Raw genomic sequence first — 115,343 nt, forward strand, 5'->3', positions numbered from 1 at the left:
ACCCGGTCGGCGGACGGCGCGTCCGCGTCCACGCCCAACCAGGCGATCCGCCCGTCCCGCACCAGCAACGCCGTCGCGCTCGGATCGGCCGGACAGTGCAGCATGCCGCCGAGATACAGAGTCGAGGGGTTCGTCATGGTGTCAGTCTGCCGCGAGGCGGGCCTCGAACAGACGGCGCACCCCCGGCTCCGCACGCAGCAACTCCAGCGCCAACTCCGCGTGCCCCGGCACGTAGCCGTTACCGACCAGCATCGTCACGTCCGCCGCCAGGCCCTCCGCCCCCAGCGCCGCCCCCGCGAAACTCGTCGCCATCGAGAAGAAGATCACCGTGCCGCCGTCCTCGGTGGCCAGGATCGCCCCGTGCTCGCAGCCCGGCACGTCCACGCAGACCACCGTCACGTCCGCCGGCGCACCCAGGGCGGTCGTCACCGCCGTCGACAACCCCACCGGATCCCGGGCGTCGGCCAACGCGACCACGTCGGCCAGACCGGCCGCCACCAGCGCGTCCCGCTCCGCCGGCACCGGCACCACCCCGACCGTACGGCCCGCGCCCGCCCGCCGCGCCGCGGCCAGGGACAGCGACCCGCTCTTGCCGGCCCCGCCGACCACCGCCACCCGCACCCGCCGAGGGTCGCCGTCGCGCTGCCGCCGCTGCACCAGCTCGGCGACCACCCGCGCGGTCAGCGCCGGCGCCCCGCACACGTCCAGCACCGCCAGCGACAGCTCCGGGTGCAAATCTGCCGGCAGCACCGCCGCGATCGACCGGGCGAACAGGATCGCGTACCCGTCACACGGCACCTGCTCGCTGCGCCCGTCCCACCGGGCCAGCCCGTCCAGGATCACCAGCGGGGTGAGCGTCAGCGACACCAACGTCGCCACCCGGTCGCCCGGCCGCAGCCCCAGCGGAGACCGCCGCCCGGCCTCGTCCACGGTGCCGATCAGCATGCCGCCCGACCCGGTCACCGGGTTCTGCATCTTCCCCCGGGTCGAGATGATCTCCAGTACCTCGGCGCGGACCTTGTCCCCGTCGCCGCCGTGCTTCTCCGACAGCTGCCGGAAGCTCGCGGCGTCCAGGTTCAGCCGCTCCACCCGGATCCGCACCTCGTTGGAGCCGATCCGCGGATCGGCGTCGAGGCGCCATGCCGCCTGCGGCAGCACCCCCGCAGGTTCCACGACGCGGTGCAGACCCACCGGTGACGTCACGCCAGCCTCCTCCATCCAGCCGCTCGAACCCCTGACCAGGGCTCGCCTGGCGGGAAAACTTCCGGCAGACTAATTTCTTCACCGGATATTTTCCAGTAGCCTTCGGGACTATTGATCAACCAGCACCAACGAGGAGGGGCCGTGACCCAGACCCAACCGGTGGAGACCATCCCTGCGCCCCGCTCCACGCCGGTCGCGGTCCCCACCGCCGGACAGCCGTACGAATACCGCCGCAGCCCGCTGGTCGAACCCGACTGGACCCGCTTCCCCGGCTGGCGCCACGTCACCCGCGAGCAGTGGGAGAACGCCCAGTGGCAGCGGGTCAACTGCGTCAAGAACATCAAGCAGCTGCGTACCGTCCTCGGCGACCTCGTCGACGAGACCTTCTACGCCGACCTCGAGGCCGACCAGAAGGCCCTGGCCACCATGTCCATGCTGGTGCCGCCGCAGATGCTCAACACCATGGTGCCGTTCGAGCAGATGACCACCGAGGCGTTGCTCGCCGACCCGGTGCGCCGCTACATGATCCCCGTCGCCTCCGACCGGCGTACCGACTGGCCCTCCCACCCGTACGCCAGCCGCGACAGCCTCCACGAGCACGACATGTGGGTCGCCGAGGGCCTCACCCACCGCTACCCGACCAAGGTCCTCGCCGAGCTGCTCTCCACGTGCCCGCAGTACTGCGGCCACTGCACCCGGATGGACCTCGTCGGCAACTCCACCCCCACCGTCGACAAGCTCAAGCTCACCCTCAAACCCGTCGACCGCTACGACGCCCACATCACCTACCTCAAGGCCCACCCCGGCGTACGGGACGTCGTCGTCTCCGGCGGCGACGTCGCCAACGTGCCGTGGAAGAACCTCGAGTCCTACCTGATGCGGCTGCTCGAGATCGAAACCATCCGCGACATCCGGCTCGCCACCAAGGCCCTCATGGGCCTGCCCCAGCACTGGCTCCAGCCCGATGTCGTCGAGGGCCTGGAACGGGTCGCCCGCACCGCCGCCCGCCGCGGCGTCAACCTGGCCATCCACACCCACGTCAACCACGCCCAGTCGCTCACCCCGCTGGTCGCCAGGGCCGCCCAGACCGCCCTCGACGTCGGCGTACGCGACGTCCGCAACCAGGGCGTCCTCATGCGCGGCGTGAACGCCACCGCCGGCGACCTGCTCGACCTGTGCTTCGCCCTCCAGGGCGAGGCGGGCATCCTGCCGTACTACTTCTACATGTGCGACATGATCCCCAACGCGGAGCACTGGCGGGTCCCCGTCTGGCACGCCCAGCAGCTCCAGCACGACATCATGGGCTACCTGCCCGGTTACGCCACCCCGCGCATCGTCTGCGACGTCCCGTTCGTCGGCAAGCGCTGGGTCCACATGCTCACCGAGTACGACCGCGAGCGCGGCATCTCCTACTGGACCAAGAACTACCGCACCTCGATCGAGTCCGCCGACCTCGAGGCGCTCAACAAGCGTTACGCCTACTACGACCCGATCGACACCCTGCCCGAGTCCGGCCAGGCCTGGTGGGCGGCCCACCGCGACGACTGATCCGCGACGCCCCGCGCCCGGCACCCCAAGGTAGGGGTGCCGGGCGTTGCCGTTTGTTCTCCACGAGTACCGGACGTACGCCGGCGGGCCCCCGGATCGGGAGCCCGCCGGCGCACGCGTCAGTCACTTCTCAAAGGTTTCACGCACATCCCGACCGGCCTCCTTGGCGTGTTGGCCGGCCTGCCGGGCCCGGGCCGCGCTCTGCTCGCTGGCGCCCTCCGCCCGCAACCGCTCGTTGTCGGTGGCGTCGCCGATCCGCTCCTTGGCCATGCCGCTCATCTCCTGAGCCTTGTTCTTGGCCTTGTCGGTGAACCCCATCTCGTCGCCTCCTCAGCTTCAGGCTTGGGTTGCTCCGCCCTTGGCGCGTCCCCGGTCGGCGTCGCGTCAAACGCAGATGGGGCGGTACACATCGCGTACGGCATCCTAGGAAGATGGGTTGTTAGGAACGAGTCGGTGAACAACGAGCGGCCGAGGTGATCCCGCCGACCGGGTGCAGGGCGTCCCACGTGGTTGACTGGGCAGGTGAGCGAGATCCTGCTGATCCGGCACGGCGAGACCGCGTGGAGCGCCAGCCACCGGCACACCTCGTACACAGATCTGGAGCTGACCCCCGACGGGGAACGGCAGGCCCGCGCGCTCGGTGTGCTGCTCGCCGGCCGCCGCTTCGTCCGCGTCCTGTCCAGCCCCCGGCAGCGGGCGACGTGCACCGCCCACCTCGCCGGGCTCGACGTCGACACCACCGACCCCGACCTGGCCGAGTGGAACTACGGCGAGTACGAGGGCCGCACCACGGCGGACATCCACCAGGAGAATCCGCACTGGAACCTCTGGACCGACGGCGCGCCCGGCGGGGAGTCACCGGCACAGGTCGGCGAACGGGCCGACCGGGTGCTCGCCACGACCGCGCCCCTGCTCGACCGGGGCAGCGTCGCCCTGGTCGGCCACGGGCACAACCTGCGGGTGATCGGCGCCCGCTGGATCGGCCTGCCCCCGTCCGCCGGTGGGCTGCTACGGCTGGACACCGCCACCGTCAGCGTGCTCGGTCACGAACACGGGCGGCAGGTCATCCGGCGTTGGAACCAGCCGGCTCCGCCGCCGCCCGGGACCGTCCCCGATCCGGCGCCTCGGCACTGATCTTCGGCGGCCGGCTCTCGTACGGCGTGGAGAGCACCACGGTGGTGCGGGTGGTGACGTTGGCGGCCGTCCGGATCTCCTGCAGCACCCGCTCCAGGTCCGTCGGGCTGGCCACCCGCACCAGCAGCAGGTAGAAGTCCTCCCCCGCCACCGAGTAGCACGAGTCGATCTCGGGCAGGTGGGCCAGCCGCTCCGGCGCGTCGTCCGGCTGCGACGGGTCGAACGGCCGGATCGCCACGAACGCGGTCAACGGCAGCTCCAGCGCCTCGAACGAGACGCGGGCCGCGTACCCCTTGATGACGCCGCGCTGCTCCAGCCGGCGGACCCGCTGGTGCACGGCGGACACCGACAACCCCACCCGCTCGGCGAGGTCGGTGTACGACAGCCGACCGTCCCCGGTCAGCGCGGCGACAATGGCCCGGTCGATCTCCTCCACGCGCTGCAACCTACCTGGAAATCCGCGCGCACGCCGCATCCGGCCCACCGGCATGCGGCTCGGTGGGCCGGATGCGGTCACCCAGGGTCAGCCCTTGGCCAGGGCCCGGGAGATGACCAGCCGCTGGATCTGGTTGGTGCCCTCGACGATCTGGAGCACCTTCGCCTCCCGCAGGTACCGCTCGACGGGGTGGTCCACGACGTAGCCGGCGCCGCCGAGCACCTGCACCGCGTCGATGGTCACCCGCATCGCCACGTCGGTGGCGAAGAGCTTCGCCTTCGCCGCCTCGATCGAGTACGGCCGGCCGGCGTCACGCAGCCGGGCGGCGGCCAGCATCAGCGCGCGGGCCGCGGAGATCTGGGTGGCGTGGTCGGCGAGGGTGAAGCCGAGCCCCTGGAAGTCGATGATCGACCGGCCGAACTGCTGGCGCTGCTTCGCGTAGCCGACCGCGTAGTCCAGCGCGGCCTGGGCCAGGCCGACCGCGCAGGCGGCGATGCCCAGCCGCCCGGAGTCCAGGGCGGACATGGCGATGGTGAAGCCGGCCCCCTCGCCGCCGATCAGCCGCTCGGCGGGCACCCGGGCCTCGTCGAAGGCGATCTGGGCCACCGGGGAGGCGTGCAGGCCCATGGTCCGCTCGGCGGCCTGCGGGAGGATGCCGGGGGTGTTCCGGTCCGCGAGGAGGCAGGAGACGCCCTTCGGGCCGGGACCGCCGGTGCGGCAGAAGATGTTGTAGAAGTCGGCGACCCGGGCGTGGGTGATCCACGCCTTGGTGCCGGAGACCACGTAGTCGTCGCCGTCGCGGACCGCCTTCGTGGTCAGGGCCGCGGCGTCGGAGCCGCCCTGCGGCTCGGAGAGGCAGTACGCCCCCAGCAGCTCCCCGCCGACCATGTCGGGCAGCAGCTTGCGCTGCTCGTCCGTGCCGAACTGGGCCAGCGGATAGCAGGAAAGGGTGTGCACGCTGACCGCCTCGGCGACCGCGAGCCAACGGCTGGCGAGGATCTCCAGCACCTGGAGGTAGACCTCGTACGGCTGGGCGGCCCCGCCGTGCTCCTCGGCGTACGGCAGGCCCAGCAGGCCGGCCCGGCCCAGGGTGCGCAGCACCTCGCGGGGGAACTCGGCACGCTCCTCGAACCCGGCGGCCTTCGGAGCGAGCTCCCGGTCGGCGAGTTCGGTGGCGAGTTCCAGCAGGTCGTGGGCCTCGTCGGTGGGGAGGATCCGGTCGACAGTCATAGCGCGATGAGCTCCGTGGGGGTGGTGTTGAGCCGTTGCCCGCCGTCCGTCGTGCAGACGACGATGTCCTCGATCCGGGCACCGTGCCGCCCGGCGAGGTAGATCCCGGGTTCGACCGAGAAGGCCATGCCGGCCTCGAGGGGCCGGGGGTTGCCGGCCACGACGTACGGCTCCTCGTGGGTGTCGAGGCCGATGCCGTGGCCGGTGCGGTGCAGGAAGGCGTCACCGTAGCCGGCGGCGGTGATGACGTCGCGGGCCGCCGCGTCGACCGCCTCGGCGGTGACCCCGGGCCGGACCGCCGCCACCGCCGCCCGCTGGGCCTCGTACAGAACCGTGTAGTAGTCGGTGAACTCGGCCGGGGCGGGGCCGCCGGCGACGTAGGTGCGGGTGCAGTCGGAGCGGTAGCCCGACGGCATGGTGCCGCCGATGTCGACCACGACGGGCTCGCCGGCACGGATCGGCCGGTCGGACGTGCCGTGGTGCGGGCTGGCCCCGTGCGGCCCGGCGGCGACGATGACGAAGTCGACGGTGACGTGGCCGGCCGCCCGGATGGCGGCGGCGATGTCGGCGGCCACCTCGGCCTCGGTCCGGCCCGGACGCAGCCACTCCCCCATCCGCCGGTGCACCGCGTCGATCGCGGCGCCCGCCTCGGCGAGGGCGGCCACCTCGGCGGGCGACTTGCGGATCCGCAGCTCGCGCAGCACCTCGGCGGCGAGGCGCTGGGTGGCGTCGGGCAGCGCGGCGCGCAGGGCGAGGACCTGCTCGGCCCACATCCGGTCGGCCAGCCCGACGGCGGCCACCGGGCCGGGCAGCGCCGCCCGGACCAGCGGGTACGGGTCGGTGCCGTCGGCGTGGTCGACGATGCGTACGCCGGCGGCCGGGGCGGCTTCCGCCGCGGGACGCTCCAGGACCGGCACGATCAGGGTGGGTTCGCCCTCGGCGGGCAGCACCAGGCAGGTCAGCCGCTCCCCGGCGTGCGCGTCGTAGCCGGTCAGGTAGCGCAGGTCGGAGCCGGGGGTGAGCAGCAGCGCGTCCAGGCCAGCGGCGGCGGTTGCGCGCCGCGCGGCGGCCAGCCGCTCGGCCGGGTACAGCTCGTTGGTTCCCACCCCCTGAGCTTAACGGTCGTTTGGGGAACCGTGGGGGGCGGTCACACGTCCCGGCGGCGCACCGCGACATACCCGGCGAGCAGCGCCGCCGCAGTCCACAGCGCCATGATCCCCACCCCGGTCCACGGGCCGTAGGGGCGGGCGAATCGCGGGTCGTCCGCCGGCCCGACGATGTGCATGATCACCATTCCGGCCTGGTCCGGCAGGTACTGCGCGACGGTCTTCACCCTCGGCACGTTGCCCAGCCCCTGCGAGCCGAGAAACAGCAGCGGAAGCAGGACGCCCAGGGCGGGGATCGCGCTCCGCGCGAGCGCCGCCAGCCCGGTCGCGAACAGGTAGATGAGCGTCAGGTAGAGGCAGGCGCCGGCCACCGCGACGGGCACCCCGGCCGCGCCGAGGGAGGTGCCGTGCGGGCCGAGGCCGGCCTGCGCGGCGGCGAAGGTGGCGAGCACGGTCACCACGGCGACCGCTCCGGCCAGCAGCGCTCCGGTGAGCACCTTGGCGGCGTAGAACCGCCCGCGCCGAGGCACCGCGGCGAGGGACACCCGGATCGTCCCCGTGGAGTGCTCGCCGGTGACCACGAGGACCGCGAGCACCACCAGCGCGAGCTGGCCGACGGTGAGGCTGTAGAACGAGGCGAAGAGCGGGTCGAAACGGTCCCGCTGCTCCGGTGGCAGCTCCGCGAAACCGGTCCGGAAGTTGCGCCCGAACAGGTATCCGAGGCCGACGCTGAGCGCGACCGTCAACGACAGGCACCAGACCGTCGACCGTACCGAGCGGATCTTGGTCCACTCGGCGGAGAGCAGCGCGGTCATCACCATCCACCCCCCGCCCGGTGCTCGGCCGCGCCGTCGGTCAGCCGCAGGTACGCCTCCTCCAGCGACGCCGAACCGGCGCCCGTGACGAGTTCACCGACCGTCGTGTCGGCGAGCAGCCGGCCCCGGCCGATGACGATCAGCCGGTCGGCGGTCAGCTCCACCTCACTCATCAGATGGCTCGAGACCAGGACCGTCCGGCCCTCGGCGGCCAGTGACCGCATCAGCTCCCGGATCCATCGCACGCCCTGCGGGTCCAGGCCGTTCACCGGCTCGTCGAGGATCAGGACGCCGGGATCCCCGAGCAGCGCCGCCGCGATGCCCAACCGCTGCCGCATGCCGAGCGAGAAGCCGCCGACCCGGCCGCGGGCCACCCCGGCCAGGCCGACCCGCTCCAGCAACGACGACGTACGGGCGGGCCCGATGCCGTTGGTCCTCGCCAGCCACCGCAGGTGGTCGACCGCCGACCGGCCCGGGTGCACGGCGTTCGCGTCGAGCAGGGCGCCCACCTCGCGCAGCGGGTGATGCAGCGACGCGTACGCCCGGCCGCCCACCAGCGCCTCGCCGGCGCTCGGCGCGGCCAGCCCGAGCAGCACCCGCACGGTGGTGGTCTTGCCGGCGCCGTTCGGGCCGAGGAAGCCGGTGACGACACCGGGTCTGACGGTGAAGGAGAGCCCGTCGACGGCCACGCCGTGCCGGTACCTCTTGGTCAGCTCGTTGACTTCGATCACGGCGGCCACCCTGCCCGAGGGCGGACGCCGGGCGCATCGGAGCACGGGATGACCTACCCAGGGGGGAGGCACCGGCCGGCACCCGCCGATACCGTTCGCGGGGTGGATCGGAGCAGACGGCTCGGCCGCCGCCAGTTGATCGCGCTCGACGGCCTGGCCGCGATCGGATACCTGCTGCTGTTCGCGTCGTCCGCCGTCGTACGCGCCGACGTGCCGGCCTGGCTCTCGATGCCGCTCATGGCCGCGGTCGGGGCGCCGGTGGCGGTACGCCGACGCTGGCCGGGACCGGTGTTCCTGGTCGTGTTCGCCGCCTCGGTCGCGGCGGCGGCGGCAGGTGTGCTGGCGGATCCGTTCGTCGCCGCCGCGTTCGCGCTGTACCCGCTCGCGTGCGACGGCCGGCGCGCCTGGGTGCCCGCCCCGGTGGCCGGTACGGTGGCCGCGGTCGTGCTCGTCGGCGGCTCGGTGGCCGGCACCCCGTACCAGTCGTGGCACCGGCTCGGCGTCGTCGTGCTCGGCGCCGGCCTCCTGGCCGGGGCGTGGACCGTCGGCCGGGTCGTACGCGCGCGCCGCGCCGACGCCGCCCGCTCCGCCGCCGAGTTGGCCGGCCGCGCGGTCGCCGAGGAGCGCCTGCGCATCGCCCGGGAACTGCACGACGTGGTCGCGCACAGCATGAGCCTGATCGCGGTCAAGGCCGGCACGGCCAACCACGTCCTGGCGGTACGCCCCGACGAGGCGCAGAACGCGCTGCGGGTGATCGAGTCGACGAGCCGGGGCGCGCTCGCCGAGATGCGTCACCTGCTCGGCGTGTTGCGCTCCGACGCGGACGGCGCCGCGCTGGCCCCGACCCCCGGGCTGGCCGGGCTGCCCACGCTGGCCGAGCGGGCCGAGCAGGCCGGCGTGCCGGTCGAGCTCGACGTGCGGGACGTGGACGAGCTGCCCGAGGGTGTGGCGCTGTCGGTGTACCGGATCGTGCAGGAGGCGCTGACGAACGTGGTCCGCCACGCGGGGCCGGCCCGCTGCCGGGTGTCGGTGGCGGCCGGGCGGGGCGAGGTCCGCGTCGAGGTGACCGACGACGGGCCCGGGTCGCGGGTGCCGTCGCCCGACCGGCCCGCCGGGCACGGGCTGATCGGCATGCGGGAGCGGGTCCTGATGTACGGCGGCTCGTTCCACGCCGGGCCCCGGCCGGAGGGCGGGTTCAGCGTGTCCGCGCGCCTACCCTGTGAGCCGTGACCGATCCGATCCGGGTGCTCATCGCCGACGACCAGGCCCTGGTGCGGGGCAGCTTCCGCCTGCTCGTGGACACCGCGCCCGGGCTCACCTCGGTCGGCGAGGCGGGCACCGGCGGCGAGGCGGTCGCGCTCGCCCACGCCGCCCGGCCCGACGTGGTCCTCATGGACATCCGGATGCCCGAGATGGACGGCATCGAGGCGACCCGGCGGATCTGCGCGGGGTCCGCCCCGGGCCCGCGGGTGCTCGTGCTGACCACGTTCGACCTCGACGAGTACGTGTACGCGGCGTTGCGCGCGGGCGCGAGCGGCTTCCTGCTCAAGGACACGCCGCCGGCTGACCTGCTGGGCGGCATCCGGGTCGTCGCGGCGGGCGACGGGCTGCTCGCGCCGACCGTGACCCGGCGGCTGATCGCCGAGTTCGCCCGGCGTACGCCCCCGGCCCGTCCGGTCGCGGGCGACCTCGACCGGATCACCGACCGGGAGCGGGAGGTGCTCACCCTCGTCGCCCGCGGCCTGTCCAACCCGGAGATCGCCGGGCACCTGCACCTCAGCCCGGCCACCGTCAAGACCCACATCGGGCACCTGCTCGCCAAGCTGAACGCCCGGGACCGGGCCCAGCTCGTCATCGCGGCGTACGAGTCGGGCCTGGTGACACCGGCGCGCCACCTTTGACATGCAAGCGGGAGCTTGCCTAACCTGTCGTGCAGGCGCCGGCGTCAGGCCGGCCGAAGCCGGGAGCCGAGGCGATGACCGACACGGACACCACGCTCACCCCGTTCCTGATGTTCGAAGGGGCCGCCGCCGAGGCCATGAACTTCTACGTCTCGCTGTTCGACGACGGCGAGATCCTCTCCGTCACCCGGCGGGAGAGCGACGAACCCGGCGCCGGCACCGTGCACCTCGCCGAGTTCCGGGTGGCCGGGCAGCGAGTGTTGTGCAGTGACAGCCACGTGCGCCACGCCTTCACGTTCACCCCCTCGCTGTCGCTGTTCGTGCGCTGCCGGGACCAGGCCGAGCTCATCCGCCTGCACCGGGCGCTCGCCGAGGGCGGAACGGAACTCATGCCGCTCGGCGACTACGGCTTCAGCACCCGGTTCGCCTGGGTGAACGACCGCTTTGGAGTGTCCTGGCAGCTCAACCTGCCGTGACCGACGTCTTCGCCGCGATCGCCGACCCCACCCGCCGGGCAATCCTCGACGAACTGGCCGAGCGGGACGGCCAGACCCTCTTCGAGATCTGCGCGCGGCTGACGACCAGGCACGGCATCGGATCCTCCCGCCAGGCGATCTCGCAGCACCTCGACACGCTCGCGGAAGCCGGGCTCGTGCGCTTCGCGCGTAGCGGCCGTTACAAGTTCCACCACGCCGACTTCGGGCCCCTGCGCGCGGTCGTCGATCGGTGGCCGATCCCTGAGGAGGGACCTTGATCCGCGTCAACCTGGCCAGCGTCTTCGTCGACGACCAGGAGAAGGCGCTCGCCTTCTACACGGAGGTGCTGGGCTTCGAGAAGAAGACCGAGATCCCGCTCGGCGAACACCGCTGGCTCACGGTCGTCTCGCCCGCCGATCCCGACGGGGTCGAGCTGGTGCTCGAACCCGCCGGCCATCCGGCGGTCGGCCCGTTCCGGCAGGCGCTCGTCGCCGACGGCATCCCGTTCACGTCGTTCGCCGTCGACGACGTGCGCGCCGAGTTCGACCGGCTGCGGACCCTCGGCGTCGAGTTCACCCAACCGCCGGTGGCGATGGGCGGCGTGACGACCGCGGTGCTCGACGACACCTGCGGGAACCTGATCCAGTTGGCCAGCGCCTCCTGACCCCGCCCGGGGCCCTGGCTTCCCGACCGTTGCGCGGCCCGGCCACGATGGAACGCGTGATCCGTTTCATCTTGAACCTGTTGTGGCTCGTCTTCGGTGGCGGCCTCGTCCTCGCCCTGGGCTACGGGCTGGCCGCGCTGATCTGCTTCGTACTGGTGATCACCATCCCGTTCGGCGTGGCCTCGCTCCGCCTCGCCTCCTACGCGCTCTGGCCGTTCGGCCGCACCCTCGTCCCGAAGCCGGGCGCCGGGATCGCCTCCGGCGTCGCGAACCTGCTGTGGGTGCTGCTGGCCGGCTGGTGGCTCGCGCTGTCCCACATCCTCGCCGGCGTCGCCCTCTGCGTCACCGTCATCGGCATCCCGTTCGGGGTGGCGAACTTCAAGCTCGTGCCGGCGGCGCTCTGGCCGCTCGGCCAGGAGGTCGTCGAAACCCCCTGAGACGTCTCAGCCGTACGCGTGCCGGCCACCTGGCCGGCACGCGCCATATCCCCCGCACCTGTTGACGATGGCCCTCGGTGCTGGCCCGACCGACCGAGGTCACACCCCGTCAGGGCATCCTAGGAGGCTGGGCCAACGGCCTGCCGGCCGGATAACCCGAACCCGGCTCGCGTTCGCCCCATCGTCGCTACGGTCAGAGCAATGGGCGGCCAGGACGGGGTGATCGAGACGCTCAAGGCTGATCCGGCCATGTCTGACCTGCGCCGGTCCCTGGAGTCGTACTACGGTGACCCGGGCCGCGAGGCGGCGATGGACGCCTTCTACGCGGGCTTCGTCCGCCCCGGGAACCTGGTCTTCGACGTCGGCGCGCACGTCGGCGACCGGCTCGGCAGCTTCCGTCGCCTCGGCGCCCGCGTGGTGGCCGTCGAACCGCAGCCGCTCTGCGTCCGGGCGCTGCGCGCGCTGTACGCCGGCGACGAGCGGGTCACGGTGATCGAGGCGGCCTGCGGAGCCCGGCCCGGCCGGGTCCGGCTGCACGTCAACTCCGCCAACCCCACGGTCTCCACCGCGTCCGCGCGCTTCGTCCGGTCGGCGGCCGGCGCCGACGGCTGGCAGGACGAGACCTGGGACGCCGAGATCGAGGTCGTCGGCACCACGCTCGACGCCCTCATCGCCGCGCACGGCGTACCGGACTTCGTGAAGATCGACGTGGAAGGATTCGAGGACGCCGTGCTGGCCGGGTTGAGCAGCCCGCCGCCGGCCCTGTCGTTCGAGTTCACCACCATCGCGCGCCGGCTCGCCCCGCGCTGCCTGGACCGGGTCACCGCGCTCGGCCTCACCCGGTTCAACGTCGCGCTCGGCGACGAGATGGCGCTCGCCCTGCCGGGCTGGGCGAGCGCGGCCGAGGTGGCGGCGTACCTGCGCGCCCTGCCGCACGAGGCCAACTCCGGCGACGTCTACTGCCGGCCGGCCTGATCGGCGGGCGGGCGCCGGCACTCCCCCCGCCCGCGGGAGGGTGTGTGGCAGCGCTTTTTTAATGATTTGAACTTAGCCATGATTCGTTACCTGGCCGTTATTGACGTGACCGCCGCCGCTTCGATTGACTGCGATGGAACCGCTTCCGCAACCGGTTCCGAACCAACCGCCCGTCCCTGCCACCCGGGAGCGCCCCGTGCCGATCACCATCGCCGACGTCGCCACCCGGGCGGGGGTGAGCAAGACGACGGTCTCCCGGGTGCTCAACGGCAAGGGCGAGGTGGACGTACGCACCGCCGACCGGGTCCGCGCCGTGATCAGCGACCTGGGATACGTGCCGAGCGCCCGCGCGGTCGGCCTGGCCCGGGGCCGCACCCGGGTGGTCGGCATGCTGGTGCCCGCGCTCACCTGGCCCTGGATGGGCGAGGTGTTGCAGGGCGCGGCCGACGTGGTCGAGGCCGAGGGGTACGGCCTGCTGCTGTTCACCTGCACCCGGGGCGACGAGTCGATGCGGCGGTTCGCCTCCCAGGTCTCCGCGAAGTCCTTCGACGGTCTGCTGGTGGTCGAGCCGGAGGGCACGTTGGACTACATCACCGCGCTGCACGAGCGGGGCCTGCCGGTCATCCTCATCGACGACCGGAGCCTCCAGCCGCGGTTCCCGTCGGTCCGGACCACCAACGAGTCCGGCGCGCGGGCCGCCGCGGCGCACCTGCTGGCGCTCGGTCGACACCGTCCGCTGGTGGTGACCGGCATGCGCCGGTTCGGCTGCACCCGGGAACGGCTCGCCGGCTTCGCGGGCGGATACGCCGACGCCGGCCTGCCCATCGCACCCGCCCTCGTCGTGGAGGGCGATTTCACCTTCGAGTGCGGCCGTGCCGCGGTACAACGACTGCTCGCCGACGGCGTGCCGTTCGACGCCGTCTTCGCCCACAACGACCTCTCCGCGGCCGGCGCGCTCCAGGCGCTGCGCGACGCCGGCCGGCGCGTCCCGGACGACGTGGCGGTCGTCGGCTTCGACGACCTGCCGCTGGCCGGGCACACCCACCCGCCGCTGAGCTCGGTACGCCAGCCGCTGCGGGAGATGGGGGCGGCCGCGGCCCGCACCCTCATCTCCCACCTCGGCGGCACTCCCCTGCCCGACACCCCGACCGTCATCCCGACCACGTTCACCGTGCGCGCCTCGACCGGCCGCACCTGACCGCACCGCAAACCCCCACCGCCGGCCGACACCCACGCCGACCGGTGGCGGTACCGCACACCCTCCACCCACCACCATCCGCTCCCCACGGCGGGAGCATCGAGGGAGACACCATGAGAAGACGGCACCTCCTCGCCATCGCGCTCGCCGGCGCGGTGACCCTCACCGGCTGCGGCGAGACCGCCAACACCCGCAACCAGAACAACAAGGGCGGCGCGACGGTGCTCAACGTCGGCATGCCCAACGGCCCGCAGACCGAGAACCACAACCCGTTCCTGACCACGTCCTCGGGCGCCTCACTCGGCTACCGGTGGCAGATCTACGAGCCGCTGATGATGTGGAACCCGGTCAAGCCGGCCGAGCCGTTCAAGCCGTGGCTGGCCACCAAGGCCGAGTGGAGCGCCGACTACACGTCGGTGAAGGTCACCGTCCGCACGGACGCGACCTGGTCGGACGGGAAGCCGGTCACCGCCGAGGACGTCGAGTTCACCTACAACCTGCTCAAGGACAACGACGGCCTCAACGAGTTCGCGACGCCGTACAAGTCGGTTTCGGCCAGCGGCAACGAGGTGACCCTCACCTTCGAGTCGCCGCAGTTCGTCAACCAGCACAAGATCCTGTGCCGGGTGCCGGTCGTCCCCAAGCACATCTGGTCGACCTACAAGGACCCGACCACCGACATCAACAAGAACCCGGTGGGCAGCGGCGCGTACACGCTCAAGTCGTTCACCCCGCAGACCACCACGCTGTCGGTCCGGACGAGCGGCTACTGGCAGGAACTGCCGAAGGTCAAGGAACTGCGGTACACGTCGTACACCGACAACAACGCGCAGACCACCGCGCTCGCGAACGGCGAGTCGGAGTGGAGCTTCGTGTTCATCCCGAACGTGCAGACCGTCTTCGTCGGCAAGGACCCGGCCAACCACAAGGTGTGGGCACCGCCGGTGCTCGGCATCCACGGCCTCTACATCAACACCACCAAGAAGCCGTTCGACAACCCCGCGCTGCGCCGGGCGATGAACATGGTGATCAACCGGGAGGACATCTTCAACCAGGCCGAGTCCGGCTACTTCCACCCCCTGGTCCGCAACGTGACCGGCCTGCCCAGCCCGGCCGGTGACGCGTACCTCGCGCCCGAGTACAAGGGGCAGGACCAGAAGGTCGACGTCGAAGGGGCGAAGAAGGTGCTCACCGACGCCGGCTTCAAGCTCAACGGCAACACGCTGGTCGACCCGGCCGGCAAGCCGGTCACCCTCACCCTGACCGACCCGGCCGGCTGGTCCGACTACCAGACCAGCCTGGAGATCGTGAAGGACAACCTGTCCACCATCGGCATCGCGGCCACCGTGGACAAGGCCAACCAGGACGCGTGGTTCCGCAACGTCGAGGAGGGCAAGTTCGACGCCACCTTCCGCTGGACCAACGGCGGGGCCACGCCGTACGACATCTACCAGACGGTGATGGACGGCCAGCAGCTCAAGCCGATCGGCAAGGCCTCCCCGGCCGGCAACTTCGGCCGCTTCGACAACCCGGAGGCCACCGCGGCGCTCACCGCGTACGCCAACGCCACCGACGACGCGGCGCGGACCGCGGCGATGGCCACGCTCCAGAAGATCTTCGTCGAGCAGGTGCCGATGATCCCGGTCGGCGCGGACAACGTGGGCGCGGCCTACAGCAGCAAGAACTGGACCGGCTGGCCGGACGACGCCAACCCGTACGGCGCGGCCCAGCCGACCCAGCCGAACGCGGCCGACGTGGTGCAGCACCTGCGCCCCGCGGGTTCCTGACCGGAGGGTCCGGGCGGCGCCACCCGCCGCCCGGGCCACCCGCTCCCACCCCTTCGAACGACAGGAACCCGGCATGACAACGCCCACCACGGACGCCCCGGCCGTCCGCGAGGAGGTGCTGGAGGCGGTCGGCCTGACCAAGCACTTCCCCGTCCGCGCCGGGCTGCGCACCCTGCTGACCCGCGACCGGCCGGCCGTGCACGCGGTCGACGACGTACACCTCACCCTGCGCCGTGGGCAGGTGACCGCCCTGGTGGGCGAGTCCGGCTCCGGCAAGTCGACGGTCGCCCGGCTGCTCGCGCAGCTCTACCCACGAACCGCCGGCAGCGTCCGCCTGCACGGCCAACTGGTCACCGTCCGCGGTGGCCGGCCGTTCCGGGCGTACGCGCGCAAGGTGCAGATGATCTTCCAGGATCCGTTCGCGTCGCTGAACCCGGTGCACACCGTGCGCTACCACCTGACCCGGGCGCTGCGCATCCACGGCAACGCCGGCCGTACCGGGGCCGACCTGGACGCGGCGCTGGCCCAGTTGCTGGAACGCGTCGCCCTCACCCCGGCCGAGCGCTACCTGGACAAGTTCCCGCACGAACTCTCCGGCGGGCAGCGACAGCGGGTGGCCATCGCCCGGGCGCTCGGCGCCGACCCGGAGGTGCTGCTCGCCGACGAGCCGGTGTCGATGCTCGACGTGTCGATCCGGCTCGGCGTGCTCAACCTGCTGCGCGACCTCAAGGAACGGCTGAGCCTGGCCATCCTCTACATCACCCACGACATCGCCTCGGCCCGCTACTTCGCCGACGAGACCCTCGTCATGTACGCCGGCCGGATGGTCGAGGGCGGCGACAGCGAGACCGTCACGCAGCAGCCGGCGCACCCGTACACCCGGCTGCTGATCGACTCGGCGCCCGACCCGGACCGGATCACCGGCGAGGCCGGCCCCGACGAGCGGGAACGCGGCGACGGCGAGCCGCCCAGCCTGATCCGGCCCCCGGCCGGCTGCCGGTTCCACCCGCGCTGCCCGGCGGCCATGCCGCGCTGCGCCACCGACCTGCCGCCCCGCCTCGACGTGGGCGACCGGCCCGGGCACTGGGCGGCCTGCTGGCTCTACGACCCGGAGGCCGCCCCGCCCGCCACCGCGGTGGGGGCGGACCGATGAACGAGTGCCAGCGAGTGAATCATCAATGTAGTGCGGTGGTGCCTCATGGCGGCACGAAGCGAAGCGGAGTGCTGGCATGAGCTACCTGCTGCGCCGCGTCGGCTTCTACCTGTTCACCGCCTGGGCCGCGCTGACCCTCAACTTCTTCATCCCCCGGCTGATCCCCGGCGACCCGGTCAAGTCGCTGATCTCCCGCTACCAGGGGCAGCTCAGCACCGACGCGATCAACTCGTTGTACGTGCTGTTCGGCATCGACACCCACGACAGCCTCTGGGACCAGTACGTCGACTACTGGAAGCAGTTGCTGCACGGCGACCTGGGGCTGTCGTTCACCGCGTTCCCGGCCCCGGTGTCCGAGGTGATCCTCGACGCGCTGCCCTGGACCCTGGCCCTGGTCGGCATCACCACCCTGGTCAGCTTCGCCCTCGGCACCGGCCTCGGTGTGCTGGCCGGCTGGCGTCGGGGCTCCTGGGTGGACGGGCTGCTGCCGGCCACCACGTTCCTCTCCTCGGTGCCGTACTTCTGGCTCGGCCTGGTCGCGATCGCCCTGCTGGCCGGCCCCGGCAGCTTCTTCCCCTCCTCCGGCGGCTACGAGCCTGGCCTGGTGCCCGCGCCGGACACCATCTTCCTGGGCAGCGCGGTGCGGCACAGCCTGCTGCCCGCCGCGACCATCCTCGTCTCCTCGATGAGCGGCTGGATCCTCAGCATGCGCAACATGATGGTGACCGTCGCCGCCGAGGACTACATCACCGTGGCGCACGCCAAGGGCCTGCCGGAACGCCGGGTGGCGTTGAACTACGCCGCCCGCAACGCGCTGCTGCCGAACGTGGCCGGCTTCGCGCTGTCGCTGGGGTTCATCGTCGGCGGCACCCTGCTCGTGGAGATCGTGTTCTCGTATCCGGGGCTGGGGTTCCTGCTGTTCCGGGCGGTGCAGGCCAAGGACTACCCGCTGATGCAGGGCATCTTCCTGGTCATCACGCTCTCGGTGCTGGTGGCGAACCTGCTCGCCGACGTGGCGTACCTGGCGCTCGACCCGCGTACCCGCAAGGAGGGCTGAGACGTGGCCATTCCCACCTCCAGCATCGAGCAGGTCATCCCGAAGCAGGGTGCGATGGCCCAGCCGGCCGCCCCGCGCCGCCGCCGGTGGCGTTTCCTGGCCAACGGCAAGGCCACCACCGGGCTGGCCGTGGTCGTCGGGTACGTGCTGCTCGCGGTGATCGGCCCGTGGATCGCCCCGTACGACCCGGACGCCCGCAGCGGCGAGCTGCTCCAGCCGCCGTCGACGCAGCACTGGTTCGGCACCACCCATCTCGGCCAGGACGTGTTCAGCCAGGTCCTGGTCGGCACCCGCGGGGTGATGCTGGTCGGGCTGCTCGCCGGGGTGGTCGCCACCGTCCTGTCGGTCCTGGTCGGGGTGACCGCCGGCTACCTGGGCGGGCTGCCCGACGACGGGCTCTCCGCGCTGTCCAACGTGTTCCTGGTGATTCCGGCGCTGCCGTTGATCATCATCGTCACCTCCACCATCACGGAGGCCGGCGACCTGGTGGTCGCCCTGGTCATCGGGTTCACCTCGTGGGCCTGGGGGGCCCGGGTGCTGCGCGCCCAGACGCTGTCGCTGCGCCGTCGCGACTACGTCGAGGCGGCCCGGGCCACCGGGGAGAGCACCTGGCGGATCATCGGCTTCGAGATCCTGCCCAACCTGACCGCGATCATCGCCTCCGGTTTCGTCGGCACGGTCATCTTCGCGGTGATGTCCGAGATCACCCTGGCGTTCATCGGCATCTCGTCGGTCTCGCCGTGGAACTGGGGCACGATCCTGTTCTGGGCGCAGAGCCAGCAGGCCCTCGCGCAGGGCGCCTGGTGGTGGTTCGTCCCGGCCGGCCTGGCCATCGCGCTGCTCGGCACCGCCCTCGCCCTGATCAACTTCGGTATCGACGAATTCGTCAGCCCTCGGCTACGCAGTGGCGGCCGGGCGCGGATCCGCACCGCCGACGGGCGCACCGTGCGGATGCGGGTCGGCTTCACCCCCGTCCTGGCGCCGCCCGCGACCGTCCCGGCCCCGCGTACGAAGGAAACCACCGATGAGTGAACCGGTCCTGGAGATCCGTGGGCTCTGCGTCGACTACGGCCTCGGCGACGACGCCGTGCACGCGGTCCGCGACGTCGACCTGACCCTGCACCGGGGCGAGGTGCTGGGGCTGGCCGGGGAGAGCGGCAGTGGCAAGTCCACCCTGGCGTACGGGTTGACCCGGCTGCTGCCGCCGCCCGGGGTGGTCGGCGGTGGCCAGGTGGTGTACCACCCGACCGACGGCCCGCCGGTCGACGTGCTGACCCTGAGCCCGGCGCAACTGCGGGCGTTCCGCTGGGCGGAGACGTCCATCGTGTTCCAGGGGGCGATGAACTCGCTCAACCCGGTGCACCGGATCTCCACCCAGCTGCTCGACGTGATCAAGGCGCACGAACCGAAGAGCACGGCGCCGGGCCGGCAGGCCCGGGCACGGGAGCTGCTGCGCCTGGTCGGTATCTCCGCCGACCGGCTGGACAGCTACCCGCACCAGCTCTCCGGCGGCATGCGGCAACGGGTCATGATCGCCATGGCGTTGGCGCTGGAACCGCAGCTGGTCATCATGGACGAGCCGACCACCGCGCTCGACGTGGTGATGCAGCGGCAGATCCTCGGCCAGCTCGCCGAGCTGCGCCAGCGGCTGGGCTTCGCGGTGCTGTTCATCACCCACGACCTGTCGCTGCTGGTGGAGTTCTCCGACCGGATCGCCATCATGTACGGCGGCCGGATCGTCGAGCAGGCGCCGGCCGCCGAGCTGTACCGGCGGGCGCTGCACCCGTACACCGAGGGGTTGCTGCACTCCTTCCCGGCGCTGCGCGGCCCCCGCCGCGAGCTGACCGGCATCCCGGGCTCCCCACCGGACCTGCGCGCCATGCCGGGCGGGTGCGCGTTCCACCCGCGCTGTCCGGATGCGTTCGGCCCGTGCGACAAGGAGTTGCCGCCGTTGGGTCCGCCCGGCGACGACCACCCGGGGCGTGCCGTCGCCTGCTGGCTGCATCCCACCGCCGCGCCGGCACCCCACTGAACCACCACCACCCGAGAGAGCACGTTCGCGACCGCGAGGAGAACCATGGACACCGACCTCACCCAGCCGAGCACGACCGGGCAGGCCGACCCGATCGACACCCTTCCGCCGACCTTCCGGTGGGGGGTGGCGACCTCGTCGTACCAGATCGAGGGCGCGGTTGCCGAGGACGGCCGCACCCCGTCCATCTGGGACACCTTCTGCCGCGTCCCCGGGGCGGTGGCCAACGGCGAGAACGGTGACGTGGCCTGCGACCACTACCACCGGATGCCCGAGGACGTGGCGCTCATCGCCGAGCTGGGGCTGGACACCTACCGCTTCTCGGTGGCCTGGCCCCGGGTGCAGCCGGGCGGGCGCGGCCCGGCCAACCCGGCCGGCCTGGCGTTCTACGACCGCCTGGTGGACGAGCTGCTCGGCCGGGGCATCGACCCGTGGGTGACGCTCTACCACTGGGACCTGCCGCAGGAGCTGGAGGACGCGGGCGGCTGGCCGAACCGGGACACCGCCCACCGTTTCGCCGACTACGCCGAGCTGGTCTTCGCCGCGCTCGGCGACCGGGTGAAGACTTGGACGACGCTGAACGAGCCGTGGTGCTCGGCGATGCTCGGGTACGCGTACGGCGAGCACGCGCCCGGCCGGCGGGACCTGGGCGCCGGGATCGCCGCCGCCCACCACCTGCTGCTCGGCCACGGGCTGGCGGCGCAGCGCCTGCGCGCGGCGGCGGCGACCCCGATCGAGCTGGGTATCACGGTCAACCTGGCCACCGCCGACCCGGCCACCGACAGCGCGGCCGACCGGGACGCCGCGCGGGCTTCCGACGGCCTGGGCACCCGGCTCTACCTGGACCCGCTGTTCCACGGCCGCTACCCGGAGGACGTGGTGGCCGACCTGGCCGCCGAGGGAATCCGGATCCCGGTCCAGGACGGCGACCTGTCGGTCATCGCCACCCCGATCGACGTGCTGGGCGTCAACTACTACTTCGGGCAGCTCTTCTCCGGGGTGGACGAGCGGGGGCAGGAGCGGGACGACGAGGGCCGGCCGGTGCGCCGGGTCGTCCGGCGGGACCTGCCGCGCACCGCGATGGACTGGGAGATCGTGCCGGACTCCTTCACCGACCTGCTGGTCCGGCTGAGCCGGGACTACCCGGGCGTGCCGATGGTGATCACCGAGAACGGGGCGGCGTTCGACGACCGGCCGGACGCCGACGGGTTCGTGGCCGACGACGACCGGGTGGCCTACCTGGCCGAGCACCTGCGGGCGGTGGCCCGGGCCCGGCAGGCCGGCGCCGACGTGCGCGGCTACTTCGCCTGGTCGCTGCTCGACAACTTCGAGTGGGCGTACGGCTACGACAAGCGGTTCGGCATCATCCGCGTGGACTACGACACCCAGCGGCGTACGCCGAAGCGCAGCGCGCAGTGGTACCGCGACACCGTCCGGCGGGTGCGCGGGCAGCGCTGACCCGGCCGTACGGGGCGGCCGCGCGGGAAGGGTCCCGGGCGGCCGCACCGTCGTGCCCGGACACATTTCGGGGCACTTTTTTCACTCCTTGACATAAGCAGGTGTGAGGGGTTTTCTCATTCGCGGATGTCGATCTGCTTGAAGGGAGCATCCGTGTCCACGCCACCCCCCACCCCGGTCCGTCGCGCCGTCGGCCGCGCCGCCCTGGCGCTCGGCCTGGCGGCGGCCACCCTCGCCGTCTCACCACCCCCGGCCGCACAGGCCGCCGGGGAGACCGTCAACGTCTGGCTCACCACCACCTCCGACACGGGCGGACGAACCGTCACCCGCGGCCTGCAACCGCAGACCCCGCTGAGCTTCGCCGCGAGCAGCGCCGCCGCCACGCACACCATCACCGTCGAGGAGAACACCCGCTACCAGCCGTTCGAGGGCGCCGGGGCGTCGATCACCGACACCACCGCGTACCTGCTGCGCGGCGGGCCGGTCAGCGCCGCCACCCGGGACGAGGTGATGCGCAAGCTGTTCAGCCCCACCGACGGCATCGGTCTGTCGTACGTGCGCAACCCGATCGGCGCCTCGGACCTGTCCCGCCCCGGCAACGTCTCCCTCGACGACACCTGCTGCAACCTCAACGACTTCGGCGCCAACGGCTACGACACCAACGTGGAGCTGCTCACCGCGCAGGCCAAGCAGCTCAATCCGGCGCTGCGAGTGATGGTGGTGCCGTGGAGCGCGCCCGGCTGGATGAAGGACAACGGCCGGATGGACCAGATGGGCTGGCTCAAGTGGGAGTACTACGCCACCTACGCCCAGTACTTCGTGAAGACCATCCAGGCGTACGCGGCCCGGGGCGTGCCGGTGGACTACCTGTCGGTGCAGAACGAGCCGAACTGCTGCCAGGCCGGCAACCCCACCGCGATGGACTACCCGGGGATGAGCTGGAACGCCTCCGGGCTGGTCGAGCTGACCAAGAACTTCGTCTACCCGGCGTTCCGCGCCGCCGGGATCACCACCAAGGTCCTCGTCCACGACTGGAACTACGGCGACTACGGCACCATCGGCTCCGGGCTGCTCGCCGACAGCGGCGTACGCACCGACCCGCTCTTCGGCGGCATCGCCTGGCACGGGTACTGGGGTGACCCCGCGGTCGGCAGCCAGGTCAACAGCCAGTACCCGGCCGTGCCGCAGTTCAGCACCGAGCACTCGGGCGGCACCTGGATCACCAACCAGCACAACGAGGACATGGCCGACATCGTGAACTACGCCCGGAACTGGAGCCGGAGCGTGGTCAAGTGGAGCCTCGCGGTCAACCAGAACATGGGCCCGCACAACGGCGGCTGCGGCACCTGCACCGGCCTGATCACCGTCCAGGAGGGCGGATCACGGGCCGGCCAGGTCGACTACACCGTCGAGTACTACACCACCGGGCACCTGACCAAGTTCGTCCGGCCCGGGGCGTACCGGATCGACTCGACGGCGAACGGCACGGTGCAGAACGTGGCGTACCGCAACCCGGACGGCGGCAAGGCGCTGATCGCGCACAACGGCGGCACCTCGGCCCAGTCGGTGAAGGTGGTCTGGGGCGGGCAGTCCTTCACGTACACCCTGCCGGCCCGGACCACCGCGACGTTCACCTGGGCCGGCACCCAGTCGGGCGGCGGCGGCGCGCCGACCGGCCTGATCACCGGCATCGGCGGCAAGTGCCTCGACGTCACGGACAACGCCACCGCCGACGGCACCGCGGTGCAGATCTGGACCTGCTTCGGCGGCGCGAACCAGCAGTGGACCCGGGCCGCCGACGGCACGCTCCGGTCGCTGGGCAAGTGCCTCGACGTCGCCGGCGGCGGCACCGCCAACGGCACGAAGGTGCAGCTCTGGACCTGCAACGGCACCGCGGCCCAGCAGTGGGTGTGGAACTCCGCCCGGGACCTGGTGAACCCGCAGGCGAACAAGTGCCTCGACGTCACCGGCAACACCTCGGCCGACGGCGCGAAGACGCAGATCTGGTCCTGCACCGGCGGGGCCAACCAGAAGTGGACCCTGCCGTCCTGAGCCGGCGCGGGCCGGCGACGCTTCCGTCGCCGGCCCGCGACTCAGCGGGCCCGCGCCCGGGTCCGGCGCGCCGGCTGGGCCGGGGCCACCCGGACGACCGGCTCGCGCGGCACGCCGCCGTCGCGCAGCAGCCGGGCCATCGGCAGGGTGGCCGCGCCCATCGCGACCGCGTCCGGTCCGAGCCGGCACAGCTCGATCGAGGTCTGGGCGTACGGCTGGCGCAGCGCGTGCCGGGCGGTGGCCTCCCGGATCTGCGGCAGGTACCGCTCGCCCAGGGCCAGGCCGGCCCAGCCGCCGAGCACCACCCGTTCCGGGTTGAAGAGGTTGACCAGGTTCGCCACCCCGGCGCCGAGATAGCCGACCGTGTCGTCGAGCACCTTCGCGGCCGTGCGGCTGGTGGAGCGCAGCAGCTCGCCGAAGGCGGTCTCCTCGTCGCCACCGGCCGCGGGGCGGCCCCGGTTGGCCTGCCGGAACCGGTCGAGGACCCCCTCCGCCCCGACGTACGCCTCCAGGCAGCCGAGGTTGCCGCAGCGACACTGGCGACCGCCGTACACGATCGTGGTGTGGCCCCACTCGCCGGCGCTGCTGTGCGCGCCCCGGTAGCCCACGCCGTCGGCGACCACGCTGGCCCCGACGCCGGAGCCGACCAGGGCGATGACGGCGTGCCGGACGCCCCGGCCGGCACCGAACCACATCTCGGCCTGGCCGAGGGTCTTCGCGCCGTTGTCGACGTGGACCGGGATGTCGGTGCCGGCCCGCAGCATCGACCCGAGCGGCACGCCGTCCCAGCCGAGGGTCTGCGCGTGCACGACCGCGTCGGCGGTCCGCTCGACCGTCCCGGAGACCGCGACGCCGAAGCCGAGCACCGCGGTGTGGTCCACGCCGGCCTGTTCGACCACCGCGTCGAGACCGTGCAGCAGGTGGGTGGCCACGTCGCGCGGGTCGGGGCCGGTGGCGGCGATCGGGTACTCGGCCTTGGCGAGGGCGGTCATCGCCAGGTCGAACAGCTCGACCTGGACCCGGGTCTCGCCGACGTCGGCCCCGACCAGGTAGCCGTAGCCGGGGGCGACCCGCAGCAGCACCCGGGGGCGGCCGCCGTCGGACTCGACCGAGCCGGCCTCCTCGACGAGCCCCTCACCGATCATCTCGCCGACCAGGTTGCTCACGCTGGCCAGACTCAGCGCGGTGGTCTGGCCGAGTTCGTGGCGGCTGAGCGGCCCGTCCAGCCAGATCCGGGTGAGCAGCACCGATCGGTTGGCACGACGCATGTCGCGCACGGTGGTGCGTCTGGCGTCCACGTCCGCCGCCGTCCTCTCCCCGGGCGCCGCCCGACGGCGGCCCCGTTCACCCCATGAAACAAGTGCTGACAGCAGCGTACTGCGCATTTACATTTAACAAAGTTAACTGATAGCCTGCGGCCCATCGATGAGGAGGTATATGTCATGCGACTTCGACGTGGACTGACCGTCCTGCTCGGTGGCGTCGCGCTGCTCGCCGTCACCGCCGCCCTGCCCGCCGCCGTCGGTCTGGCCGCCACCGACGCCCACACCGCGCTGGTGGCGTGCAGCGCCCCGGCCTGGGCCGAGGGCGTCACCTGGACCGCGGGCAGCAAGGCCACCTACGCCGGCCGCCTCTACCAGGCGCTGCAGACGCACACCCCGCCCGTCGGCGCCGGCTGGACCCCGCCCGCCACCCCGGCGCTCTGGACCGACCTCGGCGCCTGCGACGGGGCCCCGTCCCCCACCCCGACCAGGTCCCCCTCCCCCACGCCGACGCCCACCACGTCCCCCACCGCGACGCCGTCGCCCACCCCGACCACGACGAGCCCCCCGGGCGGGGACACCTGCGCCCTGAAGTCGCGACCGGCCGGCAAGGTGCTCCAGGGCTACTGGGAGAGCTGGGACGGCGCGGCCAACGGCGTGCACCCCGGGCTCGGCTGGATCCCGATCACCGACTCGCGGATCCGGACGCACGGCTACAACGTGGTCACCGCCGCCTTCCCGGTGATCCGCGCCGACGGCACCGTGCTCTGGGAGAACGGCATGGACGCCGGCGTCAAGGTGCCCACCCCCGCCGAGGTGTGCCAGGCGAAGGCCGCCGGCCTGACCGTCCTGCTGTCCATCGGCGGCGCCACCGCCGGCATCGACCTCGGCTCGACCGCGGTCGCCGACCGGTTCGTCGCCACCGTGGTGCCGATCCTCAAGCGGTACAACTTCGACGGCATCGACATCGACATCGAGACCGGCCTCACCGGCAGCGGGAACATCAACCAGCTCTCCACCTCACAGGCCAACCTGGTCCGCATCATCGACGGCGTACTCGCCCAGATGCCCGCCGGGTTCGGGCTCACCATGGCCCCGGAGACCGCGTACGTCACCGGCGGCAGCGTCACCTACGGGTCCATCTGGGGCGCGTACCTGCCGATCATCAAGCGGTACGTCGACAACGGCCGGCTCTGGTGGCTGAACATGCAGTACTACAACGGCAGCATGTACGGCTGCTCCGGCGACTCGTACCAGGCCGGCACCGTGCAGGGCTTCGTCACGCAGACCAACTGCCTCAACACCGGCCTGGTGGTGCAGGGCGTCACCATCCGCGTCCCGTACGACAAGCAGGTCCCCGGCCTGCCCGCGCAGACCGGCGCCGGGGGCGGATACCTGGCGCCGTCCCTGGTGACGCAGGCGTGGAACACCTACCAGGGCGGCCTGAAGGGCCTGATGACCTGGTCGATCAACTGGGACGGGTCGAAGGCTTGGACCTTCGGCGACAACGTCAAGGCCCTCCAGGGCCGCTGACCCCGACCGGCCCTGACCGTATTCCGGCCCGCCGGACCGCCGCGGCGGTCCGGCGTCGCCGCGGTCAGCTCAGCCGTGCTTCTGCTGGCACGGTACGCAGAAGCGGGCCTGCGGCAGCACCTCGAGCCGCTCGACCGGAATCGGCGCGGCGCACCGCTCGCAGGTGCCGTAGCCGCCCTCGGCCATCCGGCGCAGCGCGTCGCCGATCTGCGCCAGGCTCTGCCGGGTCGCGGCGATCAGCGCCGACCGGGTGTGCGCCTCGCCGGGGTCGCCGGTGTCCGCCGTGAGTTCGGTCAACCGGGCGGTCTGCGCCTCGAAGTCGGTGGTCAGGGTGGCCCGCAGCCGGGTGATCCGCTGCTGGTCGGCGGTGTCTCGAAGATTGGTGCTCATGTCGGATCCCTTCCGGAAAAAGAAAAAGGCCGAAGCCGAATGGCTTCGCCCTGGTGGCCGTACTCGCGGGTGGGGATTCCCGGAGGGCCACGGCCGGTGGGGATCGGGCTCGGCAGGCCGTGAATGGGCGCGACCGCGTGCCGCGGGCAGGGCACGACAGCAGGCGCCACCGAGGTGACGCTGAGCGGCTGCCGGACCGGGTACATCCGTTCACCATAGGCCGACCGCGCCGGGACGCCAACCGCAATGCCGCTTCCGGCGAATCCGGGCGATCCAGCCGTTCGGCGCACCGGGCGACCGGCGATGTCAGGGCTGGTCGGGGACCAGCTCACCGAACCAGCGGCGGCCCGCCTCGAACGCGTCCCGCACCACCAGTCCGGCGGCTCGGGCGGTGTCGTGGACCGCCACCGTGTCCAGCCGCGCCCACCGGAATACGCCGCTGCGGCGTACGTCGCCCGTCGGGGAGGTCGAGGTGAGTCGGGCGTGTCCGCGCCACAGGCCGGACCCGGGAGGTTCCAGCTCGACGAGGACGGTCCCGTCGGCGCGGATCAGCTCCCGGCACCGGCGGAGCAGCGCGCACGGGTTGCCGCCGATGCCGATGTTGCCGTCGATCAGCAGGACGTGCGCCCACCGACCCTCGCCGGGCAGGGCGGCGAAGACGTCCCGGTGCAGGGCGACGGCACCGCGCGCCCGGGTGAGCCGCACCGCGTACGGGGAGATGTCGACCCCGACGGCGGTCTGGCCGGCCCGGGCCAGGGCGAGCGTGAGCCGACCCGGGCCACAGCCGACGTCCAGGGTCGGGCCGGCGCACCGGGCCACGATCGCGGCGGTCGCCGGTTCGGGCGGGCCGTGCCAGCGCCGCACCGGCAGCCGGCTGCGCCGGCCGTCGCCCTGCACGAGCCAGTGCCCGCCCGGCCGTCCGTGCAGGGCCGCGGCGAAGACGTCCTCGGGCTCGTCCCGACGCGTCCGGGGGTCCGGCCGGCCGCCCGCGCCGAGCGCGTCGACGGTCACCGTCGGCCGTCCGGAGCGGGGGTGGCGAGCAGCCGCGCGACCTGGCGGGCGAACCGGCTCGCCGGCGCCTCGGCGGCGACCGCGAGCGCGTCGGGCCACTCGTCGACGTCGCGCAGCACCGGCAGTGGCAGGGTGCGCAGGCCCCGGCGGGCGAGGGCCGCCCAGGTACGCCGGCCGGTCCGCGCCGTCGACATCGGCACCGCCCGCAACGCGGCGGCCTGCCGGGGGTCGCGCAGCCCCAGCGCCCACCATCCGCCGTCCACGGCCGGGCCGAGCACGGCATCGGCCAGGTCGAGTCGCCGTACCGCCGCGAGCAGCCGCCCCGTGGTCAGCTGCGGGGTGTCCATGCCGATCTGCAGCACCGGCCGTCCCGGCCAGGCCGCCGCCACGTCGGCGTGCGCGTTGGCGAGCCGGTCGCCCAGGTCACCGCCGCGCTGCGTCAGCACCGACCAGCCGGCGAGGGCGGCCGTCAGGCCGGCGCCGTCCTCGGCGTCGGCGACGCGCCCCCGTACGGCCAGCACCGGCGTCACCCCGGGCAGGGCGCGTACGGCGTCGAGGGTGTCGCGCAGCGCCGCGGCGGCGATCCGGGCCGCCTGGTCGGGGGTGGCCGGCGGGCAGAGCCGGGTCTTCACCGCCCCCGGTACGGGTGCCTTGGCCATCACCAGCAGCACGGTCATCGGGGGTGGTCCATGGTGCGCAGGACCCCGGCGAAGTCGCGGGTGGCGCGCAACGTGCCGCGTACCGAGCCGGAGACCTTGGAGCGGGTGCCGGCGGCGCGCGGGGCGTAGCTGACGTCCAGCTCCCGGATCCGCCAGCCGGCCGCGGCGGCACGGATCAGCAGTTCGAGGGGGTAGCCGAAGGCCCGGTCGGTGACGCCCAGGTCGAGCAGGGCGTCGCGGCGGGCCACCCGGATCGGGCTGAGGTCGCGCAGCGGCACGCCCCGCCGGCGTAGCAGCGCCGCGACGAGGGCGGTGCCGGCGCGGGCGTGCCACGGCCAGGCCCCGACCGAGACGGGTCGCCGCCGGCCCACCGCCAGGTCGGCGACGTCACCGGCGACCGGGTCGACCAGCGCGGGCAGCTCCGCCGGGTCGAAGGAGCCGTCGGCGTCGAGGACGCAGACCAGCTCCGCGTCGGCGGCCAGCAGCCCGGCGTGCACGGCGGCGCCGTAGCCCCGCCGGGGCTCGGGCACCACCCGGGCCCCGTGCCGCGCGGCGACCTCGGCCGAGCCGTCCCGGGAGCCGTTGTCCACCACGATCGCCCGGTAGCCGGGCGGCAGCGCGGTGAGGACACCGGGCAGGGCGGCGGCCTCGTCGAGGCACGGCAGGACCACGTCGATGGTTGCGGACATAGCACCGACGCTAGGCCGCCACCCGGGCACGGACCGGCAGATCGGACCTTACGGATCTGTTACCGGCGGATCGGTTCTTACCGACCGGTGACGATCCGGCCGTTCGGCTGTCGCCGGGCCCGGGAAGGTCGTACCGTCCGGTCGGCATGGAAACGACCACGAGATGGCCCGCCGCGCCCGGGCGGACGCCGATCCGCCGGTGGCCGGGCGACCTGACCGTGCTGGGCGTCGAGGTCGGGCTGGTGGCCCTCGCCGCGGCGGTCGGCGCGGTCCTCAACGCCCGCGGGGTGGGGCTGCACGCGGACACCGCCCCGCTGTACGCCACCTGGCGACCGCACGCCGGCTGGGGCACGCCGGCGGCGCTGCTGGTGGCGGTCGCGGTGGTCGGCGCCGGTACGCGGTGGGCGCGGGTCGCCCGCTGGGGTCCGCTGCTCGGCACGGCCTGGCTGGCGTCGGCGGCGTGGACGCTGTCGCTGGCGCTGGTGGACGGCTGGTCGGCGGGGTTCGCCGAACGGCTCACCGTGCAGGCGGAGTACCTGCACGAGGTGCCCGAGGTCCGAAACGTCCCCGCCACGCTGGCCGGGTTCGCCGGGCGCATCCTGGACTTCCGGCCGGACTCGTGGTCGACCCACACGGCCGGTCACCCGCCCGGCGCGCTGCTGGTCTTCGTCGGGCTGGACCGGATCGGGCTCGGCGGGGGCACCGCGGCCGCGCTGGCCTGCGTACTGGTGGGCACCAGCGTCACGGTCTCGGTGCCGGTGGCGGTGCGGGCGCTCGGTGCCGAGTCCGCCGCCCGCGCGGTCCTGCCGTTCCTGGTGCTGCTGCCCGGCGCGGTGTGGGTGGGGGCGTCGGCGGACGGGCTGTTCGCCGGCGTGGTCGCGGCCGGGCTGGCGCTGCTGGCGGTACGCGGCCGACTGGCCCCGGCCGCCGGCGGACTGGCGCTGGGCGTCGCGCTGTACCTGTCGTACGGCTTCGCGCTGATCGGCCTGCTGGCGCTGGTGGTGCTGGCGCTGCGCCCGGCGGACCGGGTCGCCGCGCTGCTGTCCGGGATCGCCGGGGCCGCCGCGGTCGTCGTCGCCGTCACGGCCGCGGGGTTCTGGTGGTGGGACGGCTACCAGCGGGTGGTGGAACGGTACTACCAGGGCTGGGCGGCCGACCGCCCGTACGGCTACTGGGTGTGGGCGAACCTGGCGGCGCTGGTGCTGTCGGCGGGGCCGGCGCTCGGGCCGGCGCTGTGCCGGGCGGTGCGGGCCGGGGTGGTGGCGTTCCGCACCGCGCCGCGCGGCCCGGTCGCCCGGTTCGTCGGGTCGGCGGTCGCCGCCGGGCCGACCGTGCTGTTGCCGGTCGCGGCGGCGGTGGTGGTGCTCGCGGCGGACCTGTCCGGGTTGAGCAAGGCCGAGGTGGAGCGGATCTGGTTGCCGTTCGCGGTGTGGTTGCTGGTCGCCACCGCCCACCTGCCGCCGGCGACCCGCCGCTGGTGGCTGGCCGGGCAGGCGGCGACCGCCCTCGCGGTCAACCACCTGCTGTTCACGGTCTCCTGACGTCCGTGCGCGGGACGACGCGGACGCTCAGGGCGGGCGGACGGACGGTCAGGCGGGCAGGGCCGCCGGATCGCGCAGCGGGTCGGTGGCGAAGGCGGCGACCCCGTCGGCGAACCCGACCCGGGCGGTGTAGCCGAGCAGGTCGGTCGCCCGGCGCGGGTCGGCGACGACGTGCCGCACGTCGGCGGCCCGGGCGCCGCCGACGACCAGCGGCGCCGGACCGGACATCGCGGTGGCCAGGGCGGTGGCCAGGTCACCGACGGTACGCGGCTCCCCGGAGCAGATGTTGAGGGGCACCAGGGGTTGCGGCGGTGGCGCGGTGAGCGCGAGCAGGTTGGCCCGCGCCACGTCGGTGACGTGGACGAAGTCCCGCCGCTGCCGGCCGTCCTCCAGCACGCGCGGCGGCCGGCCCCCGGCCAGCTCGGACCGGAAGATCGAGGCCACCCCGGCGTACGGGGTGTCGCGGGCCATCCGGGGCCCGTAGACGTTGTGGTAGCGCAGCGCCCACACCCCGCCGCCGGTCTGCCGCGCCCAGGCGCCGGCCAGGTGTTCCTGGGCCAGCTTGCTGGCCGCGTACGTGCTGCGCGGCTCCAGCGGGGCGTCCTCGGGGACCAGGACGGGGGTGAGAGTGCCGGCGCACTCCGGGCAGGTCGGGTCGTAGCGCTCGGCGGCCAGGTCGACGGGGTGGCGCGGGGCGGGTCGGACGACGCGGTGCCGGGCGCACTCGTAGCGCCCCTCGCCGTAGACCACCATGGAGCTGGCGAGCACCAGCCGGCGCACCCCGGCCCGGTGCATGGCGGCCAACAGGACCGCCGTGGCGTAGTCGTTGTGGCTGGCGTACCCGGGGGCGTCCGACGGGTCGAGCCCGTGCCCGACCATGGCGGCCTGGTGGCACACCGCGTCGACCCCGGGCAGCAGCCGGTCGAGCAGGTCCGCGTCGCGGACGTCACCGACCACCGGGGCGTGCCGCCGGGACCACTCGGGCAGCTCACCGCCGTGTGCCTGGGGCAGCAGCGCGTCCAGCGCCACCACCTCGTGTCCCTCGGCGGCGAGCAGGTCGGCGACCTGCGACCCGATGAAACCGGCCGCGCCGGTGACCAGTATCCGCATGCGGGTCAGGGTAGGTCGGCGGAGGGTCGCGGCGGGGCTGGTCGGCGAAGCCGTAAGGACCTCGCAACATGGCCGGTCGACGTGCCGGTAAGGCTTCCGTAATCCGGCAATCCGGGCCTCTTTGGCGGCGCCGCCCGTAGCCTGCCGGAGAGGAAGCGGGCGTCCCGTCGTCGCATACGTGAGGAGAACCGATGAGCGCGCACAGCACTGGCCCGGCCGGGGATTCCCCGGTCCGGTCGGGCGGCGCGCCGCTCGGCCGCCCGGCCTACGGCTCTCCCCGCCGGTGGTGGGCGTTCCTGGCCGAGCATCCGCCACCCGGCGCCGCGACGCTGAATCGGCGGTGGCGCAGCCCGCTGCGCGGCCCGTGGCTCACCTCCGTGTACGGGGTGGTCCTGCTCGTCGGCCTGCCGCTGGTGTTCGTCACCGGCCTGCTGGACTACCTCGCCTACGCCCCGCAGTTCGGCCAGGCGTTCCCGCATGACGTCGGGTGGCTGCGGCTGCCGCCGTTCGACTGGCCGACCCGTCCGTCCTGGCTGTTCCGCCTCACCCAGGGCCTGCACGTGGGACTCGGGATCACGCTGATCCCGGTCGTGCTGGCCAAACTCTGGTCGGTGCTGCCGAAGCTGTTCGACTGGCCGCCGGCCCGCTCGGTGGCGCAGGTGCTGGAGCGGCTGTCCCTGCTTCTGCTGGTCGGCGGGATCCTGTTCGAGATCGCCACCGGCCTGCTCGACATCCAGTACGCGTACCTGTTCGGCTTCGACTTCTACACCGCCCACTACTTCGGCGCGTGGGTGTTCGTCGCCGCGCTGGTCACGCACGTGGCGCTCAAATGGCGACGGATGCGCAGCGCGCTGCGGTCCCGGCCGTTGCGCCGGGAGCTGGCCACCGGCCGCGCGGCGACCCGACCCGAGCGGCCCGACCCGGACGGGTTGGTGGCCGTCCGGCCCGGGCCGGCCACGATGAGCCGGCGCGGCGCGCTCGCCCTGGTCGGTGGCCTGTCGGTGCTGCTCGCCGCGCTCACCGTGGGCCAGCACCTCAACGGGCCCTGGCGGCGCACCGCGCTGCTGCTGCCCAGGGGCCGGCAGCCCGGCACCGGCCCGACCGGTTTTCCGGTCAACCGGACCGCGGTCGCCGCCGGCGTCGACGCCGCGGACACCGGGCCGGGGTGGCGGCTCAGCCTGCGGGCGAACGGGCGCACCGTCACCGTGGACCGCGCCGGCCTGCTGGCCATGGCCCAGCACACCGCCACGCTGCCGATCGCCTGCGTGGAGGGGTGGTCGACCGTGCAGACCTGGACCGGCGTACGGCTGCGCGACCTCGCCGCCCTGGTCAGGGCGGGCCGGATCGGCGCGGCACACGTCCGCTCGCTGGAGCGGACGGGGCTGTTCCGGCAGGCCACCCTGCAGGCCAACCAGGTGCTCGACGCGGACTCCCTGCTCGCGTTGCGGGTCAACGGCGTCGACCTCACCCTCGACCACGGTTACCCGGCGCGGGTCATCGTCCCGGCCCTGCCCGGGGTGCACTGCACGAAGTGGGTCGCGGAGATCGAATTCCAGGGGCGTACGGATGGGTGACCTCGCGGCCCGGTTCCGGTCGGCGTACGGGGCGCCGCTCGGGCACCTGCCGCTGCTCGCCGGCGCCTTCGCCGTCACCGGGTGGGTGGCGCTGCGGCTCACCGCCGAGCCGACCGCCGGCCGGATGCTGGTCTGGTTCGTCGGCGCGGCGATCGCCCACGACCTCGTGCTGTTCCCGGTCTACGGACTGGCCGACGCGGTGCTGCGGCGGGCGCCGGGCCTGCGCGCGGTGCCGGCGTCGGGCCCGGCGCCGCTGAACCACGTTCGCGTGCCGGCCCTGGCCTCGGGACTGCTGTTCCTGGTCCACCTGCCCGGCATCCTCCGACTCGGCCGGCCGACCTACCTGGCCGCGTCCGGGCAGGACCAGCGGCCGTTCGTCATCCGTTGGCTGCTCGCCACGGCCGCCCTCTTCCTGGCCAGCGCCGTCGTCTACGCGTTGAGGCGGTGGGCCCGGCGCCGGTGACCGGCCGCCCCCGAATGGCACCGGGCGTCGCGTTCAACGGCGATCCGCGACACTCGTCGACGAGTGATGCGATTCGCGTGTGGCAGCGCGGAAATTGCCGCTTACCGCGTCGTGACCCGGCGAGCTGTCGTATCCCTGAGTTCAACCTGGACGCCGGCCTGGTGTCGATCGACAATCACGCTGACCGTCGTGCGCGCGCTGCCGTCCCACGGGAACTGAATCCTGATCATGTCGGCCGGCCCGGTCCGACCCGAGGCCGTACCGACATGAGGAGCTGAAGGGACGAGCACGGAGACCGTGGGCCGCCCACGCCCTCGCGAGGTGGCGCACCCGGGCGTCGGACGCGACCCGACCGGACGTCGCCAGCCCCGGCCGACCCGTCGCCCCGGCCAGGGGACCGGTCAGTCGGCCAGCCAGGCCCGGATCTCCGCGCCGTGCTCGTCCAGCCCCGGCGGCGGCAGGTCGTGGCGGGGCGGGGTGGCGGAGAGGCCGATCGGGTTGCGTATCCCGGGCACGCCGTCGACGGTGACCACCGGTTCGAGCCCCAGTTCGCCGGCCAGGGCGACGCCGCCGTCGACCGTGTTGATCGGGCTGCACGGCACGCCCGCCGCGCGCAGGTCGCGGAACCACTCCTCGCTGCACCGCTCGCGCAGCCGCGCGACCAGGAGCGGTCGGAGCAGCTCGCGGTTGGCGGTGCGGTCCTGGTTGCGCCGGAAACGCGGGTCGTCGGGCAGCGCCGGCAGGCCGAGCACCCGGCACAGGGTACGGAACTGGCCGTCGTTGCCGGCGATCACCACGAGTTCGCCGTCGGCGGTGGGCAACGGCTCGTACGGGAAGATGCTCGGGTGGGCGTTGCCCATCCGGAACGGCACCGTCCCGGCGGCGACCTGGGCGCTGCTGTGGTTGACCAGGCCGGACAGGGCCGAGGAGAGCAGGTTGACCTCGACGTGCTGGCCGACGCCGCACCGCTGCCGGTGGTGCAGGGCCGCGAGGATCCCGACGGCCGCGTGCAGCCCGGCCAGCACGTCGAGCACGGCGACCCCGGCCTTGTACGGCGGGCCGTCCGGGTCGCCGGTCAGGCTCATCAGCCCCGAGGCCGCCTGGACCATCAGGTCGTACCCGGGCAGGTCGGCGCCCGCCGCCGTGCCGAAGCCGCTGATCGAGGCGTAGACGATCCCGGCGTTGGCGGCGGCGACGCTGTCGTAGTCGAGGCCGAAGCGGCGCAGCGCGCCGGGCCGGAAATTCTGCACCATGACGTCGGCGCGTTCGGCGAGCCGGTGGGCCAGCGCCAGGTCGCCGGGGTCGGTGAGGTCCAGGGCGACCGAGCGCTTGTTGCGGTTGACGCCGAGATAGTAGGTGGCGACGCCGTCGCGGACCGGCGGCATCCAGGTACGGGTGTCGTCGCCGCCCGGTCCCTCCACCTTGACGACGTCGGCGCCGAGGTCGGCGAGGAGCATCGTCGCGTACGGGCCGGCCAGGATCCGGGAGAAGTCCGCGACGAGGACGCCGCGCAACGGCCCCGACCCGTGCTCACCCATCGCCGCTCCCCTCCCCCGGTGCCGCCACGGCGTTCGGGCACCACCGTACCGGTCGGCACGCCGTCGGCCCGGATGCGAGCCGGTCGATGACATTCCGTTCATGAACGGACCGCGCGGGCGGGATGCCGGCCAGAATCGCGTCCGTGGGCGGATGGTCGCGCAGAGCCGTAGCCGTGCTGGGTGCCGTCATCGCCGTGGCGGCTGCTCCGGCGGTGCCGGCCGCCGGACACGGTGGCCGGCAACCGATTCCCGATGCGGCCTACTACCGGGCCGACCTGGCCGCCGTCACACCGCAACCGGCTGGCGTGGGGGTGCGCGTCGACCCGGGCGGCGAGTGGATCGAGATCACCAACGCCGGGCCGGCCGAGGTGATCGTGCTCGGCTACAGCCGGGAGCCGTACCTGCGGATCACCGCGACGACGGTGCAGGAGAACCAGCTGTCGCAGACCACGTACCTCAACCGCAGCATGTTCGCCGACACCCTGCCGGCCGGGCAGGATCCGACCGCGCTCGCGCCGGCGTGGCGGACCGTCGGCGCCAAGGGCACCGCCCGCTGGCACGACCATCGCATCCACTGGATGGGGCAGGCGCGGCCGGCGGCGGTCGAGGCGGACCCGCGACACCCGCATCCGGTCGGCGACTGGACGGTCCACGCGACGGCCGGTGGGCAGCCCTTCACGATCACCGGCCGGCTGCGGTGGCTGGGCAAACCGGACGCCGACGGTGACCGGATCCCGCAGTGGCTACTCCTCTCCCTGGAGGCGGCGGGCATCGTCGTGCTGCTCGGTGTCGGCCTGTTGACCCGGCGTCGCCGGCGGGATCCGGACCCGCGGGTGACGTCCGGCGCGGTCGCCGCACCGGCAACGGACGGCACCGCCGCGCGCCCCGGCTGATCCGCTCCGGCCGATCCGCCGGCCGGGCCGCCTCGATGGCGGCCCGGCGGCGGTCGTAGGCGTCGATCGGCGGAACCCGTCACATCACGTGCCGGAGCACCCCCAGGGACGCGAGGACCGGCTCCTGTGCCGTCAGCGCCGAGGCGAGATCCGGTTCGCGGCCGGTGAGGCTGTCCAACACCTCGCCGGCCGCCCCGTGCCCGTGCGCGTCGCCGTCGACGCCCGCCGCGACGAACACGTCGTCCTCGGCGACGCCGATCTCGTACCGCGACTCGGTGGTGTCCCGCAGCGCGAGCGTGGCGGCCGGCGGATTGCCGGCGAGCACGCCGACACCCCCGGCGAGCAGCAGACCGTACATGGTGACCAGAGGGAAGTCCTCGGCCCGCGACTCCGGCTCCGACCCGAGCGCCAGCGCCACGTCCCGCTCGTGGATCCAGGCGTCCCAGAGTATGTGCAGGGACAGGGTCGACCAGTGCAGTTGACGGCCGCTCGGCGCGGGCATCAGCGGACCTTCCGGCCCGGCGGCCCGGGCCTGGAACAGCTCCCGCTCCCGCTCCACCAGCCCCGCCAGGGTCTGGACGGTTTCCTCCGCGCTCTGCACGGGCGAGTCCGCCAGCCACAGCGCCGGGGTGGTGGCCGGTTGGAAGGGGCCGTGGCGCAGGAACCGCTCGACCTCCGGGCTGCCGCTGAGCAGGGCGACGTGCAGCTCGGCCACGTTGACCACGTGCCGGACCACGTCGTGCACCGACCAGGCGGTGCAGCGGGACCTCGTCGCCCAGCCCGCCGGTTCGATCTGTGTGACGAGGCGGAGGAAATTCGAACGTTGGCGCTCGATCGTCGCGCCGATCGTTTCCGGGCCGGTGGTCAGGCCACGCTTCTCGGTGAGCACAAGATCAGACAATGGATCACCCCTCGGAGAGCACGACAGGAGCTGCGTCGCGGACAGTCCTCAAAGGATAATGATTCGGTACGACACTCGGTACGACGACAGTGGCAGTGAGTCATACCGGGCCGGGCGGGAGAGTCGGACGAACGACCGAGCAGTCCCTGCCTGGGGACGATCATCAGGATGCCGGGAGGCGGGCGACGTACCCGCCTTGCGTGTCCTTCCCGGGCGGCGACCGTTGTACGAGGTGTGCAGGCGAAACGCTCCGCCATCGCGACGAACCCCCCGGCATCCCGGTGGCAGATCGAGTGGGCGCGGCGCGAGAACGACCGGCGGCAGCGGGCATACGACACGCGGATCGCGGCCTGGCGGCGGCGCGAGGAGCATCTCGTCCGGCTACGGATCGAGGCCGCGGCGTTCCTCGGGTGCACGCAGCCGCGGGCCGGGCTGCCGGCCGAACTCGACCACGACGAGGTCGTCTACCGCGTACTGCCGGCCGTTGAGCTGATCGAGGCCGAGGCGCGGCATCTCACCGGCCTGCCCGCGCCGGGGCTGACCGTCGCGGCGACCACCTTCGACGAGCCCGGGCACGCGCTGCCGGTGGGCCTGCGGGTCGTCGACGCCGGCATGGCGGTCGTCACCGACCGTCGGGTCGTCTTCGCCGGGCACGACGGCCGACGCGAGTGGACGTACCGGAGCATGCTGGGTCCGGGGCACCACCCCGACGTACCGATCACCCTGCTGCACACCGCGGACGGCCGCCGCCCGGCCGGGTTGCGGGTCCCGGCCGGCACCGCCGTGAACGCCCGCTTCTACCTCACCCTCGCCTTCGCCACCGTCACCGGGGCACGCGCGGGCGTCGTCGCACAGGTCGACGCGTTGCTGGCCGCGCACCGCGACGCCCGGCCGGCGCCGCCCCCGGCGGCAGTGCCGCACCACGCCCCGTTCCCCGTGCCGCGTCCCGAACGGATGGCGGCAGCCGCCGCCGTCGTCGTCGCGGTGGCGTTCGCGGCGCTGGCCAGCGGCACCCTCCGCGCCGAGCCGGCGGAGCTGCCGTACCGGGCGGAGGCGGGCGCGGGCGGGATCGCCGCGACCGCGGACACGGGCCGGGCCACCGGGGACCCGCTCCCGAGCCCGTTCACCGGCCCGGCGCCGACGGGCAGCCCGACCCGCCGCCCACCGGTGACCGCTCCGGTGGCCCGGACCGGGGGCGAGCCGGTCGCCCGGCCCGTGACACGTGGGGGCGCCGTTCCGGCGACGCACGCCGCGACCACCGCGCCGGCACCGACCGTTCGGCCCGCGCCGACCGCCGTGCCGGCGCCGACCGCGACCCTCCCCCCGACCACCGGCCCCACCCCGACCACCGGCCCCACCCCGACCACGGCACCCACGCCGACGCCGTCGGCCGGCCCCTCGGTGCGCGGCGACTGCCCGGACCTGCTGCGGCTGCCGCTGATCGAACCGCTGCTGTGTCCGTTGACCGGCTCGTGAGCGCGCCCCGACCGCCGGGACGTCGCGGCGAGGGCGACGCCGGTCCCGCGTCGGTCAGGACCGCGGGGTGAGCAGGTAGTCGTCGGCGTCCGGGCTCCACCGCAGATCCACCACGCCGCCGGTGGCCGCCGCCTTGCAGAACTGCAGGAAGCTGCGGTAGCCGAGCTTCTTCTCGCTGAAGTCGGGGCGCGCCCGGCGGAGCTGGTCCTTCAGCCCGGAGAGCGCGACCGCGCCGCCGCCGGCCAGGTCCGCGACCACGGAGCGCAGCAGCGCGAAGGCCGCCTCCGGGTCACCGCGTTCGGGCAGCGACACCTCGGGGTCACCCTTGGCGGGCCCCTCGGCCAGCTCGACCACGTTGTGTTCGGCGAGGTAGCGCAGGAGTTCGCCGAAGGTACGGAAACCGTAGTCGGACTCGCTGAACGTCGGATCCTTGCGTAGCAGGGTCCGCTTCAACCCGGAGGCGGTCACCTCGCCGCTGGTGCCGCCCTGGAGGCCGGCCACGGTCTGCGCGACGAGGACGGCGAGGGTGTCGACGTCGCGGGCGGGTTCCTCCGCCACCGGCTGGGGCTCGGGCTCCGGCGGCTGGGCGGCCTCGGGGGCGGTTGCCCGGCCGGGACGGCCACGCCGACCGGTGGTGGTGGGCACCTCGACCCCCTCCAGCCGGTCGTAGTAGAGGAACTCGTCGCAGGCGGGCGGGAGCAGGGCCGAGGTCGACCTCTCCACCCCGACCCCGATGACCCGCTTGTTGAGTTCGCGGAGCTTGTAGACCAGCGGGGTGAAGTCGCTGTCGCCGGTGCAGATCACGAACGTGGAGAGGTAGTCGCGTTCGAAGGCCAGCTCCACGGCGTCCACGGCCATCTTGATGTCGGCGGCGTTCTTCCGGGTGGCGCCCATCCGCTGGGGGATCTCGATGAGTTCGACGTGCGACCGGGTGAGCATCCGCCGGTCCTCGTCGAAGTACGACCAGTCGGCGTACGCCCGGCGCACCACCACCCGGCCCCGCTCGGCGAGGGCGTCGGCGATCGGACGGAAGTCGAAGGCCCGCCCGCCGTGATGGTCGCGTACGCCCAGCGCCAGGTTCTCGTAGTCGAGGAACAGCGCGATCCGGTCTTCGGCATCCACGCCGGCCAGCCTAGACCGGCGGGTGCTCGTCCGCGCGGACCGCGACCGCGTCCGGCGTTCCCGGCGACGGCCCCGGTCGCGCCGCCCCAATTCCGGCGCCCGGGAGGTCGGTGGTCAGTGGCGGCGCCAGGCCAGCACGCCGACCGCCGCTCCGGTGAGGCCGGCGGCGGTGACCAGCCGGTGCCGGGACAACCAGGCCTGCGTGCTGTGCCGGTGCGCCCGGCCGCCGAAGCTGCCCCGCGCGCCGTAGTCCCGGCCCTGCGGGCCGTCCGCCGGCCGCCACAGGTTGACCGGCCGGTCGTGGTCGGCCGGACGGTCGGTCTGCTGCGAGTCGTAGCCGGTGCGGGCCAGGTACCGGTCGAGCAGGCCGGGCGCGATCCGGTTGCCGAGGATGGTGAGGGCGGTGGAGGCGCCCACCCAGTACTCGCGGCGGCCGGGTCGGTCGGCGGCGGCGACGATGGCCCGGGCGGCGACCTCCGGCTCGTAGATCGGCGGCACCGGTTGGGCGTGCCGGGGCAGCCGGGACAGCAGCCAGTCGAACTGCGGGGTGTTCAGCGCGGGCAGGTGCACCATCGTCACCTTGACGTTGCTCCGGTCGTGCATCAGCTCGCACCGCAGCGCCTCGGTGAACCCGACGATCGCGTGCTTGGCCCCGCAGTACGTGGCCTGCAACGGGATTCCCCGGTACGCCAGCGCCGAACCGACCTGCACGATGGCCCCCCGGTCCCGGGGCACCATGTGGTGCAGGGCCACCCGGGTGCCGTGCACGTAGCCGAGATAGGTGACCTCCATGGCCCGACGGAACTCCTCCGGCCGGGTCTGCAGGAACGGGGCGAACACGGAGCTGAACGCGTCGTTGATCCACAGGTCGATCGGCCCGAGTTCGGCCTCGATCCGCTGCCCGGCGGCCACCACCTGGTCGTAGTCGGCCATGTCCACCTCGACGGGCAGGGCCCGGCCGCCGGCCGCCCGTACCTCCTCGGCGGCGGCGTCGAGCCCGGTGCGCCCCCGGGCCAGCAGCGCGATGGCGATGCCCCGCCGGGCGAGCAACCGGGCGGTGGCCCGCCCGACCCCGGCGCTGGCCCCCGTGATCACCGCTACCTGTGCCTTCTGTCGGTTCCGGCTCATGTCACTCCCCGGGCATCGTCCGTCCAGTCCTGGCAGTACCCCGGCAGCCACCAGGTACTCCGGTCGGACGCGTCCGGATCCTTCGGGCCAGGTGTGGGCCGGCCCGCGCCGGGTAGGGGCTGGCCGAGGTGGTGCCGGTGGGACGGGACGAGCGGCCCGGCGCGTGGGGGACGGACGCCCACGAGCCGAGCGTGCTGCGCGAGTACGCGCTGCTCGCCGACGGCCACCGGGGCGCCCTCGTCGGGCCGGACGGGAACGTGACCTGGCTCTGCGCACCCGGGTGGGCGGACCCGCCCGTGTTCAGCGGCCTGCTCGGCGGCCGGGGCGACTACCTCGTGACACCGGCGGACCGCCGGTACGTCTGGGGCGGCCACTACGAGCCGGGCTCGCTGGTGTGGGTGAGCCGGTGGGTGACCACGGACGGGATCATCGAGTGCCGCGAGGCCCTGCTGTTTCCCGGTGAGGCGCGACGGGTGGTGCTGCTGCGGCAGATCCACGCGCTGGACCGGGCTGCGACCGTCCACGTCCGGGTCGATCCGCGCGCCGACTTCGGGCGCGAGCCGGTGCGCGAGGTACGCCGCGACGGGCCGCACTGGCTGGCCCGTACGGGCGGTCTGTACCTGCGGCACAGCGGTGGGGAGCGGCTGCGGCCCACCACCGACGGCCCGCTCTGTGGCGAGCTGACGGTCCCCGCCGGCGGGCGGCACGATCTGGTGCTGGAGATCGCGACGCGGCCGCTCGACGCCGAGCCGCCCCGGCCGGACGAGTTGTGGCGGACCACCGAGCAGACCTGGGCGGCGTCCCTGCCGCCGCTGGCCGGCGGGCCCGCGCAGCGGGACGCGGTCTTCGCGTACGCGGTGCTGCGCGGCCTGACCCGGCCGGGTGGCGGCACGGTGGCCGCGATCACCATGGCGCTGCCCGAGCGGGCACTCGCCGGCCACAACTACGACTACCGCTACGCGTGGCTGCGGGACCAGTCCTTCACCGGTCAGGCCGCCGCCCTGGTCGGCCGGTACGACCTGCTGGACGACGCGGTCGCGTTCCTCGCCCAACGGGTGCTCGCCGACGGTGACCGCCTCGCCCCCGCCTACACGGTCGACGGGGACCCGGTGCCGCCGCAGCACGGGCTGGAGTTCCTGCCGGGCTATCCGGGCGGATCGCCCCGGCTCGGCAACTGGGTCCGGGAGCAGTTCCAACTCGACGCCTTCGGCGAGATCCTGCTGCTGCTCGCGGCCGCCGCTCGCCACGACCGGTTGGACGACGACTCCCGGCGGGCGATGGAGCTGGCCGCGCGGACCATCGGGGAGCGCTGGCAGCAGTCCGACTCGGGCATCTGGGAGCTGCCGGCCCGGCAGTGGACGCATTCGAAGCTGATGTGTGTGGCCGGGCTGCGGGCGGCCGCCCGGGTCGCGTCACGGCGGTCGGCCGGGCGGTGGGCGGCGCTCGCCGACACGATCCTGGCCGACGCCGCGGCGCACGGCCTGCACCCGTCCGGGCGTTGGCAGCGGGCGTACGACGACGAGCGGGTCGACGGGGCGCTGCTGTTTCCCGGCATTCGGGGAGCGCTGCCGACCGGGGATCCGCGTACCGAGGTGACCCGTCGGGCGGTCCTGGCCGAACTGGAGTGCGAGGGCTACCTCTACCGGTTCCGTCCGGACAGTCGCCCGCTCGGCGACGCGGAGGGCGCCTTCCTGCTGTGCGGGTTCGCCGCGGCGCTCGCCGCCTGGCAGGCCGGCGACGTGGTGGGGGCGAACCGGTGGTTCGAGCGCAACCGGGCCGCGTGCGGAGCACCGGGACTCTTCACCGAGGAGTACGACGTGCAACAGCGGCAGCTGCGCGGCAACTTTCCGCAGGCTTTCGTGCACGCGTTGATGCTGGAGACCGCGGTGACGCTCGGCCAGGCCGAGCCCTGCCCGGCCCGCCACTGACCGGGCCGGACCGATCGACCCGCCGGCTGGTGTCGTCGTCCTCGCCCCCAGCCGGGCGGCAGGCCGCACGGGGTCACGGCGAGCGCCGCCGACGGGCCGCGCGCAGGTCCAGCGTCGACCAGCCGCCGGCGATCGCGGCGTCCAGCAGGGCGATCCGGCGCTGCCGGCGGTCGACGGCGGCGAGCGCCAGCGCGGTCGCCGCGTGCAGCAGGTCCGCCGCCGCACCGGCGGCGAGCACCATCGGCACCGGTCGGCGCAGGGTCACCGCCGCCTGGGCCAGGTGCCGCACGCCGAGCACCCGCAGCGTCCCCACCGCGAGCCCGCTCGGGTGGCCCCACCGGCGCAACAGCCGGCGCGGCGCCACGATCAGCGTCGCGCCCCAGGCCAGCCGCCCCAAGCCGCTGGTGTGCCACGCCGGTGTCGGATCCATCGCACCGCTCCTCTCCCTCGGTTCACCCCACCCGGTAGGGCTCCGCGTCGGCGGCCCGCAGGTCGAGGCCGTTGCCTGGCCGGTCCAGCGGCACCGCGGCACCGCCCCCGGTGGCCGGCACCGCCCCGTCGAAGAACATCGACTCGATCCGGACGTGGTCGTGGAACCACTCCAGGTGGCGCAGGTTCGGCACCGCGGCGGCCACCGGCAGGTGCTGGTGCGGCGCGCAGTGCGCCGACACCTGCAGGCCGGCCGCGGCGGCCACCGCCGCCGCGCGCAGGAACTCGGTGATGCCGCCGCAGCGCGTCACGTCGATCTGGAGGCAGTCGACGTACGGGGCCATCCGGTGGAAGTAGACCAGGTCGAAGCCGTACTCGCCGGCCGCCACGTCCGGCCGGACCTGGTCCCGGACCAGCCCGAGACCGGCCAGGTCGTCGGAGCTGACCGGCTCCTCGTACCAGCGCACGTCCAGGTCGGCGGCGGCCCGCATCACGCGGACCGCCTGTTTGCGCTGGTAGGCGCCGTTCGCGTCGACGTACAGCTCGGTGTCGTCGCCGATGGTCCGTCGGGCGGCGGCCATCCGGGCCAGGTCGCGCGGCACCTCGGTACCCCAGGACTCCCCTATCTTGATCTTCACCCGGGGGATGCCCTGGTCGTGCACCCAGCCGGCCAGCTGGCGGTGCTGCCGCTCGTCGTCGTACGTGGTGAAGCCGCCGCTGCCGTAGACCGGCACCTCCCGGCGGGCGGCGCCGAGCAGCCGGGCCAGCGGTAGGCCGTGCCGGCGGGCCTTGAGGTCCCAGACCGCGCAGTCGGCGGCCGACAGCGCCAGCCCGGCCACCCCGGGCCGCCCGGCGTTGCGCAGCTCGCGCTGCATGACCGTCCAGACGGCCGGCACGTCGTCCGGGTCCAGGTCGGTCACCAACGGGGCGAACAGCTCCGTCACCACCGGCGCCACGGCCGCCGGCCCGTAGGTCCAGCCGAGGCCGGTGTGCCCGTCGGCCTCCGCCCGGACGAGCGTGAGGGTGGTGCTGGACCAGGCGAGGGTGCCGTCGCCCGCCGGGGCGTCGGTGGGCACCCGGTAGACCGCCGCGGTCAGCCGCATCCGGTCACCGTCCCCGCCGGGCCGACCGGGCCGCGAGGGCGGCCGCCGGAGCCAGCGCGGCCAGGCCGACCAGCCCGGCGGCGGCCCACCGGGTGGCCCGTGACGGCGGCGCCGGTCGGTGTGCCCAGCTGTGCTCGGGCCGCGGCGGGACGGACCCGCCGTGCAGGCCGGCGCGGAGCAGCTCGGCCAGGTGGATCGCGGTGCGACCGTCCGCCGCGCTCTGTTCGACCTGGATACGGCAGCTGAAGCCGTCGGCGAGGATGACGTCGGTGTCGGCGGCGTCCCGTACGGCGGGCAGCAGCACTCGTTCGGCGCACGCCTCGGAGACCTCGTAGTGCCCCTGGGCGAAGCCGAAGTCGCCGGCCAGGCCGCAGCAGCCGGAGTCGAGGAAGTCGGCGCGTACCCCGGCGTCGGCCAGTACCGCCTGGTCGGCGGCGGTGCCCAGGATCGCGTGCTGGTGGCAGTGGGTCTGGATCAGGGCGTGCGCCGGCAGCCGGGGCGGCCGCCAGCCCGGGCTGTGGTCGTGCAGCAGCTCGGCCAGGGTGACCGTCTGCTCGCGCAGCTTGGCGACGTCCTGGTCGTCGGGGAACAGCTCGCGGGCGTCGCTGCGGAACACTGCCGCGCAGCTCGGCTCCAGCCCGACCACCCGGGTGCCGGCCCGCAGGTGCGGGCGCAGCACGTCCACCGTCCGCTGGAGCACCCGCTTGGCGATGCCGAGCTGGCCGGTGGAGATCCAGGTCAGGCCGCAGCAGACCGGCCGGTCCGGCACCCGTACCCGCCAGCCGGCCGCCTCCAGCACCTCGACCGCGGCCCGGCCGACGCCGGGGTGCAGGTGGTTGGTGAAGGTGTCCGGCCAGAGCAGCACCTCGCCGCGGGAGCCGTCGCCGTGGGGCGTTCGGCGGGCGAACCAGTGCTGGAACGACTCCGGGGCGAACAGCGGGATGTCGCGGCGCTGGTCGATCCCGCCGATCACCTTGGCGAGCCGGTTCAACCCGGGGGCCTGGGCCAGCGCGTTCACCGTCCGGGGCGCGGTGGCGGCGAGCGCGGCCACCACCGGCAGCCAGCCCATGGAGTAGTGCGACCGGGGGCGCAGCCGGCCGGCGTAGTGGTGGGACAGGAACTCCGCCTTGTAGGTGGCCATGTCGACGTTGACCGGGCAGTCCGCCTTGCAGCCCTTGCAGGCCAGGCAGAGGTCGAGGGCGTCCCGGACGGCGTCGGAGCGCCAGCCCTCCCCGACGACCCCGCCGCGGGCGGTGCCGTCGAGCATCTCGAACAGCAGCCGGGCCCGGCCCCGCGTCGAGTGCTCCTCCTCCCGGGTGACCATGTACGACGGGCACATCACCCCGCCGTGCTGTCGCCGGCACTCGCCGACACCGACGCAGCGCAGCACGGCCCGGCCGAAGCTGCCGGAGTCGTCGGGGTAGTGGAAGTGGGTCGACACGTCGCCGTGGTTGTAGTCGACCCCGATCCGCAGGTGGCTGTCGAGCGGGTAGGGGGCGACGGCCTTGCCCGGGTTCATCCGGTCGGCCGGGTCGAAGATGGCCTTGAGCTGCCCGAACGCGCGGATCAGCCGGTCGCCGAACATCTTCGGCAGCAGTTCGCCCCGGGACTGGCCGTCGCCGTGCTCGCCGGAGAAGGATCCGCCGTAGGACACCACGAGGTCCGCGGCGTGCTCGACGAACGAGCGGAACTGCCGTACGCCGTCGGCCGTGTCCAGCTTGAACGGGATCCGGGTGTGCACGCACCCCTGCCCGAAGTGCCCGTACAGCGACGCCTGCTCGAAGCCGTACTCGCGGAAGAGTCGATCGAGATTTCGCAGGTAGTCGCCGAGCCGGTCCGGCGGGACGGCCGAGTCCTCCCAGCCCTCCCAGGTGTCCGCCTCGCCGGGCACCCGGGCGGTCGCGCCGAGGCCGGACTCGCGGACGCCCCACATCTGCTCCTCGTGGGCCTCGTCGTCGAAGCGGTGCACGGTCGGCCCGCCGTCGCGCCGCAACGCGTGCAGCATCCGCGCGACGGCTGCCTCCGCCTCCTCGGGTGTGTCGCCGCCCAGTTGCACCATCAACCAGCCGCCGCCCTGCGGCAGCAGGTGTACGGCGGCGGCGTGCAGGTGCTTGCGCTTCTCGAAGTTGATCAGCTTGTCGTCGAGGCCCTCCAGCGCGATCGGGTTGTGCGGCAGGACGTGCTTCACGTCGTCGGCCGCGGCGGCGATGTCCGGGTAGCCGAGGAAGACCATCGCCTTGGCCGGCACCACCGGGACCAGCCTCAGCCGGGCCCGCAGCACGGTGACCAGGGTGTTCTCCGAGCCGACCAGCGCCTGCCCCACGTGGAAGCGCTTCTCGGGCAGCAGGCTGTCCAGGCCGTAGCCGGAGACCCGACGCGGGATGTCCGGGTAGCGGGTGCGGATGTCGCTCAGGTACTCGTCCCGCAGGGCCCGCAACTGGCGGTAGATCTCGGCCGGCCGGCCGCCCCGGCGCTGGATCTCGGCGTACGCCTCGTCGCTGGTCTCACCGACCCACATCCGGGTGCCGTCGTAGAGCAGCACCTCCATCTCGACGAGGTTGTCGACCGTCTTGCCGGTGCGCTGCGCGGTCGACCCGCAGGAGTTGTTGCCGATCATCCCGCCGATGGTGCAGTGGGTGTGGGTCGACGGCTTGGGGCCGAACTCCAGGCGGTACGGGGCCAGCAACTCGTTGAGCGTGTCGAGCACGATGCCGGGCTCCACCAGGCAGGTCTTCGCCTCGGCGTCCACCTCGATCAGCCGGTTGCAGTACTTCGACCAGTCGATCACGACGGCGGTGTTCGTGCACTCGCCGGCCAGGCTCGTGCCGCCGCCCCGGGAGAGCACCGGGACGTCCATCCGGCGGCACACCGCGATCGCGGCGACGGCGGCCTCGACGGTACGCGGCACGACCACGCCGAGCGGCACCTGCCGGTAGTTGGAACCGTCGGTGGAGTACGCGCCGCGTGAGCCGGAGTCGAAGCGGACCTCGCCGTCGACCACCGGGCGCAGCTGTGCGGCCAGCGCGTCGAGGTCCACGCCGCCGGCGGGCGCGGGCGCCCGGGTCACCGGGTCGGGCAGCGCGACCGGACGAGCGGCGACCCGGGTCATGACCGCAACTCGTTGATCTTGTCTCGGGCGACGGTGGCCACGGTGGCCACCTTGTGCGGCTGGCCGCGCAGGAACGCCTCGGTGAAGTGCTTCGCCTGGTCGTACTGGACCTTGCCGGGCATCGGCGGCTCGTTCGGGTTGACGTCGCAGTCGACCAGCGCCGGACCCGGGTGGGCGAGGGCCTCCCGGATCACCCCGGGCAACGCCTTCGGGTCGGTGACCTTCGCGCCGTATCCGCCGCAGGCCCGGGCCCAGGCGCCGAAGTCCGCCTCCGGCTGCTGGTGCCGCACCGCGTACTCGGGGTAGCCGAGGATGATCTGCTCCCAGAGAATCTGCCCGTACGCGTTGTTGTTGTTGATGATCACCTTGATCGGCAGCTCATGCCGGACGGCGGTGAGGAACTCGGCCATCAGCATGGCGAACCCGCCGTCGCCGACGAAGGCGATCACCTGCCGGCCCGGGTACGCGTGCTGCATGGCGACCGCGTACGGCAGGCCCGGCGCCATCGTGGCCAGATTGCCCGACAGGTAGAACTCCCGGTTGCCGCGGATGGTCCAGTGCCGGGCCGCCCAGGTGGCGATGGTGCCGGAGTCGCAGGTGAGGATCGCGTCGGAGGTGGCCGCCTCGTCGACGCAGCTGATCAGGTACTGCGGGGCGATCGGGTCACGGGATCCGTCCTGCAGGGCGACCATTTCCCTACGCCAGGTGTCCCGCTCCCGCTGGTACTTGGTCAGGAAGGACCGGTCGGAGCGGGGCTGCAGCATCGGCAGCAGCTGCTGCAACGCCAGCCGGGCGTCGGCGGTGACCGCCGCGTCCACCGGCAGCCGCAGGCCGATCAGGCTGGCGTCGATGTCGATCTGCACCACCCGGGCCTGCCCCGGCTTCGGCAGGTACTTCCCGTACGGGAAGGAGGTGCCGACCATCAGCAGGGTGTCGCACTCCTCCATCAGCTCCTCGCTCGGCCTGGTGCCGAGCAGGCCGAGGCCGCCGGTGGTGAGCGGGTGGTCGTCGGGAACCACCATCTTGCCCGACAGCGTCTTGACGATCGGGCTGGCGAGCGCCTCCGCCACCGCGATGATCTCGTCGCGGGCGTGCCGGGCGCCGACGCCGACCAGCATGGCCACCCTCTTGCCGGCGTTGAGCACCTCCGCCGCCCGGGCCAGGTCGGCCTGCCCCGCCGGCACCGGCGGCTGCGAGGCGACGGGACTGCTCGTCGGCGGCTCGCCCGGGCTGACATGCCGGTACGGGTCCGTCCCCGCCGCGGCGACCTGCACGTCGTTGGGAAAGGTCAGGTGGGCCACCGTTCGCATGGCCAGGGCGTGCCGGATGGCGATGTCCACCACCCCGGGCACCTGCTGCGGGTTGGTGACCATCAGGTTGTAGGCCGCCACGTCCTGGTAGAGCAGTTCGGTGTGCACCTCCTGCTGGTAGTGGGCGCCGAGCACCGAGGTCTCCTGCATGCCGGTGATGGCCAGCACCGGCATGTGGTCGAGTTTGGCGTCGTACAGGCCGTTGAGCAGGTGGATGGCGCCCGGGCCGGAGGTGGCGGCGCAGACGCCGAGGCGGCCGGTGGCCTTGGCGTAGCCGGTGGCCATGAAGGCCGCCGCCTCCTCGTGGTGCACCAGGACGAACCTCAGCTTCTCCCGCTGCCGGCGAAAACCCTCCATCAGTCCGTTGATGCCGTCGCCGGGCAGGCCGAAGACGGTGTCGACGCCCCACTCCACCAGTCGTCGGGCCAGGCTGTCGCCTACGATCTCCTGCACCTCACGCCTCCTGATCTGGGCTTGCGGGCGGCTCGCCGGCGGCGGGCGCCGGGGGCAGCGGGCGAAGCCGGGCATCGGACGTCCCGGTGGTCACCGGCCTGTCCCGATGCCCCGCCAGCTACCCGCGCCCATTGCCGGCAAACCTCCGATCTCATGGGATGCCCAGCAGCGGAGGCGCCGGTAGCGCCGCGGGCCGGGTCGACCAGCCTCATTCAGCCGGATCGCGCGGCCGTGCGCGGTCCCCGCCTCGCTGCCCGCGCCGCCGTCGGCGGTCGACGAGGAGGCCGACCAGCAGCGATCCGGCGGCGGCGACACGGCCCCAGCGCCGCAGGGCGGTGCGTACCCGGCCGGGCGGCGGGGGCGGCGGCGGGCCGGGCACCACCACCCGGTCGACCCCGGGGTACGCGAGCCGGGACGCCTCGACCGCCTCCGCCTCGGAGCGCACCGCGCGGCTGCCGGCGAGGGCCACCTGTCCGGCCTCGTCGCGGTAGCGCCACCGCCACAGCCCGCCGTCCGGCCACAGCTCGACCCGCTCCCCCGGCCGGTCCGGGGCCGGGATCTCGACGCCACCCTCGTCCGCCCGTGGCGCCGGGGCGCGGCCGGCGGCCCGCCGCAGGTCCGCCCGGGTCAGCTCGCCGAGACTGGCGGCGTCGCCGCGGCGCAGCGCCCGCGCGATCAGGTAGGCGACCAGACCGGTCACCACGGGCAGCACGAGCGCCAGCACCCGGAACAGTCCGAGCAGGTCGTAGACGGGCACCCGCAGCAGGCGGGCGAGGATGTCGTCCCCGCCGGCGACCACGAGCACCACGTAGAACGTCAGCGCGGCGACGCCCACGCCCAGCCGGACCGGGTGGTCGCGGGGCCGGTCGAGCAGCTGGTGCGCCCGGCGGTCCCGGATGCGCAGGCGTTCGACGAACGGCCAGGCGTAGAGGGCGAGGAAGGTGACCGCGCCGAGCACCACACCCGGGAAGAACGGCCCCGGCACGAGGTACCCGGCGATCCGGAACTCCCACGGCGGGAAGAGGCGCAGCGCCCCGTCGCCCCAGGCGATGTACCAGTCCGGCTGGGCCGGCGAGGTGGACTGGGCCGGCTCGAACGGGCCGTAGAGCCAGACCGGGTTGATCTGCACCAGGCCGCCGAGGGCGAACAGCACCGCCAGCACCCAGGCGAAGAGGGCGAGCGTACGCAGCGTGTAGCTGGGCCACAGCCGGGACCCCACCACGTTGTGCTCGGTCCGTCCGGGGCCCGGGAACTGGCTGTGCTTCTGCCGGACCAGGATGCCCAGGTGCAGTGACACGAGGGCGACCAGGATGGCGGGCACCAGCAGCACGTGGGTGATGAACAGCCGCGGGATCAGCGAGTCGGAGGGGAACTCACCGCCGAGGCCCAGCGCCACCAGCCACGTACCGACCAGGGGGATCGACTCCACCACCGAGACGAGGATCCGCAGGCCCAGACCGGAGAGCAGGTCGTCGGGCAGGGAGTAGCCGGTGAAGCCGTTGGCCAGGGCGAGGGCGAGCATGGTGACGCCGATCAGCCAGTTCAGTTCGCGCGGTTTCCGGAACGCCCCGGTGAAGAAGATCCGCATCAGGTGCAGCAGGATCGCCGCGACGAAGAGCAGCGCCGCCCAGTGGTGGGTCTGCCGGATCAGCAGGCCGGCCCGTACGTCCCAGCTCAGCCGGACCGTCGAGGCGTACGCGGCGGAGGTGGTGGCGCCGTCCAGCGGCGCGTACTCGCCGTGGTAGACGCGGTCGGCGGAGCTGGCGTCGAAGAAGAAGGTCAGGTAGATGCCGGTCAGGATCAGCGCGACGAACGAATAGAGCGCGAGTTCGCCCAGCATGAACGCCCAGTGGTCGGGGAAGACCTTCGCCAGCGCGCGCCGGGTGATCGGGGAGAGCCGCAGCCGGTCGTCCAGCGCCCGGGCCAGCCGGTCGGTGATCACGGCCGCCTCCAGAAGCCGGCGCCGGGCGGACCGGTGAAGTCACCGGTGGCGCGCAGGAACCCGTCCGGGCCGACCTCGATCGGCAGGCCCGGCAGCGGCCGGGCGGCCGGGCCGGCCACCGGGCGCGCGTCGGCCAGCAGGTCGAACGAGGACTGGTGGCAGGGGCAGAGCAGCCGTCCGGTGCCCTTGAGATAGAGCCGGACCGGGCAGCCGGCATGGGTGCACAGCAGCGACCAGACGACCAGGCCGCCGAGGTGGCCGCCGGAGGGCGGCCGGGTGAAGCGTTCCGGTTCCAGCCGGACCGCGAAGGCGGGGCCGTCCCCGGAGTCGACGGAGCCCTCCGGGAACACCCCGACCAGCGTGTCGGCCGGCACGTCCTCGGGCCGCAGCGGCCGGCCCTGCTCGTCGACGAGCCGGACCCCCGGGCCCCACGGGGTGCTCGACAACGCCTGTGCCGGGCGCCGACGGTTCCAGGGCAGCAGCGAGCGCAGCGGGAACAGGACGGCGACGCCGAGCGCGGTCACCGCCAGCCCGAGGGCCGCCAGCAGGCCGCGCCGCCGGACCGGGCTGTCCGGCGCGGACAGCACCGCCGCCGTCATCGCCTGCTCGTCCGGCGGCGGGGTGAAGCCCTCGTGCTCCTCGACGTACCCGCCGACCGGGACGAGGTGCCGCCCCCACTGCGCGAGTCCCACGGCCAGCCCGGCGAGGGCCACCGCCAGGCAGACGCCCTCCCACCGGGGGCCGGCGTTGAGCCCGTACGCCACGGCGAAGCCGACCGCCCCGGCCGCGCTGACCAGGAAGGCGGTGACGATGCGGCGGCCGGCCGCCCGTTCGGCCGCCGGGGGATGCCGGGCGCTCACTGCCCTGCCCTCTGGCCCAGCCAGCGGACGGCGCCGACCAGCAGCACCAGCGTCACCAGCCAGGCCACCAGCCCCTCGGCGAGCGGACCCAGCCGCCCGAGCGGGTTGCCGCCCCGGTCCAGCCGCTCGCCGCGCAGTCGTCCCACGTACGTGGTCAGGTCGTTCACCTGCGCGTCGCTGAGCACCTGGCTCGGGAAGACCGGCATCAGTCCGGGGCCGACCCGGATCGCCTCGGCGACCTGGGTGGGGGTGGCCCGGTCCAGCGGTGGGGCGATCCACCCGTTGGTCAGCACCGCGCCGGCGCCGGTCGCCCCGTGGCAGCCCGCGCAGTTCGCCGCGAACAGCTCCCGGCCCGAGCCGAGGTTCCCGGGAGCGACCCGCGGGATCTGCGGCCCGCCGCCGAAGCTCGACACGTGGTCGACCAGGGCCGCGATGTCGTCGGCCGAGAAGGCCGGTTGCCCGCGCCGGGCCTGCTGTTCCTCGTGCGTCAGCGGCATCCGTCCGGTGGAGACCTGGAAGTCCGCCGAGGCCGCGCCGACGTCGATCAGGGACGGTCCCAGCTGTGTGCCCTGCCCCTGTGGGCCGTGGCAGCTCGCGCAGCTCTCCAGGTAGAGCCGGCTGCCCCGGTCGCCCGGCCCGGGTGGGCCGGTGGTCGCGGTGGGCGCCGGGCCGGCGGTCGCGGTGGGGGTCGGTGTGGGGGCGAGCACCGCCGGGCCGGCGGCGAGCAGCAGCACCGCTCCCGCCGCGAGGGCCCGGTGCGGGTGCGCGGTGGGCAGCCGGGGCGCCGGTCGGGTACGCCGCATGGCTCAGCCCGCGGTGTAGAGGTAGGCGACGATGTCCTGCGCGTCGATCGCGCTGACGCCCAGGTTGGGCATGGCGGTGCCGGGCTGGACCGCCTGCGGATCGGTGATCCAGCGGCGCAGGTTGTCGGCGTTGTTGGGCAGCTCACCGGCGATGTAGGAGCGGGCGCCGAACTGGGTCAGCGGCGGACCCACCAGCCCGTTGGCGCGGTTGACGCCCGGGATGGTGTGACAGGACCCGCAGCCGTACTGGGCGATCAGCTGCGCGCCCCGGTCGGGCCGCCCGGCGTGTGACTGCGGTGGCGGCGGGGGCGGGGCCGTCGAGGCGCAGCCGGGGACGGCGACGATCGGCAGGCCGACGAGGGCCGCGCCGAGCGCCCGGAGGGTACGGGTCAGCGTCATCAGGCCATCCCTTCCGATCCGGCCTCGGCCACCGCCGGCCGAGCCACCGCCTGCGGAACGTCGGAGCGGTCCATCCGCAGCAGCCAGCGCAGGAACACGGCCAGCGCCACGACCAGCACGACCGCGTCCATCGGCGCCCACATCAGCAGCCCGGCGAGTTGCTGGTCGGTCAGCGGGTCGGGGCCGAGCACGCGCGGCGGGTAGACCGGTTCCGGGGCGAAGGTGAGCACGGCGCCGAGGGCGGAGGCGGGCAGCATGGTGCCCACCAGCAGCAGCACGGTCACCGGGGCGGGCGGGCGGCGCCGGGCGGCGCCGAGCACCGGCGCCCAGAACAGCCAGGCCGTGCCGAGCAGGCACAGGTGCTCGGCGGCGTGCACGGCGGGCCGGTCCACCGCCGCGACGTACGGCCCCGGCAGGTGCCAGAACCAGAGCATGACCATCTGCGCCGCCCCGGCCAGCGGGGCGTACGCGGTGGGCCGGCGCAGCCGACGTACCGGTGGCGACGCCCGGCAGCGGGCCAGCAGCCGGCGCAGCGACCGCGGCGCGGCCAGGCTCAGCGGCAGCCCGACGGCGCCGGCCGCGAGCAGCGGTCCCGCCACCAGCAGGAGCAGCATGTGCTGGGCCATGTGACCGGCGAACGAGGATTCGGCCAGCGTGTGCACCGGGCCGTGGTCCGCGGCGAGCACCACCAGCACCCCGGCGCCGAACGCGCCCACCCGCCAGGCCGGCAGGACCGCGCCGGCGCCGCGTCGGTACCACAGTTCGTGGACGCCCCGGCCGTAGCCGGCGGCGAGTACGCAGATCGCGACCACGGCCAGCATGGTCAGCAGGCTCTCGGCCGGGGCGTCCGGGCCGTGGGCCCGCGGCAGGGTCACCGCTGGCATGGCGGGAAGACCAGCACGGCGATCCCGCCGAGCACGATGATGGCGAGGAACATCAGGTTGGCCCAGACGCCGAGTACGGCCAGCATCCGGGACCGGTCGTAGGCGCGGCCGGTCGTCCCGCTCGCCTGGGCCGCCGCGGTGTGCCGCCAGGCCAGTACGGCCACCAGCAGGGCGCCCACGGTGACCAGGCCGGGGATCACCACGGCCAGCCCGAGCGCCTGCCAGAGCGGCAGGGCGGCGATGGACGCCGAGCCGCGGGCGCAGGCCAGTTCGTCCAGCGACCAGGCGGCGAGCAGGTGCGCCGCCCAGGCGACGGCACCGCCGAGCACGCCGTACCAGAGCAGCAGCCCGCCGGCCAGGCGGGTTCGGGAGTCGGGCCGGGTGGTGGTCATCACAGCCGCGGGGAGAGGTAGATGGTGAACAGGATGGCGACCCACACCGTGTCGACGAAGTGCCAGTAGATGGCGGCGTTGCGGACGCGTTCGTGACGGTGGGAGCCGAAGCTGCCGCCGCGCAGCGAGGCGGCGAGCAGCCACCCGATCATCGTCAGCCCGACCAGGACGTGCAGCCCGTGGAAGCCGGTGATCAGATAGAACAGCGAGCCGTAGACGTTGGTGGTCAGGGTGTACAGCTTGGTGTCGTCGAAGTACTCCTTCACGAGCAGGCCGATGAAGGAAAGTCCGAGCAGCATGGTGGTGGCGAGTCCGACCTGCAGCCGTCCGCGGCGGCCCTGCCGGATGCCGCGTTCGGCCCAGACCACCGGAATGCTGCTGGGCACCAGCACCACGGTCATCAGCAGCGGGATGAGCAGCTTCGGCTTGTCGATCCCGTCCGGCGGCCACTGCGGGCCGAACTGGAAGCGCAGGTAGAAGTAGCTGCCGAGCAGGCAGGCGAAGAGGGTGGCCTCGGTGGCCACGAACATCACCATGCCCCACCAGCCGGTCGGCCGACCGACCGGCTCTTCCGTGCTCAGCGCCTCCGCGCCGGTGGCCGCGGCCACCACCCCGCCCCGGCCGGTCACGCCGCCACCCCCAGTTCCGCCTCGGGGCGGCGCGGCGGCCAGAGCCAGGCCGCGATCGTCGCCGCCACCACCAGCACCGCCGCCACCGCCACCGGGTACCAGCCGAACAGCAGGGTGACGAAGAAGACCAGCAGCGCCCCGGCGAGCAGCAGCGGTCTGAGGCTGGACTCCGGCATGTCGACCGCCCGTTCGTAGCGGGCATCCAGTTCGCTGGTGAACAGGGTGCGTCTGCCGTCGCTGAGGATCCGGTCCTCGGTCGCCCCCGCGCCGGTGGACTCGGCGGTCCGTTCGTCCCAGGTGGGGTGGAGGCTGTGCACCCGGGGGATGACCGGGAAGTTGTACGGCTCGGGCGGCGAGGCCGCCGTCCACTCCAGGGTGTCGGCCTCCCACGGGTCCGGCGGGGCCGGCTTGCCCCGCAGCAGGGCGTGCACGACGCCGGCGAGCACCAGCAGCAGCCCGAGCGCCAGCAGGTACGACCCGGCGGTGCTGACCAGGTTCCACCCGTCCCAGCCGGGCTCGCTGGGGTAGGTGTAGATCCGTCGGGGCATGCCGAACAGGCCGGTGAGGTGCATCGGGAAGAACGTGACGTGCATGCCGGCGAAGACCAGCCAGAAGGCCCAGCGGCCGAGACCCTCGTGGTACATCCGGCCGGTGATCTTGGGGAGCCAGAAGTAGACGCCGGCGAGCATCGGGAACACCGCCCCGCCGATCAGCACGTAGTGGAAGTGCGCCACCACGAAGTACGAGTCGGTGGTCTGCTGGTCGAACGCGGTCAGCGCGAACATCGCGCCGGTGAAGCCGCCGAGCACGAACGTCACGATGAACCCGATGACGAACAGCAGCGGCGTCCGCAGCACCAGCCGGCCGAGCATCATGGTGGCCAGCCAGGCGAAGATCTGGAGGCCGGACGGGATCGTGATGATCGTGCTGGCCGCGCTGAAGAAGCTGTAGGACAGCTGCGGCAGCCCGGTGGCGAACATGTGGTGCACCCAGACCCCGAACGAGATGATCGAGATCGCGACGATCGCCAGCACGATCAACGGGTAGCCGACCACGCCGCGGCGGGTGAACGCGGGGAGCACGGCGGAGACGATGCCCAGCCCCGGCATCACGATGATGTACACGTCGGGATGCCCGAAGATCCAGAACAGGTGCTGCCACAGCAGCACGTTCCCGCCGCCGGCCGGGTCGAAGAAGTGGGTGCCGAAGCGGCGGTCGAGGAAGAGCATGGCGTTGTCCGCGTTCAACGCCGGCAACGCGAAGATCACCATGAAGGAGGTGGCCACGATCGCCCAGACGAAGAGCGGCACCCGGTTGAGCGACATCCCCGGCGCGCGCAGTTTCAGCGCGGTGACGATGAAGTTGATCGACGCGGAGGTGGTGGAGATGCCGAGGAAGAGCAGGCCGAGCGAGTAGATGTCCATGTGCAGCCCGGGGTTGTGCTGCAGTTGGTTGAGTGGCGCGTAGGCGAACCAGCCGTTGTTCGGCGCCGCTCCGAACGGCACGCTGGCCCACATGAACAGGCCGGCGAAGAGGAACACCCAGTAGCCGAAGGCGTTCAGCCGGGGAAACGCCATGTCCCGGGCGCCGATCATCAGCGGGACGAGGAAGTTGCCGAAGCCGAAGAGCATCGGGGTGGCGAACAGGAAGATCATCGCCGTGCCGTGCATGGTGAAGAGCTGGTTGTACTCCTGCGGGGAGACCACACCGGACTCGGGGCGGGCGAGCTGGGTCCGCATCACCAGCGCGCTGAGGCCGGCGAGCACGAAGAAGAAGCCGGCGGTGACCAGGTAGCGCCGGCCGATCCGCTTGTGGTCGGTGGTGCCGAACCAGGCCCGCAGCGAGGGACGCTCGCCCCAGTGTTCGGCCAGCCGGGCCAGGTCGTCGCCGTGGAGGCCAACGGGTGCGCTGGTGGTCGTCGACATGCCCCCACCTACTCCAGCGATCGCAGGTACGCGATGAGGTCGGGCAGTCGGGCCGCCTCGACCTGCTGCGGCGGCATGGCGTTGCCCGGCTTGACCGTCTGCGAGTTGGCGATCCAGCCGCCCAGGTGGCCGGCGTCGTTGGGCACCGCCCCGGCGCCGATGCTCCACCGGGAGCCGACGTTCGACAGGTCCGGCCCGACCGTCCCCTGCGCTCCGGTGCCGCGGATGCTGTGGCAGGCGGCGCAGGTGCCCTGGACGAACGCCTGCTCGCCGCGGCGCTCGGCGTCGGTCTGCGGCTGCCGGGCCGGGGCATCCAGTCGGGCCAGCCAGGCGTCGAACTCGGCGCGGGGCTGCGCGACGACGAGGAAGGCCATGTGGGCGTGCTGGGTGCCGCAGTACTCGGCGCACTGGCCGCGGTAACTGCCGGCCCGCTCCGCCTGGAGCCAGGTCTCCCGGGTCTCCCCGGCGATCAGGTCGGTCTTCGGCATCAGCTGCGGCACCCAGAAGCTGTGCAGCACGTCGTCGGTGCGCAGGCGTACCCGGACCCGCTCCCCCACCGGGATGTGGATCTCGTTGGCGGTGGCGCCGGACGCGCCCGCGTAGCGGACCTCCCACCACCAGGTGTGGCCGGTCACCTCCACGGTGGGCGCGTCCCGGTCGGGTGCCGCGCCGAGCGCGGCGAGGTCGCGCAGGCCCGCACCGTAGACGGCGACGAGGATGACGAACGGGATCGCGGCCCCGGCGATCGCGACGAAGCGCAGCGGCTGCCCGTGGCGTACCCGCACGTCGCCCCGCCGGAACACCAGGGCCCAGACCAGCAGCGCCATGACCTCGACGAACACGGCCACGGAGATCCAGAACAGCAGCCACCACAGGTTCGCGACCCGGCTCGCCCCGGCACCGCCCGGGTTCAGCGCCGACGGCGAGTCACCGGCGCAGCCGGTGAGCAGGCACAGGCCGAACAGCGCGCTGACGACCGGGCGCGGGCGCCGCCGGATCGCGCTCGGGGTCGTCTGCGCTGTCGTCTCCATCGGAACGGACAGTAGACCGGCCTGGGCGCTTACATACCTTTTACGGAGATTTGGGATTAAGCACCACTTCGCGCCTTATGGTGGACCCCGCAGTCCTGCCCCTCCGGCAAGCGCCCACGGGCGCGGACAGGGAGATCATGCGATCCTCCACGGTGGACCTGGTCGCGGACACCGCCCGAGCGGCCGCCGCACGCCGTACGACGGCCTGGCTCGCCGGCGGGCTGAGCACCGCCGCGGCGGTGGCCGGCGGCTGGGTGGCTCCCCCGGACGCGGTGCAGGGCCAGGCGCAACGGCTCATGTACCTGCACGTCCCCGCCGCCTGGGTGGCGTACCTCGCGTTCGCCGTCGTGCTGGCCGCCGGCGGCGCGTACCTGATCGGGGGCGACCTGCGCTGGGACCGCTTCGCCCGGGCCGCCGCTGAGGTCGGGGTGGTGCTCACCGCCGTCGCCATCGGCACCGGATCGCTCTGGGGGCACCTGGTCTGGGGCACCTGGTGGGCGTGGGACCCCCGGCTGGTCAGCACCGCCCTGCTGCTGGTCGCGTACGCCGGTTATCTGGCCCTGCGCCGGGCGGTGAGCGAGCGGACCGGGGCGCGTGACGGCGGTGACCACCGGGTGGCGCGCCCGGCGGCGGTGGTCGGCGTCGGCGGCTTCCTGCTCGTCCCGGTGGTGCACTTCTCCGTGGTCTGGTGGCGCTCGCTGCACCAGCAGGCGACCGTGCTCGCCCCGCAGCGCCCGCCGATCGACGCGCGGATGGGTGCCGCGCTGCTGCTCGCCGTCGCCGCCGCCACCCTCGTCGCGTCCTGCGTCGTGCTGCGCCGGGTGGTCCGGCTGGAGCGGCGGCTGGCCGGCGACCCCGCGCCCGCCGCCGAGCGCCCGCTGGCCCGGGTCGGATGATCCGTCGCCGGGCGGGCCGGGCCGCCCTCGTCGCCGCGCTGCTCGCCGCCGGTGCGCTGCTGGTCACCGGCGCGCTGCGGGACACCCTGACCTACTACCGCACCCCGGCCGAGGTGCTCGACGACCCGGCCGCCGCCGGGGAGCGGATCCGCCTCGGCGGTGACGTGGTGCCCGGGTCGCTGCGCCGCGACGGCGACCTGGTGGTGTTCCGGCTCGCCGCGGGCGGCCACGAGATCACCGTACGGCAACGCGGCGTGCCACCGGAGACGTTCCGCGAGGGCGAGGGGGCGGTCGTCGAGGGCACCCTGGCGACCGACGGTGTGTTCCACTCCGACCACGTGGTGGTCCGGCACGGCAACGAGTACCGCCCGTCCACCGCCCCGGGACCGGTCGATGCTCGGTGACCTCGGCACCGCCAGCCTCGCCGCCGGCCTGACCTGCGCCACCCTGACGGCCCTGCTCTGGCTGCGGGTGGCACTGTTCAACGCGCCCGCCCGGCCGGCCCGCCTCGGCGCCGGGGCGACCCTGGCGGCGGCCGCGATCGCCTGCGCGCTGCTGGAGACGGCGCTGCTCCGGCACGACTTCAGCGTCCGCTTCGTGGCCGAGAACGGCGGTCGTCAGGTGCCGCCGTACTACGCGGTGACCAGTCTCTGGTCGGCGCTGGACGGCTCGCTGCTGCTCTGGCTGCTGGTCCTCGGCGGCTACGCGGCGCTGTTGGCCCGGCGGCGGTACCCGGCCCGGCTGCACGCGTACGCGATGGTGGTGGTCAGCGCGGTGACCGTGTTCTTCTTCGCGCTGTCCCGGTTCGCGGCGAACCCGTTCCGGGCGGTCGACCCGGTGCCCGCCGACGGCCCCGGGCCGAACCCGCTGCTCCAGCAGCATCCCGCGATGGGGGTGCACCCGCCCCTGCTCTACGCCGGCTACCTCGGCCTGGTCGTGCCGTTCGCCCTCGCGCTGGCCGCCCGGTTGGCCGGGCCGGAGGGCCGCGGCTGGCTCCGGCTGGCCCGCCCGTGGGCGCTGGCGGCCTGGGCGGCGCTGACCGCCGGCATCGGGCTCGGCGCCTGGTGGTCGTACGCGGTGCTGGGCTGGGGCGGCTACTGGGCGTGGGACCCGGTGGAGAACGCCTCCCTGCTGCCCTGGCTGACCGCCACCGCGTTCCTGCACACCACCCTCGGGCGGGCCGCCGGCCGGGCCGCGTGGAACACCACGCTGGCCACCGCGAGTTTCCTCCTGGTGCTGCTCGGCACCTTCCTGACCCGCTCCGGCGCGGTGTCCAGCGTGCACGCCTTCACCGACTCGCCGCTGGGCCCGATGCTGCTCGGCTTCGTGCTGCTGGCCGTCGTGGTGTCCACCGTGGCGACCGGACGGCGTACCGCCCGGCCGGCCCGCCGGGGCGCCCCGGCGCTGTCCCGGCCGACGGCCGTGCTGGTCAACGGGGTGCTGCTGGTGACCATCGCGGCGGTGGTGCTGGTCGGCACGGTCTTCCCGCTGCTCTCCGCGCCGCTCGGCGGGGTACGGGCCGCCGTCGGACCCGCGTACTACCAGCGCACGGCGGTGCCGCTGGCGATCGTGGTGCTGCTGCTCGCCGGGGTGACGCCCGCGCTGCGCGACCGGGCGCGGGGGCCGCGTCGGCTGGCCCTCCCGGCCGGCGCGGCGCTGGCCACGGTGGCGGTGGTGGGCCTGCTCAGCCGCCCCGGGCTGCCCGCGCTCACCGCGTTCGGCGCCGCGGCCTTCGTACTCGCCGGGCAGGCCGGGCAACTGGTCGACCGGCTGCGGGGCCGCAATCGGGTGGTCGGTCTCGCCGGGCTCGTCGCCCATGCGGGGATCGCCCTGGTCGCGGTCGGCGTCGCCGGATCCTCGGCGTACGGGCGGGACACCGAGGGGACCGTCCGCACCGGGGAGAGCCTGCGGGTGGCCGGGGTGAGCGTACGCCTGGACGGGGTGGACCGGGCCGCCGACGGCGGCGGCATGGCCGTACGCGCCCGGCTCCGGCTCACCGAGGCGGACGGCACGCAGCGGACGGTCACCCCGGCGCTGCGCTACCACCCCGCCCGGGACGCGACGGTGACCGTGCCGGCGATCGACACCGGGCCGCTGCGGGACACCTACGTCACCCTGATCGCGGTCGCCGGGGACAGCGGCAGCGCGACCGTACGGCTGGCGGTGAACCCGCTCGTCGGGCTGCTCTGGGCCGGCGGGGCGCTGACCACCGCCGGTGGACTCGTCGCGGCGCTCGGCGCCGTCCGCGCCCGGCGGCGGCCACCCGGACCGCCCGGCGACCGGCGGCCGACGGCCGTGGCGGCCGACGCGGAAGCCGCCGGATGAGCCGCCGGATGCCGCGGCTCCCGGCCGGGCTGCGCCCCGGACCGGCGGTGGTGCTCGCGGTCACCGTCGCCGTCGGCACGCTCGTCGCCCTCGGCCTGCGCGCGCCGGCCACCCCGGCGGGCACGGACCCCGGCACGTCGACCCCGGCGCCCGCCCCCGCGCTGTCCGGCGAGACGCTGGCCGGTGGGCGGTTCGACCTGGCCACCGCCCGGGGGCACGTGGTGCTGGTCAACGTCTTCGCCTCCTGGTGCGGCCCGTGCCGCGACGAGCTGCCGCTGCTGGTCGACGCCGAGCGCCGGTGGTCGCCGCGCGGGCTGCGCCTGGTGGGGCTGAACGTGCGGGACGGCGTGCCGGCGGTCCGGGCCCTGCTCGACGAGACCGGCGCGAGCGGGCTGACCGTGCTGCCCGACCCGGACGGCACCCGGTCGGTCGACTGGGGCGTACGCGGCGTGCCCGAGACGTTCGTGGTGGACCGGGACGGTCGGATCGTCGAGCGTCAGCGCGGCGTGGTGACCCGGGCGTGGCTGGAGCAGCGGGTGGCCCCGCTGCTGACCGGATGAGATGGCGGGCGGCGGCAGCCGCGCTCGTACTCGCCGCACTGGTCACCGGCGCCGCAACGGGACTGCTGCGCTCGGCCGGCGGCACCGGCGGGGAGGACCCGGTCCGCGAGGTGGCCGCCGGGCTGCGCTGCCCGGCCTGCCAGGGCGAGTCGGTGGCCGACTCCCGGTCGCCGATCGCGGCCGCGATGCGACAGGTGGTGGCCGACCAGCTCGCCCAGGGCCGGGACCGCGCCGAGATCCGCCGGTGGTTCGTCCAGCGGTACGGGCCGGAGGTGCTGACCGAGCCACCCGCGCACGGGGCGACGGCGCTGCTGTGGGCGGTGCCCGCGTTGACCCTGCTGGGGGCCGGGTACGCCGCCCTGCGTACGCTGCGCCGGTCGACGGCGCGGGGGGTCACGGTACGGCCGGCGCCGGGTGGCCGGGCCGCCCGCCGGGCGTGGTGGGCGGGCGCGGCCGGGCTGGTGTCCCTCGTGGCCGCGGTCGCGGTCACCGCCGACCGCCTGGACCGGCCGCCGGAGCAGCCCCCGGCCGACCCGGTCGCGGTGACCGTGCAACTGGCCCGCGACCTGGAGACCCAGGACCGGTACGCGGCCGCGGCCCAGCTCTACCGGGAGGCGCTGCGGGACCGGCCGGACGACACGATCCGGCTGCGGCTCGCCTTCGCCCTGCTCCGGGCCGGCGACGCCGGCGCGGCCGAGCAGGCGGCGCGGGAGGTCCTCGCCCAAACCCCGGACTCACCCGACGGCCTGCTCGTGCTGGGGCTGGCACAGCGTGGCGCGAAATCGGCGGCGGCGACCGGAACGCTGCGCCGGTTCCTGGCCGTCGCCCCGGAGCACCCGGCCGCCCCGGAGATCAGCCGGCTGTTGACGGTCGGCTCCTGACCGGTCACCGCCGCGCCGGCCGGCGGTCAGCCGCGCCGTCCGGCCCGGGCCAGCAGGAAGCCGACGACCAGACCCGCCGCGACGGTGATGACCTTACGGGTGCTGACCGCCGACCGGAGCCTGCTGAGCCCCTGCCGGGGGTCGACGACCGCCCCGGCGACGTTGCCGGCCGCGCCGACCACGATGTCACTGAGCCGGTCCGTCCTCATCACCCGCCGCCTTCCTCGTCCATTCGTTCACCGGGGCTGGAGCGCCGTCACCGCTTCCGGGCCCGGGCGGTGGCCCGGGCATTGGCCTTCTCGATCGCCCGGACCAGTTCGTCCCGGCCCAGGTCCTGCGGGTTGTCGATGCCGACCCGACGGGCCACCTGGTCGAGGTGCCCCTTGCTGGCGTTGGCGTCCACGCCCTGCGCGGTCGGGCGCGGGCGCTGCTGGGACGCCGGGGCGCCCTGCGCCGCCTGCGGATCGGACGGCCCCTGGTGCTCCTTGGGTTCCCAGTGGTCGCCGACCTTCTCGTGGGTGTGCTTGAGCGACGCGTACGCGGTGCGGTGCGCCCGCTCGCCGTCGCCGTAGGTCTCCTCCGCGGCCTCGAGCGTCTTCTTGTAGGTGCGGACCGCCTTGTCGTCCGACCGGGCCACGGTCGACGGCACCTCGTCGCGCATCTCCTCGGCCTGCCTGTGCTTGTCGGTCATCATGCGGCCCTCTCCGACGGCGGCAACGGTGGTCATCGTGAGCGGCGGCTCAGCGCCCGAGCGCGTCCCGGGCTGCGGCGGAGCCGGCCGGCACCACCCGTCCGGCGGTGGCGGAGACGGCGTCGCGGACCTCGTCGGCCAGCCGGGCGGAGCTGCCGCCCGCCGCCCGCAGCCGGGCCAGCCCCACCCGGCCGAGCACCACCGCGACCGCCAGGTAGCCGGCGGTGAGTCCGGCCGCGGCCAGCCGGCGTGGCAGGAACGTCTCCAACATGCGCAGGACCGTCGTCGAGGCGGCTCCCGCACCGAGCACCAGGCAGCCGCCGGCGGCGGCGAGCAGGGCGAAGCCCAGCCCGGCGGGCCGGGCGGCATCCGCCAGTTGGCCGCGCACCGCGCGTACCTCAGCCCGGACCACCTCGGCCACGTCCTCGGCCAGCCGATCGGCCGGGCTGGCCGGTCGTCCGGGCCCGGCGGGCTGATTCGTGACGGCGTCACCCATCGGCGTCTCCACCTCCTCGTACCGTTCCCGTGGCTACCCCGCGGCGGCCGTGGCATGCGCACCGGCGCTCACCTGCTCCCCCGACCGCGCCCGTGCGGCCGGCCGCCACGCCCGCGACGCCGGTGGCGGGCGGTCACACCCGGTGCGGCGTCGGGTGCGGGCTCAGACGGTGGGTCGCACGTGCACCGCGGTCGGCTCGCCGGCCTGGAACGGCTCGTCCGCGAGCCGGGTCCACGTCCGCTGCCGGGACCGGCGCCTGGCTGCCAGGGTGGCGACCAGCACCGCCGACGAGCCCAGCACCGCACCGAGCGCCGCGGGCAGACCGGGCTGGACGCCACCGGGCAGCACCAGCAGGACGAGGACGATCGACCCGACGGCCACCGCCCGACGCGTCCCGGCGCCCCGGGCGGCGGCGGCGAGCGGCACGAGCGCCCAGAGCAGATACCACGGGTGCACCACCGGGCCGGCGAGCACCACCACCGCCAGCCCCAGCCCGAGCGCGGCCACCGGTCCGATCCGGGCGGCGCGCCGCCACAGGACCAGGTTCACCCCGACGGCGAGGACGAGTCCGGCCAGCCAGAATGCTCTGACGGTGTGCTCGATCGCGAGGCCGTTCAGCCGGTGCAACAGGTTTCCCGCCGCCCAACCGAGATCCGTGGTGATCGACATCCAGGTGTGCGCGTGGGTGGGCGTGTCCAGGGCGCGTACCCAGCCGAAGCCGGTTCTCGTCGCGGCGGTCACGACCAGGCTGGTGACGGCGGCGACGACGACGGTGCGCAGGGCGGCCCGCAACGGCCCGCGTCGACCGGCGAGGTGCCGCGCCCAGATGGGGATGACGAAGGCGAGCGCCACCGCCGCCGGAGCCTTGACCAGGGCGGCCAGCGTGATCAGTACGACGCCGAGCGTGGGCCGGCGGCGGAGCGCCAGGAGCAACCCGACGCACATCAGGCCCAGCATCACCGCCTCGTTGTGGGCGTCGCCGACCAGGTGCAGCAGCACGAGGGGGTTGAGCACGCCCAGCCACAGCGCGGCCGCCGGCGCCACCCCGCACAGGCCGGCCAACCGGGGCACCGACCAGGCCAGCAGGCCCACGCCCAGCAGCGCCAGCACCCGCATGCCGACGATGCCGGCCCAGACTCCGCCGTCGGTCAGGGCGGTCACGGCCGCGGCGAGTTGGAGGAAGACCGGACCGTACGGCGCCGGGGTGTGCTGCCAGATCTCGGGCACGTTGACGGTGAGCGGGCCGCCCAGCGCGGACGGCCCGACCTGGTAGGCGTCCAACCCGGCCGTCGTCATCGCGCCCTGGGCGAGGTAGCTGTGCACGTCGCCACTGAAGATCGGGGTGATGAGGGCGAACGGCGCGGCCCACCACGCCGCCGTCGTCGCCAGCTCCCGACCGGACGGGCCGTCGCCGGCGCGCACCGACACGCCGACCCGCCACCAGGCCAGCAGGAGCATCGCGAGGCCGGCGTAGAGCACGGACACCGACAGCGCCGGCAACGCGCGCAGGTCGTGCAGGAGGGGCAGGTCGATCGCGACCTCGCCGAGCGGCGTCACGCCGGCCAGCAGCCCGCCGCCCGCGATGACGGTCGAGCCGACCGCGCCGAGCGACCGGTCCCGGTGGATCGACACGCGGGCGGGCGAGCCCGTTCGCCCCGGTGCGGCAACGTCACGCGCAACCATCAGCAACCGTTCATCCGTCAGTTCACCTCGGAGAGGTCGTCGTTCGCGGCCTTCGCCCGCACCTCGACCACGGGGAGCGCCGGCGGTCGGGTCGCCACACCCTGCCGCCGAATCCACCGGTTCCTGGTCACCGCACCGCCCCGGGCGCGCGGTTCGGCGGCCCCTCGGGGTGCTGCGGCCAGGCGTGACCGGCAGAAGACCTCAGCGGTCGGTGTCGGGTGACGCGACCCGCGCGGGTGCCGCGCGGGCGTGCGGCCGGGTTCCCCGCGTACGGCCGGCCTAACCTGGCCGCGGCGCGCCGGGCGGTACCTGCCAGCCTTGACATGTGACCTTTTGGTCACCTATCTTGGTTGGCGTGAGCGACGACGACCTGGTGTTCAAGGCGCTCGCCGATCCGACCCGTCGCGCCCTGCTCGACCGCCTCTTCGTCCGGGACGGCCAGACGTTGACGGAGCTGGAGTCCGGGCTGGCGATGACCCGGTTCGGCGTGATGAAGCACCTGCGCCTGCTGGCGGACGCCGGGCTCGTGGTCACCCGGAGGCAGGGCCGGGAGAAGCTGCACTTCCTCAACCCGGTGCCGATCCGGGCGATCCACGACCGATGGATCGACAAGTACACCGAGCGCCACGCCGCGGCGCTGCTGGACCTCAAGTCGGAACTCGAACGCGACGAGACGAAGGAGAGGCCGTGACCACCACGACGACGACCGGGACCACCAAGGTCTACCGGGTGTACATCAAGGCGACGCCGCAGACGATCTGGGACGCGATCACCAGGCCCGAGTGGACCCGGCGGTACGGCTACCAGGCCACCGCCGAGTACGACCTCCGCCCGGGCGGCAGCTACCGCGCCCGCGCGATTCCCGAACACCAGCAGGCCGGCATGCCGGAGATCCTGGTCGAGGGCGAAGTGATCGAGGTCGAGCCGCCGGTCCGGCTGGTCCAGACCTGGCAGGCGGCCTGGCTGGACGAGCCCGCCACCCGCCTGACGTACGAGATCGCGGAACGCGGCGACGGCATCAGCTCGCTCACCGTGACCCACGAGCTGGCCGGCGCGCCGCAGACCCTGGCCCAGGTGGACGGCCAGCTCGAAGGTGCCGGCGGCGGTTGGCCCGAGGTCCTCAGCGACCTCAAGACACTGCTGGAGACCGGCCGGCCGTTGCACGGCTGAGCCAGGCGGATCGGAGCAGACGATGAGCGGGACACCCGGCGCCACCCGGCGGCTGGCGCTGACCGCCGCCCTGGTCGCCGCCGTGAGCGCGGTCGCCGCCCCGGCCGCCGCGAAACCCTCGACGACAGAATCGGGTCGGCGTACCCTCACCGGCACCATCGGCGGTGCCGACTTCCGGGTCGAACTGCCGGAGCGCTGGAACGGGACGCTGGTGCTCTACAGCCACGGGTACCTCCCGGAGGGCTTCCCGTCCTTCGGCATCGGGCTGACCAACCGGCCGCCGGACCGCTCGGAGACCGAGGCCTGGCTGCTCGACCACGGGTATGCGATGGCCGCGTCGCAGTTCGCCGACGGCGGCGTCGGCTACGCGGTCGAGCGCGGGCTGCGCGACCAGATCGCGCTGCTGGACTGGTTCGAGGCCCACGTCGGCCCGCCCCGGCGCACCATCGCCACCGGGCAGTCGATGGGTGCGGGGATCGCCGTCCAGCTCGCCGAGCGGCACCCGCGACGGTTCGCGGGCGTGGCGACGATGTGCGGGGCGTACGACACCCGGGCCACCTTCGACACCGGCCTGGACGTGCTCTTCGCCGTCCGTACCCTGCTCGCGCCCGACCGGGACATCGACCTGGTACGCCCCGACGATCCGGCCGGCAGCGCACAGGCCCTCGCCGAGGCGATCCAGCAGGCACTCACCACGCGACAGGGCCGGGCCCGCCTGGCGCTGGCCGCCGCGCTGAACAACGTCACCGGCTGGTACTCCGCGCACGAAACGCGTCCCACCGACCCCGTCGAGCTGACCGGCAACCAGGCCGAGTGGCTCCAGTACGCGTACGGTCTCGGTTTCGGCCCGCCGGGTCGGCTGGATCTGGAGCGACGGGCCGGCGGCAACCCGTCGACGAACGTCGGCGTCGACTACCGCCGGCAGTTGCTCCGGTCCGCCCAGACCCGGCAGGTGGAGCAGGCGTACCGGGCGGCCGGGCTCGACCTGCGGGCCGACCTCGGCCGGCTCGCCGCCGCCCCGCGGATCGCCGCCGACCCGGCCGCCGTCGACTACCTGCACCGCGTCGGCGTACCCGAGGGGCGGACCCCGGTGCCGGTGGTCACGATGCACACGGTCGGCGACGGCGGCGCGCCACCGCACCAGGAGCGCTGGTACGCCGACCAGGTACGCCGCGCCGGTGACCCGGGCCGGCTGCGGCAGCTCTGGGTCGACCGGGGCGGCCACTGCTCGTTCAGCGCGGCGGAGGAGATCGTCCTGCTCCGCACCCTGGTCGCCCGGCTCGACTCCGGCCACTGGCCGGAGACCGGTCCCCGGGCGCTGCACGAGGCCGCCCGGGCGCTCGGAGACCCGTACCAGCTCGTGCTCGACCTCGGGCGCACCTTCGCCGACGCACCCATGCCGCCCGCGTTCACCCGGTTCACGCCGCCGCTCCCGCTGCGACCGTCCCGATAGTCGACCCACCGGCCGGCGGGCCCCACCCGGCCGGGCCTGTCCGGCCCGGCCGGGACAACGCGGCTCAGCGCCTCGACGGCACAGCCGTCGGTGGCGGCGGACCACCAGGGGCGCGACGAGCACGATGAGCAGCACCGGCCAGCCGAACAGCTGAAGTAGAGGCCGATCTGCTCGGGCGACCGGGCCACGTGCCACATGTTGCGGCCGATCATCACCCGGCCGTCCCGCACCGCCCAACCCGACCGGGCCAGCGGACCACCGGACGCCGGCGGTGCCGGGTCGGCCGGCGCAGGGTGACTGGGTCACCGTACGGGCGGCTCCTGCGGCCGGCGGTCCGTCGGCCGTTGCGGCGCGATGGGTGTGCTGGGGAAGTCCCGATCGCCGGTCCACAGCGCCGGCACCGCGTCGGTGCTGTGGGCCAGCGCGTAGCCGATGTTCTCGTAGTTGACCCGCCAGCCGCGAAAGTGCGGCCACGACTGCGCGGCCGAGCGTTCCAGGGGGAAGCCGGCATGCTGCACGTGCGCCACCGCCTCGGCGTACTCCTCGAACGTGAGCCGGAGCGGGCCGTCCGGGCGGGGATCGGGATCGAACGGGATGTGGACGACCCGGGCGATGTCGCGCAGCGCGATGAAGCCCGAGCGCAGCATCAGCCGCGCGGCGGGGACCGTCGCCGCCGTCGGGGCCAGGGAGATGTGCATCGCGGCGGCGTCCATCACCGCGATCAGGGCGACAACCCAGCTACGGTACGGGCGCGGCGACCGGAACGACAGCAGAACGGGATAGTTCGTGTGGGTCTCGCCGATGTCCGCGGCCAGGCGCTCCCAGTTCTCGTAGAGCCCGCGCAGTTCGTCGACCGTCCCGACGAGGGCCTGCCGGGCCAGCAGCTCCGGTCCCCAGGCGGGTGGGGACACCCGGGACGCCAGCAGGGTGACCTCCAGTTCTCGCCGGTTGTACGCACCGTAGAGCGTCGGCAGGTACGCGATCTGCAGCGCGATGACCACGGGTCCGCTCGCGGCGGCGACGAAGTCCAGCGCGTTGAGCCGGCTGCGGGCGCCGGAGGCGAAGCCGAGGGTGAACAGGCTGGATCCGGCCTCCCGGAAGGAGTCCGGCCAGGACAGCCCGGAGAAGCCGTACATGAGCAGCCCGTACCCGAGCAGCAGCCCGGCCAGCCAGGACCACAGCATCACGAGCAGCACGATCGGCGCCAACCAGGCGAGGAACCGGTCGCGTGCCTCGTAGCCGTGCAGGGGCGCCGACGCCCGGCGCAGCAGCCATCGCGTGATCCGCCAGAGCACGCGCACCAGCGCCGAGCCGAGCCCGCGGGTCACCACCAGGTTGCGCAGGATGCTGCTCGCCGTGATGGCCAGGACGGCCAGACCAGCCACCGCCGAGATCCACCGCATCAGGTGGCCCCTCGGCGCAGCCGCCGGCACCGCCGGGGCGGATGCCGCCGGCGCGCGGCGGTCATCGCGACCGCCTCCGTGACATGGGCTCCCTCTCGGACCTGGCCGGCTGTCGGGGCGGCGGGGGTTCCGTCACTCTAACGCCGAGAGGTGTGGGCGCGGGCGTGGATGGCGAGCTGGGTGCGCGGCGGTGTGCCAAGGCGACCCCCCTCGACCCGCCGGCACCCCGGGTCGGGGTGCCGTTGTCGACGGCTGCGGCCAGTGCTCCACCGCCTCGAAGATCACCTCGGTCAACCGGATCGGCCGATCCCGCCGCACCGCGCCGGCGTCGGCGACGCCGGCGCGGGCACGACGGTCAGCACCAACCGTTGATCGGGCCGGCCGAGCCGGTCCACATGAAGGCGTCACTGGCCCAGGTGCCGTCGGACAGCCTGTTCCACAGCGCGGTGCTGCCCCACCGCCCGGCGTGCGTGGTGCCGTTGGCCGAGCAGGAGACGGTCACGGTGGCGCCGTCGGCGGCCGAGCCGGCGACCGCGTACCCGGTACCGGGGCCGGTACGCCGGTTGACCGTGCCGCCGCCGTTGGCGTCGATGAGGGCCTGGTTCAGCCCGAGCGCGCCGTGGTTGTAGAGCGCCCCGCCGACGTTCACCTGCGCCGAGCCGTGCAGCGCGTATCCCTGGTAGGTGCCGCCGCCGCCCATCACGACCCACTTGCCGAGGTTGTGCCCGGCGACCGGCACGTAGGCGTTGTTCTGCCGGAGCGCGAAGTGCACGTGCCGGCCGCTGGCCGCGCCGCCGCAGGTCACGTCGGTGCCGGTGTCGCCGAGGTAGGCGCCCTCGCCCACGCTCGCCCCGTTGACGCTGATGTTGTTCCAGAGGTGGTAGTAGTCGGTGGCGTAGCCCCGGTCGTGGATGACCCGGATCCATCCCCGGCACATGGTGTACGCGGTGCCGCCGCGCGCCGCGAGGACCCGCTGGTCGCCACCGGCGAGGTCGATCGAGCTCCACGGCGTGTCGCTGCCCGCCCAGCCGTGCGGGCCACCGGTGAACGACCAGGACTGGCCCAGCCCGTACGGCAGGCGCATGCCGGTGCGGTAGTCGCCGCCGGCGTACGTGGGCGCGACCTCGGTGAAGAGGGCACGCTCGCGCGGCGACACCACGCTGGCCGGGGCGGCCTGGGCGAGATCGGCGAAGCCGGCTTCTCCGTCGAGGGCGACCCGCCAGCCGGCACGTTCGCGGCGGGCGACGAACACCCAGCCCGCCGGGTAGGCGTCCTCCTCGTGCGGGGCGACGATGACGGCGGTCCCGAACGCCCACGTTTGGCCGTCGCGCCGGGTGACGGTGACCCGGGTGTCGTGGGTGCCGGCGGACCGCAGTCCCGCGTCGGCGGCGTTCGCCGCCTGGTCGAGCAGCCGGGCGGTGACCGCGGAGTTGACGCCGCCGGTCGACGGCGCCGCGGCCGCACCCGGCGCGGCGCCGGCAGCGGCGGGGGCGGCGAGGACGATCGCGCTGGCCAGCGCCGCGACGCCGACCCGGCCCCGAGTCTGAGTCCTGAACACACGCACCTCCGGATATGGGTTTGCATCGTTGCAACCGAGGTGCGGGAACAGTACCCGAAGTGATCGATAACTGTCCATGCGTAGCGGGTCGTGCCGGTGGAATCCGCGCGGGTGGGGCAGCTCGCCGGTGACGGCCGATGTGGAGGACGGTGGCCGACCCGTGTCGTTGCTCGACATTCCTGGAACCGCACTGTCACGATCGGCGCCCGATCGGACATGGGGTGAGTGTGAGCTCCGGAACTGACCACGAGGACCGCTTCCGACGCGTCTACGCCAGCAACTTCCAGCCGCTGCTGGCGTACGCCCTGCGGCGCTGCGAGCAGCCCGAGGACGCGGCCGACGTCGTCGCTGAGACGTTCCTCGTCGCGTGGCGCCGCGGCCACGAGATGCCGTCCGACGCCGAGGTCAGGCTGTGGCTGTACGGCGTCGCCCGCCGCGTGCTCGCCAACCACCACCGCACCGGCCTGCGCCGTGAGCGCCTGGGTGAGCGGCTCAGGCAACGGCTGAGGGACATCGCGGCCGCCGACCCTGGCAGCGAGGTACCCGAACGACTCGCCGTCCAGGCCGCGCTGGCCCGGCTGGGTGAGCTGGACCGGGAGGTGCTGACGCTCACCGTCTGGGAGGGCCTGGAGCCGCGCGAGGTGGCCGCGGTCCTTCAGGTGAGCCCGGCCGTGGTCCGGACCCGCCTGTCGCGCGCGCGAGCCAGGCTACGCGATCTCGTCAGTGACGACCTCGCCCCGACCGGACATGTACTCGACGTCCTGACCGCACCCGCCCCCAGGGAGGGCCGATGACCGACGAACACCTCGACCGGCTGGTCCGGGACGCCGACCCGTACCGGCCCGACGTCGTGAGACATCTCGACGGGGCGCGGCACGCCCTGCTGGAGGAGATCATGTCCGTGCCACCCGTCCATTGTCTCCTCGAACCACCGCAACCGCGTCCTCGCGGCATGGTCCGCCGCACCGCCGGCGCACTGGCCGCGGCCGCGGTGCTCACCGGCGTCCTCGCCGTGCCCGCCGTACTTCCCGATCACCAGGATGACCGCCCGGCCGCCCCTGCGGGCACCCCCGTCGTGTACTCGGCCGCAGCGCTCAAGGCCGCCGAGGACAACCCGCGGCTGCTGATCAACCGGCCCGGCTGGAAGGTGGAGACCGTCTACGGGTTCGCCAAGCAGCAGGGCACCATCCGGTTCCGCAACGGCAGGCAGGAACTGGAGATGAACTGGTATCCGGCCGGCGACTACGACGGCTTCCGCGCCGACCGGCTCACCGTCGGCAAGCCGGAGCCGGTGACGATCGACAGCTGGCCGGGTGACCGCTTCACCTACAACGCCGGCGACTTCGCGGTCCTGCTCCGCCCCCGCGACGGTGTCTTCGTCGAACTCCGCACCGGGGGCTACTGGCCCCGGGACATGCTCGACCGGGTACTCACCGACGTCGTACGCGTCGACGCGCGCACCTGGCTGGCCGCGCTTCCGGCGGAGGTCATCACGCCGGACCGGGTGGCCGTGGAGGCGGCCAAGGTGCTCGCCGACATTCCGCTTCCGCCGAGGTTCGACGCCGCCGCCCTCGGCGACATCGGCGCCAACGATCCCTACCATTTCGGCGCCGAGGTGACTGGCCGCGTCGGCTGCGCGTGGATCGCGGAATGGCTACGCGCGAGGCGGACCGGTGACGACGCCGCGCTCCAACGGGCCACCGAGGCGTTGCGCGGCAGCCACCAGTGGCGGGTGCTGCACCAGATGAACGAGAAGGGTGACTGGCCGGAGGTGTTCTGGGAGATCGCCGACGGATTCGTCGCCGGAAGCCCGAAGGCCACGTACGCCCAGGGGTTGGGCTGCGCATAGCCGGGACAAAGCCCGCCGTACGTGCGCAGGAAGGCCACCTCCCGTTTCCGGGAGGTGGCCTTCGACCTGCGTGTGCGCTGATCGGAACTAGAGCGAACGGACCCGTACGTCGCGGAACTCGATCAGGTCGTTGGTGCCGTGGTTCTGCAACCCGACGAACCCGCTGAGGAACTGTCGCAGGTCGGTCGGCGGGTCACCGGCACGGGACGACGCCTTGCCGGGCGTGTTGTCGAACTCGTTGATCACCACGCCGTTGCGGATGATCGTGTAGTGCTGCCCGACCACCCGGACCTCGTAGTCGTTCCACTGGCCCTTCGGGGTCACCCCGGCCTGGTCGAGCCCCTGCGGATCGAAGTTGTAGATCGACCCGGTCTTCTGCGACTCGCCGGTGGGCCCGTCGTAGATCTGGATCTCGTGACCGCAGTAGATCGCCACCCAGGCCTGGGAGGTCCGGGCCGAGCCGACCGTGCCGCAGCTGCCGGCCGGCCGCTGATCCAGCGGGGTCCGCGGATCCGGGAACCGGGTGAAGACCCCGCTGTTGGCGTACGTGGTGCCGGCGGAGACGTCCCGGAACTTCAGCCGCAGCGAGAAGTCGGCGAACTCGTCCTTGGCGTACCAGAGCATGCCGAGCCCGCCCGAGCTGCGGATGGTTCCGTCGCGCTGCAGGGTGAACGACCCGCTGGGCGCCTGCCGCCAGTCGGCGAGCGACGCCGCCGTGCCGTCGAACAGCGACCGGTAGCCGGCGATCTTGCCGATCGGCGACTGGGCGGCGGAGCTGTTCAGTCTGGCGGCCTCCTTGTTGTCGAGCACGCCGGCACCGCGCAGCTCGTTGACCACGCCGGCGACGTGGCTGACGAACTGGCCGTGGTTCGACCAGTTCCGCTCGTCGTCGATCAGGTCGTTGACGGTGCAGCCGCCGCCGACCTCGCGGTTGGCCACGCCGGTGTCGGTGTCCAGCAGCCGTACGGTGTCGCGGCCGTCCGGGGCGGCGCAACCGGTGGTGACGGTGATCGTCGCGGTCGACACCTGGCCGTCCGCGTACGTCACCTTCAGGGTGGCCTGGTAGGTGCCGTAGCCCGGGTAGGTGTGGGTCGGGTTGGCCTCCCGCGACGGCGCGCTGCCGTCACCGAAGTTCCACTCCCACGCCACGCCGCCGGCCCGGGCCGACGAGAACGCGATGCTCCTCGGCTGGCTCGGCGTGGCGGTCCGCCAGGCGGCGTCGCTCGCTCGCGGGGTCGCCTCGCCACCGGTGTACGCGATCCGGATCAGCTTCTGGTTCGCGTGCAGGCTGAAGAAGCCACCGGCGTAGTCCAGCATGTAGAGCGCCCCGTCCGGGCCGAACTTGGCGTCCATCCAGGACTGGAGCTGGTTGCCGCCGGAGCCGGAGCGGATGATCTGGCGCAGGTCCTCGGCGAAGGCCGGCGGGCCCTGCTCGGCGACCTTCGCCGGGTCGACGGTGACCGCGATCCGGTTGTTGGCGTTGGACTCGTCACCGATGAACCACTTGTTGTCCCGTTACGCCGGCCAGGCCACGCCGCTGCCCGTGTCGACCTTCGACCGGTGGTAGGTCGGCCCGTCCATGATGGCCTGGCCGCCCCCCTTCAGGTACGGCTGAGTGAAGGTCTCCTCGCCGACCCGGTACGTGGGCAGTCCGCTGCCGTCGGTCCGCTTCGGGTAGACCGGGCCACCGCCCTGCGGCGAGTACCAGATCATGTTGTCCCGGGCGGGCGGGATGTTGACCAGGCCGGTGTTGCGCGGCGAGGTGTTCTTCAGGTTGTCGCAGTCGTACCAGCCGGTGAGCACGTTCGCGTCGGTGGTGCTGCGGTCCCGGTAGGGCTGCCGGTTGCCCATGCAGTACGGCCAGCCCTGGTTGCCCGCCGAGGTGATGATCGTGGCGGTCTCGTACTTGGCCGGGCCGAGTTCCGGGCTTGGCCCGCCCGCGTCCGGGCCGACCCAGGCGGCGGTCAGCCAGTGGTTGACCGGGTCCCAGGCGATCCGGGCGATGTTCCGCACGCCCATCACGTAGATCTCCGGGCGGGTCTTGCCGCCGCCCTCCTCGCGGCCGGTGAAGAGGTTCCCGTTCGGGACGGTGTAAGTGCCGTCCGGCTCCGGGTGGATTCGCAGGATCTTGCCGTTGAGGTCGTTGGTGTTGCCGGAGGTACGCCGGGCGTCCTGGAACGAGGTGCCCTTCCACTCCTGCGTCCAGTTGTTGCCGGAGTAGCCGTCCGAGCCGCCGGAGGAGTTGCTGTCCCCGGACCCGATGTAGAGGTTGCCGCTCTCGTCGAACGTCATCCCGCCGCCGGCGTGGCAGCAGCTGTGGATCTGGGTGTCCCAGTGCAGCAGGTCCTTGCGGGTGCCCTGGTCGATCGCCTGCTTCACCGGGTCGTAGCTGAACCGGGAGACGGTACGCTGCCCGATCCGCCGGTCCCGGTCGATGGACTCGTGCGGCATCCAGTAGGCGTACACCCAGCCGTTCTCGGCGAACTTCGGGTCGAGGGTGATGCCGACCAGGCCCTCCTCGTTCTTGACCAGCTCGCTTCCGCTGCCCCGGTTGCCCATCACGGCGAGCGTGGTGAGCAGCTTGACCTGCTTGGTCTTCGGGTCCCAGCGGTGGATGGTGCCGCAGCCGAGGCCGACCTTCGGGTCGTCCCAGCTCACGATCGGGCCGCTCGGGCAGGCCGCCTTGCCGATGTAGAAGACCCCGCCGTCGGGGGCGACGGTGAGGCCGTGCGGCTCACCGATCTGGTCGAGCTGACCCGACTGGTTCGTGGTGGTGAGCCGGTCGATCCGGTAGTTCGACGCGATGGTGGCCTGGCAGTCGCCGCGGACCATCCCGGCCGTCCACCTGATCGCCCCGGCCAGATGGCTTTGGAACTGCTTGTCGCTGGTCCAGCTGGCCTCGGTCCGGCCCATGCCGGTGTAGAAGGAGCGACCACCGTCGTAGTCCTGGCACCAGGAGATCGGGTGGAACGCGCCGTTGCCGCTCAGGCCCGGGTTGTACGTGTGCTCCTCGACCTGCGCGACGGTGTGGACCTTGCCGATCGGGCTGGGGTCCCAGTTGATCCACTGGTCGGAGCGGGTCCAGGTCAGCGGCAGGCCCTTGTTGGCCGGGTGCTGCCGGTCGGTGACGTCGACCGTGGCCTTCTGCACCGTGCTGTCCGGCGCCGGGCCGGCGTCCGGCCCGATCAGCCACAGTTCGGCGAGCTGGATCAGCGGCTCGCCGCTGTTGGCGGTGACGTTCAGCCGGTAGTGCTGGTAGGCCGTGGTGTTGGTGAAGCCGTACTGCTTGGTCTGGAACCGCTGCGGGAAGGTCTCGTTGCTGCGGGTGTCCAGGTCGGTCCAGGTGGTGCCGTCCGAGGAGCCCTGGAGGGTCCAGTTCTTCGGGTCCCGGCCGGGGAAGTCGTTGGCCGAGGTGAGCGCGTACCGGCTCACCGCGACCGGCTGCGCCAGCTTGACCGCGAGCCACCCGGTCGGCGAGAAGGTGAGCCACTTGGTGCCCGTCGACCCGTCGATCGCCTTCGCCGCGGTCTCGTTCGGCGGGTTCTCCCCGCTGGCCGTGGCCGAGACGGGCTTCTCGGCGTTCGGCAGGCTGGTCGCCGGGCGGGTGCCGATCAGGCCGGTGAACCAGGACGACTCCGGCTGGGCGCGCGCCGCGTCGTGGACGCCGACGAAACCGCCACCGCCCTTCACGTACGCCTGGAAGGCCGCCTCCTGGGCGTCGTCCAGGGTGACGCCGTTGGCGGAGAGGAACACCACCGCGCGGTAGCGGGCCAGGTTGCCGACGGTGAACACGGCCGGGTCGGCCGAGTCGTCGACGGTGAAGCCCTGCTGCTCGCCCAGGTCACGGATGCTGGCGGTGGCCTTGGCGACCGGGTCGTCCTGCTGGTCCACCGGCCCGTGGAAGACCAGCACCCGGACCGCGGCGGCGGCCTCGGCGGCGACCGCCGGGGTTACGGCCTGGGCGGGCAGGGCCAGCATGCCGAGCGCCAGGGCGGCGCTGGAGGCCAGGGCGCCGACGCGGCGGGGTCGGCCGGCCCGGCGCGGCACGGTCAGGGTGGGCGGTGGGGGTGTGGTGGATCCCGTCGAGTCGGCGCGGAGGCGTCCGACCCATCGGGAGAACCGGAAATGGCGTCTGTCGGCCATCTCGACTCCTCCTGGGTTGAGGGACAGGTTCTTTCCGGGCATTCCTTCGCCGGTGAGAGTGAGGCGCTCACCGGAGTCGGGCGTACGCTGCCGCCGGCGCCACCCGGGTCGGGTGGCCGGTGCGGCGGTGTGGGTGGTGGGTCCGGTGGCCGCCGGTCCGGGACGGGCCGGCAGCCACCGACCGCTGGGGACGCTGACCGAGGTCAGTTGTGCTGGTGCTGCCCGGCGGTGGCGGCGGCCGGGTCGACGCCGTCGGCGGCGGGTGCCGCGGCGCCGGCGGCCGGGTGCTGGTGGCCCATGCCGGGCGGCATGTTCCCGTTCTCGTCGAGGACGTGCAGCATCGTCGACATGCCGGCGTCGGAGTGGAACTGCATGTGGCAGTGCAGCATCCAGTGCCCTGGTCCGACCGCGTCGCCGGCCACCACCTGTACGCCGAAGGAGTCACCGGGGCCGAGCGTCTTGTTGTCGATGATCGGTACGGTGTCGGCGAACGGCTGCCCGTTGGGCACGGTCCCGGTGCGGGTGTCCGCCCACGAGTGGCCGTGCAGGTGGAAGGTGTGCATGTCGTTGCCGATGCCGACCACGACGAACTCGACCCGCTCCCCCTTGCGGGCGACCAGGCAGGTCGGGCCCGGCTGCGGGTTCACCTCGGTGCAGGTGTCGGTGGCCTCGCCGCGGCGCAGGTTGATGCTCTGCCGGTCACCGAAGACCACGGTGTAGGTGCGGTCCGGCTTCGGGTCGCCCGGTCGGCGGACGACCAGGCCGCCGAAGAGGCCGGCGGAGAGTCCCTGGGTGCCGTGCGGTCCGCCCACCACATGGTCGTGGTACCACCAGTAGCCGGCCGTGCCCTGCGCCCCGGTCTTGTTGTTTCGGGGCTGGGCGTACCAGGTGTAGGTCCGCGACTCGCCCGGCGGGACGTACGAACCGCTCTGCACGGTGCCGTCGGAGAGCTGGGTGTACTTCACCCCGTGCACGTGCAGCGAGACGCCCAGCGGGTGGGCCGGGTCGGTCCGCAGCGCGGCCAGGGTCTCGGCGGACACCCGGTTGTGCAGGGTGATGGCGAGGCACTCCCCCTCGGTCATCTCCATCAGCGGGCCCGGGTAGGAGGCCGTCTGCGGGGTGAGGCCGTAGCCGAGCCGGATCTGGGTGCCGTCCCTCGGCAGCTCCACCGCGTACAGCTGGATGCTGCGGTCGGGCTTGCCGCAGCCGTCGGGCTTCTCGGCGAACATCCCGGTGCCGGCGGCGGCCAACCCGCCGGCGCCGACCAGGGTGAGCAGCACGACCGCCGCCACGACCAGCATCCGCCGGGCGCCGGAACGCGGGCGTTCGGGCCGGGGCGCGGCGGCGGACGGGGGCGCTGGGGCGGGGGCCGGCCGGGGTTCTGGTGCCCCGTCCTCCACCAACCGCCAGGCGCTCATCGGTCACCCCGCAGCTCGACCAGGCGCTGGTAGCTGCGCTCGGCGGCACCCAGCGAGCCGGGCGGGTTCGGCTGCGCGCCCGGCGCCGAGTCCTGCTCCCACAGGAACTCGAAGCGACCCCGGCCCTTCAGCTCGCCGAAGAACTCGGTGAACGGGATGATCCCGGCCCCGAACTCCACGTCCAGGTAGGAGTTGCCCTGCTGCGGGTCGGGCAGCGGCACGCCGTCCTTGACGTGGAACAGCGGATAGCGGTGCGGGTGGGCGTTGACGTAGTCGACCGGGCGGAAGCCCGGATACTTGCGCGCCCCGCCGTACGCCCACAGGATGTCCATCTCCAGGAACACGTACCGGGGGTCGGTCAGCTCCAGGAAGAGGTCGTACAGCCGCACGTCCGGGCGGTCCGTCGCGAAGCTGAACTCGATGGTGTGGTTGTGTTGGTAGAGCTTGAGGCCACGGGCCGCCGCGGCCTCGCCCCAGCCGTTGAACGCGGCGGCGGCGGCCTGGTAGCCGGCGACGGTCCGGTTGCCGGTGGGCGCCTCGGCGGTGCCGATCGCCGGCATCCCGAGGATCTCGGCGACGTCCAGTTCCCACTCCAGATTGGTGCGGAAGTCGTTCAGCCCCCGGTGGCTGCCGGCCGCCTTCAGCCCGTTGTCGTCGAGCAGCCGGCGGATCTGCTCCGGGGTGATGGCGCCGACCGAGCCCTGGGTGTAGCCGGCGAACTCCACCTCCCGGTAGCCGATGCGGCTCAGCTCCTCGAAGACGGCGGCGAAACCGACCTGGGCGATCTTGTCGCGGACGCTGTAGAGCTGGATGCCCAGGTGGCCGCGCGGGATGAGTCTGCCCTGGCCGCCCTGGTCTGCCCCGGCCGGCAACGCGCCGGCGAGGCTGGCCGCGCCGACCGCGACCGTGGAGCCGGCGAGACCGCGCAGCAGCGCCCGCCGGTCGATCCTGTTCCTTGCCATGGTGGTTCCCTTCGCTCGCTCAGCAGCAGGTGTTCGAGCCGCCGCCCGGTGCGCCGCCGGGGCAGCACGGGGTCAGCGGAGCGATCCGGACGTTGCGGAAGCTGATGACGTCCCCGGCCCCGTGGTTCTGCAGCCCGACGTATCCGGTGGCGTGCTGCCGGCCGGCGCCGCCCGGGTCGTCCGCCCGGGGCGGGCTGAAGACGGCGTCGGGACGGTTGACGTATTCGTTGATCAGCTTTCCGTTGCGGAAGACGGAGTAGTGCTGGCCGACCACCCGGATCTCGTAGTCGTTCCAGGTGCCCTTCGGGGTGACCCCCGCGCCGGCCAGGTCGACCTGGTCGAAGCCGTACACCGAACCGGTCTTGTACTGGTCTCCGTCGGGCCGGTCGAGGATCTGGATCTCGTGGCCGTACTTGATGGCGACCCACTCGGGGCGGGGCTCCGTCGGGTGGCCGCGCACGTCCGGGAAACGGACGAAGACGCCGCTGTTGGCCCGGCCGTCGCCCGGTGCGTCGTCGCGCCACTGCAACTTCAGGGAGAAGTCACCGTACGCGGAGACCGGGTACCAGAGCATGCCGAGTCCGGGCAGCGGCTTGCTGGTGACCGACCCGTCGGCGTTGCGGGTGAAGCCGCCCGCGCCGACCTGCTGCCACCGGTTGAAGGAGGCGGGCGTGTTGTCGAGGATCGCCTGGTAGCCGTTCTTCGTGTCCGGCTTGCCGACCCCGGAGCGGGCGGCGGCGCTGACCAGCTTCCCGTGCTCCTGGTGACTGATGACGCCCAGGTGGTGCAGGTGCTCGGCGACGGTGGTGACGTACGAGACGAACTGGCCGTGGTTGGGCCAGGTGCCCCCGTCCTCGATGACGTTGTTGATGGTGCAGTCGCCGTCGACCACCCGGTTGGGGACGCCGCTGTCCACGGTGCCGAACCAGACAGTCGCCCGGGTGTCCCGGACACACTCCGGCTGCGGCCCGCTGGCGACCACGGTGAAGGCGACCGAGGCGGTGCCGGAGGTGTTGCCGGCCTTGTCGGTGGCCCGGTAACTCACCATGTGCTGGCCCGGCCGGTCGACGGTGACCGGGGCGGTGTAGCGGGCGTAGGACTGCCCGTCGAGGGAGTACTCGACCCGGTCCACGCCCGACTCGCTGTCGGCGGCGGTGAGGATGACGGTGGCGCTGCCCACGTACGCCCCGTCGTCGTCGAGCTGCCCGACGAGGGCGGCGGTGACGGTCGGCGGGGTGGTGTCCGGCGCGGGCGGGTCGACCACGGTGAACGACACCGACCGCGGCGTCGACGTGTTGCCGGCCTTGTCGGTGGCCCGGTAGCTGACCGTGTGCGGGCCGACCTGGTTGACCGTGACCGGCGCGGTGTAGCCGGCGTAGGGCAGCCCGTCGAGGGAGTACTCGACGCGGTCGACGCCCGACTCGGTGTCGATCGCGGAGAGGGTGACCGTCGCACCGCCCACGTACGCCCCGTTCGCGTCCCGCTGACCGGTCACCGAGGCGGTGACCGTGGGCGGGGTGGTGTCCGGCACGGGCGGGTCGACCACCGTGAACGACACCGACTGCGGCGACGACGTGTTACCGGCCCGGTCCGTGGCCCGGTACGTCACCGTGTGCTGTCCGGGCCGGTTCACGGTGACCGGGGCCGAGTACCGGGTGTAGGCGTCGCCGTCGAGGGAGTACTCGACGCGGTCCACGCCCGACTCGGTGTCGATCGCGGAGAGGGTGACCGTCGCACCGCCCACGTACGCCCCGTTCGCGTCCCGCTGACCGGTCACCGAGGCGGTGACCGTGGGCGGGGTGGTGTCCGGCACGGGCGGGTCGACCACCGTGAACGACACCGACTGCGGCGACGACGTGTTACCCGCCCGGTCCGTGGCCCGGTACGTCACCGTGTGCTGCCCCCGCTGGTTCACCGTCACCGGCGCCGAGTAGCCGGCGTAGGGCTGCCCGTCGAGGGAGTACTCGACCCGGTCCACGCCCGACTCGGTGTCCGACGCGCTCAGGGTGACGGTGGCGCCGCCCACGTACGCGCCGTCGGCGTCCTTCTCCCCGGTCACCACGGCGGTCACGGTCGGCGGGGTGGTGTCCGTCGGCGGCGGGTCGACCACCGTGAACGACACCTGCTGCGGCGACGACGTGTTACCCGCCTTGTCCGTGGCCCGGTACGTCACCGTGTGCTGCCCCCGCTGGTTCACCGTCACCGGCGCCGAGTAGGTGCCGTACGCACCCCCGTCCAGCGCGTACTCGATCCGCTCGACACCCGACTCGGTGTCCACCGCGACGAGGGTGACCGTCGCGCCGCCCACGTACGCCCCGTTCGCGTCCCGCTGGCCGGTCACCGAGGCGGTGACCGTGGGCGGGGTGGTGTCCGTCGGCGGCGGGTCGACCACCGTGAACGACACCTGCTGCGGCGACGACGTGTTACCCGCCTTGTCCGTGGCCCGGTACGTCACCGTGTGCTGCCCCCGCTGGTTCACCGTCACCGGCGCCGAGTAGGTGCCGTACGCACCCCCGTCCAGCGCGTACTCGATCCGCTCGACACCCGACTCGGTGTCCACCGCGACGAGAGTGACCGTCGCGCCGCCCACGTACGCGCCGTTCGCGTCCCTGTCACCGGTGACCGTGGCGGTCACGGTCGGCGGGGTGGTGTCCGAACCGCCGCCGGTGACGACCAGCAGGCCGTTCATCCCGCCGTGGCCGGGGATGGCGCAGAAGTACCGGTAGGTGCCCGGAGAGAGCACCACGTCGACCGTCCAGCGGCCCCCGTTGCGGTCCGTCGGATCGGCCAGGATGTTCACGTCGACGTCGCGGTTGTATCTCGGGTCCGACGTCTCGAAGGTCAGGGTGTGCTGCATCCCGGTGGTGTTGCCGGTGGCGGCACTGTTCTCGAAAACCAGGGTGGCCGGCCCGGCGACCGCGGTGGTGGGCGCCGACCGGTAGGCGAGGAAGTTGTCCCCCGCCGTCCAGGTGAGCACCTGGGCCTGGAGAGGAGCCGGGGCGGCGGCCGTCACGGAGCGTTCCGGGTCGGTCGGCCGCGCGCTCGCCGGCGCGGCGGAGAGGCCGGTGGCCAGCAGCGCCAGCGTGGCGAGGGCGGCCACCGTTCTCCGGAGCCGGCTCACGCCGAGCCGGCGCCGCGGTGGATGTGGGTTCATGGGTTCCTCTTTCACGGTCCGGAGAGCAGCGGGCGGAGCGTGCGTCGGTGTGGTCGGGTCCGACGGAGCTGTTTCTGGCGGTCAGGGGCCCCGCGCGGCCCCTCCCGGGCCGCACGGGATCACCGGCCGTGGCCGTGAGCCACGACCGTCCGAAGTGGTGGGTTGGTTACCCTGCCGCCGGCGGCGGGCCGGTTCCGCCGCTCGCCGGGCAGGGCGGTGCGTCAGAGCTGTTGGATTCGTCGGGTACGGACATCGGTCGACCCGTGGCGCGTGCCGCGCCCGATCGCCGTGGTGGCGTTGACCCGGGGATGGCCATTCCTGGCCGGTCGTGGCCTCCGAACGTGTTGCGCCGCCCGAAGTCCCACAGTCGAGAGCTACCGTGCCGATAGTTCATCTCGACGAAACATATTGATAGGGCTTGACCTTACTAACTTCCACTCAGCCTGTCCATAGCTTTCGTCGCCCCTGTGACTACTTTTCTTCAAGGCAGACGAAAGTGGTCGTCAGATTCCCACCCCCGCACTCTCGGTCGAACGGAGAGGTGTACCTACCGCCAGGGACGACCGCCTGCCACCCGTTCGGCCAGGCGAACGACCCGGACGGGTCACACCTGATCGACATCTTGACCGATGGCCGAGTACGCGCCATCAGCAGACAGCGGCATTGACCGCAATTCGGACAGCCGCGGTCCACCGAGGAGAACATCAGCCCTGATCAGGGGCTATTGAAGATCATGGCTTCGCCGGATCGGGATCTTCGGCTGACGATCGACAGGGACGGTTGCTCGACTCACCCATTGCTCGCCGACCGGGGCCGTGTGATTGTGCTCCAGCGAGTCCGCCGACCCCCGGCGGCTCGGACGGTCGATCTGTCGAACCGGGGCCACGCCGGCAGCTCCGGAGACCGACCGTCACCTCGCCTCGCCACATCACGCCACGCGCCCCCGACCGGGCTCCGCGTGGCCAGAAACAGAGGAGCACACCCCCTTGAAGCTCTCACCCCGCCTCGCCGTGCTCTCGGGCGCGGCCGCGGCCGGCCTGATCGCCGCCGGCACCGCCGCGGCCGTGCAGGCCGCGCCCTCCAGTCCTCGCCCCGACCCCGCCCAGGCCCGTGCGCTCGCCGCCAACTCGGCCAGCGCGCTGGTCGCCGGCCGACCCGCCTACCTGCACACCAGCGCCGACGAGGCGTTCGTGCAGCAGGAGGTCATCTCCTCCGAGGGCACCCAGTACGTGCCCTACGAGCGCACCTACAAGGGCCTGCCGGTCGTCGGCGGCGACTTCGTCCTGGCCACCGACGCGACCGGCAACCTGAAGTACGCCTCCGTCGCCCAGCAGCGGAGCATCGGCAGCCTCGCCACCACTCCGAAGCTGACCTCGGCCGCCGCCGCGAAGACCGCGCGTGCCCAGCTCAAGACCGTCGACACCGTCGAGGGCACCAAGCTGGTCGTCTACACGCTCGGCGCCCAACCGGCCCTGGCCTGGGAGACCACGGTCCGTGGCACCGACGCCGACGGCCCGAGCCGGCTCACCGTCGACGTCGACGCGCTGACCGGCACCGTGCTACGTACGCAGGAGCACATCGTGTACGGCACCGGCACCGGCGCGTGGAACGGGCCGAGCCCGCTCACCCTCAACACCACGCTGTCGGGCAGCACGTACTCCATGAAGGACCCGAACGTCACCAACCAGAGCTGCCAGGACGCCGCCAACAACACGACGTTCAGCAAGTCGACCGACACCTGGGGCAACGGCACCGCCACCAACAAGGAGACCGGCTGCGTCGACGCGCTGTTCGCGGCGCAGACCGAGCACAAGATGCTGTCGCAGTGGCTCGGCCGTAACGGCGCCAACGGCAGCGGCGGCGCGTGGCCGATCCGGGTCGGCCTGAACGACCAGAACGCCTACTACGACGGCACCCAGGTCCAGATCGGCAAGAACACCGCGGGCCAGTGGATCGGCTCGCTCGACGTGGTGGCCCACGAGATCGGCCACGGCATCGACGACAAGACCCCGGGCGGCATCTCCGGCAGCGGCACCCAGGAGTTCGTCGCCGACACCTTCGGCGCCGCGACCGAGTGGTTCGCCAACGAGCCGGCGGCGTACGACGCTCCCGACTTCCTCGTCGGCGAGAAGATCAACCTGGTCGGCAGCGGCCCGATCCGCAACATGTACAACCCGTCGGCGCTCGGCGACCCGAACTGCTACTCCAGCAGCATCCCCAGCACCGAGGTGCACAAGGCGGCCGGCCCGGGCAACCACTGGTTCTACCTGCTGGCCATGGGCAGCAACCCGACCAACGGCCAGCCGACCAGCCCGACCTGCAACAGCAGCACCGTGACCGGCCTGGGCATCCAGCCGGCCATCAAGATCATGTACAACGCGATGCTGCTGAAGACCACGTCCTCGTCGTACCTGAAGTACCGCACCTGGACGCTGCAGGCGGCGAAGAACCTCTACCCGAGCAGCTGCACCGAGTTCAACACCGTCAAGGCCGCCTGGGACGCGGTCAGCGTGCCGGCGCAGTCCGGTGACCCGACCTGCACCAGCGGCTCGCCGACGCCGACCCCGAGCTCCTCGACGACCCCGCCCGCGGGCTGCTCGGGCCAGAAGCTGGCCAACCCCGGCTTCGAGTCCGGCAACGTGAGCTGGACCGCCAGCTCCGGCGTCATCACCAACTCGACCGGCCAGGCGGCGCACGGCGGCTCGTACAAGGCGTGGCTGGACGGCTACGGCACCACCCACACCGACACCCTGTCGCAGTCGGTGACGATCCCGTCCGGCTGCCGGGCGACCCTCAGTTTCTGGCTGCACATCGACACCGCGGAGTCGACCACGACCACCGCCTACGACAAGCTGACCCTCCAGGCGAACAGCACCACCCTGGCCACCTACTCCAACCTCAACAAGAACACCGGCTACGCGCAGAAGTCCTTCGACCTCTCGTCGTTCGCCGGCACCACCGTCACCATCAAGTTCACCGGCGCGGAGGACAGCTCGCTGCAGACCTCCTTCGTCATCGACGACACGGCGGTCGACCTCTCCTGATCACCGACGAAGCGGCCGGTCGTCGTCCTCCCGACGGCCGGCCGCTTCGTCAGCCGTGTCTCGTCCGTCTCGAAGGCGTCGTGAGCGGCTGGCCACCGTCCCGGAGCGGGACGCCGCTCGCCTCAGCGCTCCGCCCGGGCGCCCGTGTCGCCGCCCCGGTTGAGTCGGGCCATCACGTCCTCCATCGCCCGGCTGAACAGCTCCATCTGCCGTACCGACTGCTCCTGCAGCCCGCCGAGCCGCACGGCCAGGGCGTCGACGTCGGCCCGCGCCGAGGCGCTGACCTGGGCGTCGAGGTCGGCGAGGGCGGCGTTGACGGCCACCACGACGTGCCCGCAGACCGCCGCCATGCCCGCCTCGGCCAACTCCGGGTCGACGGCGACGGACTCGAGCCGGCCACCCTGGACGACCACGGCGCGGACCCGGCCGTCGGCCGCGGAGCCCTCGGCGCGGAGCAACCGCCCCGGGTCGCCGTCGGGTTGCTCGGCGGCCCGCGAACGCATCGAGGACAGCGCCTGCTGGGTCTGGGTGAGCAGTTCGTCGAGGCTAGCGGCCGCGGAGAACGGGTCGTTGGTCATAGCCGCGCTTTCTTCACGTCTTTCCGGAGCACCGTGACCTTAGCAACCACGCCCGACGGCGCCGACCCGGCCGGGCACGTCGGTGCGCCCCGCGCCGCTGCCATGCGGAGAGTGGCCACCCCGCCGGGAGTGGCCACTCTCCGCATGCGTCAGCGCCGATCGCGGGGACGGCAGGGTGCCGCCCCACGACGGGATCAGGACAGCCGCAGGCGCATGCCTGGGAAGATCAGGCCCGGGTCGTCACCGACCACCCGCCGGTTGCGCTCGTACAGCGCGTGCCAGCCGCCGGTGATGTCGCGCGCCTCGGCGATCTCGGACAGGGTGTCACCGCGCTTGACCACGTAGCTGCCGGTGCCGCCGGTGCTCGGCGCGGTACGCCGGTGGCCTCGGCTGGTCGACTGCTCGTGCCGCGACGCCCGCTCGCTTTTCGCCTTCTTCGGGGACCGGTGGTCGGCGGACTCCGACGTGGACGAGTAGTGCTTCGTCGAGCCGCCCTTGCGGCCGCAGACCGGCCAGGCGCCGATACCCTGCCCGTCGAGGACCTTCTCGGCGACGGCGATCTGCTCACCGCGGGTGGCCAGGTCGGCACGGCTGGCGTACCGCTGCCCGCCGTAGCCGTTCCAGGTGCCCTTCGAGAACTGGAGTCCGCCGTAGTAGCCGTTGCCGGTGTTGATGTGCCAGTTGCCGCCGGATTCGCACTGCGCGACGGCGTCCCAGTTCACGCTGGACGCACTGGCCGGCGCGGCCGGCCCGAGGATCGCGGCGGCACCGGTGGCGGCGCCGGCGACGAGCGCCCCGACGGCGACCCTGCGCCGGGTGAGGCGTCGGTGACGTGCGGTTTGTTCAGTTGCCATGTGGGTTTCCTCCACGCCGACGAGGTGAGCTGTCGGGTTCGGGCCGAGGAGCCCGGCCGCCGGATCGGCGGCTTCACCCCGAGGTGTCGAGCACCGAGGAACATGTGGGTCCCCCGCTCCCGCCTGAGGTCCAGGTACCACGAGCCGGTGGCGGGATTAGGCGTTACCGGCCCGTGGTGTCCGCGATCGCGAACGCAAACGACGTTAGGGACGGTTTCGGATGATCGCCCACTTCTTGTGAAGTTCTTCACCCGGCCGAGCGAAGGCGTCGCCGGTCGAGTTGCGCACCGTCCGAAGGTGCCTTACAACGCCGCGAACACCGCCGTTCAGTACGTCAGGCCGTACCCCTGCGGGAAGAGCGGCACCTGCCCGTCGCCGGCGTTGATGGGCTGCTGGCTGACCGAGTTCATCCAGGTCATCGGCAGTTTCCCGGTGGGCGCGTACGCGCCGAAGAGGACGTCGGCCACGCCACCACCCTCGGTGCCGGGCAACCAGGAGGCCAGCAGCGCGGTCCAGTTGGGCAACTCGGCGGCGATGTCCAGCGGCCGGCCGGAGATCAGCACCACGACCACCGGCACGCCGGCATTGCGCAGCGTCGCGATGGTTCGCAGGTCCTCCCGATCGAGGCTCATGCTGCCGGCGCGGTCGCCCTGGCCCTCGGCGTACGGCGTCTCACCGACCACGGCGACGGCCGCGCGGTAGGTCCGGTCGATGCCGGTGCCGCGCTGGTTGTAGGTGACCGTCGTGGTCGGACCGACCGCTGCCCGGATGCCCTGGAGGACGCTGGTGCCCGGGGTGACGGTGCCCGACCCGCCCTGCCAGGAGATGGTCCAGCCCCCACTCTGGTTGCCGATGTTGTCGGCGTTCTTGCCGGCAACGAAGATCTTGTTGTTGTCCGGGGCCAGCGGCAGGATCCCGGCGGTGTTCCTGAGCAGCACCTGCGACTCACGGACGGCCTGCCGGGCGAGCGTCCGGTGCGCGGCGTTGCCCACCGTCGGGGTCCAGCTCCGGTCGGTGTACGGCCGCTCGAACAGGCCCAGCTCGAACTTCTTGGTGAGGATCCGCCGGTTGGCGTCGTCGATCCGGCTCACCGGCACGTGCCCGTTCTGCACCTCGGCGCGCAGGGTGCTGATGAAGGTCTTCCAGGCGGTGGGGACCATGACCATGTCGATGCCGGCGTTGATCGCCGTGCTGACCTCGGCGGCGGTGAAGCCGGCGCTGCCGTCGATCTGGTCGATGCCGTTCCAGTCGGAGACGACGAAGCCGGAGAAGCCGAGTTCTCCCTTGAGGACGGTGGTGATCAGGTATTGGTTGCCGTGCAGCTTCACGCCGTTCCAACTGCTGTACGAGATCATCACCGCGCCGACACCGCGCTGCACGGCGGCCTGGAACGGGGGCAGGTGGATGGCCCGCAGGTCGGCCTCGCCGAGCTGGGTGTTGCCCTGGTCGACGCCGCCGTTGGTGCCGCCGTCACCGACATAGTGCTTGGCGGTCGCGAGCACCGACGTGGGCCCGCCGAGCGTGCCGCCCTGCAGGCCGGTGACCAGGGTGGACATGGCCGACGGCAGGTCCGGCGTCTCGCCGAAGGACTCGTAGGTGCGACCCCAGCGGTCGTTGCGGGCGACGCAGAGGCAGGGCGCGAAGTCCCAGTCGACACCGGTGCCGGAGATCTCCTCGGCGACGGCCTGGCCGATCCGCTGCACCAGCGCCGGGTCACGGGTGGCACCCAGGCCGATGTTGTGCGGGAAGATCGTCGCCCCGTACACGTTGTTGTGTCCGTGCACGGCGTCCACGCCGTAGATCATCGGGATGGCCAGCGGGGTGGCGAGGGCACCCCGCTGGAAGCCGTCGTACATGTCGGCCCAGCCGGTGGCGGTGTTGGGCGTGGGCGCGGAACCGCCGCCGGAGAGGAGCGACCCGAGCCGGTACGTGGCCACGTCGGACGCGGTCACCGCGCCGCGTTCGGCCTGGGTCATCTGGCCGATCTTCTCGTCCAGGGTCATCCGGGAGAGCAGGTCGGCGACGCGGGTGGCCACCGGCAGCGCCGGGTCCTGGTACGGGTAGCCGGCCGCGGTGGCGGGGGCCGGCAGGGTCAGGGCGGTGGCCGCGACGAGGACGACGGCGAGGCCGAGGGGGCGGCGGCGAATCACGGGTCGCTCCTTCCGGAAGGAACGCTGAGGCCGTTCAACGGCACCCTATGCCCGTAAGACATCTATCGATACCGCTGCAATCGGCAGATCGTGAACGATCCAGCCGGTTCCGGGAGCGGGAGACGTGACGCCGCCGGCACCGACTAACGTGGCGAGGTCCGGCACGGCCGCCGGGTCCGGCGAGCAGGCGGAGGATCATGACCGACTACGGGCACGAACTGGCCTTCGGGGGCTTCCTCACCCCCAGCGCGGGCCAGCCGGAACAGGTGGTGGCACTGGCCAAGCTCTGCGAGCAGGCCGGCCTCGACCTGGTCACCTTCCAGGACCACCCGTACCAGCCGGGCTTCCTGGACACCTGGACGCTGATGTCGTTCGTGGCCGCGGCGACCAGTCGGGTCCGGCTGGCCGGCAACGTGCTCAACCTGCCCCTGCGCCAGCCGGTGGTGCTGGCGCGCAGCGTGGCCAGCCTGGACCTGCTCACCGGGGGCCGGGTCGAGCTGGGCCTCGGGGCCGGCGCGTTCTGGGAGGCGATCGAGGCGGTCGGCGGGCGTCGGCTCTCCCCCGGGCAGGCGGTGGACGCCCTCGACGAGGCGATCCGGGTGATCCGCGAGGTCTGGGACGCCGAGCGGCGCGGCATGGTCCGGGTCGAGGGCGAGCACTACCGGGTGGTCGGGGCGAAGCGGGGGCCGGCGCCGGCGCACCCGGTGGGGATCTGGGTGGGCGCGTACAGGCCGCGGATGTTGCGGCTGGTCGGGCGCGCGGCGGACGGCTGGTTGCCGTCGCTGGCGTACCTGTCGAAGGGGCCGGCGGAGCTGCCGGAGCTGAATGCGCTGATCGACGAGGGCGCCGAGGCGGCCGGCCGGGATCCCCGCGCGGTGCGGCGGCTGCTCAACGTCTCCGGCCGGTTCACCCGGTCCTCCTCCGGTTTCCTGGCCGGGCCTCCCGAGCAGTGGGTGGAGGAACTGGCCGCGCTCACCCTGGACCACGGCGTCGCCACGTTCATCCTCGGCGCCGACGACCCCACCGCGATCCAGCTCTTCGCGCAGGAGGTGGCGCCCGCGGTCCGCGAGCTGGTCGCCGCCGAGCGCGTCGAGCCCGGCAGCCGCGCCCGGGCCGCCGAGGAGCAGCGCGAGGCGGTCCAGGCCGGCGGCGCCACCGCGCTCGCCGTCACCCCCACCCCCGATCCGGGGGTACGGCTGACCGATCACCGGCTCTGGGACGAGTCCACCCGCCCGGCCGCCCCGCCGGCCCCGGCCGGACACGTCTACACCCCGCACGCCCAGGCCGTCGGCGGGCACCTGGTGGACGTGCACGACCACCTGCGGCAGGAGTTGGCGCAGGTCCGTGACCTGCTCGAACAGGTCAAGCGGGGAGTTGTCTCCGCCGGCGCCGCCCGGGCCGTGCTCAACCAGATGACCATGCGGCAGAACAACTGGACGCTGGGAGCGTACTGCGCCGCCTACTGCACGGTGGTCACCCAGCACCACGGGCTGGAGGACAACTCGATCTTTCCGCACCTGCGGCGCGCGGAGCCCGGGCTGGGTCCGGTGCTCGACCGCCTGGAGGCGGAGCACGTGGTGATCCACGACGTGGTGGAGGGCGTGGACCGCGCCCTGGTCGACCTGATCCGCGACCCGGGCGACTTCACCGCGGTCCAGCAGGCGGTGGACGTGCTCACCGACACCCTGCTGTCGCACCTGTCCTACGAGGAACGCGAGATCGTGGCGCCACTGGCCCGCCACGGCTTCTACGCCGGGCAGGTCTGACGCCGGCAGCGCCCGCCGATTCACCGACCGACTTTCACATTCGCGCAGGTCAGAGTGGTCGAGCTACGGTGGGCGACGAGGTGATGGGCAATGTCGGTGATCTATGTTGACCTGTCCTACCATGATTGGGACCGCGTCAATGGCCGCTTCGACTGGGCGGCCATCCGTCGGGCCACTTCTCCCGTCCTCTGCCTGCGGGCGACCTACGGCGACCCGCAGGGCTACAACCCGCCCAGCCCGCACGTCGCCGACATGGCGCACGGTGCCGCCGGTGCGGGCTTCGACGTGATCGGTGGCTACCACAACCTGATCAGCGGCGATCAGGCCAGCATCAACCGCCAGGTCGACTATCTGCGCCGCACCCTCGACGGGATCGGCGCGGTGTGGGCGATGCTCGACGCCGAGCGTTACCCCGAGTTGGCCGCCAACGGACTCTGGCCGCGCTTCGACGACGTACGCCGGTTCGTGGACCGCTGGCACGCGGTCGACCACCGGGTGCTGGCGACGTACCTCCCGAAGTGGATCTGGGAGGGCGACCTCGGCCGGGCCGACCTGCGGGTCCTCGACGCGCCACTGGTCGCCAGCGACTACGGCGCCAACCCCGCGGGCGCACCCGCCGCCGTCTACGCGCGAGCCGGTGGGGACAGTGGCCCGGGCTGGGCCGCGTACGGCGGGGTGACCCCGTCGATCTGGCAGTACGGGTCGAACGTCGCCTGCCCCGGCGCGTCCGGACAGACCGACTGCAACGCATACCGTGGCACGCTCGCCCAGCTGCGAGCCCTGCTGGTGAAGGACGACACCATGACTCCGGCCGAATTCTCCGCGATCCTGTCCGACCCGACCGTCGCCGCCCAGATGCGCGCCCTGCCCTGGCAGTACGCCGGTGGCGGAATTCCCACGGGCACCTCGACGCTGAAGGTGCTCAACAGCATCTACCAGGCCACCCAGCCGGCACCCGCCGCCAACGCGGCAGCGTCACCGACCCTGGCCACGCTGGGCGACCAGGCTCCCGCCGACGCCGCCGCCGCGATCGTCGCCGCGATCGGCACCACCCGGGCCGCGGCGCTCGCCGCGGCCCTCACCACGGCCACCCGGCCGCCGACCCAGTAAGGCCGGCGGTAGGGTGCCGCCGTCCGCCGCGGCACGGCTGCCACGGCGGGCGGCGGCACCCCGCCGGCCTCAGAGCGTACGGGCGAGCCGGTCGGCGAGGATCCGGGTGAACCGGGACGGGTCGGCCAGTTCCCCGCCCTCGGCCAGCAGCGCCATGCCGTACAGCAGCTCGGCGGTCTCGGTCAGGGCGGTGGTGTCACCGCCCTGCTCGTGCGCCTTGCGCAGCCCGGTGACCAGCGGGTGGGTGGGGTTGAGTTCGAGGATCCGCTTGACCTGGGGCACCTCCTGCCCCATCGCCCGGTACATCTTCTCCAGCGTCGGCGTCATGTCGTGCGCGTCGCCGACGACACAGGCCGGCGAGGTGGTGAGCCGGGAGGAGAGCCGGACCTCCTTGACGGTTTCGGCGAGCGCGCCGCTCATCCAGGTCAGCAGGTCGGCGTACTCCTTGCGCTCGGTCTCGGACTTCTCCTTCTCCTCGTCGGTCTCCAGGTCGACCTGGCCCTTGGCCACCGAGCGGAGGGGCTTCCCGTCGTACTGGCCGACCCGCTCGACCCAGACCTCGTCGACCGGGTCGGTGAGGATCAGCACCTCGTAGCCCTTGGCGCGGAACGCCTCCAGGTGCGGGGAGTTCTCGATGGTGGCCCGGTTCTCGCCGGTGGCGTAGTAGATCTCCGACTGGCCGTCCTTCATCCGCTCGACGTAGGCGCGCAGGGTGGTCGGCTCGGCCGGGTCGTGGGTGGAGGCGGCCCGGACCAGGTCGAGCAGGGCCTCGGTGTTGTCCGGGTCCTCGAGCATCCCCTCCTTGACCACCGCGCCGAACTCGGTCCAGAAGGTGTGGTACGACTCGGCCGACATCTCCTTGAGGGTGGCGAGGACCTTCTTGACCAGGCGGCGGCGCACGGCGCGGATCTGCCGGTCCTGCTGGAGGATCTCCCGGGAGATGTTCAGCGACAGGTCGTGCGCGTCCACGACGCCCTTGACGAAGCGCAGGTAGTTGGGCATCAGCGCGTCGCAGTCGTCCATGATGAACACGCGCTTGACATAGAGCTGCACGCCGCGACGGCCCTGCGGGGAGAAGAGGTCGAGCGGGGCGTGCGACGGCAGGAAGAGCAGGGCCTCGTACTCGAAGGTGCCCTCGCCCCGCATGTGGATGGTCTCCAGCGGGTCGGCCCAGTCGTGCGCGACGTGCCGGTAGAACTCCTTGTACTCGGCCTCGTCGACCTCGTCGCGGGAACGGGCCCAGAGCGCCTTCATCGAGTTGAGCGTCTGCTCCTCGCGGGTGGTGGCGCCGTCCTCGCCCGACCGTTCCACGGTCATCCGGATCGGCCAGGCGATGAAGTCGGAGTAGCGCTTGACGATCTCCCGGATCGTCCACTCGGCGGTGTAGTCGTGCAGGTTGTCCTCGTCGTCGGCGGGCTTGAGGTGCAGGGTGACCGAGGTGCCCTGCGGGGCCTCGTCGACCGGCTCCACCACGTAGGTGCCCTCGCCGGTGGACTCCCAGCGGGTGCCACCGCTCTGCCCGGCGCGGCGGGTCAGCAGGGTCACCTTGTCGGCCACCATGAAGGTGGCGTAGAAGCCGACGCCGAACTGGCCGATCAGCTCCTGGGAGGCGGCGGCGTCCTTCGACTCGCGCAGCTTGCGCAGCAGCTCGGCGGTGCCGGACTTGGCGATCGTGCCGATCAGCCCGACCACCTCGTCGCGGGACATGCCGACGCCGTTGTCCCGCACGGTCAGGGTGCGGGCCTCCCTGTCGACCTCGATCTCGATGTGCAGGTCCGCGGTGTCGACCGTGAGGTCCTTGTCGACCAGCGACTCCAGCCGCAGCTTGTCCAGCGCGTCGGACGCGTTCGAGATCAGTTCGCGCAGGAAGATGTCCTTGTTCGAGTAGATCGAGTGGACCATCAGCTGAAGCAGCTGACGAGCCTCGGCCTGGAACTCCAACGTCTCGACCCGATCGGCCACACCGACTCCTTTCCACTTCGCGGGGATTCCGCCGGAAAGGATACGAGGCGTGACGGCGGCGGCACCGCCGGGTCGTACGGGCGGACCGATGAATGCACTTTTCACCGGAATAACTGGTCCTTGTCCGTTAGCGTCGAGACGGCGCGGGCCCACCCGGTCGGCCGCACGCCTTGCCGAGCACGGACGGAGGTGACTTGCGGTGTTCGACGGGTTCGAGGAATTCGACCTGACGACGTCGGGTACGACGATTCACGGCCGCCGCGGTGGCAGCGGTCCTCCCGTCCTCCTCCTGCACGGCATTCCCGAGACGCACCTCATGTGGCACCGGGTGGCACCGAAGCTCGCCGAGCACTACACCGTCGTCGCCACCGACCTGCGGGGCTACGGCGACAGCGGCAAGCCGCCCAGCACCGCGGACCACGAGCCCTACAGCATGCGCGCGACCGCTCGCGACCAGCTCGAAGTCATGCGGAACCTCGGCTACGACCAGTTCCGGCTCGTCGGACACGACCGCGGCGCGCGGTGCGCGTACCGGCTCGCGTTGGACGCGCCGGACGCGGTCAGCCGGCTGGCCGTCATGGATGTCGTTCCCACCGGGGACGCCTACCGCCGGGCGGAGATGAAATTCAGCCTCGGGTACTGGGTCTGGTCCTTCCTGGCGGCACCGGAGCCGGTGCCCGAGCAGTTCATCGGCGCGGCGCCCGACGTCCTGGTCAACTTCATGCTCGACAGTTGGCCGGAGGTGAAGGACGCGTTCCCGGCCGAGATACGGGCGGAGTACGTCCGGAAGTTCACCGATCCCGCCACCGTGCACGCCATCTGTGAGGAGTACCGGGCCGCCGCGACCCTGGACTACCGGCAGGACGAGGCGGACCGGGGCAACCGGAAGATCGCCTGCCCGGTGCTCTTCCTCTGGAGCCAGCGGGGCTCGGTCGCCAAGTTGTACGACGATCCGCTGGCCATCTGGCGAGAGTGGTCCGACGACGTTCGCGGCGAGCCCGTCCCCGTCGGGCACTTCATCCCCGAGGAGGCACCCGAACAGACCGCCCGGCAGCTGCTGGGCTTCCTCCGGTAGCCACGAGGACTGGACCGTCATCTGGTCCAACCAGTTGACGGGTTGATGTGTCGGAGACCACACTGCCGGCATGGCCTTCGCCCCCGTACCCCGCGCCTCGGTCTCCGACCACGTCTTCGGGCAGCTCCGCGACGCCATCGTCAGCGGTCGCCACCGGCCAGAGGAGACGCTGCCCGGCGAACGCGAGCTGGCCGCCGCGTTCGCGGTCAACCGGCACGCCGTCCGGGAGGCGCTGCGCCGGCTTCAACAGCTCGGCCTGGTCCGGGTCAGCCAGGGCGGCGCGACCCGGGTGCTGGACTGGCGGGTGCACGCCGGGCTGGACCTGGCGCTCTCGCTGGCCCGGTCGGGAGACGTACTCCCGGTCGAGACGCTGGTCCGCGACATGCTGGAGATGCGGGCCTGCGTCGGTGTCGACGCCGCCCGGCTCTGCGCCGAACGCGGCGACCCGGCGGTCACCGCCGCCCTGGTCCGGGCCGCCGAGGAGTACGGCTCGTTCGCGCCCGACCTGCCCCGGATGGCCGAGGCCAACATCGCGATCTGGCGGCTGATCGTGCGGGGCAGCGGCAACACCGCCTACCTGTTGGCGTTCAACAGCCTGGTCGCCGGCACCTTCGCCGTCGGCGACGTCCCGCCCGACTCGCGGGCCGCCGAGCTGCTCGACGTCGCCGGGCACCGCCGGCTCGCCGCCGCCGTCGCGGCCGGCCAGGGTACGGCCGCCGCCCGACACGCCCAGGCCCTGCTGACCGCCCCGGTCACCACCCCCGCCCCCTGAAGGGAAGCCCGAGCATGATCCCGGCCGTGCTCTACGCCGTCCCGGCGTTCCTGCTGCTCATCATCGTCGAGGCGGTCTCCTACCGGTTCCTCCCCGACGACGACGAACGCGGCTACGAACTGCGCGACACCACCACCAGCCTGTCGATGGGCCTGGGCAGCCAGCTCATCGGCGTACCGTGGAAGCTGCTCACCGCCGGCCTCTACGCGGCGCTGTGGCTGGTGGCGCCGGTGCACCTCTCCCCCGCCCACTGGTCGACCTGGGTGCTGCTCTTCTTCGCCGACGACCTGGCCTACTACTGGTTCCATCGGCTGCACCACGAGGTACGCGTGCTCTGGGCCAGCCACGTGGTGCACCACTCCAGCGTCCACTACAACCTCTCCACCGCGCTGCGGCAGAGCTGGACCCCGATGACCTCGCTGCCGTTCTGGCTGCCCCTGGCGCTGCTCGGCATCCCGCCGTGGATGATCTTCCTGCAGCAGTCGGTCAGCCTGCTGTACCAGTTCTTCCTGCACACCGAGCGGATCAACGTGCTGCCCCGTCCGATCGAGCTGGTCCTCAACACCCCGTCCCACCACCGGGTCCACCACGGCTCCAACGCCGAATATCTGGACCGCAACTACGGCGGCATCCTCATCGTCTGGGACCGGCTCTTCGGCACCTTCGCGCCGGAACGGGCCGCCGTCCGGTACGGGCTCACCAAGAACATCAACACGTACAACCCGCTGCGCGTGGCCACCCACGAGTTCGCCGCGATCTGGGCCGACGCCCGCGCCGCCCGTACCTGGCGGCACCGCCTCGGCTACGTCTTCGGCCGTCCCGGCTGGCAGCCGGGCCGGTGAGACGCCCGTGGCTGCCCCTGTTCGGGCTCGTCGCCGTGGTCGAGCTGGTCGGCGTCGGGCTGGGCTCGAACGGTACGGAGTGGCTGGCCAAACCGCTGCTGGCGCCGCTGCTGCTGGCCCTCCTGTGGTCGGCGCGGCGGCGGGTCGACGGCGTCGCGGTCGGGCTGGTGTTCGCCACCGCCGGGGACGTGGCCCTGCTCGTGCCGGGCCGGGCCGCGTTCCTGGCCGGCATGGGCTGCTTCCTGGTCACCCAGCTCGCCCTGCTCACGGCGTTCCTCCGGCACCGCCGGCCGCCGGCCGCGGCGTCGCTGGCGTACGTGGTGCTCTGGGCTGGTGCCAACGCCCTGCTCTGGGGCACGCTGGGGCCGCTTCGGCTGCCGGTCCTCGGCTACAGCCTGGCACTGTCCCTGATGGCCGCCGCCGCGACCGGGGTGTCCCGGCGGGTGGCGGCCGGCGGGGCGCTGTTCCTCGGGTCGGACCTGCTGATCGGGCTGGGTGCCGCCGGCGTCCACCTGCCCGGCCAGGGCCTGCTGGTGATGTCGACGTACGCGGTGGCCCTGCTGCTGATCACCACCGGCTGGGTCACCGCGACGAGCGTTGCCGACCGCCCGTCACCGGTCGGCCGCGATCCACTCCGGATCGCGTAGCCGGCGGTGACCGTTTCCGTCCGGTCGAAAGTCGCTTGCGGCGCTCGGTGGGCTCCGCGAGGGTGGTGCCATGACGTTCTGACGGCAGCACCCTCCAACGCTCTGCTGCCCCGCGGCACCGATCGGTGCCGCGATGCCGTCCGCCCACACCCTTCTGCGAGAAGCGAGCGTCTTTGTCTCCGCACCACTCCCTGCCGCAGTCCACCCCGGCCACCCTCACCGTGTTCGCCTCCCCCAGCAGTTGGATCGAGTCCGACGCCCTCGCGCAGTGCCACCAGGTGGCCGCCCTCGACGGCATGATCCACGTCGCCGCCATGCCGGACCTGCACCCGGGCAAGGGCGCTCCGATCGGAGCGGCCATGGCCTCGACCGTGTTGTACCCGTTCCTGGTCGGCTCCGACATCGGGTGCGGGATCGCCGTGTTCCCCATCCGGCTCAAGCGCGCCGTACCGGAACGGCTCGCCGCCCGGTTTCCCGACCTCGACCGGCCGCTGGACCCCGAGCGGGACGCCGACGACCCGGCCTGGGCCGTCCTCGACGGCGATGTTCCCGCCGGTCACGTCGAGGGGCTCGGGACGGTCGGGCGGGGCAACCACTTCGTCGAGCTGGCCCGGATCGAGACCGTCTTCGAGCCCGGGCACGCGAACCGTCTCGGACTCGACCCGGGCGACCTCGTGCTCGTCGTCCACAGTGGTTCCCGAGGGCTCGGCGAGCGGATCCTGCGGGCGCACACCGAGGTTCACGGTGCGGGTCCCGCCCCCGATGCCGCCGCGTACCTGGCGATGCATGACGACGCTGTACGCTGGGGCTCGCTCAACCGGCGGCTGCTTGCCGCCCGGGCCGCGTACGCGCTGGGGGCCGAGCCCACCGCGCCGGTCGTCGACCAGTGCCACAACCTGGTCGAGGTCCACGACGGGGTCTACCTGCACCGCAAGGGCGCCGCGCCGGGTGACGGCCGCGACGTGCTCATCGCCGGTACGCGAGGCACCCGTTCCTACCTCGTGGCCGCCCACGCCGGCCCGGACGCCAACCACTCCGTCGCGCACGGCGCGGGCCGCAAGATGTCCCGAGCCGACGCGCTGCGCCGCGGTCGGGCCAAGCACACCGTCGAGGAACTGCGCCGCACCCCGGTGGGGTCGCTGGTGGTGTGCGGCGACCGTCAACTCCTCTTCGAGGAGGCGCCCACGGCCTACAAGCGCATCGAGCAGGTGATCAGCGACCTCGTCGAACACGACCTGGCCACCCCCGTGGCCACCACGGTGCCCCTGGTCACCTACAAGACGCCCGACATCGGGTCGGCGTCCCGGTCCGACCGCCGGGACGGCCGCCACCGGCGCGGCCTGCCGTGAGCGTCCACCTGCTCATGTCGGCCGGGCGCGGCCCACAGGAGTGCGCCTGGGCGCTGGCCCGGCTGCTGTGCCGGCTGGAGATCGACGCCACCCGGCACGGCCTGACGACCGAACGGGTCCAGACCGTGCCGGGCGACCGGCCCGACACCTACCGGTCGGTCCTGGTGCGGATCGCCGGCACCGACGCGGAGGCGTTCGCCGTCTCCTGGTCCGGAACGCTGTGCTGGCAGGCCGCCAGCCCCTACCGGGCGAGCACCGGCCGGAAGAACTGGTACGTCATCGCCCGGCCGTGCCAGGTCGACGCCCCGGTCACGACGTTCTCGGAGGCGGACGTCGACGTCGTCGCCTGCCGTACCGGTGGTCCCGGCGGTCAGCACCGGAACAAGGCCAGCACGGCGGTACGGGCGACCCACCGGCCCTCGGGCCTCGTCGTCGTGGTCGACACCGAGCGGCAGCTCAGTCTCAACCGCCGGATCGCCCTGCGGCTGCTGCGCCAGCGCATCGAACGCGGCGACGAGGCGGCCCGGCGCGCCGTCACCGTCGACCGGTGGCGCGTCCACGACGAGCTGGTACGCGGCAACCCCACCCGCGTCGAACGCCCGCAACCGCCGGAACAGGCTGAGGGGCACGGAGGTCGGCGGACGTCTCGGTGACGTCCCAGGGGGCGGGCGCCGGGTCAGATGGCGATGACGGCCTTCCCGCTGGCGTGGCCGCCGTGGAGGGCGCGGATGGCGTCGGGGACGTCGGCCAGCGGCCAGACCCGGTCGACGACCGGAGTGAGTTCGCCGGCCTCGACGAGCCCGGCCAGCGCCGCCAGGTTCGCCGTGCTCTCCTTCGACACCAGCGGCACCAGCCGCTGCTTGACAAAAGGTGACAGGGCCAGCGCCCGGAGCTGCCGGTCGAAGCCCCACATCCACCTTCCGCCGCGTGCCTCGCCGCCGACGAGGAGGAGGACGCCCGTCGCGGCCAGCACCCGGCGCAGTCGGGACAACGGCCGGTTGCCGGCGGTGTCGATGACGGCGTCGTATCGGTGGTCGGGAAGGTCGGCACGGGTGTAGTCGACCACCTCGTGGGCGCCGAGTCCGCGTACCAGGTCGAGTTTGGTGGGCCCGCAGAGGCCGGTGACGTGCGCGCCGGCGGCCCTGGCGAGTTGCACGGCGTACGAGCCGACGCCGCCGCCGGCGCCGATGACCAGGACGCGGTCCCCGGGGCGTATCCAGGCGGCGTCGCGGACGGCGGTGAGCGCGGTCTGCCCGGAGACCGGGACGGCGGCGGCCTGTTCGAAGCTGAGGGTGGCGGGTTTCGGGGCGAGCCGGCCGGCGGACGCGACGGCGTACTCGGCGAAGGAGCCGGCACCGGTGCCGAACACCTCGTCGCCGGGGGTGAATCCGGTGACGCCGGCCCCGACGGCGGTGACCACGCCGGCCAGGTCCATGCCGCGGACGCGGACACGGGGTCGCCGCAGGCCGTAGCCGAGGCGGACCAGGTAGGGCAGGCCGGTCATCAGGTGCCAGACGCCGGGGTCGACGCCGGCCGCGCGGACCTGGACCAGCACCTGGCCGTCGCCGGGCGTCGGTATCTCGATGTCGGCGAGACGGAGCACGTCGGCCGGGCCGTACCGGTCCTGCACGATCGCTTTCACGACTCCTCCTGCGGGTAGTCGAACACGTCGGTGAGGGGCACGCCGAAGACGGCGGCGATCTGGAAGGCCATCTCCAGCGACGGCGAGTAGCGGCCCTGCTCGATGGCGATGACGGTCTGCCGGGTGACGCCGACCCGCCGGGCCAGCTCGGCCTGGGTCATCTCGTCGTGCGCGAACCGCAGCGCCCGGATGGAGTTGGTGATCCGGGTCGGCTTCACCACGACTGGAAACCCAGCCGGTAGGCGACGATCTTCGCGGTCGAGCCGACCACCGCGGAGAGCACGAAGCACAGGTAGATGACGTTGGCGATCCAGAACTGGTCCCAGTCGGCCAGCGCCATGGCCAGCGCCGCGACGCCGCCGACGATCACGAAGGACTGGCCGATGTGGTCGCCGAGCCGGTGGATCTCCCGGTCCCGCTGGTCCTTCTCGTTGGCGCCCTCGGGCGAGACGATCGAGACGCCGATGTGCAGCGCGATCGACGCCACGATCGACCCGGCCACCGTGGCCAGCAGCGGGCCCGCGTAGGAGACCTCCGCGAGCGGGTCACCGTCCGCGCGCCCGAGCACGATCACCACGTACGCGGCATAGCCGGCGATCGCCACCAGCCCCATGATCCAGGCGCGCTTCTCCTCGAACGCCATCGAGCCCTCCCCGAGGTAAAGAATTCTTGACACCATTCAGTGTCAAACACGGCCGACACGGTGTCAAGAATTCTTTACCTATCCAGGATGACCTCCGACGTCAGGGCGGCCGACCCGGAAGCCCTAGAGTGGCAACCCGTGGTGGTGGATGGCGCACGCTCGGGACGGTCCAGCAACGTCCGCACCCTGCTCTCCCTCGGCGTCGTGTTCTTCGCCGTCGGCATCGCGAACGCCGTGGTGATGCCCTTCCTGTCGCTCTTCCTGAGCACGGCGGTGCACGCCGATCCGGTCCGGATCACGCTGTTCCTCCTGGTCGCGCCGCTGTCGGGCGTGGTCGTGGCCACCCTGATCGGATGGCTGTCGGATCGCTGGCCGATCCGCCGGGCACTGCTTGTCGGGGCCTCGCTGGCCGGGCTGATCAACGCGGCGCTGACCGCGTTCATCCGGGACTACTGGATCCTGGTGACGCTGGCCGTGACCTTGGCGCCGCTGGCCATGGCGCTGTTTCCGCAGGCCTTCGCCTACGCTCGTCAGGTCCTCGCCGGCACCGGTCGGGCCGCGATGGGCATCAGCACCCTGCGTACGGTCTTCTCGCTCTCGTGGGTTGTTGGCCCGCCCCTGGCCGCACTGCTGCTGAGCACCGGCGGATTCCGTTTTCTCTACGGGACGGCGGCGATCATGTTCGCGCTCGCCGCGCTCGTGTCGATCGTCGGCCTGAGGCAGGTCGCCACCCCGACGGCCGCCACCGACGGGCACCCGACCGACGCCCCCGCGGCATCGCGGTCCACCCTGCTGCTGACCGCGGCGGCGTTCATCATGCTGAGCTGCCCGCTGACCCTGGGCGTGCAGGCGCTCCCGTTGTTCATCAGTGCCGACCTCGGCGGCGACGCGGCCCAGGCCGGCCTCATCCTCGGTCTCTGCGCCGCCCTGGAGATCCCGATGATGCTGGCCCTGGGCGTCCTGGGCACCCGAATCCGCGTACGCGTGCTGCTGCTCGCCGGAGCCGCCTGCGGTGTCGTGTACTACGCGGTCGCCAGCGTCGCCACGTCCTTCGCGACGCTGGCCGTCGGGCAGCTCGCCAACGCCGCCTTCATCGCGGCGGTGTCCGGCATCGCCATCTCGTACGTGCAGGACCTGCTGCCGCAACACCCCGGACAGGCCACGACCCTGTTCACCAACTGTCACCCGATCGGCGCGATGCTGGCCGGCCCGCTGTTCGGCCTGGCCCAGCACTACGGCTTCCGCCTCGCCTACGGCGTGTCGGCCGCGCTGTGCGCTGCCGGCCTGCTGCTCCTGCTCGTCGTCCGGCCGTCGGCCACCCCACGGGTCGCCACGGCGTACGCCGGCGGGTCCGCCCACTCGCCCGCCCGAACGGGTTGACCGCCGGCAGGCGTCGACGGGCTGCCACTTGCGGGCCCGCTACCACGTCCGATACAAATTGGACAGCGTGTTCAGCGCGTCGGAACAACGGCCAGAGTGGTCCGCCTACCTCGTGGAGGCACGTCCATGGCATTGACGCCGGCGGCTGGCTCTGGTTGCAACGCCTCGTCCACCCCGCCACCCCCAGATCAATCCCCGAGGCCGGTCAATTCCGAGGTCGAATGGGACAGCTTCGATCCCCATGCCTACGTCCGGCACAACTACTCGGCGCTGCGGGCCGACGACCGCGAAATCCTCTGCCGCGTCCGAGACTTCTTCGCCGAGGCGAAACTGTCGGACGCGCGCTGCGTCGACGTGGGGTCGGGGGCGAATCTCTACCCGGTGCTGCCCCTGCTGCCATTCGCCAGCACGGTGGACCTGTGTGAGTGGTCCGCCGCCAATGTGAGCTGGCTACGTACCCAGGTCGACGGCTACGACGAACTCTGGGACCCGTACTGGCGGGTGTGCGCGGAGCACCCGGCGTATTCGGCGCTGACCGATCCGCGGGGCCGTCTGGCGCAGGTGGGTCGGGTGCGCAGGGCCAGCGTCTTCGACCTGCCGAGGCACGCCTGGGACGCGGGCACGATGTTCTTCGTCGCCTGCTCGATCTCGGCCGACCGGGCGGAGTCCGAGCACGCGATCGCCCGGTTCCTCGGCGCGTTACGGCCCGGCTCGCCCTTCGCCGCGGCGTTCATGCTCGGCTCCCGCGGCTACAGCGTCGGCCAACGCTGGTTCCCGGCCGTGCGGTTGCAACGCGCCGAGGTGGAGGCGAGCCTCGCCGCCGGCGCGTACGACCTGAACTTCCACGAGGTACGGCCCAGGCCGCCGCTGCGCGACGGATACCTGAGCATGCTGCTGACCACCGGCCGGACGCGAGGCTGACGCCGATGCCGCCCGAACGGACGAGGCGTGGCGGCGCGATTCGGATCTGGACGAATCGGCCGACACACGAGACGCTGAAGCCGTTCACGCCGGGCTCGGATTCGATGGATACGATTGAGGACGCACCTCACCGTGGATCACCTCACCGTGGATCATCGTGTGCACGGCACCACCAGTTCCGAGTCGACGACTACAGCAGACGGCGGTGAATCATGCGGATACAGCCGCGCCAGGAAATCCTCGACATCTGGCGGGCCACGGTGCGCAGTTGCTGGCAGAACGGTGAATGGCACTGGGGCGGCCGGAGCGGGAGCAACTCCATCAGCGATGCTGAGCAGCTGCTGACCCTGTTGCTGCCGGCGACCAAGGTCCCGGTGCTGTCGCTGGACGACCCGGACCGCACCGACGAGGAGATCCTCGACGCGCTCGGTTCGATCGGCGGCGCCATCGAGATTCCCCGCCGGCTGGTCGGCGTGATGTCCGACTACTTCACCCGGTACACCGACGACGCCGGCACCCCGATCTTCGGCGGCGGAAGCTATCTCACCCCGGTGGACGGCGGCCCGGACCTCAGCGAGGAGCAGCGCTCCCTGGACATCGTCGACTCGTTCGCGGTGTCCATCACGCTCACCCTGGCGACCATCGGTTTCGTCAAGGTCTACCGTGGCTCCACCCAACGGCGCGACCTGCTGGCCCAGCTGGACCGGCTGGAGTCGATGGCCAGCGTGCGGCTCACCGCGGCCATGGTGGGGCTGCTGCGCAGCTTCAGCACCTTCGTCTTCACCTCCAGCGACGAGTACGGCGTCCGGCTGTGCGACATGGTCAACCAGGACGAGGTGCCGCGCCGCGAACTCGTGGCGGCGCTGCGCGAACAGCTGCGGGACACCATGGCCAGCCTGCGCAGCGTGGTGATCGGGTCCGGCCGGGTGACCGAGGACCTGGACAACAGCGACATGCTGTTCGAGTGCGGCTGGTCCTGGGGAATCATCGCCGGGGCCGAGGAGGTCCCGACCACCGAGCCGATCGGCCGGCAGCGCGAGGGCTCGGCCGAGAACGCCCCGTACCTCTACTTCACGGTCATCGCGATGGACGCCATCGACGACCTGAACTCGGAACGCACCCGGCTGCTCGGGCTGCTCAACGAGGAACAGCAGCGGCTGTCCCGGGCGCTGCAACTGCGCTGGGAGCTCACCCGCACCTACTGGGCGACGGTGGCGACGTTCGACAATCGACGGCGGTGGCCGATCGAGGACGTCCCCTGGCGGACCACCGACGGTGACCGCACCGACTACTACACGCTGCAGGCCACCTCGCTGGCGGTGAAGGGCCTGCTCGCCGGCGGGCGCGGCGCCGACGAGGAACTCGGGCGGATCGCCGCCGTGCTGGTGGAGCTGGCCCAGCGGGCGCGGATCACCCGCCGCGCCGCGCCCGACGAGCCGGCGCTGCTGCTGCACGCACCGGGTAAGCGGGTGACCCTGAACGACGACACGTCGAAACCGATCATGACGTGGAACGTCAACGAGTTCTCCACGGTGCTGCTCCAGCGGGCGGCCAGCGTCGCCGGCCTGCTGAGCAACGCCCGCCAGCGCAGCGAGCTGCTCGAACTGGCCGACGAGGTGTGGGATCACCTGCTGCTGCGACGGATCCCGGACGGCCAGCACAGCGGGCTGTGGGACCATGCCGGCGGCGCCTTCCCCGGGCTGGCGTCGGTGCCGGAGGCGCCCTCCTGGTACCTGACCGAGCGGGTGGTGCAGGCCCTGGTCAACGCCGGTCAGTTGCTCTGGGAACGGCCGTTCCCGCGGGCCGGCGGGCTCGCCGCGTACGCGCAGGATCTCATCGACGAGGCCGAGTACCTCTTCGACCGGGAGCTGATGCGCGGCACCTTCGCCGGTACGGCGATGCAGCGCAGCATGCGCAGCATCCGGTCCAGCCTGCGCCGGGCGCAGGTACTGGTCGACGACCGGCCGGGCACCGCGGCCGCCCTGGCGAACTCTCTGTTGCTGCTGCTCAACGACGTCACCACCGGGCAGCAGAAGGCCAGCGAGGGGATCTGAATGCTGGTCTTCGTCACCTCCCACAAGGGCGGCACCGGGCGCTCGGTGACCGCCGCGAACATCGCCTACCGCAGCGCGCTCTCCGGCCGCCCCACCTGCTACCTGGACTACGACTTCGGCTCCCCGACGGCCGGCATCACGTTCCAGATCCCGCAGGCCACGAACGGGGTGGAGGGGGCCGGGCCGAACGGCGGCGGCCTGCACCGGTATCTGCGCGGGGAGATCCCGTCCCCGGAGCAACTGGACGTGTGGGGCACCTCGGAGCGGTCCAGCCTGCGCCAGCGGCCCGCCGGGTCCGGCTCGCTGGTGCTGCTGCCCGGGCAGCGCCACGGCAGCGAGTTCGGCTTCACCAACGACATCGCCAAGCGCTGCGCCGAACTCTTCCTGCGTCTGGAGGAGGAGTTCGACCTGACCCTGGTGGATCTCAGCGCCGGTCGCTCCTACGCCAGCCAGATCGCCCTGGCCGCCACCGCCACGCCGACCATGCGCAAGGTCGGCGCCCGCTGGCTGGTCTTCCACCGGTGGACCCCGCAGCACGTCACCGCGGCCGCGGACCTGGCCTTCGAGGCCGGTGGGATCGTGGCCATGGGCAAGGAGTACGGCCACGAGCCGGACCGGCTGCGGGAGTCGCTCCGGTTCATCCGCACCGCGGTCATCAATCCGCGCGGCCCCGAGGTCGGCCACCTCGACCTCGCCCAGCAGGCGTTCCTCCGCAAGTGCGACGCCGAGCTGTCGGAGCTGGCCCGGCGGCGGGGCACCGGGCGCACCACGCTGCTGGGCACGGTGCCGCTGGACCCGTTGTTGCAGTGGCGCGAACAGCTCATCTCGGACCATGATGTGCAGTCCAAGATTGCCAACGCCAGGACTGTGGACGCCTTCGTGGAGCTGACCGAGAAACTCTTCGACGACACCGCGTGGGAGACCGTGTGATAACCGTGGATGTCAGGTTCCAGGAGGCAGCCGCAGTGCGTCGCACGGAGAGCGTGCCGTACTCACACCTGTCGGTGGAGTTGGGGCACGTCTACGCGGAGGACTTCGGTGACGGGTGCCGGGAGTTGCGGCGCAAGTTCGAGCGGATCGCGGACTGGGCCCAGGCGATCCCGGCGCTGGCCCGTCGAGGGCTGCGTCCGCAGCGGCAACCCCGGGTGAGCACCTGCTTCCTGGTGGACGACTACTTCCACCGATTCGGCAACCCGCGCGAGGTGATCCCGCAGGTGCAGGACGCCGCGGCGGCGCAGGGGCTGGTGCTGGACTACGTGGCCCGGGAGTCCAGCTTCGCCCGGCACGACGATGTCGAACTGGCCCAGCTGGTGGTCGACACGCTGGTGGTGGAGCCGCCCCGGAACACCAACGGGAGCCGCCCGCCGCTCAACGAGTCGGGCTGGCTGTCCAACGGCAAGCGCTCGCCGGGGCACGTGGACGCGCCCGCGATGACCCTGCCGCTGCCGTGGTCCCCACCGGTGCAGTCCGGCGATCCCCGGCACTCCATCTTCGTCGACGTCGAGCTGTGGTCCGACGAGCCGAACGGCCGGGTGTGGGCCTGCGCGCTGCTGGCCTCGGTCTGGCAGATGACCCGGCTGGGCGTGCTGCGGCACCGGGGTGAGACGGTGGCCCAGCCGTACCGGCTGCCGCCCGGCGAGCCGCTGCCCACCGACTGGGACGAGCTGCCGGCGATCGTCCAGTTGAACCCGCTCGCCACGCCGTTCTGCGCGTACCGCACGGTGACCCTGATGGACACCCGGTACCTGCCGGTGGAGATGGCCGTGCGGACCATCCTCGGTCAGGTGGCGGTGCCACCGGCGGTCGCCCGCCAGGTCGCCAAGCGGGCCAGCGGCGAGGGTCTGGAACTGCCCAGCGAACTGGTCGACCGGTTGAGCTACGTGTTCATCGGGGAGTGAGCGTGGTCAGCGCGGGCACGGCTGGTTGACCGCCACCCGGTCGGCCAGGTCGCGCAGCAGCGCCATGTTTCCCACGGTGATCTGGTCCAGGATCCAGTTGACCGAGGAGTTCCACTGCCGGCTGAACCCGGGCACCTGCTCCAACTGCTCCCAGACCGGCCGCAGCCGCGGGTCCACCCGCGCGCCGGGCAGCCACAGGTGCCGCAGGTGCTCCAGCACCGGCCGCAGCCGCTCGATGTGCTCCCGGGTCGAGACCGCCCGGGTCACCGCGAGTTCCATGAGCGTGGACAGCGTGGTGAGCAGCCAGTCGTGCAGGGCGAGATCCTCGCAGAGGCCGGCCACCACGGCCGGCACGTCCTGCGGGCCGACCACCAGTTCGACCGTACGCAGCGTCGGGGTGTCCACCTTGACCACGGCGCTGGCCGCGTCCGGCCGCTGGTCGACCTGGGCGGTCCAGCGCAGCCGGGTGCGCGGCGCGCGCAGTGGCGGTCGCCGATCCAGCACCTCGGACATCTGCACGCCGTCGAGCACCCGGCCGGTGATCGCCTCCAGGTTCAGCACGTCGGCGGCGTTGCCGAGCCGGAAGCCCGCTGCCAGGTCCTCGACGTCCAGCTTGCCAACCGTTTCCAGCACGCCGGGATTGGCCAGGTAGTGCGACCACGGCCGGCGACGCTCCCCGGCGACGACCTGGATGATCGAGGATGCCTGCGCGATCCGGCCGCCGGTGATGACCGCCCGGGTGACCACCGCGCCCACCCCGCGGAGCTGGCGTTTCCGGGCGCTGGGCAGCCAGCAGTCCACGCCGGTGCGGACGTCGGGCGACACCGCGTACAGCGACGGGCGCCGGGAGGTCAGCACGGCCTCGCCCTCCACCAGGCTGAGCACCTCGGAACTCTGCTCCTGCGCCAACGCCGTGCTGTGCTGCAGCAGGCTGGTGTGCACCTCACCCACCGTGAGCATGGCTTCCTCCGCATCGCCACCACCGGTCCGCGGTCGCCCCGCGGAATGCGGTCCCATGGTGATTGACGCACGCCGCCGTGACCCGCACCGACACGGCCCACGTGCGGATCGCCGGTCGGCATGGGCTCGGCTCGCACCGGATCCGAATCCGACCCCGCCATCATAGGACCACCGGATGCGGGGAGCACATATCCGACTGGACGCCGGGCGTTCGCGGGCCGGATGGATGTGAAGGAGGCTGATATTTTGAATGATGCGGTCGCCAGCCACCCCTGGAGTTTGCCGTCCATGAAGGTTTACATTTCGGCCACCCAAAAGGACCTGCTGGAATATCGAGCCGCCGTGCACGCGGCAGCCCGTCGCCTCGAGATCGAAGACGTGGCCATGGAGGCGTACGGCGCGGATATCCGGCCGCCCCTGGAACGCTGCCTGTCCGACGTGCGCCGGTGCGACCTCTACGTGGGCCTCTTCGCCTGGCGATACGGATTTCGGCCGCCCGGCCAGAAGTCCTCCATCACCGAACTGGAGTACCGCGAGGCGCTCGCGGCCGGGAAACCCTGCCTGATCTTCCTGCTCGCCGAGGACACCCCGTGGCCGGTGGACATGGTCGATCGGGACGCCGACTGGCAGCAGATCGTCGCGCTACGCCGGGAGCTCAAGGAACGCCACCTGTGTGCCTTCTTCACCAGTGTGGACGACCTCTCGGCGAAGGTGACCGTGGCCCTGGCCGACGTACGCAGCGGCCGGTCCCCGGCGCGCGAGCCCGGCGACCCCGACATTCACCTGCCGGAGACGGCGCGCAAGCACTACCACAAGCATCTGCGGCAGATGTACCAGGCGGTGCCGCTGGACGCGGTCTCGCCGCGACCCACCATCGGCTACCTCACGGTCGGCCTGTCGAACGTGTTCGTGGAGCCTCGGGTGCACGAGGAGGCCCGGCCGGAGATGCCGCTGGCCTGGTGGCGCTGGGCCGGCTCCACGGCGGACGGCGACACCGGCGGCCTGCCCGGCGTGGTGAACCCGGAGGACGTGGAGCGGCTCTGGGAGGAGTACGCGGCCAAGGACGCGCTGGCCCTGTTCGACGTGGTGTCCGATCCGAGCCGGCGGGCGATCGTGCTGCTCGGCGATCCCGGCTCGGGCAAGTCGGCGGCCGCACGGTATCTGGCGCTGGTGCTGGCCGGGGTGCGCGCCGAGCCCCGGCTGGCGGCGCTGGACCGGCACCTGCCCGTCCTGATCGAGCTGCGCTCGTACTCCACGCATCGTGGGGACGGCCGGTGCGACGGCCTGCTGGACTACGTCGGCCATCGCCGCCAGCAGGGACTGGCCGGGATCGACCGGGACGTGCTGGAGGCGTACCTGCGGCAGGGCGGCCAGGCGCTGTTCCTGTTCGACGGGCTGGACGAGGTGTTCGACCCGGCGCACCGGGAGGAGGTGGCCGCGCAGATCGCCACGTTCGCCACCGAGTACCCGGGGGTACGCACGGTGGTCACCTCGCGGGCCGCCGGGTACCTGCGGCACACCTTCGCCAACGCCGGTTTCGACCACTTCACCCTGGAGGACCTCGACGACGAGCGGATCACGCGGTTCCTGGGCAGCTGGTACCGCTTCGTCATGCCCACACCGGCGGCCGAGGCCGACCGGCAGCGGCGACAGATCCTCGACGTGGTACGCGGATCCCAGGCGATGCACGAGATCGCCGGCAACCCGCTGCTGCTGACGCTCATGGCGATCGTCGGCCGGGACCACCCGCTGCCGCGCAACCGGCGCCGGCTCTACGCGCACGTCACGGACGTGCTGATCTCCGAATGGGACGTGACCAAGCAACTGCGGGAGAGCCACGGCGACGTGCCGCCGCTGGACCCGCAGGCGAAGCTGCGGCTGCTGCGCCACCTGGCGTACCGGATGCAGTGCCGGGAGTCCGGCCCAGCCGGGAACTATATTGAATCCGACGAATTGGCCCGGATCTTCCGGGATCATCTGGTGGAGTTCTACGGCTTCGAGAACGAGCGGGCGCACGCCATGGCCTACTCGATGATCGACAAATTGCGCCAGCGAAGCTTCATCCTGGAACGGTACGGGCTGCGACTGTTCGGGTTCGTGCACCGCACGTTCCTGGAGTACTTCTGCGCCGAGGAGATCGTGGACAGGTTCGAGCACGACCCGGACGCCTGGTCCCTCGACCAGATGCGCGCGCTGTTCCGCGAGCACTGGTCGGACCCGTCCTGGCGGGAGGTGCTCCGGCTGGTCGCCGGCGCGCTGCCCGCCCACACCGCCAACAACCTGATCACCCTGCTCGCGACCGAGGTCAACCGGCCCTGGCCGCCGCTGAACCTGACCAGCCCCCCGTGGAACCTGGTGCTGGCCGCGCAGTGCGTGGCGGAGGCTCCGCAGCCGGCCGAGCTGGCCGACGCCGGCGACGCGGTGCTGCGTCAGGTCGTACTGCTGGTCGAGCACGGCATCTCGGCCGACGACCCGAACCTGGCGGAACTCACCGAGCAGGAGCTGCTCTCCTCGATCCGGGCGCTCGGGCCGCAGTGGCCCGGCCGTGCCACCTTCCTGCACTGGTATCGCCGCCGGGGAGTGCGGACCAGTTGGCGCTCCGGGTCCACGTTCGCCACCCGGGTCGCCGCGACGCTGTCCGCACCCCGGGAGCAGCTGGAGGAGCTGCTGGAACGGGAACTCGGGCAGCGCCGCGAACGGCAGGCCCGGATCACCCTGGTCGCCGGGCTGGCCGAGGCGGCCAGCCGGCCGGACACCACCGGCCACAGCCGCCGGTACTGCCGGGATCAGCTGTTCGCCCAGGCGCGGGCGGAAGGCTCGACCGCGGTACGGCAGGCCGCGGTACGCGCTCTGGTCGCCCACTTCGGCGCCGACCCCGACCTCGTCGACGTGCTGCGCGACCTCGCCGGTTCGCCCGATCCCGCGGTGCGCGCGCTCGCCGTGCAGTCCCTCAGCGGCCGGGCCGAACTCTCCGAGGACGTCCGTGAGTTGCTGCTGGCGCGCGCCACCGAGGACCGGGACACCGCGGTGCGGCGGGCCGCCGCGGGAGTGCTCGCCGCGCGCTGCGAAGACCTGCCGGGCGCGCCCGAGACGCTGCACCGGCTGCTCGCCGCCGACACCGACCCGGGGGTGGTGCAGTGCGCGCTGCACTGCCTGGTGACGCTCCCCGAGTACGCCGAGGCGGCCCGTACCCGGGCGCTGGCGCGGGTGGCCGGCGACGCCCCGGACGAGGTGCGCCGCTGCCTGGTGACCGAGCTGCTGCCCGGGCCCGGCCCGGAGGGCACCGAGCTGCTGCTGAAACTGGCCGGCTCGGACTCCGCCGCCCGGGTCCGCGCGGTCGCCGTACAGCGGCTGATGCTGGCGCCGGACCCCGAGGGGCGCTGCCGGGACCGGCTGGTGGACCGGATCGAGCAGGACGAGGACGCGGCCGTCCGGGCCGCGGCGGTGACCGTACTGGTCGACCGGTACCGGTCGGGCGAGACCGGGTGGGCGGTGGCGGCACAGACGGCACGGTCCGACGAGGACGCGACGGTGCGCCTCGCCGCGGTACGCGAGCTGGCCGAGGCGTACCCGGACCACCGCACCGGGGAGCTGCTGCTGGAGCGGGCCCGCCACGACCCCACCGCGAGCCTCCGGCTCGCCGCGGTGGAGCTGCTCACCGGCCGGCCGCTGCTGGAGCACGCCACCCGTGACCTGCTCATCAGCCGGGCCTCCCAGGAGCGGGACCCGATCGTCCGGTTGCAGGTCACCCGCAGCCTGACCCGCGGTGGCGGTCCGCTGGACGCCAAGGTGCGCGAGTGCCTGACCGAGCAGGTCCGCCGGGACCCCGATCCCAACGTGCTGCGCGCGGCCGCGCAGGCGCTGGCCCGCGACGGCGCGGCCGGCGGACTGGTGGACACGCTGGCCCGACGGGCCCGGCGGGACAGCTACGCCGGCATCCGGCTGGCCGCCGTGCGGACCCTCGCCGAGCACGGGAGCCCCGACGTGGTGACCGACGGGCTGCTGGAGTGCGTCGAGTCCGACACCGACCCGGCGGTGTTCGACGCGGCGGTGCGCTGCCTGACCACGCGGGGCTCGGCGTCGATGGCCGTCACCCATCGGCTGATGCGCCGGCTGGCCGACCAGGACCCGGCGATCCGGGCCCGCGTCGCCGCCGCGCTCGGCGAGCACTTCGGGGCCGATCCGGCGGTCCGGGTGCTGCTGGTGGGGCTGGTCCACGACGATCCGGACCTGGAGGTCCGACGTCGGGCGGTGGAGCAGCTGGCGGCCACGCTGGCCGACCGCGCGGAGGTGCGGGAGCTGCTGATGCGCCTGGTGGACGACGACGACTGGGAGATCCGCCGGACGGCGCTGCTCGCGTTGGCACGCCACTACGGCGAGGACGCCCGCACCCGTGGGGTGCTGGTCCGGCTCGCCCACCAGGAGGACGACAGCACGGTACGGCGGTTGGCCGGGCAACTGCTGGCGACGCTGCCCGTCACCAGCCCCGACGACTTCCCCTGACCGGCCCGCGCCCGCCTGGTCTCGCCACGGCACCGGGGCGCCTCGGCCCACCCGCGCGTCCGCCGGCCCCGCCGGCGGCCATACGCTGGCACGCAGAAGAGGACGTGGGGCCGCGCCCATCGGGCGGCGCGCCCCGCGCCGTTCCGACTCTCAGGGCTGGGTAACGCATGCGCGACGTTCCGGGCAGAACTCCGAAGTACCTGGTGATCCGCGACGACCTGATCAGGCGGATCAGGAACGGCGAGTTCGCCCCCGGCGACGCGCTGCCGGGCCAGCGGCACCTGAGCGACGAGTACGGCGTCAGCCTAATGACGCTGCGCCAGGCGCTGGACGAGCTCTGCGACCAGGGCGTGGTGGAGCAGCTTCCCGGCCGGGGCACGTACGTCCGGGCGCTGCCCGTGCCCTACTCGATGGGAAATCTGCGCAGCCTGGCGGACGACCTGCGGGCGCACGGCATCGAGGTCCGTACCCGGGTGCTGAGCCGTGAGATCGTCCCCGCGCCGGCGGATCTCACCCGGCGGTTCCGGATTCCCCTGGACGGTCCGGTGCTGAAGCTGGAACGGATTCGGGTCGTCCGGGGAACTCCGCTGATCCATCAGCTGTCCTACCTCCCGCAGCCGTTCGCCGATTCGCTCGGCGACGTCGACTTCGAAAGGCAGGAGCTGTACGCCGTCCTGGCGGAGCGGGCCGGCGCGGTGGCGGCACAGGCCGAGGAGACGATCGCGCCGGTGCTCATGCCCGAGGAGATCGGCGGCCTGCTCGGCCTCCCCGCCGGCCAGCCGGCGATGCGCAGCGAGCGGATCACCCGCGACGCCGACGGCCGCACGCTCGTGGTCGACTTCGCCGTCCTTGCCGGGAACAGCGTCGTGATCATGAACACCCGGGAGGCCAGCGGCCACCAGTTGAGCTACGCCATGGGAGACGACCCCCTGTCGGCGTGAGGCGGTTCCCGAACCGACCGGCCGGAGTTCTAGAACTCTCCCTCACGAGCTGATATAACAACCTTACTGTTCTAGAACTGTGAGGGGATTGCCGTGGATCAGCTCCTGCGTGTCGCTCATCAGCCCGTCGTGGCCGACTCCCGCCGACCGGCCGGGCTCGGCAGGTTCGGCGAGTACGGCGGCCGGTTCGTCCCGGAGTCGCTCGTCCCGGCGTGCGAGGAGGTCGAGCGCGCGTTCACCGAGGCCTGGGCCGACCCGCTGTTCCGGGCCGAGCTGGACCACGTGCTCTCGATCTACGTGGGCCGGCCGACGCCGCTGACCCCGGCGGCGCGACTCTCCGCCGAGCTGGGCGTCAACCTGCTGCTCAAGCGGGAGGACCTGGCCCACACCGGCTCGCACAAAATCAACAACGTCCTCGGTCAGGCGCTGCTGGCGCGGCGGATGGGCCGACGCCGTCTGATCGCCGAGACCGGCGCGGGCCAGCACGGCGTGGCCACGGCCACCGCCGCCGCCCTGCTCGGCATGGAGACCACGGTCTTCATGGGCGAGCGGGACATCGAACGGCAGCAGCTCAACGTCTTCCGGATGAAGATGCTCGGGGCCGAGGTGGTACCGGTGGCCTCCGGCAGCCGCACCCTCAAGGACGCGTGCAGCGCGGCACTGCGCCACTGGGTCACCGCGGTCGAGGACTCCTACTACTGCCTCGGCTCGGCGCTGGGCCCGCACCCGTACCCCTGGATGGTTCGCCAGTTCCAGCGCGTGATCGGCGACGAGGCCCGGGTGCAGTGCGCGGCCGGCCTCACCGCCGGCGTACCCGACTTCGTGGTGGCCTGCGTCGGCGGCGGCTCCAACGCGGCCGGCACCTTCGCCGGTTTCGTCGACACCGCGGCCCGGCTGGTCGGTGTCGAGGCCGCGGGCGGCGCCGCGATCAACGCCGGCTCCACCGGCGTGCTGCACGGATTCCGCTCCAAGGTCCTCCAGGACGAGCACGGGCAGATCAGCGAGGCGCACTCGATCGCGGCCGGGCTGGACTACCCGGGCGTCGGCCCGGAACACGCGTACCTGGCGGACCTGGGACGGGCCAGCTACGTGACCGTGGACGACGCCGAGGTGCTGGCCGCGACGCACCGGCTGGCCCGCACCGAGGGCATCCTCTGCGCGCTGGAGTCCGCGCACGCGGTGGCGTGGGTGATCCGCGCCGCCGGGGACAGCACGATCCCCCCGGGCTCGACGGTGCTGCTCACCCTCTCGGGTCGGGGCGACAAGGACATGTCGACCCTGATGGAGCTGTCGTGAACGCACTGGAAACCCGTACCCGCGAGGCCAGGGCCGCCGGACGCAAGCTGCTCGTGCCGTACGTGACCGGCGGTGTCACCGAGGACTGGACCGACCTGCTGCGGGCCGCCGTGGACGCCGGCGCCGACGCCATCGAGGTCGGCCTCCCGTTCTCCGACCCGACCCTGGACGGGCCGGTCGTCCAGCGTTCCTCGCACCAGGCCCTGGCCCGGGGTGCCACCCCCGGACGGATCCTGGACGAGATCTCCCGGCTCGCCCTGCCCGTACCCCTGATCGCGTTCACCTACGCCAACCTGGTCCTGCGCAACGGCGCCGACGCGTTCTGCGCCGCGCTCCGCGCCGCCGGAGTACGCGGCCTGATCGTGCCGGACCTGCCGATCGACGAGCTGGACCCGATCGCCGGGGCGGCCGAGGGCGCTGCGCTCGACCTCGCG

The 115,343-nt window shown here is 73.0% G+C and carries 102 protein-coding genes and 1 riboswitch (2 of these 103 cut by a window edge); of the genes, 52 read left to right on the top strand and 50 right to left on the bottom strand.

The features are described 5' to 3' along the window. Positions 1–137: the beginning of an amidohydrolase gene (locus tag GA0070621_RS11810; RefSeq protein ID WP_091194523.1), read on the bottom strand. The gene continues 1,435 nt to the left of window position 1, outside the view; the window shows 137 of its 1,572 coding nt (coding positions 1–137); it begins with the start codon at positions 135–137; its stop codon lies off the left edge, out of view. A gap of 4 nt (positions 138–141) precedes the next feature. Further along, a complete protein-coding gene (gene kdd / locus GA0070621_RS11815; protein WP_167666821.1) occupies positions 142–1,203 on the bottom strand; it encodes an L-erythro-3,5-diaminohexanoate dehydrogenase in 1,062 nt (353 codons plus the stop codon). A 141-nt stretch (positions 1,204–1,344) separates the two neighbouring features. Between kdd and GA0070621_RS11820 the strand changes: the two genes are divergently transcribed. Beyond that, positions 1,345–2,751, top strand: coding sequence for a KamA family radical SAM protein (locus GA0070621_RS11820; RefSeq protein ID WP_091194528.1), 1,407 nt, complete (start codon positions 1,345–1,347; stop codon positions 2,749–2,751). A 123-nt stretch (positions 2,752–2,874) separates the two neighbouring features. Here GA0070621_RS11820 and GA0070621_RS11825 read toward each other — a convergent pair whose 3' ends face one another. Next, on the bottom strand, positions 2,875–3,069 hold the full coding sequence (locus tag GA0070621_RS11825; protein WP_091194531.1) for a CsbD family protein: 195 nt from the start codon (positions 3,067–3,069) through the stop codon (positions 2,875–2,877). Positions 3,070–3,273: 204 nt separating this feature from the next. Here GA0070621_RS11825 and GA0070621_RS11830 point away from each other — a divergent pair, with 204 nt between their 5' ends. Further along, the gene (locus GA0070621_RS11830; RefSeq protein ID WP_091194533.1) at positions 3,274–3,885 is read left to right on the top strand and encodes a histidine phosphatase family protein; all 612 of its coding nucleotides are present in this window, start codon (positions 3,274–3,276) and stop codon (positions 3,883–3,885) included. On the opposite strand, the gene GA0070621_RS11835 is transcribed toward GA0070621_RS11830, so the two are convergent. From GA0070621_RS11835 to GA0070621_RS11855, 5 genes are all read right to left on the bottom strand, one after another. Then, positions 3,815–4,321, bottom strand: coding sequence for an Lrp/AsnC family transcriptional regulator (locus GA0070621_RS11835; RefSeq protein ID WP_091194536.1), 507 nt, complete (start codon positions 4,319–4,321; stop codon positions 3,815–3,817). The two genes, GA0070621_RS11830 and GA0070621_RS11835, sit on opposite strands and share 71 nt — an antisense overlap. 87 nt (positions 4,322–4,408) lie before the next feature. After that, the gene (locus GA0070621_RS11840; protein WP_091194539.1) at positions 4,409–5,551 is read right to left on the bottom strand and encodes an acyl-CoA dehydrogenase family protein; all 1,143 of its coding nucleotides are present in this window, start codon (positions 5,549–5,551) and stop codon (positions 4,409–4,411) included. Beyond that, positions 5,548–6,657 carry a M24 family metallopeptidase gene (locus tag GA0070621_RS11845; protein ID WP_091194542.1) on the bottom strand — a complete coding sequence of 370 codons (1,110 nt, stop codon included), beginning with the start codon at positions 6,655–6,657 and terminating at the stop codon, positions 5,548–5,550. Before GA0070621_RS11845 ends, GA0070621_RS11840 begins: the two co-directional genes overlap by 4 nt. Before the next feature lie 41 nt (positions 6,658–6,698). Continuing rightward, on the bottom strand, positions 6,699–7,472 hold the full coding sequence (locus GA0070621_RS11850; protein ID WP_197673958.1) for an ABC transporter permease subunit: 774 nt from the start codon (positions 7,470–7,472) through the stop codon (positions 6,699–6,701). After that, a complete protein-coding gene (locus GA0070621_RS11855; protein ID WP_091202284.1) occupies positions 7,472–8,203 on the bottom strand; it encodes an ABC transporter ATP-binding protein in 732 nt (243 codons plus the stop codon). The genes GA0070621_RS11850 and GA0070621_RS11855 overlap by 1 nt, the downstream gene beginning before the upstream one ends. 102 nt (positions 8,204–8,305) lie before the next feature. Here GA0070621_RS11855 and GA0070621_RS11860 point away from each other — a divergent pair, with 102 nt between their 5' ends. From GA0070621_RS11860 to GA0070621_RS11930, 15 genes are all read left to right on the top strand, one after another. Next, positions 8,306–9,433, top strand: a complete 1,128-nt coding sequence (locus GA0070621_RS11860) for a sensor histidine kinase (protein WP_231921002.1) — start codon at positions 8,306–8,308, stop codon at positions 9,431–9,433. Further along, complete coding sequence (locus tag GA0070621_RS11865) at positions 9,430–10,104, top strand: response regulator (RefSeq protein WP_091194552.1); 675 nt, start codon at positions 9,430–9,432, stop codon at positions 10,102–10,104. Before GA0070621_RS11860 ends, GA0070621_RS11865 begins: the two co-directional genes overlap by 4 nt. A gap of 74 nt (positions 10,105–10,178) precedes the next feature. Then, positions 10,179–10,580, top strand: a complete 402-nt coding sequence (locus GA0070621_RS11870; RefSeq protein ID WP_091194554.1) for a VOC family protein — start codon at positions 10,179–10,181, stop codon at positions 10,578–10,580. Beyond that, positions 10,577–10,858 (top strand): ArsR/SmtB family transcription factor, encoded by a 282-nt coding sequence (locus GA0070621_RS11875; protein ID WP_091194558.1) that lies wholly within the window; start codon positions 10,577–10,579, stop codon positions 10,856–10,858. Before GA0070621_RS11870 ends, GA0070621_RS11875 begins: the two co-directional genes overlap by 4 nt. After that, the gene (locus tag GA0070621_RS11880; RefSeq protein WP_091202285.1) at positions 10,858–11,244 is read left to right on the top strand and encodes a VOC family protein; all 387 of its coding nucleotides are present in this window, start codon (positions 10,858–10,860) and stop codon (positions 11,242–11,244) included. Before GA0070621_RS11875 ends, GA0070621_RS11880 begins: the two co-directional genes overlap by 1 nt. Before the next feature lie 56 nt (positions 11,245–11,300). Next, a complete protein-coding gene (locus GA0070621_RS11885; RefSeq protein ID WP_167666824.1) occupies positions 11,301–11,681 on the top strand; it encodes a YccF domain-containing protein in 381 nt (126 codons plus the stop codon). Positions 11,682–11,882: 201 nt separating this feature from the next. Beyond that, positions 11,883–12,656 carry an FkbM family methyltransferase gene (locus GA0070621_RS11890; RefSeq protein WP_167666825.1) on the top strand — a complete coding sequence of 258 codons (774 nt, stop codon included), beginning with the start codon at positions 11,883–11,885 and terminating at the stop codon, positions 12,654–12,656. 196 nt (positions 12,657–12,852) lie between these two features. Then, the gene (locus tag GA0070621_RS11895; RefSeq protein ID WP_091194562.1) at positions 12,853–13,854 is read left to right on the top strand and encodes a LacI family DNA-binding transcriptional regulator; all 1,002 of its coding nucleotides are present in this window, start codon (positions 12,853–12,855) and stop codon (positions 13,852–13,854) included. Between the two features lie 113 nt (positions 13,855–13,967). Further along, complete coding sequence (locus GA0070621_RS11900; protein WP_091194565.1) at positions 13,968–15,641, top strand: ABC transporter substrate-binding protein; 1,674 nt, start codon at positions 13,968–13,970, stop codon at positions 15,639–15,641. A gap of 73 nt (positions 15,642–15,714) precedes the next feature. Further along, complete coding sequence (locus tag GA0070621_RS31275) at positions 15,715–16,794, top strand: ABC transporter ATP-binding protein (protein ID WP_091194566.1); 1,080 nt, start codon at positions 15,715–15,717, stop codon at positions 16,792–16,794. Between the two features lie 76 nt (positions 16,795–16,870). Next, positions 16,871–17,851, top strand: a complete 981-nt coding sequence (locus GA0070621_RS11910; protein ID WP_091194569.1) for an ABC transporter permease — start codon at positions 16,871–16,873, stop codon at positions 17,849–17,851. A 3-nt stretch (positions 17,852–17,854) separates the two neighbouring features. Then, on the top strand, positions 17,855–18,883 hold the full coding sequence (locus tag GA0070621_RS11915) for an ABC transporter permease (RefSeq protein WP_091194571.1): 1,029 nt from the start codon (positions 17,855–17,857) through the stop codon (positions 18,881–18,883). Next, positions 18,876–19,883 (top strand): ABC transporter ATP-binding protein, encoded by a 1,008-nt coding sequence (locus tag GA0070621_RS11920; RefSeq protein WP_091194574.1) that lies wholly within the window; start codon positions 18,876–18,878, stop codon positions 19,881–19,883. The genes GA0070621_RS11915 and GA0070621_RS11920 overlap by 8 nt, the downstream gene beginning before the upstream one ends. Positions 19,884–19,928: 45 nt before the next feature. Next, positions 19,929–21,341 (top strand): GH1 family beta-glucosidase, encoded by a 1,413-nt coding sequence (locus GA0070621_RS11925; RefSeq protein ID WP_091194577.1) that lies wholly within the window; start codon positions 19,929–19,931, stop codon positions 21,339–21,341. A 153-nt stretch (positions 21,342–21,494) separates the two neighbouring features. Continuing rightward, a complete protein-coding gene (locus GA0070621_RS11930) occupies positions 21,495–23,393 on the top strand; it encodes a ricin-type beta-trefoil lectin domain protein (RefSeq protein WP_231921003.1) in 1,899 nt (632 codons plus the stop codon). 41 nt (positions 23,394–23,434) lie between these two features. Here the strand turns inward: GA0070621_RS11930 and GA0070621_RS11935 are convergent, their stop codons facing one another. Further along, the gene (locus GA0070621_RS11935; protein WP_167666826.1) at positions 23,435–24,661 is read right to left on the bottom strand and encodes an ROK family protein; all 1,227 of its coding nucleotides are present in this window, start codon (positions 24,659–24,661) and stop codon (positions 23,435–23,437) included. Between the two features lie 174 nt (positions 24,662–24,835). On the opposite strand from GA0070621_RS11935, the gene GA0070621_RS11940 reads away from it, so the two are divergent. After that, positions 24,836–26,188 (top strand): glycosyl hydrolase family 18 protein, encoded by a 1,353-nt coding sequence (locus tag GA0070621_RS11940; RefSeq protein ID WP_091194585.1) that lies wholly within the window; start codon positions 24,836–24,838, stop codon positions 26,186–26,188. Positions 26,189–26,257: 69 nt separating this feature from the next. Here the strand turns inward: GA0070621_RS11940 and GA0070621_RS11945 are convergent, their stop codons facing one another. The 4 genes from GA0070621_RS11945 to GA0070621_RS11960 all read right to left on the bottom strand — a co-directional run bounded on the left by GA0070621_RS11945 (position 26,258) and on the right by GA0070621_RS11960 (position 28,937). Beyond that, positions 26,258–26,578, bottom strand: a complete 321-nt coding sequence (locus GA0070621_RS11945) for a TraR/DksA family transcriptional regulator (protein WP_091194588.1) — start codon at positions 26,576–26,578, stop codon at positions 26,258–26,260. 306 nt (positions 26,579–26,884) lie between these two features. After that, positions 26,885–27,589: a class I SAM-dependent methyltransferase gene (locus GA0070621_RS11950; RefSeq protein WP_091194590.1), complete on the bottom strand. Its 705-nt coding sequence runs from the start codon at positions 27,587–27,589 to the stop codon at positions 26,885–26,887. Next, positions 27,586–28,266, bottom strand: a complete 681-nt coding sequence (locus tag GA0070621_RS11955; protein ID WP_091194592.1) for a TIGR04282 family arsenosugar biosynthesis glycosyltransferase — start codon at positions 28,264–28,266, stop codon at positions 27,586–27,588. The genes GA0070621_RS11950 and GA0070621_RS11955 overlap by 4 nt, the downstream gene beginning before the upstream one ends. Then, the gene (locus GA0070621_RS11960; RefSeq protein ID WP_091194595.1) at positions 28,263–28,937 is read right to left on the bottom strand and encodes a glycosyltransferase family 2 protein; all 675 of its coding nucleotides are present in this window, start codon (positions 28,935–28,937) and stop codon (positions 28,263–28,265) included. Before GA0070621_RS11960 ends, GA0070621_RS11955 begins: the two co-directional genes overlap by 4 nt. A gap of 146 nt (positions 28,938–29,083) precedes the next feature. Here GA0070621_RS11960 and GA0070621_RS11965 point away from each other — a divergent pair, with 146 nt between their 5' ends. Continuing rightward, positions 29,084–30,478 carry a hypothetical protein gene (locus GA0070621_RS11965; RefSeq protein ID WP_167666827.1) on the top strand — a complete coding sequence of 465 codons (1,395 nt, stop codon included), beginning with the start codon at positions 29,084–29,086 and terminating at the stop codon, positions 30,476–30,478. A gap of 48 nt (positions 30,479–30,526) precedes the next feature. On the opposite strand, the gene GA0070621_RS11970 is transcribed toward GA0070621_RS11965, so the two are convergent. Continuing rightward, the gene (locus GA0070621_RS11970; RefSeq protein WP_091194597.1) at positions 30,527–31,588 is read right to left on the bottom strand and encodes an NAD-dependent epimerase/dehydratase family protein; all 1,062 of its coding nucleotides are present in this window, start codon (positions 31,586–31,588) and stop codon (positions 30,527–30,529) included. 191 nt (positions 31,589–31,779) lie between these two features. On the opposite strand from GA0070621_RS11970, the gene GA0070621_RS11975 reads away from it, so the two are divergent. Together GA0070621_RS11975 and GA0070621_RS11980 are read left to right on the top strand one after the other, a co-directional pair. After that, positions 31,780–33,162: a molybdopterin-dependent oxidoreductase gene (locus GA0070621_RS11975; RefSeq protein WP_091194600.1), complete on the top strand. Its 1,383-nt coding sequence runs from the start codon at positions 31,780–31,782 to the stop codon at positions 33,160–33,162. After that, positions 33,155–33,625, top strand: coding sequence for a hypothetical protein (locus GA0070621_RS11980; RefSeq protein WP_091194603.1), 471 nt, complete (start codon positions 33,155–33,157; stop codon positions 33,623–33,625). The genes GA0070621_RS11975 and GA0070621_RS11980 overlap by 8 nt, the downstream gene beginning before the upstream one ends. A gap of 401 nt (positions 33,626–34,026) precedes the next feature. On the opposite strand, the gene GA0070621_RS11985 is transcribed toward GA0070621_RS11980, so the two are convergent. Beyond that, a complete protein-coding gene (locus GA0070621_RS11985; protein ID WP_091194605.1) occupies positions 34,027–35,163 on the bottom strand; it encodes a CaiB/BaiF CoA transferase family protein in 1,137 nt (378 codons plus the stop codon). Positions 35,164–35,306: 143 nt separating this feature from the next. Here GA0070621_RS11985 and GA0070621_RS11990 point away from each other — a divergent pair, with 143 nt between their 5' ends. Continuing rightward, the gene (locus tag GA0070621_RS11990; protein WP_157739947.1) at positions 35,307–36,056 is read left to right on the top strand and encodes a hypothetical protein; all 750 of its coding nucleotides are present in this window, start codon (positions 35,307–35,309) and stop codon (positions 36,054–36,056) included. Positions 36,057–36,135: 79 nt separating this feature from the next. On the opposite strand, the gene GA0070621_RS11995 is transcribed toward GA0070621_RS11990, so the two are convergent. Continuing rightward, the gene (locus GA0070621_RS11995; RefSeq protein WP_157739948.1) at positions 36,136–36,957 is read right to left on the bottom strand and encodes a maleylpyruvate isomerase family mycothiol-dependent enzyme; all 822 of its coding nucleotides are present in this window, start codon (positions 36,955–36,957) and stop codon (positions 36,136–36,138) included. Between the two features lie 234 nt (positions 36,958–37,191). On the opposite strand from GA0070621_RS11995, the gene GA0070621_RS12000 reads away from it, so the two are divergent. Beyond that, on the top strand, positions 37,192–38,433 hold the full coding sequence (locus tag GA0070621_RS12000; RefSeq protein WP_091194614.1) for a hypothetical protein: 1,242 nt from the start codon (positions 37,192–37,194) through the stop codon (positions 38,431–38,433). A 54-nt stretch (positions 38,434–38,487) separates the two neighbouring features. On the opposite strand, the gene GA0070621_RS12005 is transcribed toward GA0070621_RS12000, so the two are convergent. Both GA0070621_RS12005 and GA0070621_RS12010 read right to left on the bottom strand, forming a co-directional pair. Further along, complete coding sequence (locus GA0070621_RS12005) at positions 38,488–39,555, bottom strand: PIN domain-containing protein (protein WP_091194618.1); 1,068 nt, start codon at positions 39,553–39,555, stop codon at positions 38,488–38,490. Between the two features lie 114 nt (positions 39,556–39,669). Beyond that, a complete protein-coding gene (locus GA0070621_RS12010; RefSeq protein ID WP_091194621.1) occupies positions 39,670–40,683 on the bottom strand; it encodes an SDR family oxidoreductase in 1,014 nt (337 codons plus the stop codon). A gap of 137 nt (positions 40,684–40,820) precedes the next feature. On the opposite strand from GA0070621_RS12010, the gene GA0070621_RS12015 reads away from it, so the two are divergent. After that, complete coding sequence (locus GA0070621_RS12015) at positions 40,821–42,611, top strand: glycoside hydrolase family 15 protein (protein ID WP_167666828.1); 1,791 nt, start codon at positions 40,821–40,823, stop codon at positions 42,609–42,611. Positions 42,612–42,684: 73 nt separating this feature from the next. Here the strand turns inward: GA0070621_RS12015 and GA0070621_RS12020 are convergent, their stop codons facing one another. The 13 genes from GA0070621_RS12020 to coxB all read right to left on the bottom strand — a co-directional run bounded on the left by GA0070621_RS12020 (position 42,685) and on the right by coxB (position 57,880). Continuing rightward, positions 42,685–43,041, bottom strand: a complete 357-nt coding sequence (locus GA0070621_RS12020) for a hypothetical protein (RefSeq protein ID WP_091194623.1) — start codon at positions 43,039–43,041, stop codon at positions 42,685–42,687. A gap of 22 nt (positions 43,042–43,063) precedes the next feature. Beyond that, positions 43,064–44,143 carry an enolase C-terminal domain-like protein gene (locus GA0070621_RS12025; protein ID WP_091194626.1) on the bottom strand — a complete coding sequence of 360 codons (1,080 nt, stop codon included), beginning with the start codon at positions 44,141–44,143 and terminating at the stop codon, positions 43,064–43,066. Between the two features lie 4 nt (positions 44,144–44,147). Beyond that, positions 44,148–47,252 (bottom strand): FAD-binding and (Fe-S)-binding domain-containing protein, encoded by a 3,105-nt coding sequence (locus GA0070621_RS12030; RefSeq protein ID WP_091194629.1) that lies wholly within the window; start codon positions 47,250–47,252, stop codon positions 44,148–44,150. Then, the gene (locus tag GA0070621_RS12035) at positions 47,249–49,015 is read right to left on the bottom strand and encodes a thiamine pyrophosphate-dependent enzyme (RefSeq protein WP_091194632.1); all 1,767 of its coding nucleotides are present in this window, start codon (positions 49,013–49,015) and stop codon (positions 47,249–47,251) included. The genes GA0070621_RS12030 and GA0070621_RS12035 overlap by 4 nt, the downstream gene beginning before the upstream one ends. 208 nt (positions 49,016–49,223) lie before the next feature. Then, positions 49,224–50,957 (bottom strand): cytochrome bc1 complex cytochrome b subunit, encoded by a 1,734-nt coding sequence (qcrB, locus tag GA0070621_RS12040; protein WP_167666829.1) that lies wholly within the window; start codon positions 50,955–50,957, stop codon positions 49,224–49,226. Next, on the bottom strand, positions 50,954–51,817 hold the full coding sequence (locus GA0070621_RS12045) for a QcrA and Rieske domain-containing protein (protein ID WP_091194637.1): 864 nt from the start codon (positions 51,815–51,817) through the stop codon (positions 50,954–50,956). Before GA0070621_RS12045 ends, qcrB begins: the two co-directional genes overlap by 4 nt. Further along, the gene (gene qcrC, locus GA0070621_RS12050) at positions 51,814–52,620 is read right to left on the bottom strand and encodes a cytochrome bc1 complex diheme cytochrome c subunit (protein WP_091194640.1); all 807 of its coding nucleotides are present in this window, start codon (positions 52,618–52,620) and stop codon (positions 51,814–51,816) included. Before qcrC ends, GA0070621_RS12045 begins: the two co-directional genes overlap by 4 nt. 3 nt (positions 52,621–52,623) lie before the next feature. After that, the gene (locus GA0070621_RS12055; protein WP_091194643.1) at positions 52,624–53,019 is read right to left on the bottom strand and encodes a c-type cytochrome; all 396 of its coding nucleotides are present in this window, start codon (positions 53,017–53,019) and stop codon (positions 52,624–52,626) included. Continuing rightward, on the bottom strand, positions 53,019–53,894 hold the full coding sequence (locus GA0070621_RS12060; protein ID WP_157739949.1) for a cytochrome c oxidase assembly protein: 876 nt from the start codon (positions 53,892–53,894) through the stop codon (positions 53,019–53,021). Before GA0070621_RS12060 ends, GA0070621_RS12055 begins: the two co-directional genes overlap by 1 nt. Next, the gene (locus GA0070621_RS12065) at positions 53,891–54,295 is read right to left on the bottom strand and encodes a hypothetical protein (RefSeq protein ID WP_091194648.1); all 405 of its coding nucleotides are present in this window, start codon (positions 54,293–54,295) and stop codon (positions 53,891–53,893) included. The genes GA0070621_RS12060 and GA0070621_RS12065 overlap by 4 nt, the downstream gene beginning before the upstream one ends. After that, positions 54,295–54,924, bottom strand: coding sequence for a cytochrome c oxidase subunit 3 (locus GA0070621_RS12070; protein WP_091194651.1), 630 nt, complete (start codon positions 54,922–54,924; stop codon positions 54,295–54,297). Before GA0070621_RS12070 ends, GA0070621_RS12065 begins: the two co-directional genes overlap by 1 nt. After that, a complete protein-coding gene (gene ctaD / locus GA0070621_RS12075; protein WP_091194653.1) occupies positions 54,921–56,849 on the bottom strand; it encodes a cytochrome c oxidase subunit I in 1,929 nt (642 codons plus the stop codon). Before ctaD ends, GA0070621_RS12070 begins: the two co-directional genes overlap by 4 nt. Positions 56,850–56,857: 8 nt before the next feature. Then, entirely contained in the window at positions 56,858–57,880 is a 1,023-nt protein-coding gene (gene coxB, locus GA0070621_RS12080) for a cytochrome c oxidase subunit II (protein WP_091194656.1), read from the bottom strand. A 137-nt stretch (positions 57,881–58,017) separates the two neighbouring features. On the opposite strand from coxB, the gene ccsA reads away from it, so the two are divergent. Genes ccsA through GA0070621_RS29515 form a run of 5 tightly spaced genes read left to right on the top strand, consistent with a single transcriptional unit; the run spans position 58,018 to position 62,542 of the window. Next, positions 58,018–58,776, top strand: a complete 759-nt coding sequence (gene ccsA / locus GA0070621_RS12085; RefSeq protein WP_091194659.1) for a cytochrome c biogenesis protein CcsA — start codon at positions 58,018–58,020, stop codon at positions 58,774–58,776. Then, positions 58,773–59,180 (top strand): cytochrome c maturation protein CcmE, encoded by a 408-nt coding sequence (locus tag GA0070621_RS12090; protein WP_091194662.1) that lies wholly within the window; start codon positions 58,773–58,775, stop codon positions 59,178–59,180. The genes ccsA and GA0070621_RS12090 overlap by 4 nt, the downstream gene beginning before the upstream one ends. Then, positions 59,170–61,101, top strand: a complete 1,932-nt coding sequence (locus GA0070621_RS12095) for a heme lyase CcmF/NrfE family subunit (RefSeq protein ID WP_091194664.1) — start codon at positions 59,170–59,172, stop codon at positions 61,099–61,101. The genes GA0070621_RS12090 and GA0070621_RS12095 overlap by 11 nt, the downstream gene beginning before the upstream one ends. Positions 61,102–61,109: 8 nt before the next feature. After that, the gene (locus GA0070621_RS12100) at positions 61,110–61,661 is read left to right on the top strand and encodes a TlpA family protein disulfide reductase (RefSeq protein WP_157739950.1); all 552 of its coding nucleotides are present in this window, start codon (positions 61,110–61,112) and stop codon (positions 61,659–61,661) included. Next, on the top strand, positions 61,622–62,542 hold the full coding sequence (locus tag GA0070621_RS29515) for a cytochrome c-type biogenesis protein CcmH (RefSeq protein ID WP_157739951.1): 921 nt from the start codon (positions 61,622–61,624) through the stop codon (positions 62,540–62,542). Before GA0070621_RS12100 ends, GA0070621_RS29515 begins: the two co-directional genes overlap by 40 nt. A gap of 26 nt (positions 62,543–62,568) precedes the next feature. On the opposite strand, the gene GA0070621_RS12110 is transcribed toward GA0070621_RS29515, so the two are convergent. The 4 genes from GA0070621_RS12110 to mptB all read right to left on the bottom strand — a co-directional run bounded on the left by GA0070621_RS12110 (position 62,569) and on the right by mptB (position 65,361). Then, positions 62,569–62,754, bottom strand: coding sequence for a hypothetical protein (locus GA0070621_RS12110; protein WP_157739952.1), 186 nt, complete (start codon positions 62,752–62,754; stop codon positions 62,569–62,571). Positions 62,755–62,798: 44 nt separating this feature from the next. Then, a complete protein-coding gene (locus GA0070621_RS12115; protein WP_167666830.1) occupies positions 62,799–63,236 on the bottom strand; it encodes a ChaB family protein in 438 nt (145 codons plus the stop codon). A gap of 46 nt (positions 63,237–63,282) precedes the next feature. Further along, a complete protein-coding gene (locus tag GA0070621_RS12120; RefSeq protein ID WP_091194674.1) occupies positions 63,283–63,729 on the bottom strand; it encodes a phage holin family protein in 447 nt (148 codons plus the stop codon). Between the two features lie 162 nt (positions 63,730–63,891). Then, positions 63,892–65,361: a polyprenol phosphomannose-dependent alpha 1,6 mannosyltransferase MptB gene (gene mptB, locus GA0070621_RS12125; protein ID WP_091194676.1), complete on the bottom strand. Its 1,470-nt coding sequence runs from the start codon at positions 65,359–65,361 to the stop codon at positions 63,892–63,894. Positions 65,362–65,767: 406 nt separating this feature from the next. Here mptB and GA0070621_RS12130 point away from each other — a divergent pair, with 406 nt between their 5' ends. Genes GA0070621_RS12130 through GA0070621_RS12140 form a run of 3 tightly spaced genes read left to right on the top strand, consistent with a single transcriptional unit; the run spans position 65,768 to position 68,035 of the window. Then, on the top strand, positions 65,768–66,103 hold the full coding sequence (locus tag GA0070621_RS12130) for an ArsR/SmtB family transcription factor (RefSeq protein ID WP_091194678.1): 336 nt from the start codon (positions 65,768–65,770) through the stop codon (positions 66,101–66,103). Then, complete coding sequence (locus GA0070621_RS12135; protein WP_231921004.1) at positions 66,100–66,582, top strand: SRPBCC family protein; 483 nt, start codon at positions 66,100–66,102, stop codon at positions 66,580–66,582. The genes GA0070621_RS12130 and GA0070621_RS12135 overlap by 4 nt, the downstream gene beginning before the upstream one ends. A 22-nt stretch (positions 66,583–66,604) precedes the next feature. Continuing rightward, entirely contained in the window at positions 66,605–68,035 is a 1,431-nt protein-coding gene (locus tag GA0070621_RS12140) for an alpha/beta fold hydrolase (RefSeq protein ID WP_091194683.1), read from the top strand. Between the two features lie 302 nt (positions 68,036–68,337). On the opposite strand, the gene GA0070621_RS12145 is transcribed toward GA0070621_RS12140, so the two are convergent. Next, on the bottom strand, positions 68,338–69,438 hold the full coding sequence (locus GA0070621_RS12145) for a hypothetical protein (protein WP_091194686.1): 1,101 nt from the start codon (positions 69,436–69,438) through the stop codon (positions 68,338–68,340). A gap of 355 nt (positions 69,439–69,793) precedes the next feature. After that, positions 69,794–70,996: a peptidase M23 gene (locus GA0070621_RS12150; protein WP_167666831.1), complete on the bottom strand. Its 1,203-nt coding sequence runs from the start codon at positions 70,994–70,996 to the stop codon at positions 69,794–69,796. A 227-nt stretch (positions 70,997–71,223) separates the two neighbouring features. Here GA0070621_RS12150 and GA0070621_RS12155 point away from each other — a divergent pair, with 227 nt between their 5' ends. After that, the gene (locus GA0070621_RS12155) at positions 71,224–71,790 is read left to right on the top strand and encodes an RNA polymerase sigma factor (RefSeq protein ID WP_091194688.1); all 567 of its coding nucleotides are present in this window, start codon (positions 71,224–71,226) and stop codon (positions 71,788–71,790) included. After that, positions 71,787–72,845 carry a hypothetical protein gene (locus GA0070621_RS12160; protein WP_091194690.1) on the top strand — a complete coding sequence of 353 codons (1,059 nt, stop codon included), beginning with the start codon at positions 71,787–71,789 and terminating at the stop codon, positions 72,843–72,845. Before GA0070621_RS12155 ends, GA0070621_RS12160 begins: the two co-directional genes overlap by 4 nt. Positions 72,846–72,932: 87 nt before the next feature. On the opposite strand, the gene GA0070621_RS29925 is transcribed toward GA0070621_RS12160, so the two are convergent. The 5 genes from GA0070621_RS29925 to GA0070621_RS29935 form a co-directional block, all read right to left on the bottom strand. Then, a complete protein-coding gene (locus GA0070621_RS29925) occupies positions 72,933–74,198 on the bottom strand; it encodes a family 16 glycoside hydrolase (protein WP_167666832.1) in 1,266 nt (421 codons plus the stop codon). 162 nt (positions 74,199–74,360) lie between these two features. Beyond that, entirely contained in the window at positions 74,361–76,988 is a 2,628-nt protein-coding gene (locus GA0070621_RS29930; protein ID WP_167666833.1) for a ThuA domain-containing protein, read from the bottom strand. Positions 76,989–77,191: 203 nt separating this feature from the next. Continuing rightward, on the bottom strand, positions 77,192–78,406 hold the full coding sequence (locus GA0070621_RS12170; protein ID WP_167666834.1) for a multicopper oxidase domain-containing protein: 1,215 nt from the start codon (positions 78,404–78,406) through the stop codon (positions 77,192–77,194). Beyond that, positions 78,403–79,368, bottom strand: coding sequence for a sugar phosphate isomerase/epimerase family protein (locus GA0070621_RS12175; protein ID WP_091194696.1), 966 nt, complete (start codon positions 79,366–79,368; stop codon positions 78,403–78,405). The genes GA0070621_RS12170 and GA0070621_RS12175 overlap by 4 nt, the downstream gene beginning before the upstream one ends. Before the next feature lie 19 nt (positions 79,369–79,387). After that, positions 79,388–82,522, bottom strand: a complete 3,135-nt coding sequence (locus tag GA0070621_RS29935) for an OmpL47-type beta-barrel domain-containing protein (protein WP_167666835.1) — start codon at positions 82,520–82,522, stop codon at positions 79,388–79,390. A gap of 986 nt (positions 82,523–83,508) precedes the next feature. On the opposite strand from GA0070621_RS29935, the gene GA0070621_RS12185 reads away from it, so the two are divergent. Next, a complete protein-coding gene (locus tag GA0070621_RS12185) occupies positions 83,509–85,566 on the top strand; it encodes a M4 family metallopeptidase (RefSeq protein ID WP_091194699.1) in 2,058 nt (685 codons plus the stop codon). A 122-nt stretch (positions 85,567–85,688) separates the two neighbouring features. Here the strand turns inward: GA0070621_RS12185 and GA0070621_RS12190 are convergent, their stop codons facing one another. The 3 genes from GA0070621_RS12190 to GA0070621_RS12200 form a co-directional block, all read right to left on the bottom strand. After that, on the bottom strand, positions 85,689–86,144 hold the full coding sequence (locus GA0070621_RS12190; RefSeq protein ID WP_091194701.1) for a hypothetical protein: 456 nt from the start codon (positions 86,142–86,144) through the stop codon (positions 85,689–85,691). Between the two features lie 194 nt (positions 86,145–86,338). Continuing rightward, a complete protein-coding gene (locus tag GA0070621_RS12195) occupies positions 86,339–86,998 on the bottom strand; it encodes a LysM peptidoglycan-binding domain-containing protein (RefSeq protein ID WP_091194704.1) in 660 nt (219 codons plus the stop codon). Beyond that, a riboswitch (cyclic di-AMP (ydaO/yuaA leader) is annotated at positions 86,998–87,171 on the bottom strand. It overlaps the preceding gene by 1 nt. A gap of 153 nt (positions 87,172–87,324) precedes the next feature. Then, positions 87,325–89,148: a glycoside hydrolase family 3 protein gene (locus GA0070621_RS12200; protein ID WP_231921005.1), complete on the bottom strand. Its 1,824-nt coding sequence runs from the start codon at positions 89,146–89,148 to the stop codon at positions 87,325–87,327. Positions 89,149–89,345: 197 nt separating this feature from the next. On the opposite strand from GA0070621_RS12200, the gene GA0070621_RS12205 reads away from it, so the two are divergent. Further along, the gene (locus GA0070621_RS12205) at positions 89,346–90,914 is read left to right on the top strand and encodes an LLM class flavin-dependent oxidoreductase (protein WP_091194707.1); all 1,569 of its coding nucleotides are present in this window, start codon (positions 89,346–89,348) and stop codon (positions 90,912–90,914) included. 90 nt (positions 90,915–91,004) lie between these two features. Next, a complete protein-coding gene (locus tag GA0070621_RS12210; RefSeq protein WP_091194709.1) occupies positions 91,005–92,024 on the top strand; it encodes a glycoside hydrolase family 25 domain-containing protein in 1,020 nt (339 codons plus the stop codon). A 69-nt stretch (positions 92,025–92,093) separates the two neighbouring features. Here the strand turns inward: GA0070621_RS12210 and htpG are convergent, their stop codons facing one another. Beyond that, the gene (htpG, locus tag GA0070621_RS12215; protein WP_091194712.1) at positions 92,094–93,986 is read right to left on the bottom strand and encodes a molecular chaperone HtpG; all 1,893 of its coding nucleotides are present in this window, start codon (positions 93,984–93,986) and stop codon (positions 92,094–92,096) included. Positions 93,987–94,185: 199 nt separating this feature from the next. Between htpG and GA0070621_RS12220 the strand changes: the two genes are divergently transcribed. The 6 genes from GA0070621_RS12220 to prfH all read left to right on the top strand — a co-directional run bounded on the left by GA0070621_RS12220 (position 94,186) and on the right by prfH (position 99,324). Continuing rightward, a complete protein-coding gene (locus tag GA0070621_RS12220; protein WP_091194715.1) occupies positions 94,186–95,061 on the top strand; it encodes an alpha/beta fold hydrolase in 876 nt (291 codons plus the stop codon). A 70-nt stretch (positions 95,062–95,131) separates the two neighbouring features. After that, on the top strand, positions 95,132–95,833 hold the full coding sequence (locus GA0070621_RS12225; protein WP_091194717.1) for a FadR/GntR family transcriptional regulator: 702 nt from the start codon (positions 95,132–95,134) through the stop codon (positions 95,831–95,833). A gap of 14 nt (positions 95,834–95,847) precedes the next feature. Beyond that, positions 95,848–96,675, top strand: coding sequence for a sterol desaturase family protein (locus GA0070621_RS12230; RefSeq protein ID WP_091194720.1), 828 nt, complete (start codon positions 95,848–95,850; stop codon positions 96,673–96,675). Then, complete coding sequence (locus GA0070621_RS12235) at positions 96,672–97,322, top strand: lysoplasmalogenase (RefSeq protein ID WP_091194722.1); 651 nt, start codon at positions 96,672–96,674, stop codon at positions 97,320–97,322. Before GA0070621_RS12230 ends, GA0070621_RS12235 begins: the two co-directional genes overlap by 4 nt. A gap of 173 nt (positions 97,323–97,495) precedes the next feature. After that, positions 97,496–98,671, top strand: coding sequence for an RNA ligase RtcB family protein (locus GA0070621_RS12240; protein ID WP_091194726.1), 1,176 nt, complete (start codon positions 97,496–97,498; stop codon positions 98,669–98,671). Further along, complete coding sequence (gene prfH / locus GA0070621_RS12245) at positions 98,668–99,324, top strand: peptide chain release factor H (protein WP_091194730.1); 657 nt, start codon at positions 98,668–98,670, stop codon at positions 99,322–99,324. Before GA0070621_RS12240 ends, prfH begins: the two co-directional genes overlap by 4 nt. Before the next feature lie 23 nt (positions 99,325–99,347). Here the strand turns inward: prfH and GA0070621_RS12250 are convergent, their stop codons facing one another. From GA0070621_RS12250 to GA0070621_RS30795, 3 genes are read right to left on the bottom strand one after another with little or no spacing between them, the layout of a single operon-like run. Next, the gene (locus GA0070621_RS12250; RefSeq protein ID WP_091194734.1) at positions 99,348–100,313 is read right to left on the bottom strand and encodes an NAD(P)-dependent alcohol dehydrogenase; all 966 of its coding nucleotides are present in this window, start codon (positions 100,311–100,313) and stop codon (positions 99,348–99,350) included. Continuing rightward, a complete protein-coding gene (locus tag GA0070621_RS30790; RefSeq protein ID WP_091194736.1) occupies positions 100,310–100,534 on the bottom strand; it encodes a helix-turn-helix transcriptional regulator in 225 nt (74 codons plus the stop codon). The genes GA0070621_RS12250 and GA0070621_RS30790 overlap by 4 nt, the downstream gene beginning before the upstream one ends. Beyond that, complete coding sequence (locus tag GA0070621_RS30795; RefSeq protein ID WP_091194739.1) at positions 100,528–100,956, bottom strand: hypothetical protein; 429 nt, start codon at positions 100,954–100,956, stop codon at positions 100,528–100,530. Before GA0070621_RS30795 ends, GA0070621_RS30790 begins: the two co-directional genes overlap by 7 nt. Before the next feature lie 87 nt (positions 100,957–101,043). Between GA0070621_RS30795 and GA0070621_RS12265 the strand changes: the two genes are divergently transcribed. The 5 genes from GA0070621_RS12265 (at position 101,044) to GA0070621_RS12285 (ending at position 107,209) form a co-directional block, all read left to right on the top strand. Next, positions 101,044–102,336 carry a sugar efflux transporter gene (locus GA0070621_RS12265; protein ID WP_091194741.1) on the top strand — a complete coding sequence of 431 codons (1,293 nt, stop codon included), beginning with the start codon at positions 101,044–101,046 and terminating at the stop codon, positions 102,334–102,336. Between the two features lie 126 nt (positions 102,337–102,462). Beyond that, positions 102,463–103,257: an SCO2525 family SAM-dependent methyltransferase gene (locus tag GA0070621_RS12270; protein WP_091194744.1), complete on the top strand. Its 795-nt coding sequence runs from the start codon at positions 102,463–102,465 to the stop codon at positions 103,255–103,257. Positions 103,258–103,469: 212 nt separating this feature from the next. Next, the gene (locus GA0070621_RS12275; RefSeq protein WP_091194745.1) at positions 103,470–105,311 is read left to right on the top strand and encodes an SCO2524 family protein; all 1,842 of its coding nucleotides are present in this window, start codon (positions 103,470–103,472) and stop codon (positions 105,309–105,311) included. Beyond that, positions 105,312–106,241: an SCO2523 family variant P-loop protein gene (locus GA0070621_RS12280; RefSeq protein ID WP_091194748.1), complete on the top strand. Its 930-nt coding sequence runs from the start codon at positions 105,312–105,314 to the stop codon at positions 106,239–106,241. It abuts the gene before it with no gap. 5 nt (positions 106,242–106,246) lie between these two features. Then, on the top strand, positions 106,247–107,209 hold the full coding sequence (locus tag GA0070621_RS12285; protein ID WP_269455539.1) for an SCO2522 family protein: 963 nt from the start codon (positions 106,247–106,249) through the stop codon (positions 107,207–107,209). Positions 107,210–107,215: 6 nt separating this feature from the next. On the opposite strand, the gene GA0070621_RS12290 is transcribed toward GA0070621_RS12285, so the two are convergent. After that, positions 107,216–108,169 carry an SCO2521 family protein gene (locus GA0070621_RS12290; protein WP_091194752.1) on the bottom strand — a complete coding sequence of 318 codons (954 nt, stop codon included), beginning with the start codon at positions 108,167–108,169 and terminating at the stop codon, positions 107,216–107,218. 288 nt (positions 108,170–108,457) lie between these two features. On the opposite strand from GA0070621_RS12290, the gene GA0070621_RS12295 reads away from it, so the two are divergent. The 4 genes from GA0070621_RS12295 to trpA form a co-directional block, all read left to right on the top strand. Continuing rightward, positions 108,458–112,672 (top strand): HEAT repeat domain-containing protein, encoded by a 4,215-nt coding sequence (locus GA0070621_RS12295; RefSeq protein WP_167666836.1) that lies wholly within the window; start codon positions 108,458–108,460, stop codon positions 112,670–112,672. A gap of 167 nt (positions 112,673–112,839) precedes the next feature. After that, positions 112,840–113,613 (top strand): GntR family transcriptional regulator, encoded by a 774-nt coding sequence (locus GA0070621_RS12300; RefSeq protein ID WP_091194758.1) that lies wholly within the window; start codon positions 112,840–112,842, stop codon positions 113,611–113,613. A gap of 93 nt (positions 113,614–113,706) precedes the next feature. Continuing rightward, positions 113,707–114,909, top strand: a complete 1,203-nt coding sequence (trpB, locus tag GA0070621_RS12305) for a tryptophan synthase subunit beta (RefSeq protein WP_091194761.1) — start codon at positions 113,707–113,709, stop codon at positions 114,907–114,909. Beyond that, positions 114,906–115,343, top strand: the 5' portion of a protein-coding gene (gene trpA / locus GA0070621_RS12310) for a tryptophan synthase subunit alpha (protein WP_167666837.1). It continues 390 nt past the right edge of the window; 438 of the gene's 828 nt are visible here — the first part of the coding sequence; it begins with the start codon at positions 114,906–114,908; its stop codon lies beyond the right edge, outside the window. Before trpB ends, trpA begins: the two co-directional genes overlap by 4 nt.

It is taken from the genome of Micromonospora narathiwatensis, assembly GCF_900089605.1.
Taxonomy (GTDB): domain Bacteria; phylum Actinomycetota; class Actinomycetes; order Mycobacteriales; family Micromonosporaceae; genus Micromonospora; species Micromonospora narathiwatensis.

Bases quoted from the DNA above. Each gene is read 5' to 3' on its own strand.
- GA0070621_RS11850 (WP_197673958.1), bottom strand. From the start codon at position 7,472: ATGACCGCGCTGCTCTCCGCCGAGTGGACCAAGATCCGCTCGGTACGG.
- GA0070621_RS12210 (WP_091194709.1), top strand. From the start codon at position 91,005: ATGTCGGTGATCTATGTTGACCTGTCCTACCATGATTGGGACCGCGTC.
- GA0070621_RS11925 (WP_091194577.1), top strand. From the start codon at position 19,929: ATGGACACCGACCTCACCCAGCCGAGCACGACCGGGCAGGCCGACCCG.
- GA0070621_RS12055 (WP_091194643.1), bottom strand. From the start codon at position 53,019: ATGACGCTGACCCGTACCCTCCGGGCGCTCGGCGCGGCCCTCGTCGGC.
- GA0070621_RS12205 (WP_091194707.1), top strand. From the start codon at position 89,346: ATGACCGACTACGGGCACGAACTGGCCTTCGGGGGCTTCCTCACCCCC.
- GA0070621_RS12160 (WP_091194690.1), top strand. From the start codon at position 71,787: ATGACCGACGAACACCTCGACCGGCTGGTCCGGGACGCCGACCCGTAC.
- GA0070621_RS11980 (WP_091194603.1), top strand. From the start codon at position 33,155: ATGGGTGACCTCGCGGCCCGGTTCCGGTCGGCGTACGGGGCGCCGCTC.
- GA0070621_RS11870 (WP_091194554.1), top strand. From the start codon at position 10,179: ATGACCGACACGGACACCACGCTCACCCCGTTCCTGATGTTCGAAGGG.
- GA0070621_RS12020 (WP_091194623.1), bottom strand. From the start codon at position 43,041: ATGGATCCGACACCGGCGTGGCACACCAGCGGCTTGGGGCGGCTGGCC.
- GA0070621_RS12120 (WP_091194674.1), bottom strand. From the start codon at position 63,729: ATGGGTGACGCCGTCACGAATCAGCCCGCCGGGCCCGGACGACCGGCC.
- GA0070621_RS11940 (WP_091194585.1), top strand. From the start codon at position 24,836: ATGCGACTTCGACGTGGACTGACCGTCCTGCTCGGTGGCGTCGCGCTG.
- GA0070621_RS11825 (WP_091194531.1), bottom strand. From the start codon at position 3,069: ATGGGGTTCACCGACAAGGCCAAGAACAAGGCTCAGGAGATGAGCGGC.
- GA0070621_RS12275 (WP_091194745.1), top strand. From the start codon at position 103,470: ATGCGGATACAGCCGCGCCAGGAAATCCTCGACATCTGGCGGGCCACG.
- GA0070621_RS12140 (WP_091194683.1), top strand. From the start codon at position 66,605: ATGAGCGGGACACCCGGCGCCACCCGGCGGCTGGCGCTGACCGCCGCC.
- GA0070621_RS11890 (WP_167666825.1), top strand. From the start codon at position 11,883: ATGGGCGGCCAGGACGGGGTGATCGAGACGCTCAAGGCTGATCCGGCC.
- GA0070621_RS11920 (WP_091194574.1), top strand. From the start codon at position 18,876: ATGAGTGAACCGGTCCTGGAGATCCGTGGGCTCTGCGTCGACTACGGC.
- GA0070621_RS12265 (WP_091194741.1), top strand. From the start codon at position 101,044: ATGACCTCCGACGTCAGGGCGGCCGACCCGGAAGCCCTAGAGTGGCAA.
- GA0070621_RS12280 (WP_091194748.1), top strand. From the start codon at position 105,312: ATGCTGGTCTTCGTCACCTCCCACAAGGGCGGCACCGGGCGCTCGGTG.
- GA0070621_RS12295 (WP_167666836.1), top strand. From the start codon at position 108,458: ATGAAGGTTTACATTTCGGCCACCCAAAAGGACCTGCTGGAATATCGA.
- GA0070621_RS30795 (WP_091194739.1), bottom strand. From the start codon at position 100,956: ATGGCGTTCGAGGAGAAGCGCGCCTGGATCATGGGGCTGGTGGCGATC.
- coxB (WP_091194656.1), bottom strand. From the start codon at position 57,880: ATGGAGACGACAGCGCAGACGACCCCGAGCGCGATCCGGCGGCGCCCG.
- GA0070621_RS12170 (WP_167666834.1), bottom strand. From the start codon at position 78,406: ATGAGCGCCTGGCGGTTGGTGGAGGACGGGGCACCAGAACCCCGGCCG.
- GA0070621_RS11960 (WP_091194595.1), bottom strand. From the start codon at position 28,937: ATGTCCGCAACCATCGACGTGGTCCTGCCGTGCCTCGACGAGGCCGCC.
- GA0070621_RS12225 (WP_091194717.1), top strand. From the start codon at position 95,132: ATGGCCTTCGCCCCCGTACCCCGCGCCTCGGTCTCCGACCACGTCTTC.
- GA0070621_RS29925 (WP_167666832.1), bottom strand. From the start codon at position 74,198: ATGGACGCCAAGTTCGGCCCGGACGGGGCGCTCTACATGCTGGACTAC.
- GA0070621_RS12095 (WP_091194664.1), top strand. From the start codon at position 59,170: ATGCTCGGTGACCTCGGCACCGCCAGCCTCGCCGCCGGCCTGACCTGC.
- GA0070621_RS12290 (WP_091194752.1), bottom strand. From the start codon at position 108,169: ATGCTCACGGTGGGTGAGGTGCACACCAGCCTGCTGCAGCACAGCACG.
- GA0070621_RS29930 (WP_167666833.1), bottom strand. From the start codon at position 76,988: ATGGCCGACAGACGCCATTTCCGGTTCTCCCGATGGGTCGGACGCCTC.
- GA0070621_RS12115 (WP_167666830.1), bottom strand. From the start codon at position 63,236: ATGATGACCGACAAGCACAGGCAGGCCGAGGAGATGCGCGACGAGGTG.
- GA0070621_RS11975 (WP_091194600.1), top strand. From the start codon at position 31,780: ATGAGCGCGCACAGCACTGGCCCGGCCGGGGATTCCCCGGTCCGGTCG.
- GA0070621_RS12065 (WP_091194648.1), bottom strand. From the start codon at position 54,295: ATGACCACCACCCGGCCCGACTCCCGAACCCGCCTGGCCGGCGGGCTG.
- ctaD (WP_091194653.1), bottom strand. From the start codon at position 56,849: ATGTCGACGACCACCAGCGCACCCGTTGGCCTCCACGGCGACGACCTG.
- GA0070621_RS12175 (WP_091194696.1), bottom strand. From the start codon at position 79,368: ATGGCAAGGAACAGGATCGACCGGCGGGCGCTGCTGCGCGGTCTCGCC.
- GA0070621_RS11955 (WP_091194592.1), bottom strand. From the start codon at position 28,266: ATGACCGTGCTGCTGGTGATGGCCAAGGCACCCGTACCGGGGGCGGTG.
- GA0070621_RS12030 (WP_091194629.1), bottom strand. From the start codon at position 47,252: ATGACCCGGGTCGCCGCTCGTCCGGTCGCGCTGCCCGACCCGGTGACC.
- GA0070621_RS12145 (WP_091194686.1), bottom strand. From the start codon at position 69,438: ATGCGGTGGATCTCGGCGGTGGCTGGTCTGGCCGTCCTGGCCATCACG.
- qcrC (WP_091194640.1), bottom strand. From the start codon at position 52,620: ATGCGGCGTACCCGACCGGCGCCCCGGCTGCCCACCGCGCACCCGCAC.
- GA0070621_RS12190 (WP_091194701.1), bottom strand. From the start codon at position 86,144: ATGACCAACGACCCGTTCTCCGCGGCCGCTAGCCTCGACGAACTGCTC.
- GA0070621_RS12195 (WP_091194704.1), bottom strand. From the start codon at position 86,998: ATGGCAACTGAACAAACCGCACGTCACCGACGCCTCACCCGGCGCAGG.
- GA0070621_RS11900 (WP_091194565.1), top strand. From the start codon at position 13,968: ATGAGAAGACGGCACCTCCTCGCCATCGCGCTCGCCGGCGCGGTGACC.
- GA0070621_RS31275 (WP_091194566.1), top strand. From the start codon at position 15,715: ATGACAACGCCCACCACGGACGCCCCGGCCGTCCGCGAGGAGGTGCTG.
- GA0070621_RS12100 (WP_157739950.1), top strand. From the start codon at position 61,110: ATGCCGCGGCTCCCGGCCGGGCTGCGCCCCGGACCGGCGGTGGTGCTC.
- GA0070621_RS11945 (WP_091194588.1), bottom strand. From the start codon at position 26,578: ATGAGCACCAATCTTCGAGACACCGCCGACCAGCAGCGGATCACCCGG.
- GA0070621_RS12025 (WP_091194626.1), bottom strand. From the start codon at position 44,143: ATGCGGCTGACCGCGGCGGTCTACCGGGTGCCCACCGACGCCCCGGCG.
- GA0070621_RS12010 (WP_091194621.1), bottom strand. From the start codon at position 40,683: ATGAGCCGGAACCGACAGAAGGCACAGGTAGCGGTGATCACGGGGGCC.
- GA0070621_RS12090 (WP_091194662.1), top strand. From the start codon at position 58,773: ATGATCCGTCGCCGGGCGGGCCGGGCCGCCCTCGTCGCCGCGCTGCTC.
- GA0070621_RS11970 (WP_091194597.1), bottom strand. From the start codon at position 31,588: ATGCGGATACTGGTCACCGGCGCGGCCGGTTTCATCGGGTCGCAGGTC.
- GA0070621_RS11910 (WP_091194569.1), top strand. From the start codon at position 16,871: ATGAGCTACCTGCTGCGCCGCGTCGGCTTCTACCTGTTCACCGCCTGG.
- GA0070621_RS12270 (WP_091194744.1), top strand. From the start codon at position 102,463: ATGGCATTGACGCCGGCGGCTGGCTCTGGTTGCAACGCCTCGTCCACC.
- GA0070621_RS11965 (WP_167666827.1), top strand. From the start codon at position 29,084: ATGGAAACGACCACGAGATGGCCCGCCGCGCCCGGGCGGACGCCGATC.
- GA0070621_RS12300 (WP_091194758.1), top strand. From the start codon at position 112,840: ATGCGCGACGTTCCGGGCAGAACTCCGAAGTACCTGGTGATCCGCGAC.
- GA0070621_RS11935 (WP_167666826.1), bottom strand. From the start codon at position 24,661: ATGCGTCGTGCCAACCGATCGGTGCTGCTCACCCGGATCTGGCTGGAC.
- GA0070621_RS29935 (WP_167666835.1), bottom strand. From the start codon at position 82,522: ATGAACCCACATCCACCGCGGCGCCGGCTCGGCGTGAGCCGGCTCCGG.
- ccsA (WP_091194659.1), top strand. From the start codon at position 58,018: ATGCGATCCTCCACGGTGGACCTGGTCGCGGACACCGCCCGAGCGGCC.
- GA0070621_RS11840 (WP_091194539.1), bottom strand. From the start codon at position 5,551: ATGACTGTCGACCGGATCCTCCCCACCGACGAGGCCCACGACCTGCTG.
- GA0070621_RS12230 (WP_091194720.1), top strand. From the start codon at position 95,848: ATGATCCCGGCCGTGCTCTACGCCGTCCCGGCGTTCCTGCTGCTCATC.
- GA0070621_RS11985 (WP_091194605.1), bottom strand. From the start codon at position 35,163: ATGGGTGAGCACGGGTCGGGGCCGTTGCGCGGCGTCCTCGTCGCGGAC.